This window comes from Planotetraspora kaengkrachanensis (assembly GCF_016862895.1).
GTDB lineage: Bacteria > Actinomycetota > Actinomycetes > Streptosporangiales > Streptosporangiaceae > Planotetraspora > Planotetraspora kaengkrachanensis.
The window spans coordinates 1-115343 of record NZ_BONV01000026.1 but is presented as its reverse complement, the minus strand read 5'-3'; the positions used below and the strand labels follow the sequence as shown (position 1 = coordinate 115343).

Here is a 115343-nt window from a genome sequence, read left to right as displayed (position 1 = left end):
CCTATGAGCCGTGGTTCGGCGAGCTGCGGACCCGCAACAACGGCTCCCTCGTCGCCGACCGGTCGGGCCCCGTCACCCCCTTCGCGATGCTGAACCTGCAGGAGCGCGGGACGCTGTTCGTCTCCCCCACCACCGAGGTCTACGAGGGCATGATCGTCGGCGAGAACTCCCGCTCCGACGACATGGACGTGAACATCACCAAGGAGAAGAAGCTCACGAACATGCGCTCGTCCACCAGCGACGAGACGGAGAAGGTGATCCCACCGCGCTCCCTGTCGCTGGAGCAGGCGCTGGAGTTCATCCGTGACGACGAGTGCGTGGAGATCACGCCGGAGACCGTCCGCATCCGCAAGGTCGTGCTCGACGCGGCCAGCCGCGGCCGCGCGACCGCGCGGGCCAAGCGCGTCAACTGACCGGGCCTCGGACGGCAGGCTCTGCCAAACGGCCTCGGGCCACGTCGAAGACCCGACGGCCGTGATCCGGCCGTGTGAACAGCGACGACGCCCCTCGTGGACATGCCAACGCGCATGATCACGAGGGGCGTTTTCGCTGGTCGGCTGACGTTTCGCCGAATCCGTGCATGATCACGGGCAGGGTCCGCCCAGGCCGGCCGCCGAATTCACGAACCCGTGCATGATCACGCGGCACAGGTGCGCGCGCATGATCACGCGGCGGCAAGGTGGGGGCAAACTGCGCTCCACGAGCGGCGTTTCCCCATCTCTCCCCCGATGCGGGCCGTGCTCTCCTGTGCCAGGTCACGAGCGCACACGAAGGAGCCGTCCATGCCGTCCATGCCGTCCATGCTTCGGAAGAGCCATCTCGCCCTGGCCGCCAACCTCGTCATCTGCGTCGGCACAGGGGTCCTCGCGCAGTCGGAGCCCGCTCGTCCCCCGGTGGGACCGTCGGCCATCGCCGTGATCAAGGACACCGCCGGAACCGCGCTCGGCACCCTGCGCATCGAGCGTTACGACATGACCAAGTCGCGGGTCACGGTCAACGTCCGCGGGCTCACCCCCGGATTCCACGGCCTCCACATCCACACCGCGGGCGTGTGCGACCCCCGTTCGGTGGACGCGGCCACCGGCAGCCCGTTCTCCAGCGCGGGCGCCCATCTCGACCCGACCGCCGGTTCGTACGGCATGGCGGCCGGAAACCTGCCCTCCCTGCTCGTGTCGGGCGACGGCACCGGCAACGCGTCGTTCGTGACCGACAGGTTCGCCATCGCGCAACTGGCGGACACCGACGGCAGCGCGGTCGTCGTGCACGCCAAGGCCGACAACTTCGCCAACATCCCCACCCGCTACACGCACCCCTCCGACACCACGGGCACCATCGGGCCGGACTCCACCACACTGAAGACCGGGGACGCCGGTGACCGGGTCGGCTGTGGCGTGATCAGGGTCCTCACCTGACGGTCAGCCGAGGTGAATCCTCAGCCAGTCGACCAGCGGGGTCAGCGACCGCCAGGTGACCCGGACCCGGTCGAGGGCCTCCGGAGTGTTCAGCCACAGCTCAGGCTCGAAGCGGCGGCCGGCGTGCAGCGACTTGTGCCGGAGCAACTCCAGGCGCGGGTGGTCCTCCGGCGCGCCGCGCGGCCGGGTCTTGAGGCGGTCGCCCCCGATGGCCAGCTCAGGCGGCAGTGACGCGAGCGCGGACTCGAGCCTGCCGCCCGCCACGTCGTCGTCGAGAGCGTCCCTGAAGCGGAGGATCTGGTCTCCCCCCGCCCACCAGCCGCCGGCCACGTAGAGGCCCTCGGCGTCGAGCTGCACGTAGTAGCCGACGCCGTCGACCCCCACCTGCACGTACGCCCCCTGGTGGGTCTTGTAGGGCGACTTGTCCTTCGCGAAGCGCACATCCCGGTTGGGCCGGAACAGGTGCGGCGTCCCGAACTCTGGGGCCAGCTCGTCCATCAGCGCCAGCATCGGCGCCTTCACCGCGTTGTCGTAGAGCTCTTTGTTGGCCGCCCAATACGACTTGGAGTTGTCGGCCACGAGACCCTCGTAGAAGATGAGCGCCTCGTCAGGAAACCCGCTGAAACCCATGGCACCCACCTTCGCACGCCCCTCCGACAACGGCGCCGCCGAAGGGGCGTGAGCGGTCAGCGCCGCCGTCTCGCGGTCCCGAAAATCGAGCGGGTGATCTCCCGGCCCAGCGCCGACGCCGCGGAACGGGCCAGCGACCTGAACTCCGACGAGCCGAGGACGCCCTCCAGGACCGACTTCTTCTGCTCCTCATGTCGCCGCCGCTCCGGCTCTGGTGGAGGAGCGCCGTAGGAGTCGGTGGAGGCGGGCGCGGCCAGACGGGAGCTGAGCATCTCGTAGGCCGACTCCCGATCGATCGCCGTGCCGTACCTGGCGAGGAGCGCGGAGGCCGCGACCACGCCGCGGACGACGGCGGGATCCGAGGGCGCCATCAGCGACTGGGGGGCGCGCAGACGGGTCCAGGCGACCGGTGTGGGAGCTCCGGTCTCCGAGAGCACGGTCACGACCGCCTCTCCGATGCCGAGCTCCGTCAGCAGCCTCTGCAGGTCGTAGTCCGACTCGGGAAAGGTCGAGACGGTCGCCTTCAGCGCCTTGGCGTCCTGCGGGGTGAACGCCCGCAGGGCGTGCTGCACCCGGGCGCCCAGTTGGGCCAGCACGTCGGCCGGCACGTCCTTGGGTGTCTGGGTGACGAGAAAGACGCCGATCCCCTTCGATCGGATCAGCCGCACGGTCTGCGTGATCGACTCCAGGAACGCCTTGGAGGCGTCATTGAACAGCAGGTGCGCCTCGTCGAAGAAGAACACGAGCTTGGGCTTGTCGGGGTCGCCCACCTCGGGCAGCGCCTCGAACAGATCCGCGAGCAGCCACATCAGGAATGTGGAGAACAGCCGCGGCCGGTCCTGCACGGCGGGCAGTTCCAGGATGGAGACGACTCCCCGGCCGTCCGGCGACTGCCGCAGCAGGTCGCGGGCGTCGAACTCGGGCTCACCGAAGAACGCGTCGGCGCCCTGCGCCTGGAAGTTGACCACCGCGCGCAGGATGACCCCGGCCGTCGCCGACGACAGGCCGCCGACGCCCTTCAGCACCTCGGGCGTCTCGGTCAGGTAGGTGATGACCGCGATGAGGTCCTTGAGGTCGAGCAGTGGCATGCCGTGCTGGTCGGCGAAGTAGAAGACCAGCCCGAGCGACGACTCCTGGGTCTCGTTGAGCCCGAGCACCTTGGACAGGAGGGTGGGCCCGAATGCCGTCATGGTGGCGCGCAGCGGGATGCCCTCCCCCATGCCTCCGAGGGAGAAGAACTCGACGGGGCAGGCCGTGGCCGTCCAGGACTGGCCCACTTCGGCCGCCCGCTTCGCCGTGCGGTCGGACGGGGCGCCCGGCGAGGCCATGCCGGAAAGGTCGCCCTTCACGTCCGCGAGGAAGACCGGGACGCCCTGGGCGGACAGTTGCTCGGCCATGAGCTGGAGCGTCTTGGTCTTGCCCGTGCCCGTCGCCCCGGCGACGAGGCCGTGGCGGTTCATCATCGCGAGCGGGATCCGGATCGGAGACGACGGGTCGGCCGTGCCGTCGTCCTTCACCAGGGCGCCCAGTTCGAGCGCCGGTCCCGGGAAGTCGTAGCCCTTCATTTGTTGTGGTACTGCTTTCCGGGAGTGACGCCGCCGAGCAGCTCCGGCACGGTCACATAGGTGAACTTCTTGCGGTCCAGCTCGTCGAGGAGGCGCGGGAGCGCCTCGACGGTCGTGGGGTGGATGTCGTGCATCAGCACGATGTCACCGGGCTTGGCCTCACCGGATCGTTTGGCCACGAGACCGGCGTTGCGGTCCCGCCAGTCGAGGGTGTCCAGGTCCCACATGATCTGGGCGAGCCCCTGCTGTTTCGCCATCGCCTCCACCTCGTGGTTGGTCGAGCCGTACGGCGGGCGCATCACGCGCATCCGCACCCCGGTCGCCTGCTGGACGACGTCCTGGGTGCGTTCGAGCTCACGCCGGAGCGCCGCCTCCGACAGCCCCACGAGCGAGGGGTGGCCCCAGGAGTGGTTGCCCAGCTCGTGGCCTTCGGAGACCATGCGCCGGACGATGTCCCGCGTGTTGTCGGTGACCATCTCGCCCAGCATGAAGAAGGTGGCGCGGGCGTGATGGGCCGCCAGGACGTCGAGCACGTGACCCGTCTGGTCGCCCGGCCCGTCGTCGAAGGTCAGCGCCACGCATTTCAGCTGGCGGCAGTCGATCTTCCTCGGCGGCGGCGCGACCGGCATCCGCGGCCCCGGCCAGCCGCGCTGCCTGGCCGCCAGCCTGCTGCCGAAAACCTCGGCGTCGAACTGGCCGCCCACGCGGAACGCGTGATGGGACTTGGAGGACGGACTCGGAACCGCGTGCGATCTGGCCTCGCCACATCCCGCGGCAAGCAGCAACGACAGCAGGACCCATCCGACCCGCATACGACCCCCCGGAGAGCTCGGGGGGTGCGGCAGCTACGGATGCTCCTTGACCCCTTCCCCCCGGAGAACCTTGGCCAGGTCTTCCCACCAGGGCGGCTCGTGTGCCCTGAGCTCGGCGTACCGCCGGGCGACCCGGATGGCGCATCCGACAGGGTCCGTACCCAGGTGCCGGCATTTCACGGCACCCTCACGCCAACGGTAAAGACCCTCCCGGAAGCTGACGACCAGGCCGATCCAGACCGAGAGGGTCACCTCATCACCGATCTCGTACGCGTCGGGAACCCCGAGCACGGCGAGCTCCGCGCGGAGTTTCTCAAGCGCGGCCTGCGACTCACTCACCCGCCACCACCCGCCGCTGGACGCTCACGATCCGTCGCCGAAGAGACGCACACAAAAAGGGATGTACCCAACCTTGAGCCGGCCCTCGCACACTCATGGAGTAATCATGAGACTCCGGAGCGTCACCGCGCAGCCGTACCCGTCAGTCATCAAGTCGTTCGGCGGGCTCGGTGACCACCATGACGAACCGGAGCGGCACGTCGCCCTCGTTGGCGTATCGGTGCGGGCGGTCGGCGCTGAAGACGACCGCGTCACCCGTCCCCACGACGTGGCTCTTGCCGTACAGGCTGATCGTGAGCTCACCGTCGAGGACCGTGATCATCTCGCGGGTCCCGGCGGGGTGCGCGTCGCCGTCGTGCAGCTCACCCGGGCCGAGCCGCCAGTCCCACAACTCGAGGATCGCGGGGGCGTCGGTGCCGACGAGCAGTCGCGCCGAGCCGCCTCCGCCGTGCTCGAACGTCACGATGTCGTCCGCGTGGACGATCCGCACCACGGGGGTGTCCGAGACCTCGACGAGCCGTCCGACGGTCACGCCGAGCGCGTCGCCGATCCGGCTGAGGGTGTTCACGCTGGGGTTGGTCCTGCCCTGCTCGATCTGGATGAGCATGCCGCGGCTCACGTTCGACCGTGCGGCGAGCTCGTCGAGTGTCATCCCACGGTGGGCGCGCTGCCCTCGGACGTTGGCCGCGATGGCGGCGGCGAGGATCTCCGGATCCGGCATGAGTACAGTCTAGTGATTCACATATACAATCCATTGCACTCTCATGATGTCGATTTGGATGGCGATCAGGTGACAGCGGCTGTACTCGCGACGGTGTGCGCGGTGATCTTCGGGACGGCCGACTTCTTCGGAGGTCTCGCCACCAGGCGCTCGCGCGTGCTCGCGGTCGTCCTGCTCTCGCAGGCCGGAGGGCTGCTGCTGATCGCGCCGCTGCTCGCCGTCCTGCCGGGCTCGCCCAGCCCGGCGGCCCTGCTGTGGGGGATGGCCTCGGGCGTGGCCGGCGCCTGCGGCATCGTGATGTTCTACCGAGGCCTGGCCACCGGTGTGATGTCGGTGGTAGCTCCCACCACCGCCACCGCCTCGATGGCGGTTCCGGTGATCTTCGGCCTGATCACCGGCGAGCGCCCGTCGTCGCTGGCGCTCGTCGGCGTGGTTCTCGGCCTGTTCGCCGTGACCCTGGTCAGCCGGTCACCGAACGAGCCGGCGAGAGGATCCCGGATCGGTTCGATCCTCAACGCCCTCGCCTCGGGCGCGGGGTTCGGCGGCTTCTTCATCCTGTTGAAGCTGGCCCCGGAGGACTCGGGCGTGTGGCCGCTCCTCGGCGCGCGCATCGCGTCGATCGTGCTGGTCGCGCTGCTCGCGGTCGTGACGCACAGGAGCCTGCGCCCCATGCCGGGGACGCTGCGCGTGACCTTCGCAGCCGGGCTGCTCGACATGGCCGCCAACGTGCTCTATCTCCTCGCCGCGCAGCGCGGCCTGCTCAGCCTGGTCGCCGTCCTCGTGTCGCTCTACCCCGCGAGCACCCTCCTGCTGGCGCGCTACGTGCTCGGCGAACGGCTGAGCCCGGTACAGATCACCGGGGTCGGCTTCGCGCTCGGGGCCATCGCCCTCATCGCCGCCGCCTGACCCCGGACACACAGGTACGGCTGCCGCGATGCGACAGCCGTACCGGGGAGAACCGCGGAGGAGGAGGTGATCTCAGGCGGCCACGGCGGGCTCGGGTACCCGGACCACGCCTTCTTCACGCGCGTAGCCCTCGAGCATTCCGCGAAGCTGCCTTCGGCCGCGGTGCAGCCGGGACATCACCGTTCCGATGGGGGTGCCCATCCGGTCGGCGATCTCCTTGTAGGCGAATCCCTCGACGTCGGCCAGGTAGACGGCCATGCGGAACTCCTCTGGAAGGGAGCGCAGGGCGTCCATCACGACGCTGTCGGGCAGCTGGTCGAGCGCCTCGTTCTCAGCCGAGCGCAGGCCGGTCGAGGTGTGGGACTCGGCGGCGGCGAGCTGCCAGTCCTCGATGTCCTCGGCGGCGGAGAGCTTCGGCGAGCGCTGCTTCTTGCGGTAGTCGTTGATGAAGTTGTTGGTCAGGATCCGATGCAGCCACGCCTTGAGGTTCGTGCCTTCACGGAACTGGTGATAAGAGGTGTAGGCCTTCGCCACGGTCTCCTGGACCAGGTCCTCCGCGTCGGCCGGGTTACGGGTGAGCCGCATGGCGGACGCGTAGAGCTGACCGGTAACCGGGACGACGTCGCGTTCGAACCACGCGTGTCGCTGCTCTTCAGTCATCGAGATCATCTCTTCCCCCTACGGAACTTCTCCCCCGTTACCCGTCCGGCATCGACCCATGCGAGAAGGCCTGGTTCATTTGCGGTCCCGGGACATCGTCCCAGCCGAACCGTAAGCATGGTGTTAAATGTTTCACCTGTTCAGCGGGGTCGCTCAGGCCGGGCGCCCGGCACGGGCAGGTCACGTGCGGGCCGGACGAATCTCAGTAGCGTAACACTCCAGCCTCAATCCGGAGTAAAGTGTGGCAAACCTCACTCGCTACAGTATCGGCATGAAACACGTGAACCGGCATGATCCCGTCACCCGGGCTTGGGCCGCCGACGCCATCTTGGCCGTGGAAGCCGACACGAACCGCAGTTGTGACACCCACCTGCATGTGTTCCCCCTCCCCTCTCACTGGGGCGTGGACCTCTACTTGAAAGACGAGTCGGTGCACCCGACCGGTTCACTCAAACACCGGCTCGCCCGCTCGCTTTTTCTGTACGGCCTGGCCAACGGGTGGATCGGCCCCACGACGACGATCATCGAGGCCTCCAGCGGGTCGACCGCGGTCAGCGAGGCCTACTTCGCCCGGCTTCTGGGGCTGCCGTTCATCGCCGTGATCCCGGCCACCACGTCGCCGGAGAAGCGGGAGATCATCGAGTTCTACGGCGGCAAGTGTCACCTCGTCGAGGACCCCGGGGCGATCTACGAGGAGTCCAGGAAGCTCGCCTGGGTGACGGGCGGCCACTACATGGACCAGTTCACCTACGCGGAGCGGGCGACCGACTGGCGGGGCAACAACAACATCGCCGAGAGCATCTTCCAGCAGATGACCCACGAGCGGCACCCGGAGCCTGCGTGGATCGTGGTGGGGGCGGGCACGGGCGGCACGTCCGCCACCGTCGGGCGCTACATCAGGTACCGCCGTCACTCGACCCGGCTGTGCGTCGCCGACCCCGAAGGTTCTGCGTTCTTCCCCTCGTGGATCTCGGGAGACGATCTCACCACCGGCCCCGGTTCGGGTATCGAGGGGATCGGACGGCCCCGCGTCGAGCCGTCGTTCCTGCCCACCGTGATCGACCGGATGACCCAGGTGCCCGACGCCGTGTCGATCGCCGCCATGCACTGGGTGAAGGAGGTCACCCGCCGGGACGTCGGCGGCTCGACGGGCACCAACATCGCGGCGGCAGTGGAGATCGTCAAGGAGATGCGGGCCCGGGGTGAGCAGGGAAGCGTCGTCACGCTGATCTGCGACGGCGGCGAGCGTTACCGCGACACCTACGGCGACGATCGATGGCTGGCCGACAAGGGCATCGACATCGAGCCCCACCTCGCCGACCTCCGCCAGTTCATGCGGAGCTGAGCCCTCCGGTCGCGGGGCCGCCCAGGCCCCGCGACGAGGGGCGCCGTCAGTCGCCCAGGATGGCGTCGACGAACACCTCGGGGTCGAACGGCGCCAGGTCGTCGGGGCCCTCCCCGAGCCCCACGAGCTTGACCGGGACACCCAGCTCACGCTGAACCGAGATCACGATGCCGCCCTTGGCGGTGCCGTCCAGCTTGGTCAGCGCGATGCCGGTGATGTTGACAACTTCGGCGAACACCTGAGCCTGGCGCATGCCGTTTTGGCCCGTGGTCGCGTCGAGGACCAGGAGCACCTCGTCGACCAGCGCCCGCTTCTCGATCACGCGCTTGACCTTGCCGAGCTCGTCCATGAGGCCGGTCTTGGTGTGCAGACGTCCGGCGGTGTCGACGATGACGGTGTCCGCGTGGTCCTCGAAGCCCCTCGCCACGGCGTCGAACGCCACGGACGCGGGGTCGCCGCCCTCCGGCCCGCGGACCACGGCGGCCCCGACCCGGTCGCCCCAGGTCTGGAGCTGGTCCGCCGCCGCCGCGCGGAACGTGTCGGCCGCGCCGAGGACGACCTTGTTCCCGTCGCCGATCAGCACCCGGGCGAGCTTGCCCGACGTGGTGGTCTTGCCGGTGCCGTTGACCCCGACGACCAGGACCACCGCGGGACGCTCACCGTGCGGCCGGACGTGCAGGGTGCGGTCGAGTTCGGGGGCGATCTGGGTGAGCAGTTCCTCGCGCAACATCGCCCTGACCTCGGTCGGCGTCCTGGTGCCGAGGACCTTCACCTTCGTGCGGAGATCCTCGACGATGGCCCGGGTCGGGGCCACGCCGACGTCGGCGGTGATCAGGTTCTCCTCGATCTCGTCCCAGACGTCGTCGTCGAGCCGGTCCCTCGAGAGCAGTTCGAGCAGTCCTCTGCCGAACGCGCTCTGTGAACGGGCCAGGCGCCCGCGCAGCCGTACCATCCTGCCCGCCGACGGCGGCGGGATCTCGATCTCCGGTGCCTTGACGAGCTCCTCGGCGGGCGCCGGCGGGGGCAGCGTCGTGGTCACGCCGCCTTCCTGGTCGCCAAGGCCGCCGCCTTGCGGCTCTTCGACGCCCGGGGCGCGCGGCGCCGGAGGCGCCTCCACCGTGGGGCGCTCCTTGGCCTTGGGCCGGAAGTACAGGAACAGGCCACCGATCGCCAGTACGGCGACGACGGCCACGATCACGATGACGCCGAGGTAACCATCCACAAATGCAGTTTCCCAGACACACCGCACTGCTCCGGTCACCAAACCGCGTCAGATGCCCCCGGCCGACCACAAGGATCATCCGGGCACCACGCGAGGGGCGCGGCCGTGTCTGGACATGGTCGGGTACGGACCTCAGCCACCACGCGAGGGGCGCGGCCGTGTCTGGACTGAGGAGTGAGCGGGAAGCGAGGAACGAGCGACCCCGAACGACGAGGGAAGACGCGGCCTCTAGGCGCCCCGAGCCCGCGCGAGCGAAGCGAGCGCAATCAAACACAGCGCCAATGTCACGCGTGCTCGCGCAGGCGCTGGCTCACCACCTGGGTGACGCCGTCGCCGCGCATGGAGACTCCGTACAGGGCGTCGGCGATCTCCATCGTCCGCTTCTGGTGGGTGATGACGATGAGCTGCGAGCTCTGGCGCAGTTCCTCGAAGAGGGTCAGCAGCCGCTGGGTGTTGGTGTCGTCGAGGGCGGCCTCGACCTCGTCCATCACGTAGAACGGCGACGGGCGGGCCTTGAAGATGGAGATGAGGAACGCCACGGCGGTGAGGGACCGTTCGCCACCGGACAGCAGCGACAGCCGCTTGACCTTCTTGCCCGGCGGGCGGGCCTCGACCTCGACTCCTGTGGTGAGCATGTCGGACGGGTCGGTCAGCAGCAGGCGTCCCTCGCCGCCGGGGAAGACCCGCTCGAAGATCTGGGAGAACTCCCGGGCGACGTCCTCGTAGGCCGCGGAGAAGACCTGCTCGACCCGGTCGTCGACCTCCTTGACGACGAGCAGGAGGTCTCTGCGGGTCTTCTTGAGGTCTTCGAGTTGCGAGCTGAGGAACGTGTGCCGTTCCTCGAGCGCGGCGAACTCCTCGAGCGCGAGCGGGTTGACCTTGCCCAGCTGGGTCATCTGCTTGTCGGCCGTTCTGGCGCGCTTCTCCTGCTCCTCGCGGACGTACGGCACGGGAGGGTCGCCGGGCACGGGGACGCTCGGCCCATACTCGGAGATGAGGGGCTCCAGCTCGACGCCGTACTCCTCCAGGGCCCGCTGTTCCATCTGCTCGAGCCGCAGGCGCTGCTCGGTCCTGGCCATCTCGCTACCATGTGCGCGGTTGACCAGGGTGTCGAGTTCCGCGCTGAGCGCGCGGACGCGGAGCCGCACCGCCTTGAGCTCGGCGTCGATCTCGCCGCGTGCCCGCTCCGCCTCGTCGCGCTCTTGTGCGGCCCGTGTGAGCGAGGATTCCAGCGCCTTCAGCGCGATCTGCGCCGCGCCGACCACGCCGGCGGCGACCTCGGCCTGCCTGCGGCGCCGCTCTCGCTGCGCCGCGGCACGGGCGCGGTCGTCCCGTTCGCGCCTGGCCGCGCGCATCAGCCCGTCGGCACGGCCGGCGATGCCCCTGACGCGTTCCTCGGACGTCCTGACGGTGAGCCTGGCCTCCATCTCGGCCTGGCGCGCCACCCCGGCTCCGGTCGCGAGCTCGTCACGCGTGTCGGTGGTCGGCTCGGCCTCCAGCTCCTGGGCGTATTCGGCCTCGGCCAGCTGCTCCTCCAGCTCGGTGACCGCCGCCTGGGCCAGTTCGCGGGCCTGTTCGCCGTCCTGTACGGCTCTCGCCAGGCGGGCGGCCTCGTCCTGGGCGGCCTTGACGGCCGCTTCGAGCCGGGCGAGTTCCTTGGCGGCGGCTGCCGCCTTCTGGTCGGCGTCCCGCTGTCGTCCGCGTAGCCGGTCGAGCACGGACTGGGCCGCGTTCAGCCCGGTCTGTGCGCTGTTGATGCCGTTCTGCGCCATGGTGAGACCGTTTTGCGCCTCGGCGACGCGCGTCTGCGCGGCGTCGACCGCCAGCTGGGCCTCCTCCTCGGCCGCCACGGCCTCTTCCAGAGCCTCCGCGTGGGTCTCCGCACCCGTCTCGGCGGCGGCGAGGTCGGCGGCGGCCTCGTCGAGCGCGGCCCGCATCTGTAGCGGCGACGCCACACTTCCGGAACCGCCGTGCGCGGAGTGTGCCCCCAGGACGTCTCCCGAGCGCGTGACGGCCCGCAGGCTCGGGTCGGCCTCGACGACCTTCCGCGCGGCGGCGAGATCGTCGACGACGACCACGTCCGCCAGCAGGACGTCGACGGTGGCCCTGAGCGCCTCCGGCACGGTGACCAGGTCACAGGCCCATTCCGCTCCGTCGACGGCCGTCCGTGCGGGGAGGGCCTGGCCGTCGCCGGCGATCAGCAGCGCCGTCCTGCCCCCTTCGGCGACCCGCAGGTGCTCGAGGGCGGCCACGGCGGCGTTCAGGGAGTCGACGGTGACGGCGTCGGCGGTGAGGACCGCGGCGACGGCCGCCTCGGCCCCCGGCCGGACGGTCAGCATGGTGGCGATCGGGCCGAGGATGCCGGGAAGGTCGGCGCCGAGCAGCGCGGCGGCCCCGTCGATCCCTCCGGCGAGGCTCATCTCCAGCGCTTCGCGCCGTGCCCGGAGCGCGGCGACGGCGCGCTGCGACTCCTGGTCGGCGGCCTGTGCCGTGCCGACGGCCGACTTGGCGGCGCCGAGCGCCTCACGCGGCGCGGAGGCGGCGGCCTTGGCCTGCTGTACGGCGGTCTCCGCCTGCTCGGCCACATCCCGCGCCACCTCGACGGCGGCCCTGGCGAGGTCGACGCCCTCCTGGGCAGCCTCGAACTCGGCGACCAGCTCCGGGTCGGCCGCGGGTTCGCCGAGCTCGTGCGCGTCGCAGTCGGCCTGCGCCCGCTCGGCCCGGTGGTGCGCGTCCTCCACGGCCTTGGTCAGGCGGCCGATCTCGTCGCCGGCTGCGCGGGCTCGGCTCCTGGCGGACTCGACCTGACCGCGGAGCCTGGCGAGCGCCTCGCGCCGGTCGGCGGCCGCACGGGCCGCGACGGACAGGCGTCGTTCCTCGGCGGCGAGGGACTCCTCGGCCTCGGCGCGGATCTCAACGGCGGCTTCCAGCCGGTCGCGTGCCTCGTCGAGCTCGTCGGACAGCGCCTGTTCCTGCTCCCGGATCTCGGCGGCCTCACGCTCGAGGTCCTCCGGGTCGCGGCCGCGGCGTTCGATCGAGGCGGCGTCGGCTGCGTGCCGTCCCCGTTCGGCCGCGAGGCTCTCGACGCCGCGGAGCCGCTCTCTGAGGGCGGACAGGCGGTAGAAGGTCTCCTGGACGGCCTTCAGGCGGGGCTGGGCGTCGTTCTCCGCGGCCTCAAGCTCGGCCTCCCGGCGCTGGCCGTCGGCCAGTTCGGTCTCGACCTGGGTGCGCCTGGCGATGACGGCCGCCTCGTCTGCGGCCTCGCGCTGCAGGACCTCGCGCAGGTTCACGACGTCGTCGGCGAGCAGGCGCAGCCGGGCGTCGCGCAGGTCGGCCTGGATGACGGCCGCCTTGCGGGCGATCTCCGCCTGCCGTCCCAGCGGTTTGAGCTGGCGCCGCAGCTCGGTGGCCAGGTCCTGCACACGGGTGAGGTTGGCCTGCATCGCGTCGAGCTTGCGAAGCGCCTTCTCCTTGCGCTTGCGGTGCTTGAGGACGCCGGCGGCCTCCTCGATGAACGCGCGGCGCTCCTCCGGGCCGGCGTGGAGCACCTGGTCGAGCTGGCCCTGGCCGACGATGACGTGCATCTCACGGCCGATGCCGGAGTCGGACAGGAGTTCCTGGATGTCGAGAAGGCGGCAGGTGTCGCCGTTGATGGCGTACTCGCTCTGCCCCGACCGGAACATCAGCCGGCTGATCGTCACCTCGGTGTAGTCGATCGGCAGCGCGCCATCGGAGTTGTCGATGGTCAGCGTCACCTCGGCGCGGCCGAGCGGCGGGCGGCTCGAGGTGCCCGCGAAGATCACGTCCTCCATCTTGCCGCCGCGCAGCGATTTGGCGCTGTGCTCGCCCATGACCCAGGCGAGGGCGTCGACGACGTTGGACTTCCCTGAGCCGTTGGGGCCGACCACGCAGGTGATGCCGGGCTCGAAACGCAGGGACGTGGCGGAGGCGAAGGATTTGAAGCCGCGCAGGGTGAGCGTCTTCAGATACACGCGGCCCCCTCCATGACGCAAGACTTATCGGGGAAGACTACCGGTCCCGGCAGTGCCGAGACGTCGGATAGACCCCATGACACCGGTTGTGGTGACGCGGTCCCCGGCAACGAGGCATACTGCCCCGGCGAAAGCCGGTCAGGCCTGGGACGGTCGCGTGGATCCGCCGGCCGGCCGCCGGCGTGAGGACGTCCGGGACGGTTCAGAGAACACCCGACGTCAGCGACGAATCACCGATGGAACTACCACTCAGCACAAAAATGGACTTTGTGGACACTTGGCCGGCGAATTAATGGCGGACGAACGGTTTCCACAAATGACAAGGGACGCCTTTGCGGGCGTCCCTGACAATCCTTCTTTTGCGCCGGTCCCTCAAGTGAGGGCCGGCTCGCGATCCTGCAGCCGGACCAGGGTCTCTTCACGAGTTTGCGCCGATAGCGCGTCGTTCTGTGCCTGGAGCCGGGTTAGTTCTGCCTCCAGATCCCGGATGCGCTGCTGGAGACGGCGCATTTCCGAGACCATTCGAGGGTCAGGACCGCCGACGTGGCCGAGTAGAGCCTTCGCCATAGTAAAGGGTCCTCCACGCTGAGTGACCAGACTGGTTCGCGCACTTCATTGCCGCGGGAGGGGTGCGCGTGGTTCCTCTCAAGAGTCGCACCGGCAATGGAGGCGGTCAAGCTGAACGCTCCGTACAGACCTGCCAGTGGGCACTCTCGGTAGGTAAATATACCGCATTTGGGTGGTTTGAGGGAAGCCCTATCGCTCTACAAACCCCGCCATACTTCCCTTGGCGTCGCTCCAGCGCTCCACCACCCCCTCCACCTGACCTGGCGTGTCGGGCCCGCGCAGCAGCTCCAGAAGCCTCTCGCACGACTCCCGGGGCCCTTCGGCCACGACCTCGACTCTGCCGTCGGCGAGATTGGCCGCCCAGCCCACCAGGCCGAGCTCCAGCGCCCTCGCGCGTGTCCACCAGCGGAAGCCGACCCCCTGCACCCGGCCCCGGACCCACGCCGTCAACCTCACCACGTTCACAGTAGCTGGCCGATCCCGGCGGCCGTTGGGCGGGGATCCGTCATGGCCTGGCGTTTCTCGGCGTCGGCTGGCACTTCGGGCAGCTGTAGGACGACCTGTTCATGAACGCCTCGCGCCGGACCGCGGTCCCGCATCGGGGGCACGGCTCGTCCCGCCTGCCGTACACGGCGAGTGACCGGTCGAAGTAGCCGCTCTCGCCGTTGACGTTCACGTAGAGGCTGTCGAAGGACGTGCCGCCCTGGCCGAGCGCCTCGGACATGACCTCGCGGACCGCCGACAACAACTCCGCGATCGCAGGGCGGGAGAGCGTCTCCGTCGGGCGGGCCCAGTGCAACCGCGCACGCCACAACGCCTCGTCCGCGTAGATGTTGCCGACCCCGCTGATCAGCGACTGGTCGAGGAGCGCCCTCTTGATCCCGGTATGGCGCCGCCGCAGTCGGTTCGCGAACTCCGCGTCGTCGAAGGCGCTCTCGAGGGGATCCGCCGCGATGTGCGTGATCGGCTCGGGAACGGACCTCGGCGACATGTGGACCATGGGGGCGACCAGGAGGTGGCCGAACGTGCGCTGGTCCACGAACCGGAGATCCGGGCCCCCGTCGGTGAAGCCGAGCCGGACGCGCAGGTGCTTCTCCAGGGGCGCGAGCGGCTCCACCATTAACAGTTGGCCGCTCATGCCAAGATGGGCGAGCAGCGCCTCCGCGGCCACAGGCGGCTCAGCGGCGTCACCGCTCACACCACGGGCGTCATCGGCCGCGCTGTCGTGCAGCGGCAGCCACAGATACTTGCCGCGGCGCTCGGCGGACAGGATGGTCCTGCCCTTGAGCTGGTCGGGGAGCTCTCCCGCGTTCCGCCGGACCGCACGGGGATGCAGGACCTCCGCCGACGCGATGGTCCTCCCCGCGACCCAACTGGCCAGGCCGCGCCGGACCACTTCCACCTCGGGCAGTTCAGGCATCCCGCTCCTCCCCTCGTGCCCGAGCCCGGATCACCTGTCGGTCCCGGGCCACGATCTGCGGCGAGCCGTCAGGACTGGCCGAGCCCCGCGCCCTCGCGGGCGTCCCTGAGCGCGCGGATCGCCGTCCAGGCCGCCTCGGCCGCCTGCTGCTCGGCCTCCTTCTTGCTGCGCCCGGCGCCCGTGCCGTACTGCCGGCCGCCCACGCGCACCGCGGCCACGAACGACTTGGCGTGGTCGGGCCCGCTCTCGTCGACGTGGTACTCCGGGACGCCGAGCATCTCGGCGGCGGTCAGCTCCTGCAGCGAGGTCTTCCAGTCGAGCCCCGCGCCCAGCGACGCCGACCGGGTGATCAGCGGGTCGAAGAGCAGGTGGACCACGCGGAACGCCTCGTCCAGGCCCTTGTCGACATAGACGGTGCCGATCAGGGCCTCCAGCGTGTCGGCGAGGATCGACGACTTGTCCCGGCCGCCGGTCCCCTCCTCCCCGCGTCCGAGCCTGAGGTACTTGCCGAGGCCGAGGGTCCTGGCCACGTCGGCGAGCGCCCGCATGTTCACGACCGCGGCGCGCAGCTTCGCGAGCTGCCCCTCCGGCAGGTCGGGATGGCCCCGGTACAGGGTGTCGGTGACCACCAGGCCCAGCACCGAGTCGCCGAGGAACTCCAGGCGCTCGTTGGTGGGCAGTCCGCCGTTCTCGTAGGCGTAGGAGCGGTGCGTCAGCGCACGCTCAAGGATGGGAGTGTTGAGCCGTACCTCGATGACCTGGTAAAGCTCGTCTCTGGCGACCTCCACGGCCACCGGCTTTCCCGATGGTGCAGCCACTTTCGTCCTCCTGACTCATGCATGGCAAGGCCGAGCACGGAGGCAAGTGGATCGATGTGAGGCCCGAGGGCGTGGTGGACGCCGGGCCACCGAAGTCGGGGGCCCCGGCGTCCACCACGGCCGCGGGCACGTTAATGCCGGTCTTTCGCTCCAACCGCCACCGCACGCGCCTCTAAGCAAGGTAACGCCGGCCGGGTCGTTTGACGATCCGGCCGGCGTCCCGATCCGCTAGCGCGCGATCAGGCCGACGGCTCGATGACCTGCCGGCGGTTGTAGGTGCCACATGTGGGGCACGCCACGTGCGGGCGCTTCGGCGAGCGGCACTGGGGGCAGCTCACGAGTGACACCGCGGCGGCCTTCCACTGGGCCCTGCGGGCGCGGGTGTTGCTCCGCGACATCTTCCGCTTGGGGACGGCCACGTCAACCCTCCTGATCGTCTTCGTTGTCCACAACCAAACCCTGCAGCGACGCCCAGCGTGGATCGAGCTTCTCGTGACCGTGGTCAGGGCCGGCCTCCGCCAGCTTGACCCCGCATCCCGTGCAGAGTCCAGCGCAGTCATCACTGCAGACCGGGCTCAGCGGCAGTGCGAGCACCACCGCGTCACGGAATACCGGCTCGAGATCGAGCAACTCTCCATCGAGGAAGAGGTCGTCCTCTCCCCCCGCGCCTCCAGGAAGCGCGTCGTCCGCCGAGTAATAGAAGAGCTCCTGGAAGTCGACCTCGATCTCCGAGGTCAACGGGTCCAGGCAGCGCGAGCATTCTCCGTGGAGCGGAGCCCGCGCCGTGCCCGTGACGAGCACGCCCTCCATCACCGCCTCGAGCCGGATGTCCAGCTCGACGTCGGCGTCCTTGGGGACGCCGATCATTCCGACCGCGAGATCCACCGGCGCCGGGAGAACGGGAGTCGTCTTGCGCATCGACCCCGGTCGGCGCCCCAGATCATGAGTGGAGATCACCCAAGGGGCTCGGGGGTCAAGGCTGCGCTGAGTCATCCTGCTCTCGGTTTAGGCATGGCGAACAACCGCCGTCGTGCAAGGCTGAAAGGAAAGAATACCAGCCCGGCGTCAGCCTCTGAGCCGCTCGACGAGCAGCTCGTTCACCAGGTCGGGAACCAGCCCGGAGACGTCGCCGCCGTAGCGGGCGATCTCCTTCAGCCTGCTCGACGACAGGAACGAGTACTCCGGGTTGGTCGACATGAACAGCGTCTCCACGCCCGACATGCGGTAGTTCAGCTGGGCCATCTGCAACTCGTAGTCGAAGTCGCTGATCGCCCGCAGTCCCTTGACGATCGCCGGAATGCCCTGCTGCTTGCAGAAGTCGACCAGCAGCCCGTGGAACTTCTCCACGCGGACGTTGCCGTACTCCTTGGTCACCGCCGTGAGCATCTCGATGCGCTCGTCGACGGTGAACAGGCTCTTCTTCTCGACGTTGATCAGCACGGCGACGACGACCTCGTCGTAGAGCCGTGACGTCCGGCCGATGATGTCCAGATGTCCGTTGGTCACAGGGTCGAACGACCCCGGACAGACGACGCGACGCAAAGGCGCACCCCCACGGTTTACGGGTTCCCGGCGGCGTGACCGTACCAAACGGACGCTTCGCCGTACCGACGGACCCTGTCTTCTTCGAACCCGCGCGGCCACACCAGGTCCTTCCCCCTGGACTCCCGCTCCACCGCCACAAGTGCGTCCCCGGCCAGCCAGCCGTTGTCCCTGAGCGCCTCGAGCACCCTGGTGACCGCCTCGTCCGTCACGGCGTAGGGCGGATCGGCGAAGACGAAGTCGTACGGCTCCTCACACGGGCGGGCCACCACCCGCTCGGCCTTCTCTGCCGCGAGCACGGCTCCCGGCAGGCCGAGGGAGGCGATGTTCCCCCTGATCGTCCGTACGGCTCTCGCGTCCGACTCGACGAGCAGCGCGTGCACGGCGCCCCGGCTGAGCGCCTCGAGACCGACGGCGCCGGACCCCGCGTAGAGGTCGAGCACCCTCAGCCCGTCGAGCGAGCCGAACACCGATCCCACGCTGGAGAACAGGCCTTCCCTGGCCCGGTCACTGGTGGGCCTGGTCGCGCCACCTGGGGGAACGGCGAGCCTGCGGCCTCCGGCGGTCCCTGCGATCACCCGCGTCATCCGTTCATTGTCCCGTCAGGCTCGGCCGTCCCGCTCCGCGGGCCGGTTCCCGCGGAGATCGTCTCAGGTCAAGAGTGGGCAAGAGGGAGCGAGGAATGAGTAAGAGCGGTATCGCGAGGCCTGTGGCATCCGCATGATGAGTTCTGCGGCCTTCAGGTGACCCAGGGGAAGGCCGGCCGACGTGATCGTGAGCCCTTCCGCGCGTCGGCGCCCTCGGCACCTGACCCGAGGGTGGGCCCAGCCGGGGACGGCATTCGGGGGGAGGCCGTCCCATGGCTGGGCCCTGGGTCATTTAAGCGCCCGCGCCGTCGGCGCGTCTGCGTCTGACGGCGATTTGCGGCCTTTCCGAGATCTTCCGCCTTTGAGCGAGTCTCGCAGGGTTCATGCCTTTTCCAGGTATTCCGCCCGCTCGTCGGCCACCATCGCGTCGAGTTCCGACCGCAGGGACGGGTGGGAGTTCAGCTCGGGATCACCCACCAGCACGGTCGTCGCCTCCGCCCGGGCGGCCTCGATCACGTCCTCATCCCTGAGCAGCTGCAACATCTTCAGCGACGACTTCCGGCCGGACTGCGCGGCGCCGAGGACGTCGCCCTCGCGGCGCTGCTCGAGGTCCACCCGCGACAGCTCGAACCCGTCGAGCGTGCCCGCCACCGCGTCCAGCCTGGCCCGCGCGGGGGTGCCCTCCGGCGCCTCGCTCACCAGCAGGCACAACCCCGGCAGGCCGCCCCGGCCGACGCGGCCGCGCAGCTGGTGGAGCTGCGAGACGCCGAACCTGTCGGCGTCCATGATGATCATCACGGAGGAGTTGGGCACGTCGACGCCCACCTCGATGACCGTGGTCGCCACCAGGACGTCGACCTCCCCGCGGCTGAACGCGGTCATCACCGCGTCCTTCTCCTCGGGCGGCAGCTTGCCGTGCAGCACCTTGATCCGCAGCCCCTGCAGGGGGCCTGCGGACAGAGCCTCGGCGACGTCCAGGACCGCCAGCGGGGGCCTGCGCTCCTCCTCCGAGCCCTCCTTGTCCAGATCCCCCTCGTCGCCTTCCTGGTCGCCGATGCGGGGGCAGACGACGTAGGCCTGCCGGCCGAGGCCGACCTCCTCGCGTACCCGCTCCCACGTGCGGTCGAGGAAGCGCGGCTTCTCGGCCGCGGGGACCACGTGCGTCGAGATCGGCGCCCTGCCCGAGGGCAGCTGGGTGAGCGTGGAGACCTCCAGATCGCCGAAGACGGTCATCGCGACCGTCCGGGGAATCGGGGTCGCGGTCATCACCAGGACGTGCGGCCTGCCCCCGCCGCCCTTCTCACGCAGGGCGTCGCGCTGCTCCACGCCGAACCGGTGCTGCTCGTCGACCACGACCAGGCCGAGATCGGCGAACTGGACGTGCTCCTGAAGCAGGGCGTGGGTGCCGACCACGATGCCGGCGTTCCCCGAGGCGGCGTCGAGCAGGGCGCTCCTGCGGGCCGCCGCGCCCATCGAGCCGGTGAGCAGGGCGACCGCCGTGCCGCCGAACATGCCGCCGGTGGCGAGGTCGCCGAGCATCTTCACGATCGACCTGTGGTGCTGCTGGGCGAGCACCTCGGTGGGGGCGAGCAGCACGGCCTGGCCGCCGGAGTCGACGACCTGCAGCATGGCCCGCAGCGCCACCACGGTCTTGCCCGCGCCCACCTCGCCCTGGAGGAGCCGGTGCATGGGGTGTTCCAGCGAGAGGTCCGCGGCGATCTCCTCTCCGACCGCCAGCTGCCCCTCGGTCAGCTGGAACGGCAGCCGCCCCTCGAAGGCCCTCAGCAGCCCGTCGTCGGCCCCCGGCCGCGACCTGGCCGGCCAGGCAGAAGCGGCGAGCCTGCGGCGCACCAGCACCGCCTGCAGGATGAACGCCTCGTCGAACTTCAGCCGGCGCCTCGCCTTGGAGACCTCCCCCATGTCGCGCGGCCGGTGGATCTGCCGCAGCGCGGCCTCCAGGGGGGACAGACCGTGCCGCTCGCGCACCTCGGCGGGCAGCGGGTCCTCCAGGCTCAGCACGTCGATCACGGTGCGCACGGCCCGGCGGATCTTCCAGGTGGCCAGGCCCTGCGCGGAGGGATAGATCGGCACGGGCGCGGTCGCGAACTCCTCCGCCGTCTCCTGCGTCTCGTCGAACGACTCGTAGTCGGGGTGCGCAAGCGACACCCGCCGCGTCTTCCCGCTCGCGAAGATGTTGACCTTGCCGGAGAACATGGCCTCGGTGCCCGGCGTCAGCCGCTGCTCCGCGACGTACGCCCCCTTGCCGAAGAAGGCGAGGTGCAGCTTGTCCCTGCCGTCGGTGACCTGGAGGTCGAGCCAGGTGCCCTGCCGGTTCTTCATCGGGCGCCGCATCGCGGCCGACACCTTGCCGACGACGGTCGCGTGCTCGTCGTGCTCGAGCGACGCGATCGGGGTCAGCTCGCCGCGCTGCGCGTACCGCCTCGGATAGTGCCGCAGCAGCTCACCGACCGTGGCGATGCCCAGCGCGCTCTCGAGCGGAGCGGCCGTCTTGTCACCGAGGGCCTTCTTCAGCGGCTCGTCGAACCTTGTCACGGATCCAGTTTCTACCCCGGACCACCGACAAGGCGGGTCACTCGACGCCGATGAGGAGCGGATAGCCGCCCTGACCTCCCGCCAAGACGGTCACCTCGACGTCCGGCCGGGTGCGCTCCAGATGGTCCCGCACGGCCCGCAGGACGTCGTCAGGGGCGTCCTCGCCCGTCACGAGCGTCACGAGCTCACTGCCCTCCGAAAGGAGGCGACGGGCCACCTCGACGGCCGTGCCGGCGAGCGCCGTGCCGATGAGGGCGGCTTCGCCGTCGACGACCCCGAGGACGTCTCCCGGGCCGCAGAGCCCCGCGCTCGTCATCACCTCGCGGTCGGCGACCCACACATGACCGTGACGGGTGTGACCCGCCGCGTCGGTCATCGCGACCACGTCGTCGTCGAAGCGGCGGAGGTGGTCGTGGACGGCGAGGGCCGCGAGCCCCTGGACCGACGCCCTCGTGGGCAGCACGCTGACCGTCACGCCCTCCTCGCGCGCCACCTCCGCGGCAGCGGCCGCGACGGCCTGGACGCCGCCGTCGTTGGGCAGGACGACGACCTCGGTCCCGGCCTCCCTGATCGCCTGCAGCACGGCCGCCAGGGGCGGCGTCGCTCCCGGATCGCGCCGCACGACGACGGCCCCCGCCTGGCGGAACAGGGCGCTCAGGCCGTCGCCCGCCGCGACGGCCACCACGCCCCGCCCGTGGCTCGGCTCGTGCGTGCGGGCGCCGAGGTGGGTGACGCGGATGCGGTGCGGGCGGCCCACGCCCAGCGCCGCCTCGATCGCCGCGCCCGCGTCGTCCACATGGACATGGACGTTCCACAGGCCGTCGCCTCCGACGACCACCAGGGAGTCGCCCAGCGCGTCGAGGACGGTCGTGAGACGGTCGACGCCGGCCTGTTCGGCGTCGAGGAGGTACATGACCTCGTAGCCCGCCCCCGTGTCCGCCTCGGCGGTGATCTTCTCGGTCGGCGCGGGGACCTCATGCCTGTCGCTGTAGGCCTCGGAGACCACCTCCGCCAGGCTCTCCAGGATGATCGCCAGCCCGGCGGCCCCCGCGTCCACCACGCCGTTGCGGGCCAGCACGTCAAGCTGCCCGGTCGTCCTGCGCAGGGCCCTGCGCGCCTCCTCCGCCGCCCGTCTCGAGACCTCGGCGAGGTCGTCGGGAGCGTCCCGTACGGCTCCCGCCACCGCGGACAGGACGCTGAGCAGCGTGCCCTCGACGGGGCGGACGACCGCGGCCCTGGCCAGCTCCGCCGCCTTGACCAGGCCGTCGCGGAGATCGGCGCCGCGGCCCTCGGCCTGCCTGAGGACGTCGGCCAGCCCCCTGATGGCCTGGCTGACGATTACTCCGGAGTTGCCCCTCGCCCCGAGCAGCGCGCCGCGGGCGAGCGTCCGCCAGGTGGTGTCCCGGCCCGCGTCGCCGGGCAGGCCGTCCAGCGCCTCCGCGGCCGAGAGCAGCGTGAGATGCAGATTGGTTCCTGTGTCGCCGTCGGGCACGGGGAAGACGTTGAGGGCGTCGATCTCCGCCCTGGCCCTGCCGAGCGCGTCCGCGCAGTGCCGGAACCAGCGCCGCACGGCCGGGGGGTCGAGCACGTCCAGCATTCCGCTGTCCTTCCTTCCAAACGCGCGACTCCCCCGATGCGCTACCGTTGGCGGATACGAGATTATCCCCGTTCGCCGGGATCTCCGTTTGGTGTGCAGCGGCTGACATCGGATATCCTCGTCTGGCCAGCCGGTTGTCCCGGCATTGCTCGGATGGGCCGCTCTCGACGCGGACCGGGCCGATCGACTGATTTTGAAGGAGCGATTTACCGTGGCTTCCGTCTGCGACATCTGCGCCAAGAAGCCGATCTTCGGCAACAACGTCTCCCACTCGCACCGCCGTACTCGCCGCCGCTGGAACCCCAACATCCAGACCGTGCGCGCGGTGGTCGAGGGGACGCCGAAGCGGCTGAACGTGTGCACCTCCTGCATCAAGGCAGGCAAGGTCACCCGCTGACCTGAGATTCCGCCGAGCCCGTCGCCGTGAGGTGGCGGGCTTTCGCGTTCCCTGCCGGTTCCGCGTAGAAAGTTCCGCTACGCGAAGGCCCCGGTTAGCATCCGAACTGTGATCACTCGGATAAGCGTTCACGCGACCACTGGGCAGAAGATCGCCGCCTCGGTCTTCGGGGTCTTCTTCCTCGGCATCCTCGCGGGCGTCGTCGGCGTGGGCGCTCTCGTGTCTTCCGCCTTCTTCGCGGTCGAGGCCGATTCCGGCCTGCCCGACTCGATGGCGCCGGACAACGGAGGCATCCTCTACGGCGGGGCCGTCCTGTTCGCGGGATTCTTCGCGCTGATCGCGATGATCGCCGCGGTGGCCGTGGTCACATTCCTGTTGCAGACGTTCCGGAGCCGGGCCACGTTGTCGGGAACGACGCTCGAGATCAGGGGTGCGCTCTCCACCAGGCGCGCCGATCTGGCGAGTGGACCGGTCCGGATCGACACCGTCCCCGAGTACGTCCGCGGCTCCGACGACCGGGTGGTGCCCACGGGCCGCAGGATCCCCCGGCTGATCGCCGCGGACCCCTCGGGCCGGCCCGTACGGCTGCGGCTGCACGGCAGGGACCGCGGGCTCCTGCCCTCCGGCGAGCTGAACGCCCTCGCCGACGCGATCGAGTCGGGCACGCGCCCCGGGCCCGACGCAGCACACGCCGCCCAGACCGCCGCGATCCTGCGCCGCCTCGCGACCGACCCGATCGCCCGCCTGATCTGACCCCGGGTCAGGACCTCCAGCGCCAGCCGTGGTCGACCGGGCCGATCGCCCGCCTGATCTGACCCCGGGTCAGGACCTCCAGCGCCAGCCGTGGTCGACCGGGCCGATGCCCGCGCCGAGGGGGAAACCGTGTGCGATCGCCCCGGTGACGTACTCCTTGGCCTGCCGTACCGCGCCGGGGACGTCCTGTCCCAGCGCGAGGTAGGAGGCGATGGCGGAGGCGAGCGTGCAGCCGGTGCCGTGGGTGTGCCGGTTGTCGTGCCGTTCGGCGGTGAAGCGGAAGCTCCGGGATCCGTCGGTGAGCAGGTCCACGGGCTCGCCGGGCAGGTGCCCGCCCTTGATCAGCGCCCACGTCGGCCCGAGTGCCAGGACGGCCTCGGCCGCCCGCGGCAGATCGCTCTCGTCCTCGACCTTGACGCCCGTGAGCTGCGCCACCTCCCAGAGGTTGGGGGTCACGACGGTCGCGAAGGGAAGCAGCCGGGTCTTCACGGTGCCCACGGCCTCGGGCGCGAGGAGGGAGTCGCCGTGCTTGGACACACCGACCGGGTCCACCACGACGGGCGCGGCGACGCCCGAAAGGACCTCCGCGACGGTCTCCACGAGCACCGGGGAGGCCAGCATGCCGGTCTTGATCGCCTGGGCGCCGATGTCCCCGAGTACGGAGTCGAGCTGTGCCCGCACCGCCTCGGGGGGAAGCTCCCAGTAGCCCTGGACGCCCAGTGAGTTCTGGGCCGTCACGGCGGCGATCACGCTCATCCCGTGAACGCCCAAGGCCAGCATCGTCTTGAGGTCGGCCTGGATTCCGGCGCCGCCGCCTGAGTCCGAGCCGGCGATCGTCAGCACGCGTGGAGGGGTGGTCATGCCCCCATCAAACCAGGGCCCGCGGGAACCGCCCGCCTCACCTGCTCGTGCTGGAGACGGTGCACTCGCCGCCGGCGAGGGTGCAGCCGCCGGGGGCCTGGAACCGGCCGCGGAAGGTGAGGCTCACCGTCGTGTCGCGTCCGCTGCGCAGACTCCGGCTGGAGCCGATCGACAACGTGTCCCCGTCCTGGTCCCAGTGCTCCGCCCCCACCTGCACCGCCGAGCCTTCGAGGGGCAGGGCGACCGTCCAGGAGGAAAGGTCGTCGGCCTCGTTGTGCACGGTGACCTTCGCGCCGTACCAGCCTCCGGCCTGCCAGTCGAGGCGGACGCTCACCCGTACCCGGTCCGAGGCGGCCGGCTGGGTGGCCTCGGGCTCGGACCCCCCGTCGCCCGAAGGCGGAGCGGGAGGAGGTGCGGCGTCGACCGGCGTGGAGGCGCTCGGCGTCGTCACGGGCGACTGCGTGACGTCACGGGTGGGCGAGCCGGCCGGCGCCCCGGCCGGGGTGGTGCCCGGAGTGGCCGGGGCGGTCGTGCCCGCCGTGACGCTGGGCGTGGTGCCGGGCGTGGCGCTGCGTGAGCCGACCGGCGTCCGTCCCGCCGACGCCGTGGGTGCGGAGGACGCCGGACCGTCTCCGGCCGGGTCGTCCTCGGTGGGGGCGCTGTCCGCCGTCTGCTCGGTGTCGCACTGCCCAGGTGCGGCGCAACTCGAGTCCGACGCCTGGACGGTGAGCTCGGTGCGCCCGGACAGCACCTGCACGCCGCCGATGATCAGACCCAGGGTAAGCACGACCGAGACGCCCGACACGAGCGCCAGCCTGCGCAGCCCCTTCGAGGAGTCGTCGCCGGATCCGGAGCCGCTGCTCAGCCCGGAGCCGAGGAACCCGCTCCGGTGAGTGTCGTGACCCTCCTGCCGCCGCTCCGCCAGATCGCCGGACCGGACGGCCGTGTTCGCCCCTTCGTCCGGGAGATGCGGTTGTCCCGTTCCAGCCGGATGTTCTGCCGCGTGGCGGCCCATGAGGGTCCTTTCCTGTTGGTACCGCCTTACTTAATAACAGAGCCAATTATTCGTTGTCACAAAATTCCCCTCATTCTCGGAAGTGATCCCAGCCACCTGAGGTCTCGGCACGCCCGGTGACCTCGGCCTTCGCCTCTCCCGCCGCCTCGGAGACCTGCCCGATGACACGCCAGGAAGGCGGCAGCGAGACGTCCGGGGGGAAGGTCGCGGCGAGCGCGTGGTCCTCGCCGCCCGTGAGGACCCAGTTCAGCGGGTCCGCACCCAGTTCACCGGCGAGCCTGGCCATCGCCTCGGGCACGGGCAGCGCCTCGGGGTCGAGGACGATCCGCACCCCGCTGGCGGCCGCGATGTGGCCGGCATCCTGCAACAACCCGTCGCTGACGTCGAGCATGGCCGTGGCGCCGAGCCCGGCCGCCTCCGGCCCGCACGCGTACGGCGGCTCCGGCCTGCGGTGGGCGTCGACGAACTCCTCGGCGAGGTCCGGCGTCCCCGCCTCCGCGGCTTCCCGCCGCGCCGAGAGGAAGGCGAGGCCGGCGGCGGCGTATCCGAGCCGGCCGGCCACGGCGACCACGTCGCCGGGGCGCGCGCCCGACCTGGTCACCGGCCGCCGCCCGCCGAGATCACCGAGCGCGGTCACCCCGATCACCACGACGTCCGAGCGCGCGATGTCACCGCCGGCGACCGTGGCGCCGACCAGGGCGCATTCGTCCCTGAATCCGTCGGTCAGGGCGTCGAGCCACTCGGCCGACGCCTCACCGGGCAATCCGAGGCCGACCACGATCGCCGTGGGGGCGGCCCCCATGGCAACAATGTCGGAAAGATTCTGTGCTGCGGCTTTTCTGCCTATGTCATACCCACTGGACCAATCGCGGCGAAAGTGCCTACCCTCGATCAGGAGATCGGTACTCACCACGACCCGTCCATCAGGTGCTTCCAGGATCGCGGCGTCGTCGCCGGGACCCAGGATCACCCCTGACCCCTGGGGTAGGCGTCCCGAAATCCGCCTGATCACACCGAATTCACCAAGATCTCCGACTCTGATGACACACCCCTTGTGCATTCGAGGTACGGTTACGCTCCGGCACTGATCTCTATCCGGAGGACGTGATGGTGCAGGCCTACATCCTTATCCAGACCGAGGTCGGCAAGGCCGCCGATGTGGCCGGGCAGATCGCGTCGATCACGGGCGTCACACAGGCCGAGGATGTCACCGGCCCCTATGACGTGATCGTCCGGGCCGAGGCCCGCAACGTGGACGAACTCGGCAAGCTCGTGGTGGCCCAGATTCAGGCGGTGCGGGGCATCACGCGTACGCTTACGTGTCCGATAGTCCACATCTAGTCCGGGACGGCGGGCGCCGACCGCCGCCGGACAGCCGATCTGGAAGACCATGCCCAGAACAGCCCTGCCCGCCGGAGCGGCGGCCGCCATCGCGGTCCTGACCGTCCTGGCCGGATGTTCCGGCGTCGTGCGCGTCGACCCGCCCACTCCCACGGGCGTGGCCGCGGCCGCGTGCGAGAAACTCGCCGGCGCGCTCCCCCGCACGCTCGACGGGCTCGACCGCGTCGCGTCCGAGCCCGCCTCGCCGTACGTGGCCGTCTGGGGCGAAGGCGAGATCGCTCTGCGCTGCGGCGTCGAACGGCCGGCCGCGATGGACCCCACCGCCGAGGTCTCGGACGTCGACGGCGTCGGCTGGTTCAACGATCCGCAGCGGCCCGCGCTGTACACCGCCGTCAACCGCGAGGCGTACGTCGAGTTGACGATCTCCCCCGAGCACGCTCCTGCCGCCATCCAGGTCGATCTCGCCGGGCCCATCAAGGCCGCCGTTCCGCAGTGATCTAGCGCAGTCCCGTCGGCCTGGTGTAGGCGAGCTGGATCAGCCGGTCGACGAGATCGGCGTACGACAGCCCGCTGGCGGCCCACAACTGCGGAGCCACCGAGAGGGACGTGAAGCCGGGCATGGTGTTGATCTCGTTCAGCACGAGCTCGCCCGACGGCGTGTAGAAGAAGTCGACCCGGGACAGCCCCTCGCAGCCCAGCGCCTCGAAGGCCTGTACGGCCATGCCGCGCAGCGCCTCGATCGCCTCCGCGGGGATGTCCGCGGGCACGTCGAGCGCCATCTGGTCGGGGTAGTACTTGGCCTCGAAGTCGAAGAACTCGTGCTCGCCCCTGACCAGCACCTCGCCGGGCATGCTCGCCTGGGCGGGAGCGTCGCCGAGCGACTCGAGCACGGCGCACTCGATCTCCCTGCCGACGATCGCGGCCTCGACGAGCACCTTGGGGTCGTGGGCGCGGGCGAACTCGACGGCCGCCTCGAGGGACTCGACGTCGTGGGCCTTGGAGATGCCCTGAGACGATCCCGCGCGGGCGGGTTTCACGAACACCGGCCAGCCGAGCTCCTCGACCTCCTTGAGGACGCTCGCGCGGTCGGTGCGCCAGGCGCGGTCGGTGACGGTGACGAACGGCCCCACCGGCAACCCGGCCGCCCGCAGAACGAGCTTCATGTACGCCTTGTCCATGCCGACGGCGCTGGCCAGCACCCCGGACCCCACGTACCGCACCCCGGCCATCTCCAGCAACCCCTGGATCGTGCCGTCCTCGCCGAAGGGGCCGTGCATGACGGGGAACACGACGTCGACCTCACCGAGGGACCTCGGGATCTGCCCGGGTTCGAGGGCGACCAGCGAGCCCGACTCGGACGGCAGGGCCAGAGCCGTGCCGGACTCCTCGACAGAGGGCAGGCGGCCCGCCTCGATCGCGTAACTCTGGCTGCCGGAGACCAGCACCCAGCGCCCGTCCTGGGCGATGCCGATGGGGAACACCTCGTACTTTGAGCGGTCGATCGCCTCAAGCACGCTCCCGGCGCCCATAAGGGAGACGGCGTGCTCGGAGTTGCGCCCTCCGAAGACGACCGCCACACGTATACGCGACCGTGATTCGCGAACCTCGTTCATGATGCCCGAATCTACCGCGTCTGGGAGGCAAAACGGCTTGTCAGCCGCGCGCCGTACTGGTCGAACGCAGAGTGTCGAGCGCCTGGGTGACGTCCATGATGAGGTCTTCGGCGTCCTCGAGCCCGATGGAGAAGCGCACGGCTCCCGCGTCGACGCCGGAAAGCGCCTCGTCGGAACGCGCCACTGAAGCGAGATGCGTCACCTTGGTGTGGGTGCCGCCGACGGACGAGGCGATGCCGGCGAGTCGCAGGCCGTCCGCCAGGGTCATGCCCGCCGCATACCCCCCGTGCGGGATCACGGTCAGGCACGCGCCGAACCTGGTGCCCTCGGGACCGGAGTCGAAGACGAGCCGGGCGAGCTGGTGGGCCGGGTGCCCCGGCAGGCCGGGATAGTCGACCCTGCGCACGGCCGGGTGCTTGGCCACGGCGGCGGCGACCTCCATCGCCGTCGCGCACATCCGCCGCACGCGCAGCGTCAGCGTCTCGAGCCCCCGGTGCAGGAGGAAGGCGTCGTCCGGCGAGAGCGCGCCGCCCGTGGCCACCCTGACCTCCCTGATCTGGGACATCAGGTCGTGCCTGCCCACCACCACTCCCCCGGTGCTGTCGTCGTGGCCGCCGAGGTACTTGGTGGCCGAATGGACGACCAGGTCGGCGCCGTGTTCGAGCGGGCGGCACACGACTGGGGTGGCGGTGGAGGAGTCGACGACGAGCAGGGCCCCCGCCTCACGGGCTATCCGGTAGAGACCCCGGATGTCGGCCACCATCATCGTCGGGTGCGCCAGCGCCTCGGCGTACACGATCTTCGTCGTGGACCGCATCGCGGCGTGGACCCGGCGCAGGTCGGAGTAGTCGACGAAGTCCACGGTCACCCCGAAGCGGGACAACACGTCGATCAGCAGCGCGTACGTCCCGCCGTGGACGGGAGCGGGCGCGACGATGTGCGCCCCAGCGCGCAGGAAGGTCAGGAAGACCGTGTTGATCGCGGCCATCCCCGAGGGGAACGCCTCACCCGACACGTCGTCGGGCGCGGCCGCGCCCTCGATGGCGGCCACCCCGGCGGCGAAGGCGGCGACGGTCGGGTTGTCGATCCGGCTGTAGGCGAAGCCCGGCATGCGTCCCGCAAGCACGTCGCCGTACTCACCGGACGACTCGAACTCCCACGCGGCGGTCCGCCACACGGGAAGGCCGATCGGGACCTGCCGGGGCAGCGGAGGCGAGGGCAGATGAACGGCCCGGGTGTTCTCCCCGGGCCGCTTCCGCGATCGCCTCATGGGGTTCACAGACCGTATCGCTCCGGTTTGGGAGTCCGGTTCATCAACAGGAGCGCGGCCTCACTGGGCGACAGACCGTCGTGGACCACCCCCACCACCACCTCGGTGATGGGCATCTCCACGTCATGTTTCCTGGCCAGCTCGAGAACGGACTCGCAGGACTTGACCCCCTCGGCCGTCTGCTTGGTCGCGGCCACGACCTCGGCCAGGGTCATGCCGCGGCCGAGGTTCTCCCCGAAGGTGCGGTTCCTGGACAGGGGCGACGTGCACGTCGCGATCAGGTCGCCCATCCCGGCGAGGCCGGCGAACGTGTGCTGGTCGGCGCCCAGGGCCGCGCCCAGCCGGGCGATCTCGGCGAGCCCGCGGGTGATCAGCGTGGCCCGGATGTTGTCACCGAGGCCCATGCCCGCCGCGACGCCCACGGCCAGCGCGATGACGTTCTTGACCGCGCCGCCGAGCTCGACTCCGACGACGTCGGCGTTCGTGTACGTACGGAACCACGGCAGGTGGCAGGCGTCCTGGAGCCTGCTCGCCACCTCGTCGTCCGTGCAGGCGACGACGGCCGCGGCCGGCTGCCGGCGAGCCAGCTCGGGGACCAGGTTGGGCCCGGAGACCACCGCCACGCGGCTCTCCGGCACCTCGGCCACCTCGCAGATGACCTCGCTCATCCGCTTGCCGGTGCCGAGCTCGACGCCCTTCATCAGGCTGACCAGCACGGCGCCTGGCGGGATGGCGTCCTTCCACTCGGCGAGGTTGCCGCGCAACGTCTGCGCCGGGACGGCGAGGACGACGAAGTCCGCCCCGACCATGGCGGCGACGGGATCGGTCGTGGCCGTCAGCGCCTCGGGCAGCTTCACGCCGGGAAGGTATTCGGGGTTCTCGTGCCGGTCGTTGATCGCGTCGACGACCTCCGCCCGCCTGCCCCACAACGTCGTGTCGGTGCCCGCCTCAGCGAGGATCATCGCGAACGTGGTGCCCCACGAGCCCGTACCGAAGACGACCGCTTTACTCACGGGTCGCTCACCACTCCTCATCGCCCAGGCTCGCGGTCACGTGCCATTCCCTACCGTACGTCGTGCTCAGTCCTGCGCAGCGGTTTTCGGGTCATACGGGACTTCGGGCGCCTTCTCATCCCGGATCTCGGCGAGCAGGCCGGTGACCGCCGCCATGATGTCGGCCGTCGCGTCACGCAGGACCGATCCGCGCAGCGGCTGGCCGGCGTACTTCGACAGGTCAACGGGCGGTCCGGCGACCACGTGGAACGTCTTACGGGGGAACAGCCGGGGCTTCTTCTCGCCGTACGGCAGGAGCTCCTGGGCGCCCCAGTGTGCGATCGGGACCACCGGCACACCCGTCGCGAGGGCGAGCCGGGCCGCGCCCGTCTTGGACGCCATCGGCCACATGTCGGGGTCGCGGGTGATCGTGCCCTCCGGGTAGAACAGGATGCAGCCGCCCGCCCTGAGCCGCTCCTCGGCGGTCTTGAGCGACTGCGTCGCCTCGGTGCTACCGCGGTGGACCGGGATGGCCCGCAGCTGGGAGACCGCGTGACCGAGGAACGGGACCTTGAAGATCCCCGACTTGGCCAAAATGATCGGCCAGCGGCCGGTGTTGTACAGGTAGTGCGAGAGCAGCACCGGGTCCGACCAGGACAGGTGGTTGGCCGCGATGATCAGGCCGCCCTTGCGCGGGATGTTCTCTCCCCCACGCCATCTCCGCCGGACGAACAGCAGCGACAGCGGCTTCACGATCAGGACGGCGAGGAACTCCCAGAAACGCGGCGGGCGTGAGCTGCGCCTCGAAGCGGGTGTCCGAGCCTCGCCGGACGGCGACTGCTCCACCTCACCGGTGGGCTCGCTGGGCTGGCTCACTTCTCCTCCTTCACGGCCGCGTTCCAGCGGCCGCTGAATCAACGTGTGTCGCGTCGCGCACCGGGGCACCTGGTCTCCAAGTCACCGCGCGCGGCTCAAGTCTCCCGGCTGCGTCGCCGGAATGTCGAGGCGGGATGCTTAAGGTTATGCAGCTCGCTCGATGGTCCATCGTGGTGCCGGTCAAGACTCTCATCCGGGCCAAGACCCGGCTGGCCGGAGCGGCCGGGCCGTACCGGGCCGATCTGGCCGTGGCCGTCGCGAGCGACACGGTGGCGGCCGCGCTGGCGTGTCGCCGCGTGGCGCGCGTCGTGGTGGTGACCGCCGACCCGGTGCCTGCGGAACGGCTCGCCGCGCTCGGCGCGCATGTGGTGGACGACCCGGACAGGGGCCTCAACGCCGCGTTACGCGTGGGCGCGGCGGAAGCGGTACGGCTGGCGGCGGGCGACGCCGTGGGCGCCCTTCAGGCGGATCTGCCGGCGTTGCGCCCGCTGGAGCTGGAGAAGGTGCTGACGGCGGCGCTGGAGTTCGACGAGTCCTTTGTGCCGGACGCCGCCGAGGTGGGGACCACCTTCTACGGCGTGCGGCCGGGGATCGCGTTCCAGCCGCGGTTCGGGGGCGAGTCGAGAGCCAGGCATCTGTCGGGCGGGGCGAAGGAGCTGACGCTGGAGGCGATCCCCTCGGTACGGACGGACGTCGACACGGTCGAGGATCTCAAGGAGGCCGAGGCCCTCGGCCTGGGCCCCGCCACCGCCCGGATCGCCCCCCACATCCTCCCCTCCTGACCTCCTCCCCTCCCGACCTTGCCGTGATCATGCATAGGTTCGCGGTGCGGCCCCCCGACCAGCCAACCCCTCTGGCGTGATCATGCACGCATTCGTGGATCGCCGACCTGGCCTGGCCCGTCTTTATTCGTGATCATGCACAGGTTCGCGATCAATGGGGTCGACCAGCAGAAACATCCGACGTGATCATGCACACATTCGCATGTCGAGCCATAGGCGGCGAGCATGCCGTACATCGACCGACGCCGTGAGCGCGATCACGCGAGAGACCTCTCTGCATGATCACGCTCGACGACTTGCCAGGCAGGCCCACCCGCCAGCGAATCCGTGCATGATCACGAACGAAGGATCCGCAGGTCGAGACCGCCGCGCGCGAACCTGTGCATGATCACGCGCGGGGGCTTGGCAGGTGGGGCGGCCTCACCACGAACCTGTGCATGATCACCCCAACGGTCAGTCCAGGGATGGGGTGGGTTCCTCTCTGGCCTGCTTGGGGAGGAGGAAGGCCACCGCGTACGTCACGACGAGCATTCCCGCCACCACCCACAACGTGATCTTCATGGCGTGGTCGAACGTCGCGCCGCTGGGAACGGAGCCCAGCAGGTCGAAGAAGATCGTGCCGAGCAGCGCCACACCGAAGGCGTTGCCCAACTGCTGGACGGCCGTGAGCGTGCCGGACGCCGACCCGGTCTCGTGCTGCTCGACTCCCGCGAGGACGATGTCGAAGAAGGGGGCCATCAGCAGGCCCATTCCCACGCCGCTCACGACCAGAGCCGGCACGAGCTGCCACGGGGTGACCCCGAGCCCGGCGGAGCTCACGGTGAACAGCACGGCGAGCACGCCGACAGTCATGATCAAGGTGCCTCCGTGCAGCACCTTGCGCCCGAACCTCTGTACGGCCTGGGCGATACCGAAGCCGACGATCATGCCTGCCGACCAGGGCACCATCGTGAGACCGGCCTTCAGGGAGGAGTAGCCCAGCCCGATCTGGGTGTAGAGGTTGAAGACCAGCATGAAGCCGGCCATGCCCGAGAAGAAGACGGCGCCCGTGAGCAGGCCGCCCGTGAAGGCCCGCTTGCGGAACAGACTGGGGACGATCAGCGGGTCGCCGCCCTGACGGCTCCTGCGCGACTCGAACCAGCCGAACGCCGCGAAGACGACGGCCGAGGCGGCGAGCATGACGAACGTCCACGCGGGCCAGTCGTTCTCGCGCCCCTGGACCAGCGGGTAGATCACCAGGAATCCGCCGAGCGAGGCGAGGATGATTCCGGGGAAGTCGAGCCTGAGGGGATGCGGCGAACGCGACTCGGGGAGGAACCGCGCCCCGGCGAGCAACGCGGCGGCGCCGAGGGGCAGGTTGATGAGGAAGATCATGCGCCAGCCGGTGCCGAAGTAGTCGGCCTCGACCAGCCAGCCCGCCAGGATCGGACCGCCGACGGCGGAAAGACCCATGATCGGGCCGAACATCCCGAAGGCGGCCTGCATCTCCTTCGGCGGGAACATCTCCTTGATCATCCCCAGACCCTGGGGAAGCATCACCGCGCCGAACACGCCCTGCATGACACGGGCGCCGATCAGCATCTCGGGCGACTGCGCGACGGCGCAGGCCAGTGATCCCAAGGTGAATCCGGCGGCGCCGATCAGGAACATCCGTTTGCGCCCGAAGATGTCGCCCAGTCGGCCTCCGGTGATCAGGCCCACGGCCATCGACAACGTGTACGCGGCACCCAGCCACTGGATCGTCGCGGGTGTGCCGCCGAGGTCGGCGCGCATGGTGGGCGCGGCGATGTTGGTGACCATGGCGTCGAGCAGGTCCATGACCTCCGCGGCCAGGATCACGAACAGGGCCACCCAGCGCCACCTGTACGGCGTGGCCTCACCGGCCGGGGCCGCGGAGGCCTTCACGTCGGCGGAATTGACCATCACTCCTCCTGAGTGCGTGGGAGAACAGTGTTCACAAGTTACTGAGCACCGTTCTACTATCGAACAGTGCTCATTTACAAGTTCGGCGTTCTCACGATATATCTCAAGACAGAGCAAGACAAGATATATCGCAAAAGGGGTCGCTGTTCGCCGACGCCGAGCGCCGTTCCATACGATGGGCGCGACAGCGGGAGGACCTCATGAGCCAGCAGGACGACGTGCCCACAGCGCCGTGGGAGCGTCCGCGCAGACGCCAGGCTCCGGCCAGGATCCCTCTCACCAGGGAGCGGATCGTCGAAGCCGCGTTCGTCGTCCTCGACAGAGACGGTTACGACAAGCTGAGCATGCGCCAGGTGGCGGCGGAGCTCGGCGTCGCCGTGTCGGCGCTGTACGTGCACGTCGACGACAAGGACGAGCTGCTCCAGCTGATGTACAACCGGCTGTTCGACGACGTGCAGTTGCCGGAGCCCGATCCGGAGACGTGGCAGGAACAGATCAAGGACTTCGCGCGGGACGGCCGTCAGCGCCTGCTGCGCCACCGCGACATGGCCAGGATCTCGATGCAGCACGTCCCGTTCACCGCGGAGTTGCTCCCCCACGTGGAGAGGCTCTTCGCCATCCTGCGGGCGGGCGGTCTACCCGACCGGGTGACGGCGATCGCGGGCGACCTGCTCTCGACGTACATGGAGGGCTTCACCCTCGAGGAGAGCATGTGGAAGGAGCGCATGAAGGACTCCTCGTGGACCGTGATCGGCGCCCAGCTGGAGAACTACTTCGCCTCGCTGCCGCCTGACCGTTTCCCGAACCTGGTCGCCCTATCCGACCTGATGGTGGGCGAGACCAACGACTACCGGTTCGAGCTGGGCCTCGACATCATCGTCCGGGGCCTCGCGTCATACGGCCCCCCGTCCGGCTACGAAGACAAGGCCGAGGACGAGGCCTCCTGACCGAGCCGTGCTGACAGGCGAGGCATCGTGAGTAGTCTGATCATGTGCAGGCCACAGTGAAGACCTTCGACGGCGCCACCCGCTCGGGATCGGTTTTCCTCGACGACGGAACGGAGATCCCGTTCGACGCCGACGCGTTCGACGCCGGGCCGTTGCGGCACCTGCGGTCCGGGCAGCGGGTCAACATCATCATGACCGGCGAGCGGATCACCTACGTGACGCTCTCCACGTTTCCGCTCCCTCAGCCCGGCCCTGATTCGGCCTGAGCCCGCAGACGACAGCCGGCAACAGCCGACGACGAAGCCGGGCAACGAAGCCCGGGCGGCGGAAAATGAAACGGCGCCCGGAATGGCCGGACGCCGTTTCATGGCTCTGAATGTGATGCCGCCGGGCTACCTCTTCTTCGCGGACGCCTTGCCGCCGGCGTTGACCTGGTCGCGGAAGTCCGCTCCCGGGCGGAACTTCGGCGCCCAGCTCTCCGCCACCTTGATCGGGTCGCCGGTCGAAGGGTTGCGCGCCGTGCGGGCGGGCTTGTGCACCATCTCAAAAGCGCCGAAGCCGGTGATCGAAACCTTGTCACCACTTGCGACGGCCTGCTGGATCGCCTCGAGCACCGCGTTGACGGCCTCCGTGGCCGTCTTCCGGTCACCTACACGGTCGATGATCGCGTCGACGAGTTCTTTTTTGTTCATTGGTTTCCTCCCCCTTACGCGCTTGAAATTAGGGGACGAGGGCGCGGGACTCAATCACCGGGGGGCATGTTTCGCCTGCTCGGCGTGTCGAATGCGCCGTCCAGACAGGCGATGAAGGCGTCCGGCCGGGCGGGCCGCATGGGCTATGTCCCGATATGCCACGTCACAGATGGCGAGCACCGTCCAGTCGGCGCTCCGCTTCTCCTGTGGTAAGGCTAACCCGCCGGCACGGCGCCGCGCATCACGCAGTCGCCGTGCCAGCAGGCAATATGCGGCCTGAAGATCGTTCAGACGGTGGTCGGCAGCCACCCCTGGCGGCCGCTCTCGTACTCCGCGATGTCGTCCTTGTGACGCAGGGTGAGCCCGATGTCGTCGAGCCCCTCCGTCAGGCGCCAGCGCGTGTAGTCGTCGATCTCGAAATCCGCCACCAGGTCGCCGAGCCGTACCTGCCGCTCGACGAGGTCCACGGTCACCTCGGCGGCCGGGTCCGCCTCGACCGCGGCCTGGATGCGCTCGACGACGTCGGCGGGGAGGACGACCGGCAGCAGGCCCATCTTCGTGGAGTTGTTCCTGAAGATGTCGCCGAACCTCGCGGCGATGACGACGCGGAAGCCGTACTGCTGGAGCGCCCAGACGGCGTGCTCGCGCGAGGAGCCGGTGCCGAAGTCGGGGCCGGAGACGAGGATCGAGGCGCCCTCGTACGCGGGGTCGTTCAGAACGAAGGCCGGGTCCTCACGCCAGGCGGAGAACAGGCCGTTCTCGAAGCCGGTACGGCTGACCTGCTTGAGCCAGACGGCCGGGATGATCTGGTCGGTGTCGACGTTGCTGCGGCGCAGCGGCACGGCCCGGCCGGTGTGAGTGGTGAAGGCGTCCATAGGTGGTCTCTCCTGGAAACGGGCCTGGTCAGAGGTCGGCGGGGGCGGTGAGCCTGCCGGTGACGGCGGTCGCGGCGGCGACCTGCGGCGACACCAGGTGGGTGCGTCCGCCCTTGCCCTGGCGACCCTCGAAGTTGCGGTTGGAGGTCGAGGCGCTGCGCTCCCCCGGCTTGAGCGTGTCGGGGTTCATGCCGAGGCACATCGAGCAGCCGGCCTCACGCCACTCGGCGCCGGCGGCCTTGAACACCTCGTGCAGGCCTTCCTCCTCGGCGGCCCTCTTCACCTGCATCGAGCCCGGGACGATCAGCGTGCGGGTCACCACCGTACGGCCGCGCAGGATGTCGGCCGCGGCCCGCAGGTCCTCGATCCTGCCGTTGGTGCAGGACCCGACGAAGACGGTGTCGACCTCGACGTCCCGGAGCCGCGTCCCGGCGGCCAGCCCCATGTACTCGAGCGCCCGCTCCGCGGCGGACCGCTGGACCGGGTCCGTGAAATCCTCGGGCGAGGGTACGGCGGAGCCGATCGGAGCTCCCTGGCCCGGGTTGGTCCCCCACGTGACGAAGGGCGTCAGCGTCGAGGCGTCGATGTGCACGACCTTGTCGAACTCGGCGTCGTCGTCGGTGCGCAGGCTCTTCCAGTACTCGACGGCCTCGTCCCACGCCGCCCCCGTGGGGGCGTGGGGGCGTCCGCGCAGGTACTCGAACGTCGTCTCGTCCGGCGCGATCATCCCGGCCCTGGCCCCGGCCTCGATCGACATGTTGCAGACCGTCATTCGGCCCTCCATCGAGAGCCTGCGCACGGCCTCGCCGCGGTACTCGACGATGTAGCCCTGGCCGCCGCCCGTGCCGATCTGGGCGATGATGGCGAGGATCAGGTCCTTGGCCGTCACGCCGACCGGCAACTCGCCGGAGACCTCGATCGCCATCGTCTTGGGACGGTAGGCGGGCAGGGTCTGGGTGGCCAGCACGTGCTCCACCTCGGAGGTGCCGATGCCGAAGGCCAGCGCCCCGAACGCGCCGTGCGTGGAGGTGTGGGAGTCGCCGCAGACGACCGTCATGCCGGGCTGCGTGAGGCCGAACTGCGGGCCGATGATGTGCACGACGCCCTGCCCCGCGTCCCCCATGGGGTGGAGGCGGATGCCGAACTCGGCGGTGTTCTTGCGCAGGGTCTCGACCTGGGTGCGGGAGACCACGTCGGCGATGGGGCCGAGCACGGTCGGGACGTTGTGGTCCTCGGTGGCGATCGTGAGGTCGGGACGGCGCACCGTCCGGCCGCTGAGACGCAGACCGTCGAAGGCCTGCGGGCTGGTCACCTCGTGGACGAGGTGCAGGTCGATGTAGAGCAGGTCGGGCTCGCCTTCTGCACGGCGGACGACATGCTTCTCCCAGACTTTCTCAGCCAGTGTGCGGCCCATGATTGTGATCGCCTCCTTGCGCTCAACCCCGAAATCTCTGATGATGAGACGGAAATATCGGGATATGGACACTGTACCCGCTGCACCCCAAGATTGGGTTTGCATCTCGGATACCGAGACGGCAGTATCGGGGTATGGACAACTCTAGCGGGGTCGGAGTACTCGACAAGGCGGTTCTGGTACTCAACGCGCTGGAGGCGGGCCCCGCTTCCCTCGCACAACTCGTCCAGGCGACCGGCCTGGCCAGGCCCACGGCTCACCGGCTCGCGGTGGCACTCGAACACCATCGCATCGTCTCCCGCGACACTCAGGGGCGGTTCGTGCTGGGACCGCGGTTGTCGGAGTTGTCCACCGCCGCGGGCGAGGACCGGCTGCTCGCGGTCGCAGGACCCGTCCTGATCCACCTCCGCGACCTCACCGGGGAGAGCGCCCAGCTCTACCGCCGCCAGGGCGACGAGCGCGTCTGCGTCGCCGCCGCCGAGCGGGCGAGCGGCCTGCGGGACACGGTTCCCGTCGGGTCCGCGCTCCCGATGACCGCCGGGTCCGCGGCGCAGATACTGCTCGCCTGGGAGGAGCCCGACCGGCTGCACCGCGGGCTGCGCGGAGCGAAGTTCACCGCCGCCACCCTCGCGAGCGTGCGCAGGCGGGGCTGGGCCCACAGCGTCGGCGAGCGCGAGCAGGGCGTGGCCAGCGTCTCCGCCCCCATCCGCGGCACCGGCGGCAAGGTGATCGCGGCCGTGTCGGTCTCGGGGCCGATCGAGCGCCTCACCCGCACGCCGGGCCGCATGCACGCCGCCCCCGTCGTGGCCGCGGCCGAGAGGATCACCGAGGCGATGCGGCGGGCCAACTGATTAGAGAGCTGGGGCCGTTGGCCCTAGGCTGGCGGGGTGACAGATCGCATCGAGGCAGCCGCCGCTGAACTGCGTCCCCTGCTCCAAGAATTCATCCTCTGGGCGCCGGCCAACGCACCGGACAGCGACCCTGACCTCGTTGGCCCGGCAGCGTTGTGGCACCGCCTGGACGTCAAGGGCGACGTCGGGCTGTGGAAGCGGCAGGATCTGCGCGGCCTGCTTCTGGAGCGGATGCCCCAGGCGGTCGAGGATCCCGACGCCGCCGCGGACGGCATGGTGCCCGCACTCCGGGCGTACCTGACCTTCTTGTCCTCGACCGGCCGCCTGTCGGCCGGCTCCGACCCGCTCGAGGGCCTCCTGGAGGAGCTCGACGAACTCGAGGACGACTTCGTCGACGCGATGGAGGACGCGCTCGCCGAGCGCGACTGGGACGAGGAGGAGGACGAGCTCGACGAGGACGAGAGCCTCGGCGACTTCGAGCCGTTCGCCGACGAGATCTCCGACCTTCCCACCATCCGGCTGCGGCCGGACTCCGAGCTCGCCGCGGCCGCCCGCGGGGTCACGCTCGTCGGCCAGGCGCGCGATCTGGCGCTGTGGGTCGGCACGGGCCGCAAGGTGGGCGAGGAGAACCTGCTCAGCGACGAGGAGGTCCGCGACGCCGTCAAGGCGCTCGGCCTGTCCGAGCCGCAGGCCCTCTGGAACATCTGGAACCTCGCCATCGACCTGGAGTTCCTCGCTCCCGACGGCGACGACACCGTGAGCGTCGACTCCGACACCGCGGCCTGGCCGTTCGAGGACGACGAGGACGCCCTGGACGTCTGGATGCTGGGCCTCCACTCGATCGACTACGGCGACCCCGAGCTCGATGACGACGACCTCACGCTGGCGCTTTCCGGGCTCACCCGGGCGCTGCTGATCAGGGTCCTGCTCAACGGCGGCAGCCGTTCACTCGACGAGCTGCGCGGCGAACTGGCCGAGGCGACCGCGGAGTACGACGATCTCGGCGCGGACGCCTGGGCCGCCGCGGTCGACCCGCTCGCCCCGGTCGTCGCCTGGCTCACCGGCTATGGAATGGTCACCGTCGAGGACGGCGACGTCAGGCTGACGCCGCTCGGCACCGAGGGCGTCGTCCACATGATCGACGAGGCGGACATCGAGGTGGACGCCCGTCCGGCGATCGACGCGATGACGGCACTCGATCTGCTGTCGTTCAGCGCCGACCTGCCGGAGGACGAGGCCGACGCCGAGTTCGCCGCCTGGATGGCCCTGCGCGACCCCGGCCGCGCGGCCGCCGAGCTCCTCGAGGCCGCCGCGGAGGACGAGGCCGACGCCCTCATCCGGGTCCAGGCCGCCAGCCTGGTGGGCTCCCTCGGCGATGCGGCCGTCCCGGCCTGGCGTGAGGCGCTCGAGGAGCCCTCGCTCCGGCCGTACGCCGCGACCCACCTCGCCCAGCTCGACGCCGAGGACGCCCTGGAGCCCACCCAGGCGGACACGCACTGGCTGATCCTCGACATGTGGACGATCTCGGCGGGTCTCGGCCGCAGCGAGTTCGTGAGCAGCCTGCACGACATCGGCCCGGCGGAGACGATCATCGGGCTGCTCGACGTGATCTGGAAGGTCCGTCACCCGCACCTGGAGGAACTGCTGGAGGCCGTGGGCGACGCCCACCCGGATCCGCAGGTGGGCAAGGCCGCCAAGCGCGCCCTGTTCAAGGCGCGATCGGGAAGATAGCGCAGGCCGTCGTGCCGTGGGCGTAGAGCTTGCCGTCGTTCACGCCCACGAGCCGCGCCTCCGCGGTGGCGGTCGTCCGTCCGACGTGCACGGTGTTCGCCTCACAGCGGAGGATTCCGGTGTGGGCGAACGCCGGCCGGGTCATGTGGACCCCCAGCTGCGTGGTGGTGTAGCCGAACCCCGCCGTCAGGCGGGTCATCACCGCGCAGCCGAGAGCCGAGTCGAGCAGGGTGGCGTAGTAGCCGCCGTGGATCGAGCCCAGCGGGTTGTAGAGGTGTTCACCGGGCTCCCCTTCGAAGATCGCCTTGCCCGGCTCGACGTGAACCAGGGTGAAGCCGAGGGTGCCGGCGATCGGCGGGGGCGGGATCTCGCCGTCGATCAGCGCGCGGAGGAAGTCCAGCCCGCTGAGCTCTCCGGTGGGCGGCGTCGGCGGAACCCAGGAGTGCGTGCGCGAGTTGATGGTCGTCGTCATGAGTCTGATTTTGGAACCCAGATGGCGTTGAACGCAATCTCGCGCGGGAGGTTCCGTCAGGCGCCGGCCTGCGCGGCCTGCCGCCCTCTCGACCAGTCCGGCAGCGGGCGGTAGAGGGGGACGCCTCCGGCCTCCAGTTCGTCTCTGAGCCTGAAGTACTCGTCGCCGAAGGGGTCGACGCCGCTCAGCGGCATCAGGCTTCGTCGTACGGCCACATCGTGCGGGGCGAGCTCCGCCGCCAGGCGGGCATGTCCCCCCGCGGGAGCCGTACGTCCACGGCGGAACAGCCAGGCGGCCAGGCGCGCGTGCAGCCGCGCGCGGCGCTCCTCCTCCGTCGGGATCCGCAGATGCTCCCGTACGGCCTCCCGCGTCAGGCCGGACTCCCCGTCGATGGCCCACCTCCGCAGGGCCTTCTTGGCGTCCTCGGACGACAGGCCGTTCATCTCACGGAACGTGTCCGTCGCGGTCATGGTGTCCTGCGGCCGGGCGATCCGGCCCTCCTCGTCGACCCAGACGACGGTCGGCACGTTGACGACGTTGTAGAGCTCCGCCACCGAGCCCTCGGCGTCGACCAGCGACGGATGCCTCAGGCCCTCGATCCACGGCCGGGCGTCCTCCGGATTCCGGTCGAGGGAGACGCTCACCACGGTCAGCCCGTACGGCGAGAGCTCGTCGTGGAGCTCGTCCCACGCGGCCAGGTCGTAGCGGCAACCGCACCAGGAGGCCCAGAAGACGAGCGCGATCTTGCTGCCTCGCGCCTCACTGAGCGAGAAGCCGTCGAGCCTGAAATCCGGCGCCTCGTCCGGGCCGAGCCTCTGGGCGTCGCCCACCGCGATCAGGCGCTCGTCCGGGTCGACGACGGCCGCCCTGCCGAGCAGCCCGGCGAACCCGGCGAGATCGACGCCGTCCGGCGTCTCGGCCTCGGCCGCACGGAAGGCCGGGATGCACGCGTCCCCCCGGCACCAGCCGTGCGGCTTGCGCTCCCATCCGAAGATCGGCCGACCATGGGGAACCACCGGACCCTCGACCTGTTCCTCCCGGCCGTCCATCAGCAACGTGTACATGGGCACCTCCATTGGATAGCTACGCTCTCCAATTATTGGATAGTGTCGCTGTCCAGTCAATCGCGAAGAACGAGAGAGCGTGGAGGAGCATCGAGAAAGCGCCCAGAAACGGCGAAAACCCCCGGACGAAGTGTCCGAGGGTTCTACCCGAGTTTGTAGCCCCGACCGGATTCGAACCGGCGCTACCGCCTTGAGAGGGCGGCGTCCTAGGCCACTAGACGACGGAGCCTTGCGCAGTGAGTAGTCCCGAGCGGATTCGAACCGCCGCTACCGCCTTGAGAGGGCGGCGTCCTGGGCCACTAGACGACGGGACCTTCGCACTGCACTTCTATCTATCCAGCAGAATCCCATACGGGGGGATCCAGCTGGGGTACCAGGACTCGAACCTAGACTAGCTGAACCAGAATCAGCCGGGCTGCCAATTACCCCATACCCCATCTGCTCGCGAACCCCTTGGGCCGCTTGCGACTCCGAAAGAATAGCCCAGCTTCGCACCCATCACCAAAACGATTGCCGCGCGTCCCGCGATCACGGCGTGAGCTTGACGTATGCGAGGCTGGGACCACACGCCAGCACCATGTGAGGAGTCGTCGCCGATGACGCCGGACGCCAATCCCTTCCTGAGCCCCAGCCCGCTCCCCTACCTGTTGCCTCCCTTCCAGGAGATCGAGGAGGAGCACTACGCGCCGGCGTTCGAGCAGGGCATGGCGGAGCACCTCGCCGAGATCGAGGAGATCACCGGCAATCCCGAGCCGCCCACGTTCGAGAACACCATCGAGGCCCTCGAGCGCTCAGGAGACCTCCTCGACCGGGTCTCCACGGTCTTCTTCAACCAGGTGTCCTCGGACGCGACCCCGGGCGTCCAGGAGATCCAGAAGGACGTCACGCCCAGGCTGGCCGCGCACGCCGACGCCGTGCACCTCGACGCGAAGCTCTTCGCCCGCATCCAGGCGGTCGAGGCGGCCGACGACGAGCAGCGCTGGCTGCTCGATCGTTATCTCACGGACTTCACGCGAGCGGGAGCCGTCCTCGGCCAGGAGGACCAGCAGCGCCTCAAGCGGATCAACGAGCGGCTCTCCACCCTGGCGACGACGTTCCAGCAGAACCTGCTCGCCGACACCAACGCGCGGGCCGTGATCGTCGACGACGTCTCCGAACTCGACGGGCTGTCGGCCGACGCGGTTCAGGGGCTGCGGGAGACCGCGAAGGAGCGCGGCCTCGACGGCAGGTACCTGGTGACGCTCGTGCTGCCGACCAGCCAGCCGTCCCTGACTGAGCTGACCGACCGGGCGCTCCGGCAGCGGATCCACGAGGCGTCCACCGGACGCGGCGCCGCGAACGCCGAGCTGATCACCGAGATCGCCGCCCTGCGGCAGGAGCGGGCGACCCTGCTCGGGTACCGGAACCACGCGGAGTACGTCCTGGCCGACCAGACGGCCAAGACCGCCCAGGCCGTCACGGACATGCTCGACCGGCTCGTCCCCCCGGCCGTCTCGAACGCCCGCAAGGAGCAGTCGGATCTCGAGGAGATCGCCGGACACGCCGTACAGCCGTGGGACTGGCAGTTCTACGCCGAGAAGGTCAGGAAGGCGCGCTACGACATCGACAGCGCCCGGATGCGGCCGTACTTCGAGCTGAACACCGTCCTGGAGAAGGGCGTCTTCCACGCCGCGACCCGCCTGTACGGCATCACCTTCACCGAGCGCACCGATCTGCACGGATACCACCCCGACGTCCGGGTCTTCGAGGTCTTCAACGAGGACGGCACGCCGCTCGGCCTGTTCCTCGGCGACTTCCACTCCCGGGCGTCCAAGCGGGGCGGGGCGTGGATGAACAGCCTGGTCAAGCAGTCGAGCCTCCTCGGCACCGGGCCGGTCGTCGTCAACAACCTCAACATCGTCAAGGGCGAGCCGACCCTGATGACGTTCGACGAGGTCAACACGATGTTCCACGAGTTCGGGCACGCCCTGCACGCTCTGTTCTCCGACGTCCGCTTTCCTCGCTTCTCGGGGACGGCGGTGCCGCGGGACTTCGTGGAGTACCCGTCGCAGGTCAACGAGATGTGGGCGACCGACCCGGAGATCCTGGCGAACTACGCGAAGCACTACGAGACCGGCGAGCCGATGCCGCAGGAGCTCGTGGACCGCATGCTCGAGGCGCAGAAGTTCAACCAGGGGTTCGCCACCGTCGAGTACCTGGCCGCCACCCTGCTCGACTGGGCGTGGCACACGGACTATGCGGACGGCGACGCGGAGCGGTTCGAGGCGGAGGCGCTGAAGCGCGCCGGAGTCGACCTCGCGGCCGTCCCGCCCCGCTACCGGAGCACCTACTTCGCCCACATCTGGGCGAGCGGCTACAGCGCCGGCTACTACTCCTACATCTGGAGCGAGGTCCTCGACGCCGACACGGTGGAGTGGTTCAAGGAGAACGGCGGCCTGCGGCGTGAGAACGGCGACACGTTCCGGCGGGAGCTGCTCTCGAAGGGCGGCAGCGTCGACGCGCTCACGGCCTTCCGCAACTTCCGCGGCCGGGATCCGGAGATCACTCCCCTCCTCACCCGCCGCGGCCTCCTGTGACCCCCGTGGGGCGCCTTCCAGAGGCGCCCCACGACCGGCCTACGCCTCGCCTTCGTCGGCGACGTCGACTTCCTCGTCCTTCTCCGCGGACCGGTAGAGCGCGTCGACGATGATCGACCGCCGGAGGCCCTCGACCCCGCGATGCGCCCCCCATTCGCCCGATCGCACCGCCGTCACGAACTTCTCGACGACGTCGGAGTGGCCGCCGCCACGCGGGACCACGGGGAAGGTCTCCGCAGGCGTCCCGGCCACGTCCGTCGAGATCTGCAGGACGCCGGCGGGGGCGTAGTCCTTGATCACGAGGGTGGCGGCCCCCTTCGTCCCGTGCAGGGTCACCGCCATCTCGTTGCCCGAGATCGGCGCGTGCAACGCCCAGCTGGCCTCGAGATAGATGCTCGCCCCCGACCGCGTACGCAACATGCCGCCGGCCAGGTCCTCGACCTCGTACCCCGCCGGGTCGCCGCCGGCCGCCGCGATCGAGGCGGGCACCAGTTCGGCGTGCGTGAACCCGGACGCCCGCGTCACGACCGGCTCGTCCATCAGGTGGAGGACGAGGTCGAGCATGTGCACGCCGAGATCGATGAGCGGTCCTCCGCCCGACCGGTCCCTGCGGATGAACCACGTGTCGCCGACCGTGTGCCGCCGCCGGGTCCAGGCCGCCTTGACGTGGTAGATCCGCCCGAGGCCGCCTTCGTCGACGTAACGCCTGAGGGTGCGGACGTCGCCGCGCTCCCTGTGGTTGAACACCGTCCAGAGGACACGATCGGCGGCCACGGCGGCGTCGACCATGCTCCGCCCCCGCGCCGCGTCCAGAGCCAGCGGCTTCTCGCACAGCACGTGCTTGCCCGCCTCCAGCGCGGCGACGGCGATCCGGTCGTGCAGCCAGTTGGGGGCGGCGACGCTGACGACGTCGAGGTCGTCACGCGCGACCAGATCCTCCCAGTCCGTGTGGAGATGCGGAACGCCGAGCCGGTCGCCCACCGCCGCCAACCGCTCCGGCTCCTGTGCCGCGAGGGCGTGCACCTCGACTCCGGGAAGCCCCGCGTAGGCCTCCGCATGGGTGACGCCGGCCCAGCCGAGCCCAACGACGCCCGCACGGAGGGGGGCGCCGCTCACCGCGCGCCCTCCTTCGCCTCGGCGGCGAGCGCCTCGGCCTGGGCGGCTCCCTGCTCAGCGATCTCCTCGTCGTACCAGCCGGTGCCGCACAGCTCCGGCGCGTACTCGCGGTCGAGCACGCCGGCCGTCGGCGCCGCCCACTCCACCCCGTTCGCCAGAACGCGGCCGACAGCGGGATGGTGGTAGACGGGGTACTCCTGGTCGCCCGGGCTGAAGTAGAAGATCTTCCCGTGACCCCGGTGGAAGCAGCAGCCGCTCCGGAACACCTCGCCGCCGCTGAACGAGCTGATGAAGACGAGCTCGTCGGGCGCCGGGATGTCGAAGAACTCGCCGTACATCTCCTGCTCGGGGATCACGATGGGGACGGGCACGCCCCGCGCGATCGGGTGCGCGGGGTCCACGCTCCACACGAGCTCACGGTCGTTCCCGTTTCGCCAGCGCAGCCGGCAGCTCGTGCCCATCAACGCGCGGAACACCTTGGAGAAGTGGGCCGAGTGCAGCACCAGCAGGCCCATTCCGCGTCGCACCCGGTCGACGACCTTGGCGACGACCTCGTCGGAGACGTCCTGGTGGGCCCGGTGGCCCCACCAGGTGAGCACGTCGGTCGTCTCGAGCACGTCGTCGGTCAGGCCGTGCTCGGGCATGTCGAGCGTCGCGTGCCGTACCGTGACGCGCGCCCCCAGCTCGCGCTCGAGTGCGTCGCCGATCACCGCGTGCATGCCCCGGGGATAGTTCGCACGCACGGACTCGTCGTGGCGCTCGTGGAGGAACTCGTTCCAGATCGTGACGCGGATCGGGCGATCCGTCGGACGTTCAGACAAGAGAGTGTCCTTTCAGTGGGGGGACGGGCGACCGTCACCAGGTCATGCTCCCCCGGGACACATGATCACAGCCCTCGGAAAGGGTTCGGCCACCGGCCCGGTGCCGGTGGCCGATGAGATCACGCGGGGACGTCCCCGGTCCGCGCCGCGGACCGGGGACCCCCGGCGATCGGGCAGGTGAGACGGCGTCAGCGTGAACATGGCCGACCGGTCCTCACTGCCGCCCGCGTCGGTGTCGACGCCATAGTCGAGCTGGATCAACGGCAACGGGGCGGGCGTTTCCGGATCGGCGGTCGCCGATCGCGCGAAAACCGGACAGTATTTTTTGACTGCCGGCAAGTTCTGAAGGCAGACGTGCACGCCGTACGACACCGGCGTGCGGAAGGGCGCGCGCGATCACCTCCGTGTGGGCGAACCGGCCCACACGGAGCTGTGTGTGATCAGGCGCGTACGGTCAGGAGAGCTTCGCGAGGACGGTGCGCAGCCGGTCGAGGGAGCGTTCCCTGCCGAGGACCTCGATGGACTCGAACAGCGGCAGGCCCACCGTCCTGCCGGTGATCGAGACCCGCACCGGAGCCTGGGCCTTGCCGAGCTTGAGCCCGTGCTCGGCGCCGACCTCCTCCAGCGCGACCTTGAGCGACTCCGCGTCCCAGCTGACCGACTCGAGCCGTTCGGCGTAGCCGGAGATGATCTCGGCCGCGCCCGGCTTCATCGCCTTGTCCCAGGACGCCTGGTCGAAGACGGGCTCCTCCAGGAAGAGGAAGTCGACGTTCGCCGTGATCTCGGAGAGCACCGCGATGCGGGTCTGGGCGAGCTCCGCCACCCGGGCGAACACCCCGCGGTCCCACGCCGGATCCAGCCACGGCTCGCAGCGGGCGGCGAAGACGTCGAGCGGCAGCGCCCGGATGTACTCGCCGTTGAAGGCGCGCAGCTTCTTCTCGTCGAAGAACGCCGGCGACTGGTTGACGTCCTCCAGCCGGAACAGCGGCATCATCTCCGCCCAGGGCAGGATCTCGCGGTCGTCGCCGGGTGACCAGCCGAGCAGCATCAGGTAGTTGACCATCGCCTCCGCGAGGTAGCCCTCGTCCCGGTAGGACTCCAGGGCGACCTTGTCGCGGCGCTTGGACAACTTCTGCCGCTTCTCGTTGACGATCACCGGCACGTGCGCCCACTGGGGCGGCTCGGCCCCGAGCGCCTCCCAGAGCAGCTGCTGCTTGGGCGTGTTCGACAGGTGCTCCTCGGCCCTGACCACGCTGTCGATCCGCATCTCCATGTCGTCGACCACGTTGGCCAGGACGAACAGCGGGGAGCCGTCGCCGCGGACGATCACGAAGTCCTCCATCGCCGAGTTCGGGAACTCGACCCGGCCGCGGACCCTGTCGTCCACCACGGTGATGCCGTCGTCGGGCGTGCGGAAGCGCACCGCGCCCTCGGTGAGGCCCCGGTCGCGGCAGTGGCCGTCATAGCCCTGGTGCTCGGAGCCCGTCCTGGCCTTGACGTCGTCGCGGGTGCAGGTGCAGTGATAGGCCCTGCCGTCCTTCAGCAGCTTCGCCGCGGCCTCGCGGTGCTGCTGCTCATAGGCCGACTGGAAGTACGGACCCTCGAAGTGCGGCGAGTCCCCGTTGATGCCGATCCAGGCGAGGGCGGAGATGATCCCCTCGGTCCACTCCGGCCGGTTGCGCGCCGCGTCGGTGTCCTCGATGCGCAGGACGAAGGTGCCGCCGGACTGTTCGGCGAGCGCCCAGTTGAACAGCGCGGAGCGTGCCCCTCCGACGTGGAACATGCCGGTGGGCGAGGGGGCGAAGCGCACCCTAGTCACGTGAGACCACCCGGTTCGTGAGAGTTCCGATTCCTTCGATGCCGACGCTGACCTCGTCGCCGACGGACAGCGGGCCGACTCCGGCGGGCGTGCCCGTCAAGATGACGTCGCCCGGCAGCAGGGTCATGAAAGCGGTCACGTGCGCGATCAGCGCCGGGATGTCGTGCAGCAGCAGCGACGTGCGCGCACTCTGCCGGAGCTCGCCGTTGACCGTGGTGGTCAGCGCGAGGTCGCTCGGGTCGAGGTCCGTCTCGATCCACGGGCCGAGCGGGCAGAACGTGTCGAAGCCCTTGGCCCGCGTCCACTGCCCGTCCTTGGACTGGAGATCGCGGGCGGTCACGTCGTTGGCACAGGTGTAGCCGAAGATCACGTCGTACGCCCGCTCGACCGGCACCTCACGGCACAGCCGGCCGATGACCACGGCGAGCTCGCCCTCGAAGTCGACGCGCTCCGTCAGCTTCTCCGGGTACGCGACGGCCTCACCCGAGCCGATCACCGACGTGCTCGGCTTGAGGAAAACGATCGGCTCCGCCGGAGCCTCGTTGCCCATCTCCTTGGCGTGGTCGGCGTAGTTGCGTCCGATCGCGACGACCTTGCTCGGCAACATCGGGGCGACCACGCGGACCTCCGCCAGCGGGTACCGCTCACCCGTGAGCTGGACCCCGCCGAAGGGGTGACCGTCGATCTTGGCGATGACCTGCTCGCCCTCTTCCACCACTCCGAAAGCGACCCCGTCGCCCGTGGAGAACCTCGCGATACGCACGTCACGAGCCTAGTGCCGATCGACGAGTGGTCACACTCGCATTTGCGCCCGCGGCGAGCCGCCTGCCCGGCCGGGCCGTACTGTCGCCGTAAGGTGGTCCTTGGTGACCGGACGGTCACCGTCCTACGAGCATCGAGTCTTACGGGAGTCCATGTGCCTTCGGTCGTGAAGATCAATGTGCTGACGGTGCCCGAGGAGATGCGCGAGCAACTGGAGAAGCGGTTCGCCAACCGAGCCGGGATGGTCGAGTCCTCCGACGGGTTCGAGTGGTTCGAGTTGCTGCGGCCCGTCGACGGGACGGACCGCTATCTCGTGTACACCCGCTGGCGCAGCGAAGACGACTTCCAGCGCTGGCAGCAGAGCCAGGCGTTCCAGGCCGGTCACGCCCGGGCGGCGGCGGAGGCCGGCGCCCAGGGTCACGGCCACGGGCAGGGGCAGGGGCACGGCCACGGGCAGGGCCCCGCCGCGTCCGGCTCGGAGCTGTGGTCGTTCGAGGTCGTGGAGAGCGCCGCGCCCCGCCGGCCCTGACCCGCCCCCACACGAAGATCAGACGGTGTGGCCCGCGCGCAGCAGCCCGTACGTCACGGCCTGCTCGAGCGCCTGCCACGAGGCCTCGATGATGTTCTCGTCGACGCCCACGGTCGCCCACTCGCCGGTCGCGTCACTGGAGGTGATCAGCACGCGGGTGACCGCGTCCGTGCCGAGCGTGCCCTCCAGTATGCGCACCTTGAAGTCGACCAGCTGGACGGCCGCGAGCTCGGGGTAGAGCTGCTCGAGGGCCAGCCGTACGGCCTTGTCGAGCGCGTTCACCGGGCCGTTGCCCTCGCCCGTGGCGACGATCCGCTCACCCTTGGCGTGCAGCTTCACGGTGGCTTCGCTGACGATGTCCCCGGCGGGACGCCGTTCGACGATCACCCGCCACGACTCGACCGAGAAGTGCCGCTTCCGCTCGCCCGCGACCGTGTCGCGGAGCAGGAGCTCGAAGGACGCGTCCGCCGCCTCGAACGTGTGGCCGCGGGACTCCAGCTCCTTCACCCGGTCGACGAGCTGCCGTGACTGGTCGGAGGAGAGCCGGTAGCCCAGCTCGCGGCCCTTGAGCTCGACCGACGCCCGGCCGGCCATGTCGGAGACCAGCATCCGCATGTCGTTGCCGACCTCCGCGGGGTCGATGTGCTGGTAGAGGTTGGGGTCGACCTTGATCGCCGACGCGTGCAGCCCCGCCTTGTGCGCGAACGCCGAGGTCCCGACGTACGGCTGGTGCGAGTTGGGGGTGACGTTGGTCACCTCGGTGATCGCGTGGGCGATCCGCGTCATGTCGCCGAGCGACTGCCTGGGGACGAGGTCGAAGCCCTTCTTGAGCTGGAGGTTGGCCACGACCGTGAACAGGTTGGCGTTGCCGGACCGCTCGCCGTACCCGTTGGCGCAGCCCTGGACGTGGGTGGCTCCGGCCGCGACGGCGGCGAGGGTGTTGGCCACGGCGCAGCCGGTGTCGTCGTGGCAGTGGATGCCGATCCTGGCGCCCGTGCCCACCGCGGCGTGGACGACGCCCCCGAGCTCGTCGGGCAGCATGCCGCCGTTGGTGTCGCACAGCGCGATCACCGACGCCCCCGCCTCCGCCGCCGTACGGAGGACCTCCAGCGCGTACGACGGGTTGGACTTGTAGCCGTCGAAGAAGTGCTCGGCGTCGAGGAAGACGCGCTGGCCCTCCGCGCGCAGGTGGGAGACCGTGTCGCGGATCATCGCGAGGTTCTCCTCCAGTGTCGTCCGGAGGGCCAGCTCGACGTGCCGGTCGTGGCTCTTGGCGACAAGGGTCACGATCGGCGCGCCCGACTCGCGCAATGCGGCCACCAGTGGGTCGTCGGCGGCCTTCACTCCGGCCCGGCGGGTCGCGCCGAACGCGGCGAGCTGCGCGTGCTTCAGGTCGAGCTCTGTTCGGGCTCGCCGGAAGAATTCGGTGTCCTTGGGGTTGGCGCCCGGCCAGCCGCCCTCGATGAAGCCGATGCCGAGGGCGTCCAGGTGACGTGCGACCGCCAGCTTGTCGGCCACCGTGAGGTTGAGCCCTTCCTGCTGGGCGCCGTCACGGAGCGTCGTGTCGTACACGTGGAAGCCGTCGTCGGCCATTGCTCTGTCTCCTTCGCGGTTGTCCATGTCGCCGCGCGCGCTTCCCGGGGATTCCGGCCAAACAAAAAGACCCCCCACGGACGTGAGAGGTCTGCGCGCCGGCGTTGTCCCTTTAACCGGCGCGCCCGCTGATAATGAGCAGGCTGAAGCGCATAGTGCCTTGCAGTCTGCCATACGACTTCAGCATTTGGCACATCGATCTCGAATGACGAGACGCCGATCAGGCGGGGACACGCCCCTGATCACGACCCCAAGGATGTCCGAATAGCCATATTTCGGGGGATATTCGCGTTGTCTAGGGTGGTCGCCATGAAGGCTGCCAATTTCATCGACGCCGCAGTGGCCGAGTACGCCGTCTCACACACCACCCCACCCGACGATCTGCTGCTCGCCCTTGCGGAGGAGACGCGGCGGGTCACCGGCGGGAACGCCGGCATGCAGATCGCCCCCGAGCAGGGCACGTTGCTCACCATGCTCGTGCAGCTCACGGGTGCACGCCAGGCCGTCGAGGTGGGGACCTTCACCGGCTATTCGTCGATCTGCATCGCCCGCGGCCTGCCGTCCGGCGGGCGCCTCCTGGCCTGCGACGTGAGCGACGAGTGGACGTCGATCGCGCGGCGCTACTGGGACGAGGCGGGCGTGGCCGACAAGATCGAGCTCCGCCTCGGCCCGGCCGCGGAGACCCTGCGGGCGCTGCCCGAGCAGGAGTGGATCGACTTCGCTTTCATCGACGCGGACAAGGTCGGCTACCCCGTCTACTACGAGGAGATCCTCGCGCGACTCGCACCGGGCGGCCTGATCGCCGTGGACAACACGCTGCAGCACGGGAAGATCACCGACCCGTCGTACGGCGGCAACGTCCCGGGGATGCGCGCCTTCAACGACCTGGTCGTGGATGATGCACGCGTCCGCACGGTGCTGGTGCCGATCGGCGACGGGCTGACCCTGGTCCGCAAGGGCTGACCCAGGTCCGCGAAAGGCCGGCCTGGCCGGCTTGCCCCTTCCCCTGCATGGTCACGGCCGGTGGAAGGCCTGGTCGGAGGGCCTTCCATCGAATCCGTGCATGATCACGCGGGGGGAGGGTGCAGGTCGCGGGGACCTTTCCCGAACCCGTGCATGATCACGCGGGGGGTGGGGGGTGGGTGCGCGGACCTGTGCGTGATCACACCCAACCCCAACCCCAACCCGACCCCAGCCCACCCGCCGGGTGGGGTCAGCAGATCTTGTGGACCCAGTTGTGGGTGTCGGGGCGGGTGCCGAACTGGATGCCCATCAGCTCCTCACGGATCTTGAGGGTGACCGGGCCGGGGGTGCCGTCGCCGATCGTCCAGCCGCGGTCGGAACCCTTGACCGTGCCCACGGGCGTGACGACGGCGGCGGTCCCGCACGCGAAGACCTCCGTGAGCTCCCCCGCCTCGCAGGCCGACTGCCACTCCTCGATGGAGATCTTGCCCTCCTCGGCCTTGATCCCGAGCTCGCCGGCCATGCTCAGGATCGACTCACGGGTGATGCCGGGGAGCAGGGTGCCGGTCAGCGCAGGGGTCACGAGGCGGTCGCCGAAGACGAAGAACAGGTTCATCCCGCCCATCTCCTCGACCCAGCGGTGCTCGAAGGCGTCGAGCCAGACGACCTGGTCGCAGCCCTCCTCGACGGCCTGGCGCTGGGCGACGAAGGCGGCCGCGTAGTTGCCGCCGCACTTGGCGAACCCGGTGCCGCCGGGGGCCGCCCGGGTGTACTCGGTCGACAACCAGACCGAGACGGGCCGCACACCGCCGGAGAAGTACGACGCCGCCGGCGAGGCGATCACCATGTACCGGTAGTTCCGCGACGGGTGGTTCACCCCGAGCCCGGTCTGCGTGGCGATCATGAAGGGGCGCAGGTAGAGGCTGTGCCCCTCGGCGGTCGGCACCCAGTCGCGGTCGGTCTGGACGAGCAGTTCGAGTGATTCGACGAACGTCTCCTCGGGCAGTTCCGGCATCGCCATGCGCAGGGCGGACCGGTTGAACCGGGCGGCGTTGGCGTAGGGGCGGAACGCCACGATCGACCCGTTGGACTGCCGGTAGGCCTTGAGTCCCTCGAACAGCTCCTGGGCGTAGTGGAACACCGAGGTGGCGGGGTCGAGGAGCAGCGGCCCGTACGGCTCGAGCCGTGCGTCGTGCCAGCCGCGTCCTTCCGTCCAGTCGATGGAGACCATGTGATCGGTGAACGTCTGCCCGAAGCCGGGGCTCGCCAGTACCTGCTCCCGCTCGGCCACGGTGCGGGCCTGCTGGTTGAGCTGCACGTCGAAGCTGAGCTGGGTGGTCATGGCGTGGATCCTTCTCTCTACGTCGTCATCTTCATTGTGCGACGAAGCGGCTAACGGAAACCTAGGGCATGCGATGGGTATGAAAAAGCGCACGGCGGCCCGAACCGGGCCGCCGTGCGCTGTGGAAGGGGGTGAGCGGCCCGGACTCAGCCGGCTACTCGTGCGGCGATGTCGTCGCCGATCTCGCGGGTCTGCCTGCCCGATCCGGCCACCTGACGACCGAGCAGGTCGTCGGCGACGGCCTGCTCGACCCGGGCGGCCACGGCGCCGAGGCCGACGTGGTCGAGGAGCATGGCGACCGACAGGATCGTCGCCGTGGGGTCGGCCTTGCCCTGGCCCGCGATGTCGGGCGCGCTACCGTGGACCGGCTCGAACATGGACGGCGAGGTCCTGGACGGGTTGACGTTGCCGCTGGCCGCGAGCCCGATGCCGCCCGCGACGGCCGCGCCGATGTCGGTGAGGATGTCGCCGAAGAGGTTGTCGGTGACGATCACGTCGAACCGCTGCGTCTGGTTGACGAAGAACATCGAGGCCGCGTCGACGTGGCAGTAGTCGGTCGTGACCTCGGGATACTCGACGCTGACCCGGTCGACCGTACGGGCCCACAGGTCGCCGGCGAAGGTCAGCACGTTGGTCTTGTGGACCAGGGTGAGCTTGCGGCGCGGCCGCGCCTGCGCCTTGTCGAAGGCGTAGCGGACGACGCGATCGACGCCGAAGGCCGTGTTCAGGGACTCCTGCGTGGCGATCTCCTGCGGCGTGCCGCGGCGCAGGACTCCGCCGGCTCCGGCGTACAGGCCCTCGGTGCCCTCACGGACGACGATCATGTCGAGGTCCTCGGGGCGGACGCCGGCGAGAGGGGTCTCCACACCCGGATAGAGCTTGACCGGGCGCAGGTTCACGTAGTGGTCGAGCTCGAAACGCAGCCGCAGCAGCAGGTCGCGCTCCAGGACGCCCGGCGGGACGCTCGGGTCGCCCACCGCGCCGAGCAGGATCGCGTCGAAGCCGCGAAGCTCCTCGAGCACGCCGTCGGGGAGGGTCTCCCCGCTCAGGTGGTAACGCTTGGCTCCCAGGTCGTACTCGACCGTCTCCGCCTTGACGCCCGCGGCCTGAAGGACCTTGAGGCCCTCGGCGACGACCTCGCCGCCGATGCCGTCACCGGGGATCACCGCCAGGCGGATGCTGCTCGACTCCATGCGTGTACCTTACCGGCTCGTCTCGGAGGTCGAACAACGGTCTCATCATCCGAGCGGCGTCGTGGCCACCGCGCGCTCGAAGACGAGATCACGGGCGGTGGTGAGCCCGAAGGCCATGGCGCCGAGGAGCACCGCGTCAGAGCCCAGTGTGGAGCTCTCGATCCGCGGCGGCCTCAGCGCGACGAGCGACTCCAGCCGTCTGGCGACGGGCTCGATCAGCAGGTCGCCCGCCTGCGCCCCGATCCCCCCGCCGAGGACGACCAGTTCGGGGTCGAGCACGGCGGTGACGCCCGCGAGCGCGTGCGCGACGTGGTCGGCCTCGGCCGCGACGACCCTGCCGGCGATCTCGTCGCCCGACCTGGCCGCGTCGAAGACCTCCTTGGCCGTGGCCGCGACCATGCCGAGCCGTCCCGCCGCGGCCACCACCCCGTCGGCGGACGCGACGGACTCGAACATGCCGCGTCCCGGGTTGACCAGCGGATCCCCCTCGCCGACCGGCAGGTAGGAGATCTCGCCCGCCGCCCCCTGGGAGCCGCGGTAGAGCTTGCCGTCGATGACGACGCCCATGCCGATCCCGGTGCCGATGGAGACGTAGACGAAGTGGGACACGCCCTGCCCGAGACCGTAGGCGCCCTCCCCCACCGCGGCGAGGTCGACGTCGTTCTCCACGACGTACGGCGACTCGGTGACGTCGGCGAGCCGCTCGACCGCGCCCGGCTGTTCCCAGCCGGGGAGATTGGGGGCGAGCCGCAGGATCCCCGTCTCCTTGTCGTGGATGCCGGGGGTGCCGAACACGCTGAGCGTGATGTCCGCGCGGGCCATGCCCGCCTCGGCGGTGAGCTGGTCGACGATCCCCGACAGCTGGGTGAGCACCTCGTCGTAGCTCTCCGCCCGCGACGGCTCGTCCCTGCGCGCGACGATGTCGCCGACCAGGTCGGCGAGCGCGAGCCTGACGTAAGCCCGGCCGATGTCGACCGCCAGCACCGCGCCCGCCTGCGGGCGGATCTCGTACAGCAGGGCGGCGCGACCGGCGTTGCCGGTCCGCAGGCCGACGGGGCGGACCAGTCTGGCACGCTCCAGATCGGCGAGCGCCATGGAGATCGTCGGCTTGGACAGCCCGGTGGCCTGAGCGAGCTCGGGCCGGGAGACCTTGCCGAGCCGAAAGATCTCGCCGAACACCGCCCGCTCGTTCATCACCCTGAGCAGGCTCGTCGTGTTGGCGGTCCCGCCGCTCATACTCACCACGTTCCCAAGGTTGACATACCCGCCGCGGAAGGCGGGCCAGTTGATCATCAGTGGATCGCCCTGCACCATGCGGCCTCCGCGAACGTGATCTTCCCCAACCCCTAGTCATCCCACCTGATAGTAAATTACCTTTCTTATCAACCCCCCGGGTCGTGAGAAAGGATCGTGTCCAATGCGTCGAGGAACGCCGGCCATATCCGCTGCCATATCCGCCGCGGCGCTTCTGCTCGCCGCGGCATGCGGGAACGGTTCGACCACGGGCTCCACGCAGCCCGGAGGAGAGGAGGGCGGCGGCGGCAAGACCATCGCCCTCTTCCTGCCCGAGTCGAAGACGACCCGGTACGAGGCCTTCGACCGGCCGCTGTTCGAGGCGAAGGTGAAGGCCCTCTGCGCGGACTGCGAGCTCCTCTACTCCAACGCCGACCAGGACGCCACCAAACAGCAGCAGCAGGTCGAGGCCGCCCTGACCCAGGGCGCCGACGTGCTGGTGCTCGACGCGGTCGACGCCGCGGCCGTGGCCCCGCTGGTCAACCAGGCCAAGCAGAAGAACGTGCCGGTCATCGCATACGACCGTCTGATCTCCGGCATCGGCTACGACTACTACGTGTCGTTCAACAACGTCCGGGTCGGTGAGATGCAGGGGCAGGGCCTGCTCGACGCGCTGACCGCGGCCGGGACGGTGGACAAGGGCCAGATCGTGATGATCCACGGCTCCCCGACCGACCCCAGCTCGGCCGACTACAAGAAGGGCGCACACAACGTCCTCGACGGCAAGGTCAAGATCGGCCGGGAGTTCGACACGCCCGACTGGAGCCCCGACAAGGCACAGCAGGAGATGGAGCAGGCCATCACCGCCCTCGGCCGGGAGAACATCGTGGGCGTCCTGTCCGCCAACGACGGCATGGCCAGCGGCGCCATCGCCGCCATGAAGCGCGCGGGCTACAGCACCATGCCGCCGATCACCGGCCAGGACTCCGAGCTCGCCGCCGTCCAGCGCATCCTGAGCGGCGACCAGTACATGACCATCTACCTCGACATCAGGGCCGAGGCGGAGAAGTCGGCCGAGCTGGCGGTCGCGCTGGCCAAGGGCGACAAGCCCACGGCGCCCACCACCATGAACAACGGCACCGCGAGCATCCCCTCGTTCCTGCTCGACCCCATCCCCGTCACCGCGGACAAGATCGCCGGGACCATCGTCAAGGACGGCTTCTACAAGGCGTCCGACATCTGCACACCGGAGCTCAAGGACGCGTGCGCGAAGGCGGGCATCCAGTAGATGATCTCCGCGAAAAACGTGTCCAAGCGTTACGGCGCGGTCCAGGCTCTCCAGGAGGTGAGCCTGGACCTGCACCCCGGCGAGGTCGTCGCCCTGGTCGGCGACAACGGGGCCGGCAAGTCGACCCTGGTGAAGGTCATCGCCGGCGTGGTCGGCCCCGACTCCGGAGGCGTCACGATCGACGGCGAGCCGGCGCACATCGGCAACCCGCACGACGCCCAGCGGCTCGGCATCTCGACCGTCTACCAGGACCTCGCGCTCTGCGAGAACCTCGACGTCGTGGCCAACCTGTACCTCGGCGCGGAACGCCGGAAGTGGTCGTTGCTGAGCCACATCCGCATGGAACGATCCGCGCGTGACCTGCTGACCTCGCTCGATGTGCGCATCCGCGACATCAGGGTGCCCGTGGCCATGCTCTCCGGCGGCCAGCGCCAGTCGGTGGCCATCGCGCGCGCGCTGATCGGCGAGCCCCGCCTGGTCATCCTCGACGAGCCGACCGCCGCCCTGGGCGTCGAGCAGACCGCCCAGGTGCTCGACCTCATCAGGCGGCTGCGCGAACGCGGCCTCGCCGTACTGCTCATCTCCCACAACCTCGCCGACGTGCGCGCCGTCAGCGACCGCGTCGTCGTGCTGCGTCTCGGCCGCAACGCCGGCGAGTTCCGCACGGCCGACGCCACCCAGGAGTCGATCGTGGCCGCCATCACCGGAGCCGCCGCATGAACGCCGCCACCGTCACGCGAAAGCCGTACACGCCGAAGGAGGCGGTCGAGCGGCTGCGGCACGGGGACCTCGGCGCCTGGCCGGTGGTCGGCGCCCTGGTCGCGATCGCCGTGGTCTTCGGCTCGCTCAACGAGCACTTCCTGTCCCCGGAGAACCTCACGAACCTCGCGCTGCAGATGGCGGCGACGGGGACGATCTCGCTCGGCATCATCATGGTGCTCCTGCTGGGCGAGATCGACCTGTCCGCGGGATCGGTCAGCGGCCTGTGCGCGGTCGTCATGGCCATCCTGTCCGTACGGCAGGGCTGGAACCCGATCCTGGCGATCGTCGTCGCCCTGGCGGCCGGAGCGCTGGTCGGCCTCCTGCACGGGATCATGTTCACCAAGCTCAGGATGCCGTCGTTCGTCGTCACGCTCGCCGGTCTGATCGGCTGGCAGGGCCTGCTGCTCTACCTGCTCGGCGAGGGCGGCATCGTCAACCTGCCCTTCGACGGCTTCGTCGCCAAGCTGAGCGACACCTGGCTGCCGGCCTGGCTCGCCTGGACGATCGTCGCTCTGCTGGTCCTGACCTCCGGCGGGTCGAGCCTGGTCAACCGGCGGCTGCGGCTCGCGGCCGAGCTGCCCGTGCCGCCGGCGTGGTGGGCCGCCGTCAAGATCGGCGCGCTGACCGCGGTGCTGGCGGGAGCCGTACTGGTCATGTCGGCCGACCGGGGCGTGCCGCTCCTCCTGGTGATCTTCGGCACGCTCGTGGTCGCCTTCGACCTCGTGCTGCGGCACACGGCCTTCGGCCGGTGGATGTACGCCGTCGGCGGCAACGTCGAGGCGGCCAGGCGGGCGGGCATCAGCGTGACCCGGATCCGGGTGCTGGCGTTCGTGTTGTCGTCCACGCTCGCGGCCTTCGGCGGCATCCTGTCGGCGAGCCGCCTGTCGGCCGTCAACCAGGGCTCGGGCGGCAGCGACATCCTCCTCATGGCGATCGCCGCTGCGGTCATCGGCGGAACGTCGCTGTTCGGCGGCCGTGGGCGGACCTACGCGGCGCTGCTCGGCATCCTGGTCATCCAGTCGATCACGAACGGCATGTTCCTGCTGAGCGTGGACTCCTCCGTCAGGTACATGGTCACCGCCGCGGTCCTCGCGCTCGCCGTGGCCATCGACTCGCTCGCCCGGCGCGGCAGCACCACGTGAGCGGAACCGCGAGGCCGCTCCCCCACGTGCTGGGCATCGATTTCGGGGGCACCAAGGTGGCGCTCACCGTGGCACCGGCGGGTGCCACGGGAGCGCCCGGGGCGACGCTACCGGTCCTGGAGGTGACGCGCCTGGAGACCCGCGGCTTCGAAGGGGCGGCCGAGGTGGTGCGCCGCACCGTGGAGGCCTGCCGTGCGCTGCTCGCCTCGCGGGCCGGAGAACTGGTCGCGGTCGGCGTGTCCACATTCGGCATCGTCCGCGACGACGTCGTACGGCTCGCGCCCAACGTGCCGGGGTGGGAGGGGCTGCCACTGCCCGGGCTGCTGCGGGAGGAGTTCGGCGGGACGCCGGTGTACGTCGCCAACGACGTGAAGGCCGCGACCACCGCCGAACTGAGGTGGGGCAACCTCGCGGGGGTGCGTGACGGGATCTACCTCAACCTCGGCACCGGGCTCGCGGCCGGGCTCGTCGTCGACGGCCGGGTGGCCCGGGGCTCGCACGGCGCGGCGGGCGAGATCGCCTACCTCGCCCGTCACGCGGACGACCTGCGCGTCCCCCGACACGCCGCGGTCGCGGCGCGCGTGCAGGACGGAGCGGAGCCCGACGCCGCGCGGGCGCATCTGGAGGAGTACGTCTCCGGGATCGCGCTGGCCGAACGCGGCACCGAACTGCTCGGCAGTCCGGTGACCGCGGCCCAGTTGTTCGAGCGCGGCGACGAGCCGCGCGTGCGGACCCTGCTCGAGGACGCCCTCGACGCGCTGGGGCTCGCCGTGGCCAACCTCTGCGTCACGCTCGACCCGTCCCGCGTCGTGGTCGGAGGCGGCATGATGGGCGCGGCCTCGTCGATCATGCCCCGCCTGCGCGAGGCCGTACGGCAGGCCGTGCCGTACCCGCCGGAGGTCGTGCCGGCGCGTTTCGTGGACGACGCGCCCCTCTACGGGGCGATCGCGATGGCGTTGGACGGGGACACGCCGGCCACCCGGCCGATCATGTGAGGGCGTGCCCCCGGGGACCGGTGAAGGTCAGCGCTGCGGCGAGCCGCCGTTGTCACGCCGGTCGAGGGCGGTCTGCAGCGCGGAGGCGGCCTCGTCTTCCGCGTCTTCTGGCCGATTCCAGGGATACATCTCGTACATGGCGGATCTCATCTCCAGGAAAGGAATGCTGGGAGGCGGATTCCGGTCGCGAACCCGGGGCTCATGACTTTCGAGCTCCGGCGCGGATCACACGCCCTGGAACCGAGAAGCCACTGGCCGGCACGCGCCGCACACCGCGGCGGGTCGCCGGCCTGCCATGATCAGGCCCCGCCGCGGCAGGTAAGGAGTACGAACACCTGGCGCGTCATCACCAGTCAGGTTACCCCAGTATCTTGTAGGACGACCTAGCATCTCACTTACTGAGATGAAGTCTCACCTGCATCACCGGCCTGACCAGGCACGTTCGTCTCTTTTGCCTCCTGGATCCCACCTGTTACATGAGGCCGGTCACGTGAGGGACCCGGAAAACGGAACAGGGAGCCGATCGGCGATCGGCTCCCTGTTCGGGTGTTCGGCGGCGGCCGCGGGGCCGCCGGTCGGTGCTCAGTCCTCGAGGTCGACCGTACGGCCGCTGTCGGCGCCGATCTCGGCGCCGATCTGCTCGACGACCTCGGCCGGGATGGCCGAGTCGACGGTGAGCGCGATGAGGGCCTTGCCGCCCTTCACGTTCCGGGAGACCTGCATGGAGGCGATGTTGACGCTGTGCTCGCCGAGCAGGTGGCCCACGATGCCCACGATGCCGGGACGGTCGGTGTAGGTGAAGAACGCCAGGTGGTCGGTGGGCTCGATCTCCATCGCGAAGCCGTTGACCTCGACGATCTTGGTGATCTGCCGGGGACCGGACAGCGTGCCGGAGACCGACACCGTGCGGCCGTCGGCGAGTACACCCTTGACGGTGATCACGTTGCGCCAGTCGGGGCTGTCCGAGCTGGTCACCAGCTCGACCACCACACCGCGGTCCTTGGCGAGGAGCGGGGCGTTGACGTAGGTCACCGCGTCGGTGACCACGTCGGTGAAGACGCCCTTGAGGGCGGCGAGTTCGAGCACGCGCACGTCCTGGGCGGCGATCTCCCCGCGGACGTCGACGTCGAGGCGGGTCGCCACCTCGCCCGCGAGAGCGGTGAAGATGCGCCCGAGCTTCTCGGTGAGCGGCAGGCCCGGCTTGACGTCCTCGGCGACGGCGCCGCCCTGGACGTTGACGGCGTCCGGCACGAACTCGCCGGCGAGCGCGAGCTTCACGCTGCGGGCGACCTGGGTGCCGGCCTTCTCCTGGGCCTCGTGGGTGGAGGCGCCGAGGTGGGGCGTCACCACGACCCGGTCGAGCTCGAACAGCGGGCTGTCGGTGCAGGGCTCCTTGGCGAACACGTCGATGCCGGCGCCGGCGACGCGGCCCTCCTTGATGGCGGAGTAGAGGGCGTTCTCGTCGATGATGCCGCCGCGGGCGACGTTGATCAGGCGCACGGACGGCTTGACCTGGTGCAGCTCGCGGTCGCCGATGAGACCGACGGTCTCCTTCGACTTCGGCAGGTGCACGGTGATGAAGTCGGACTTCTCGAGGATCTCCTCGAGGGAGACGAGCTGCACGCCCATCTGCGCGGCCCGGGCCGGCTGCAGGTAGGGGTCGTAGGCGATGAGCTCGACGCCGAACGGCTGCAGGCGCTGCGCGACCAGCTGGCCGATCTTCCCGAGGCCGAGGATGCCGACGACCTTGCCGTCGAGCTCGACTCCGGTGTACTTGGAGCGCTTCCACTCGCCGTCCTTGAGCGCGGCGTGGCCCTGGGCGACGTTGCGGGCGCTGGCGAGGATCAGGGCGACGGTGTGCTCGGCGGCGCTGGTGATGTTGGAGGTCGGCGCGTTGACGACCATGACACCGGCCTTGGTCGCCGCCTCGACGTCGACGTTGTCGAGTCCGACGCCCGCACGGGCGACGACCCGCAGCTTCGGCGCCGCGGCCACGGCCTCCGCGTCGATCTGGGTGGCACTGCGGACGATCACGGCGTCCACGTCGGCGAGCGCGGGCAGCAGCTGCGCCCGGTCCGCGCCGTCGGCATGTCGGACCTCGAAGTCCGCGCCGAGGACGGCGAGACCAGCATCGGAGAGCTCTTCTGCGACAAGTACGACGGGCCTAGTCACTGGTCAGTCCTTCGGAAGTGCGACGGCTCGGACACGCGCGAGTCTAGCCGGAGCTTGTGAAAGCTCTCACGAGCGATCCGCCATCCGAGACGGAACCCGTGTGGATTCCACGAAGGCAGGGGTTCGGCGCGCCGGGGCCGGGGGTCTCCTGTGACTACAGAGAACGGTGAGGCCTGTGCCGATGTGGGCACTAGTGGGCTTGTTTACCCAACTTGGACCGGTCCTATCCGTACAGCGGTCGTCTTGGTATTGAAAGCACCCAATCTTGACGATTAGCCTGCTTAAGCCATGGTTCTCTACCTATCGTTCAGCATATGAGCATCGGGAACCCCTCCCTCGGCGAAGTGCTCGCGCAGCACGGCGGACCCCAGGAGTTGCTTGCCGCTTTGGCGGAGTGGGGCATCCTGGTGGCCGTCCGGCCCGACCGCTCCGTGGTGCTCGGCACTACCCAGAACGGCGAGCGCGTTCTGCTCGGCTACACCGGACCCGCGACCTACGCGCGGCACAACGGGAGCCACTCCCTGTCGGTCTGCGACGCGGACACCATCCTCGACATCCAGCGCGTCACCGGAGTCCGGGAGGTCGTCATCGACGCCGCCGGCCCCGCGGCGGCCGCCGTGCCGATCGAGGACCTCCAGCGATATCTCCGGACGACCCGCACCGGCCCCACACCCGCGCTGAACAGGCAGACCACCCCTGTCCCCGCGGCGTACGCCACGGGGGCCATGGCGGCCATCACCAGCGCGCACATGCCGCGAAGCGCACCCGTCCCGGCGTCCGCCCCCGTGTCGTCGTCGTGGGTGCCCGCGCCGCGGCAGCACGCGCCGACCGCCGCGCCGGTGGTCGATCCCAGCTATCGCCGGACGAACCATCCGATCCTGCCCGCCCTCCGGGTGGCGATCGGCGAGATGCTCCGCGATTTCCCGCTGGTCCACCACGTGTGGATCTCCGAGGCGCGGACCGCGGCCGGCTCGTCGGGGATCATGCTGCACGTCAAGGTGCACACACCGTCCGCGGACGACATCGTCAAGAGCCTGCACCGCCGGGTCCGGGCGCAGCTGCCGCAACTCGCGGCCAGCGAGGCGCCCGCGCTCATGGCCCGCGTGGCGGACTCCCACACCGAGCGCCGGATGATCGAGCTCGGAGCACACGTCGTCTGCGCCGACGTCACGGACTGAGCACCGCTCCCGTACCCGGATTGCGATCTAGAAACTCTTCCGGTCGGGCGCTTGCTCGGCTTGAATTGCGGCATGGTATCCGCGGCGGCCAGACCCCCCTCGAACGTGTCGACCGGCGTGCGCCTCGGGTACGCCGTCGGCTCGTTCTGCTCGGCGAACTTCACGACCATCCCCGGGCTGCTCCTGCTCTACTACATGACCAACGTGCTCGCGGTGCCCGCGCTGCTCGCCGGCATCGTGGTCTTCCTGCCCAAGGCCTGGGACCTGATCGCCAACCCGCTCGTCGGGCAGTGGTCGGACCGCACGACGTCACGGTGGGGCCCGCGGCGGCCGTGGCTGCTCGCCGGAGCGGCCGTGCTCCCGCTCTTCTTCGCCCTGATGTTCATCGGCCCGCCGCTCAAGGGCGTCCCGGCCGGGATCTTCGTCGGCGTGATGTTCCTGATCGCCGCGACGGGGTTCGCGCTGTACGAGGTGCCGTACAAGGCCATGCCGGCGGAGATGACCACCGACTACCACGAGCGGACGTCGCTGCTGCAGTGGCGCATGATCTTCATCGCGGTCTCGATCGGGCTCAGCGGGATCGTCGCGCCGCTCATCGCCGGTCACACCGTGGACGGCTACCGCACGATGGGCATCGTCTTCGCCGTCATCCTCCTCGCCGCGATGATCGGCTCGTTCTACGGCACGGCGCGGGCGCCCTTCACCGGTCAGCAGCAGTCCGCGGGGTCGTTGCGGGCCCAGTTGCGGGCGGCCCGGACCTCGAAGCCCTTCCTCTGGCTGCTCGGGCTCAGCTCCGCCCAGACCCTCGCCGCCGGCGTGATGCTGGCGGGCGCGCCCTACTTCGCCGCGTACACGCTGGGCGACCCTGACGCGAAGACCACGCTCTTCGCCGCTCTCGTCGGGCCCATGCTGGTGACCATGCCCCTGTGGGTGTGGCTGGCCCGCAGGATGGACAAGCGCGGCGCGATGGTCCTCGCCGGCTCGCTGTTCGCGCTCGGCGACCTCCTGGCAGTCGGCGCTCCCACCCTGGGCTCGCTGTACGCCCACCTCGCGGTGGTGGTGGTCGGCGTCGGTTACGCGGGCCTGCAACTCCTCCAGTTCTCCATGCTGGCCGACGTGATCGCCTACGACGGCGCCGTCAGCGGCGAACGCAGGGGCGGCGTCTTCACCGGCCTGTGGACGGCCGCCGAGAACGCGGTCGCCGCCTTCGGCGCGACGATCTACGGCGCGGTCCTGGCGCTGGGCGGCTTCATCTCCTCCGACCCGGAGAACCCGGTGACCCAGCCGGAGAGCGCACACACCGCCGTCATCGTCGGCCTCACCGCCATCCCCGCCGTGATCACCATCCTGGGCGTCTGGATGACCCTCAAGTACGACCTCTCTGCCGAGCGCCTGGCCACGATCACCGCCTCGGAACCGGCCCCGGAGCCGAAGGGGACACCGGAGACGGCGGCGCCGGAGGCCTGACACCGCCGTCCCGGCGTCACGCCGGTCTGCGCCGGGGCGCCGGGAGTGTCGACCTGGTGAACACGGCGCAGACGAGCGCGGCCAGCAGCGGAAGCCCCACCACCAGCAGCGCGATCAGGCTCCACGGGACGACGATCATCGGCAACGCGTGATACATGGCACGGATGCCGCCGACGGTGGACGCACTCCCCGGCGGGTTGGCCAGCGCCCATCTGACGGCGACACCCGGCACGAGGCCGGCGACGACTCCGACGATCGTGCCGACCAGCGCGACGACGAGGGCCTGCCCGGCCTTCACCGCCCGTCTCGTGCGGGGCGCGGCTCCGACCGCGGACATCACCGCCAGATCCGGCCGGGCCTCCGCCGCCGCGAGTGCGGTGGCGACGAAGCTCATGCCCAGGACCAGTACCGCCGCGGCCGGCCCCAGCAGAGCGAGGATCGGGGTGTCGTCCGGAGTCTGCGGCGCCTCGAGCTGGCCCGTCACCTGCGGAGTGAGGGCTCTCAGATCCGTCATCAGCCGCCGTGCCATATCCGGTGTCATCCGGAAGTCGGCCGGATCGACCACAAGGTACGAGGTGGCCGTCGTGTAGCCGTGCTTCGTGACCGTCTCTGGCGCGACGACGACGTCCGCATAGGTCCGCGTGCTCGCCCGCACTCCGATGGCGGGAAGGATCAGAGCAGGCCCCTTATCCGAGCTGCTCTCACCGGCTTTCAGCAGATCGATCTCGACCTTTCCGTCACGGACGGCCGCTGGATCCAGGACGACGGCCTTCCCCTCGCGCAGGGCCGACACCGCGGCGGGGTCATCCCGGCCGAGCACGTAGTGGAGCAGTCGCTCGTCGCCGATGAGTAGTTCTTCCGGGGAGACGGGCTCCGCGGCGCCGGTGGAGATCCGCCCTTCACCGGACGACGTCTCCGGCATCAGGATATTCGCGAAGACCTGTTCGTCTGATCCACTCACCACGGACTTCACCTCGGTGATCGGCACCCCGGCGGGGAGTGCCGCACGGACTGAGGCCCTGACGCGGCCCCACAGCTCGGTGCCCAGTTCGTCGCCCCGGACCCACCACCCCCCCGCGGGTCCCAGAGAATAGCCGAGGGGCCGGTCAGGTACATCGGACAGAACGCTCCTCCATGCCACGCCCCACCCGGTCAACAAAGTGACGGCGATCATCACCGCCGCGACGGCGGGAACCGTACGGCCGCGATTGCGCGCCGCATCCCGTACGGCGAACCTGAGCGTGAAAGGGAGCATCCCCGCGAGGCGGCTCACCCTGGTGATCAGCCACGGCAGCGCCGCGATCAGCCCGAGTTGGGTGAGCAGGGCCGCGGCGACCACCCGGGAGACGCCATGACTGGCGGCGAAGACCGTGGCGGTGAGCCCCATGACGATGAGCACGAGCCCCAGCACCGGCCGGCCCGCCCGGTCCCTGCCAGGTACGCGCCTACCGGTGAGCACCGCGACAGGGTTCGTACGGCTCGCGCGCTGGGCCGGGGCGAGGGAGGCCAGCAGTCCGGCTGCGGTGCCCATCGCGACGATGACCGCCACGATCGCCCAGGGCACCGTGAAAGTCCCTGCCAGTTTCCCGTAGAAGTCCTCGAATCGAGGCAGACCCACTGCCGCCACGACGATGCCCGCAGCCGCTCCGATCACCGAGGCGCTGACGCCGAAGAGCAGCCCGTCAGCGAGGGCGACCGTCCTGAGCTGCCGCGGCGAGCCCCCTTGGACTCCGAGAAGGGCGAACTCCCCGGTCCGCCGCCGCTGGCCCACCGCGAACGCGGCTCCGGCAAGAAGGATCACCTCCAGCAACATCATCGCGATCCAGGGAACTGCGTAGAGGACGGTTTCACCATCGACATGGGACTGGTCACCGGGTGCCGACTCATCGGGCACCGCCCGGCTGACGGCCATCGCCCCTCGCAGATTGAGACTCCGGACGTCCGCCCAGGACACCGGCTTCTGCGTGTCCACCAGCCAGGACACCGTCGTCTCCGGCCCCCGGAGGAGACCGGCGGGCAGGGTCCCGGGGAACGCGATGAAGCTCGCCTGCGGTCCCGACGTCGGCCATAACAAACCGGCTCCCACAACGCGTAACGGCGCGCGCCCCGGACCGGCGAACAGCGTCTGTCCGATCTTCACTCCCCTGCGCAGGGCGTCCCTGGATATGACCACCTGGCCCGGCGCGTCGGGCAACCGCCCGTCCACCAGGCGGTAGGTGCCCTGGAAGAGCGGATCCCGCAGGTCTGCCTGACCGACGTATTCGGAGGTGTAGCCCTGGGGAGTCAGGTAGCGAAGGGGTCCCTCGTCGATCCGGACCGTACGGCTTCCGGGCCCGAACATCCCCGTGATCTCTGCCTCCGTGAACGGTCTCGCGTCCCCAGCCGACTCCTGCCGTTCGCTGTTGCCGCGTCTGTCCTGGGAGACATGCGTCCATTCAGGCGACCCCCACAGGCGAACGTCGGCCCGGCCCAGAGGCCTCCGATCAAGGGGGCCGTCCGAACTCACGTAGGCGTCCAGGATGGTGACGAGACACGTCGCGACGAGGACGGGGATTGCGATCATGGTGAGAATGAGCGCGCTGCGCCGCTTGGCCCGCCACGCGTTCCTGCGGGAGATCCGGAGCGCGACCCTGAAAGCGCTCATCGCGCGCTCACCAGGCCTGCCGCGGCCGAGTCGACGATCTGCCCGTCCCGCAGGAACACGACGCGGTCGGCCCACCCGGCATAGCGAGGCTCATGGGTGACCAGAAGGACGGCCGCGCCGGCGTCGGCCCTGGCGCGGAGCAGACGCAGGATGTCATCACCCGCCGCGGTGTCGAGCGCGCCGGTCGGCTCGTCAGCCAGAATGAGCCGCCGCTCCCCCACCAGCGCGCGGGCGATGGCCACCCGCTGACGCTGCCCCCCGGACAACTCCTCGGGGAAACGGCCGGCCAGATCCGCGAGGCCGATCTCGCCGAGCACCGCCCGGGCCTCCTGCCTCGCCTTCCCCGTACGGACCCCGTCCAGCTCCCTCGGCAACATGACGTTCTCCACCGCCGTCAACGACGGAATGAGGTTGAGATCCTGGAACACATAACCCACCCGCCGCCTGCGCAGGGCGGCCAGCCGCGACGGCGGCAGAAGATCCAGAAGCTCCCCCTCCACCATGACTTCACCGGACGTCGCCCGATCAAGACCGCCGACGATGTTGAGCAACGTTGACTTACCTGATCCCGACGGCCCCATCACCGCGATGAGCTCACCCGCCCGGATCTCCAGGCTGACCTCTTTCAGCGCGTGGACGAACTGCGTCCCCTCGACATGGACACGGCTGACATCGGCCAACTCCACGACAAGATCACGACCGGGGTCTTCCTCGGCGGCAGGTGGGACGGGGGACAGATCACGATCGATCATTGCTTTTCCTGGGGGTGCTGAAGGGATCTACGGGAGAGGAAGGCCTCGCAGTGGTCGAGCCAACGCAACTCGGCCTCGGCCTGGAAGATCTTGGAATCAAGGATCAGCGTCTGCGCGGTGCCGAGCGGAGGGTCCAGGCCCCGCTTGCTCCGGGTGAGTTCCTGCAGGGTGCGCATGGTGGCGGTCCTCTGCGCCTGGACGACCTGCGCGACGTCGACTCCGGGGGCGGTGACGGCCATGGCGAGCTTGATGGCGAGCTCGTCGCGCGGCCGTTCGGTCTGGGTGATGGGCGTGGCGAACCAGCGATCGACTTCGGCCCGCCCGTCCGAAGTGATCGAGTAGGCGATCCGGCCCTGTTCGTCCTGCTCGCCGGGTGCGACGAGACCGTCCCGCTCCATGCGCGACAACGTCGTGTAGACCTGGCCGATGTTCAGCGGCCACGTCGCCCCCGTCGACGCCTCGAACTCGGCGCGCAACTGGTAGCCGTGTCGCGATCCCTGACGTAGCAGAGCGAGCAGTCCGTGCCGGATCGACATGAATACTGAGTATGCATACTCAGTATTCATCGGGCAAGCCCGCCAACGAGATCAGGCGTCCTCGGCGGTGCGCACAACCGCTGGAGAAAACGGTCCAGAGGCCGTCCGTAGGCCGCGTCCGGAGTGACTCATGTGATCTCTGAGGCGGTCCTACTTGGGCGATATTTCAGAGAGACGAGCGATTTAGCAGGACAAATGCGGTCCGAGCGCCCCATAATGGCGATTTGCATCCAGCGTCGAACCCCCACTGGAGAAAGATCGTGAAGAGAGCGCTCGGAGCGATCCTGTGCGTCGGAAGTCTGGCGGCCTGTGGCGCCCAGACGACTTCCACCCCCACCGCGGCGCCCGTCGCCAACGCGCAGGCCGAGGTCTCCACCAGCCCCACCCCGACGCCGTCCCCGTCCTCCTCCCCCAGTGCGACGGCGGGGAAGAACTGCCGGGTCTTCGCCGGGGTGCCGTCCCGCGCCTCCGACGGGAAGATCCGTGCGGCGGGCTCGCGCGCAGGTTGCGTCGACAAGGCGACCTTCCAGGTCCGCGTCTGGCGGGTCGCGCCGGGGAACGACCGGATGACGAAGATCGCTTCCAAGGCCACCGTCAACGCGAAGCTGACGGTCGCCCTCCCCTGCGCGAACGGCGTGTTCTACACGACCGTCACCGACCAGAAGGGACACACCGGCACCTCGAAGCAGATTCGCGTGGCCTGCCCCGCGCCTCCCGCCAGCACCCCCACAGGCGGCTCGACTCCCTCGGGCGGCAGCTCAGGGGGCACCTCGGGATCGGGTGGAACCTCGGGCGGGTCCTCCTCGGGCGGCTCCTCCTCCGCCGTCGGCACCGCCGTCGAGCAGGAGGTCGTGCGCCTCACCAACGCCGAGCGCGCGAAGGCCGGATGCCGTCCGCTCAAGGCCAACGCGAAGCTCCGCGCCGCCGCGTTCGGCCACTCGGCCGACATGTCGGCACAGAACTACTTCGACCACGACTCCAAGAACGGCAGGACGTTCGTCGACCGCATCAAGGCGGCCGGTTACTCGTTCTCCGCCGCCGCCGAGAACATCGCCAAGGGCTACAGCAGCGCCGCCGCCGTCGTGGACGGCTGGATGAACAGCTCCGGGCACCGGGCGAATATTCTGAACTGCGCCTATACGGAGATCGGCGTCGGCTACGCCAAGGCCGGCGGCCCGTACTGGACGCAGGACTTCGGCAAGCCCTGACCGAACCCCGGGCAGGAGCACCCCGAAAAGGAGATAATGCAGGGATCTTCTGGACACTCCGCGCGCGTGCGTCGGATACTCCAATCATGAGTTCTCCCCCGGTTCGCGCCTCTGACGGGGATCGCGAGCGTGCGCTCAGCGAGCTTCGCGACCGCGCCGCCGAGGGTCGGCTGTCCATGGAGACCTTCGTCGGCCGGGTCGACATGGCGTTGCGGGCTCGAAGCCGCGGCGAGCTGGACGAGCTGATCGCCGACCTGCCTCACCGCGGCCGCTGGCGCCGGCGCATCACGGAGGCGGTCGGCTCGGTGTCGGACTTCACCCACCGGGTCGAGGCCGCGTGGCGCCGGCCCCGCCTGCCGCGTCTCGCCCTGCCGGTGGACAACCGCGCCCGCTACGTCGTCGGCAGGGGGACGACCTGCGATCTCGTGCTGACCGACCTGACGGTCTCGCGGGTCCACGCCGAGTTGCGTAAGGACACCGACGATTCGTGGACGCTGGTCGACCTGGGTTCCATGAACGGGACCAGGCTGAACGGCTGGCGGCTGGCCGGTCCCGCGCGAGTGCGGACCGGCGACGAGATCGCCTTCGGGGACTGCGCCTTCCTGGTGGCCGCGCAGGCCTGATCGCCCCTCATCCGGGAACAGATACGCATATTTCCGTATTGAGGTGCCGTCGAGAATTCTCAATGATCGCGAAAGGCCTGTCATTGGGGGTTGATTGTGCGGTTGTCACGACGAAGCTCGATCGCGCTCGTGGGAGCGGTTCTCGTGGCGGGGGTCGCGGGTTCCGGGATTCCGGCGAGCGCTCTTGATCCGGCGCCCGGCGTCAGCGATCTGACGCACGACCTCGACCAGATACTCGACGACCCACGGCTCGCGGTCGCCCAGGCCGGGGTGGTCGTGAAGAGCGCGGAGACGGGCGAGGACCTCTACTCGCTCCAGCCGGGCAAGCTGTTCATCCCGGCGTCCAACACGAAGCTGGTCACCTCCGCCGCCGCGGTCGAGACGCTGGGCCTGGACTACCGGTTCAGCACGACGGTCCTCGCGACGTCCAAGCCGGGGCGCTCGATCAAGGGCGACCTCGTGCTGAAGGGGACGGGCGACCCCACCATGCTCGCCGCCGACTACGACGCGCTCGCCGCGAAGGTCGCCCGGTCGGGGGTCAAGGAGGTCACCGGCCGCCTGGTCGCCGACGACACCTGGTTCGACGACGTACGGCTCGGCGCCGACTGGACCTGGGACGACGAGCCGTACTACTACGCCGGCCAGATCTCCGCGCTGACCACCTCGCCGGACACCGACTTCGACGCCGGATCGGTGATCGTCTCGGCTGACCCGGGGAGCGCGCCGGGCAAGCCCGCCAAGATCACCACCACCCCGCCCACCGACTACCTGAAGATCGTCAACAAGGCGGTCACCGGCACGACGACCAATGCCGACATCACCCGTGAGCACGGCACCAACACGGTCGTGATCAGCGGCACCGTGGCCGACCGGTACGAGGACTGGATCTCGGTGTGGGATCCCACGCTCTACACGGCGTCGCTGTTCCGTGCCGCACTCGCCAGGCACGGCGTGCGCGTCCACGGCCCCACCGTGCGCGGGGCCGCACCCGGCGACGCCACGACGGTGGCCGATCACCGATCGATGCCGCTCGGCGAACTCCTCGTGCCGTTCATGAAGCTGAGCAACAACATGCACGCGGAGATCCTGACCAAGGCAATGGGCCGCAAGGTCTCCGGCCAGGGCACCTGGGCCGCCGGACTGGCGGTGACCTCGGCGTTCGCGCAGAACAACGGAGTCCCGAGCGCACGGCTCCGCGACGGCTCGGGCCTGTCCAGGATCGACGGCCTCACGCCGTCGGGCATCGCCTCGCTGCTGGTGAACCTCAGGGCCAAGCCCTGGTTCCAGACCTGGTACCGCTCACTTCCCGTCGCCGGCGAGAGCGAGCGGTTCGTCGGCGGGACCCTCAGCGGCAGGATGGCGGGCACCGCGGCGGCGGGGAACGTCCACGCGAAGACCGGGTCGCTGACCGGAGTCTCGGCGCTTTCCGGCTACGTGACCAGCGCCGACGGCGAGCCGCTCGTCTTCTCCGTGATCTCCAACGGATACCTCTCCGGGTCGCCGAAGGACCTGGAAGACAAGATCGCCGTCCGGCTGGCCGAGTTCAAGCGGTCGACCGCGGTCGACGGCGCCTCGGTCCTTCGGGTGAACCCGCCCGTGAGCGGCGACCTCGAGTGTTCGTGGCGCAAACCCGTCCAGTGCTGAAAGCGCGACGCGGCGCCGCCGAGATCGGCGGCGCCGCGTCGTCGCACTGCGTCGGGCCGGCGTGATACCGGCGCCGCGGGCTACTCGCCCTTCAACCAGCTCATCATCGGGCGCAGCTTGGCACCGGTCTGCTCGATCGGGTGCCCCGCCAGCTCCTCGCGGAACTTGTTGAACTCCTTCTGACCCGAGTCGAACTCCTCGACCAGCTCACGCGCGAAGCGGCCGTCCTGGACCTCGTCGAGGATGCGGCGCATCTCCTTCTTGGTCTCGGCGTTGACCACGCGCGGGCCGCGGGAGTAGCCGCCGTACTCGGCGGTGTCGGACACCGACCAGTACATCTTGGAGATGCCGCCCTCGTACATCAGGTCCACGATCAGCTTCATCTCGTGGAGGCACTCGAAGTAGGCGACCTCAGGCTGGTAGCCGGCCTCGATCAGCGTCTCGAACCCGGCCTTGATGAGCTCGGACACGCCGCCGCACAGCACGGCCTGCTCGCCGAACAGGTCGGTCTCGGTCTCCTCGGTGAAGGTCGTCTTCAGCGCGCCCGCCCGGGTGCCGCCGATGCCCTTGGCGTACGACAGGACCAGCGGCCACGCCTTGCCGGTGGCGTCGCGCTCGACCGCGACGAGAACCGGAACGCCGCGCCCGGCCGCGTACTGCCGGCGGACGAGGTGGCCCGGGCCCTTGGGCGCGACCATGGCGACGTCGACGCCCTCGGGCGCCTCGATGAGGCCGTAGCGGATGTTGAGGCCGTGCCCGAAGAACAGCGCGTCGCCCTCGACCAGGTTCGGCGCCACGTGCTCGGTGTAGAGATGCCGCTGGATGTGGTCCGGCGCGAGGATCATCGTGAGGTCGGCCTCTTCGACGGCCTCGGAGGGCGTGAGCACGCGCAGGCCGTCGGCCTCGGCCTTCTCCCGGCTCTTGGAACCCTCGGGCAGGCCCACCCGGACGTCGACGCCGGAGTCGCGCAGGCTGAGCGCGTGGGCGTGGCCCTGGCTTCCGTATCCGAGGACGGCGACGTGGCGGTCCTGGATGATCGACAGGTCGGCGTCGTCGTCGTAGTAGATCTCAGTCACTTGCTTGCCTTTCGGAATCGGATGGTCGCGCTCGCTCGGCACGGGCCCGACCACGTGCGTACGGCTGTGCGGCGCGTACGGCTAGGCGATGCGGTCGAGCGCCCGCAACGATCGATCGGTGATGGAACGGGCGCCCCGGCCGACAGCCACCATGCCCGACTGCACAAGCTCCTTGATGCCGTACGGCTCCAGGACCTTGACGAACGCGGCCAGCTTGTCGGTCGTGCCGGTCACCTCGATCGTCACCGCGTCCGGGGCGACGTCGACGCAACGGGCGCGGAAGAGGTTGACCAGCTCCAGGACGTGGGACCGGCTCTCGGAATCGGTCCGCACCTTGATCAGCATCAGCTCGCGCTGCACCGACTGGACGTTGTCCAACTCAACGATCTTGAGAACGTTGACCAGCTTGTTGAGCTGCTTGGTGACCTGCTCGAGAGGGAGGGCCTCCACGTTCACCACGATGGTCATCCGTGAGATGTCATGGTGCTCGGTCGGCCCGACGGCCAGGGAGTCGATGTTGAACCCGCGCCGGCTGAAGAGCGCGGCGACCCTCGCCAGGACTCCCGGCTTGTTCTCGACCAGCACGGACAGCGTATGACGACTCATGCCACCCACCTCTTCATGGCGCCCTCGGCGCAGGCCCCTTCGCCCCGCTCGCTCATTCTTCGTTCTCCCACTTCGGCGCCATGTCACGTGCGTACTTGATGTCGTCGTTGCTGGTGCCGGCCGCGACCATGGGCCAGACCATCGCGTCCTGGTGGACGACGAAGTCGACCACCACGGGCACGTCGTTGATCTCCATGGCCTTCTGGATGGTCGCGTCGACGTCCTCCGGCCGCTCGCAGCGCAGGCCCACGCATCCGTATGCCTCGGCCAGCTTCACGAAGTCCGGAATCCTCTTGACCCTCTGCAGGTCCGTGTTGGAGTAGCGCTCGTCGTAGAACAGCGTCTGCCACTGCCTGACCATGCCGAGGTTACCGTTGTTGATGACCGCGATCTTGATCGGCACACCCTCGATCGCGCAGGTGGCGAGCTCCTGGTTGGTCATCTGGAAACAGCCGTCGCCGTCCACGGCCCACACCGTGGCGTCCGGCCGTCCCATCTTGGCGCCCATCGCGGCGGGGACGGCGAAGCCCATCGTTCCGGCGCCGCCCGAGTTGATGAACGACCCCGGGTTCTCGTAACCGATGAACTGCGCGGCCCACATCTGGTGCTGGCCGACGCCCGCCACGTAGAAGGCGTCCGGCCCGACGATGGCGCTCAGCCGCTCCATGACGTACTGCGGGGCGAGAGACCCGTCGTCGTACGACTCATAGCCGAGCGGATAGGTCTGCTTGTATCCGTTGAGCAGCTGCCACCATTCGGAGTAGTCGCCCTTGCGGCCCTCGTCGCGTTCGTTGCGCATGATCGTGACGAGGTCGCCGATCACCTCACGGCAGTCGCCCACGATCGGCACGTCCGCGTGGCGGTTCTTCGAGATCTCCGCCGGGTCGATGTCGGCATGGATGATCTTGGCGTTCGGCGCGAAGCTGGACAGCTGGCCGGTCACCCGGTCGTCGAACCGCGTGCCCAGCGCGATCAGCAGGTCGGAGCGCTGCAGGGCGCCGACCGCGGAGACGCTGCCGTGCATGCCCGGCATCCCCATGTGCTGAGGGTGACTGTCGGGGAACGTCCCTCGCGCCATCAGCGTGGTCACGACGGGAATGCCGGTCAGTTCGGCGAGCTCGATCAGCTCGGCCGAGGCGTGCGCCTTGTGCACGCCGCCGCCGACGTAGAGGACCGGGCGCTTGGCCTCGATCATCAACTTGGCGGCCTCACGGATCTGCTTGGAATGCGGCCGGGTGACGGGACGGTAGCCGGGGAGCTGCATGACCGGCGGCCACGAGAACTCCATCATGTCCTGCAGCGCGTCCTTGGCGATGTCCACCAGCACCGGGCCCGGACGGCCGGTCGACGCGATGTGGAACGCCTCGGCGATCGTCCTGGGGATGTCCGCGGCCTCGGTGACGAGGAAGTTGTGCTTGGTGATCGGCATGGTGATGCCGGAGATGTCCGCCTCCTGGAAGGCGTCGGTCCCGATCAGCGGCGTCGGGACCTGACCCGTGATCGCGACGATCGGCACCGAGTCCATGTAGGCGTCGGCGATCGGGGTGACCAGGTTGGTCGCCCCCGGCCCACTGGTGGCCATGCAGACCCCCACCTTGCCGGTGGCCTGGGCGTATCCCTCAGCAGCGTGGCCTGCGCCCTGCTCGTGCCGTACAAGCACGTGCCGGACCTTGACCGAGTCGTAGAGGGGATCGTAGGCGGGGAGCACTGCGCCGCCCGGGATCCCGAACACCGTGTCGACCCCAACGTGCTCCAGGGCTCGAACGAGAGCCTGGGCACCTGTCATCTGTTCGGTCATCGGCTCGTTCCTTGTGGCTGAGCTTGTCTGCTGGGCTTGCGATGGCATAAAAAACGCCCCATCCGCTTAGCGGAGCTGGGGCGCGCGCAGGACTGAGACTTCGTCAGGCTGCGCGCCTGCGAAGTACTACGAGAATCCCATCGCGATGCATGGCTACACCATGTCCGATCCCGAGCCCTCACGTCAAATCATCTGGGACGGAAGTCTCAGCATCCGGGATGGTGTGTTTATTGCTCTGCGCTTGATTGCCTCGCCTCCGGCTCGGCGGGCTCGGGGCGCCCTGTTTATTGCGCTCGCTCCGCTCACGCGGGCTCGGGGCGCTCTTTTTGGCGATGTCTTCCCTCGTCGTTCGGGGTCGCTCGTACCTCGCTCCCCGCTCACTCCTCAGTCCAGACACCGCCGCGCCCCTCGCGTGACGGTTGCGCACCGCAGGTCACTCGCCTTTGCTCCTCGCTCGTTCCTCAATCCAGGCACCGCCGCCCCCTCGCGATACCTGTGGGGTGCACAAGAGCTGCGGATGCCGCTGTCGACGTATGAGCAACATGGAACGCGAGGGGCGCGGCCGGGGTCTGGACTGAGGAACGCCCGCAGCGAGGAACGAACGAGGACGTGACGAGGGAAGACCCGGCCTCTAGGGCGCACCGAGCCCGCCGAGCCGAAGGCGAGGCAATCAAACACAGCGCCCGCCGAGCCGAAGGCTCGGCAAAATCAAGCAGTGTTCTGGAGGGATGTCCGCATGAGGGAGTCGACGCCGCGGGCGGCCATGGGGCGGCCGACCAGGTAGCCCTGGCCGCGGGTGCAGCCCATCTCCCGCAGCAGTTCGAGCTGCTCGGGCCGCTCGATCCCCTCGGCGACGACGATCAGGCCGAGATCATGGCCGAGCCGTACGATCGTGCGGGTCAGCAGCGTGAGCGTCTCGTCCCGGCCGAGCCCGGAGACGAACGACGGGTCGATCTTGATCATGTCGACGGGCAGCTGGCGGAGGAACGCCAGCGACGCGTAGCCGGTGCCGAAGTCGTCGATCGCGAGCCGCACCCCGAGGGCGCGCAGTTGCGACAGCTTGTTGATCGTGTCCTCGGCGTCCTCGACGAGCATCTCCTCGATGACCTCGAGGGTCAGCGCGCTGGCGGGCAGCCCGCTCTCGGTGAGCGCCTGGGAGATCGTCTCGACGAACCCCGGTGCCGTGATCTGGCGCAGGGACAGGTTGAGCGACAGGCCGATGTCCAGCGAGGAGGCCCGCCACGCGGCCACCTCGTTGCACGCCTCGCGCAGAATCCACTCGCTCAGCGGCACGATGAGGCCCGTGTCCTCGGCCGGCCCGAGGAACTGCTCCGGCGGCACGAACTCGCTTCCCCGCCACCAGCGGACCAGCGCCTCCACTGCGGTGACGCGGGAGGTCGCCAGGTCGACGACGGGCTGGTACTCGATGGCGAACTGGTTGTCGAGCAGTGCCCTTTGGAGGTCGGCCGCGATCTCCAGCCGCCGTACGACCTCGGCGTGCATCTGCGCGGCGAACACCTCGACCCGCCGGCCGCCCAGTTCCTTCGCCCGGGACATCGCGACGTCGGCGTTGCGGAGCAGGTCGCCGGCGGGCAGGCCGTCCTCTGCGAACGCGACGCCCACGCTGGCGGTGAGGGCCATGTCGCGGTCGGCCACCCGGAAGGGCTCGGACGAGACCGCCCGGACGAGCCGTTCCGCCAGGTCGATCGCGGTCTGGGCGTCCGCCCCTGAGGAGACGCCGCCCTCCAGCAGTACCGCGAACTCGTCTCCGCCCCAGCGGGCCAGCGTGTCGTCGGCGCGTACGGCGGAGCGGAGGCGGCGCGCGGCCTGGCCGAGCAGGTAGTCGCCGCTGGCGTGGCCGACCGAGTCGTTGACGCCGGTGAAGCCGTCGAGGTCCAGGAAGATCACGGCGGTACTGCCGGAGCCCCGGCGGGCGAGGACCTCCCGGGCGCGCTCCTCGAAGTAGGCCCGGTTGGGCAGGCCCGTCACGCCGTCGTGGAAGGTCAGGTGGGTGACCTGGTTGCGCAGCGCCACCTGGTCGCTCATGTCCCTGACGCTGACGAGGATCAGGTCCTCGTTCCGTACGTCCCGGGTGGCGACCGACTCGGTCGGCCGCCAGGTGCCGTCCGCCGCCCGGACCCGGCAGGCGATCCGGCAGGTCCCGTGCCCGTCGGCGTCCTCGAAGGCGGTCATGCGCCGCAGCAGCGCGTGGATGCCGGGCACGTCCTCGGGGTGGATGTAGTCGAACATCGGGTGGCCCTCGAGGTCTTCGGGGCAGTAGCCGTACGTCTCCTGGACGGCCGCGCCGATCTCCCTGATCACGCCGTCGTGATCGCATATGAGAACGAGGTCGCCCGCGTTCTCCGCCAGTTGGCGGAGTTGCCGCTCGCCGACGTCGACGAGGCGGCGCATGCCCGCGGTCTCCACCAGGAGCACGAACAGCCGGCCGAGCAGGACGAGGACGACGGAGGCCGCGACGGCGGAAAGGGCCGCGTCCCGGTCGCCGCCGACCGCTTGGACGGCCACCGCGACGGTGGCGACGGCCACCAGCACGAGCGGCGTGGCGGCCGTCACCGCGGCCGGCAGGGGCTTGCGGAAACGCCGCTGGTCGAGCCACGGCGCGACGGCGAGCAGGAGGAAGGCGGCCGGCGCGACCAGGACCGTCACCATGGGCGGGTCGTCGCCGCTGAGCCGGGCCAGGGCGGTGCTCACCTCGGCCACGGTGACGGCCCCGAGCACGATCACACCGGCGAGACCGACGAGCCGGCCTCCCGACCGGGCGGCGGCCACGGCGGGCGCGACGGCGCAGGCCGCGAACAGGCAGACGATCGGCAGCGCCAGGGTGGAGATGAAGGCTCCGGGTTCCTCCGCCTTCTGGAAGGCGGGTCCGAGCAGCAGGACCCAGCCCAGCGTGAAGATCGACGCGGCGCCCAGGTAGGCGTCCGCGGCCTGCCTGAACGCGCTCCTGCTGTAGGCGGAGGGGGTGACGGCGGTCCCGCAGCCGATCGAGATCAGCACGGACCCGACGAGAAGCAGCAGGTCGGCGAAGGTGAGCACGAAGGGGGTGCCGTCGGCGACCGGGCGCAGCCCGATGCCGACGAGCCAGGTCAGGGTGCCCATCGCGAGCCAGCGCGAGGCGGCGGGCCGCAGCCCTTGCCCCGGCTGGGCGCGGGAGGCGGCCAGGAACAGCGAGATCGCGGCGAGAAGGCCGGCGGCGACGCCCGCCACCGCGGCGATCACGGACGAGGAGCCTCCGCCGATCAACGCGGCGGTGAGCCCGACCGCGCCGAGTCCGGCCGCGGCGGTGAGCGAACCCCTCGGGTTGCGCCTGCCGTCCACGCGTATCGCCCCTGTGTCCCTTGTCCCTGTAGCCGTCTGTGCAACTGTCTCCGCGGCCGTCGCCTCACGGCCAGGGCCGGCGGCTCCGGACGTCAGCGCGTCCACCGTGTCCGGTGGCTCCGTTTCCGGCACCCTCAGGTCCGGTGCCGGTGGATCCGGCGCCGCCTCCGGAGGTGGAGCCGCGTCGGCGTCGTCTCGCCCGGCGGGGTGTGATGTCACTGCCCCTCCCGTCCTCGACCCGGCTTTACTCTCCATGTCACACGGCCAGTCTGCGCACACTGCCTGATCTGAACGGCGACAACCGGCGAGTCGTCACCGATCTGATAACCGGCCGCGCGCGACGAGGTTCACCGTACGCACTACAGGTCACGGAGCAGCCACGTTCCGGATTCCTTAATGGACCAGTCAGGACTTCCAGTCAAGTGCCTGGTCGCCCGTGTCGTCCCGAGCTGGAGCGCTCAGTAATGACCCGTGATCATGTTAGCGAGTCTCTCGCCCGTCATGTATCTGATGACCTGCGCCCGCACGAGCGCGCGTGTCCGCCGCAGGGACGCCGGTGAGCTGCCGGCGACGTGCGGGGTGATGAAAGCCCCGGGTGCGGTCCACAGGGGATGGTCCGCGGGCAGCGGCTCGGGGGAGGTCACGTCGAGGGCGGCGCGCAGCCGTCCGCTCTCGAGTTCGGCGACCAGCGCGTCCGTGTCGACGACGGTGCCGCGTGCGGCGTTCACGAGCACCGCCCCGTCCTTCATCCGCGCGAGGAACCGGGCGTCCACCATGCCCACGGTGCCGGTCGTCACCGGGACGAGCAGAACGACGACGTCGGCGGAGGGCAGCAGACCGGCGAGGGCGTGCTCCCCGTGGACGCCCTCGCGCGCGGTCCTCGCCACGCGGACCACGTCGACCTCGAACCCCGCCAGGCGGCGTTCCACGGCCTCACCGATCGAGCCGTACCCGACGATGAGGACGGTGGAACCGTCGAGGACGCCGGTGTGGTGGTAGGTCCACTCGCGCCGGGCCTGGGCCGCGGCGAACCCCGGAAACTCGCGGAGCACGGCGATGGCCGCGCCGACGATCCACTCGGCGGTCCCGGCGTCGTGCACGCCGCGCGCGTTGCAGAGCATCGCCCCCGCCGGGACGTGCGGGAGGTACGGCTCGACGCCCGCGGTCACGGTCTGCAGCAGGCGCAGTCCCGTCATCCGGCCGAGGAGCCCGGGGATGTCGGGCACCGGGACGAGCGGCGGCACCCAGATCTCCACCTCCTCTGGCGAACCCGGCGGCGATCCCTTGCCGTCGTAAACGGCGCATTCGATCTCCGGAGGATCATCCGGGAATTCCTTGGGCAGATCGGACAACACGTCGGCGAGGTCCTGCGAGGCGACCCAGATCTTCACATGAACAAACCTAGGGAACCTTCGCGGCGAAACGCGAGTATGGAAGGGACGAGGGAGGTCGCGAAGACATGGTGAAGACGGGCCGATTCACACGGGCGCTGGCGCTGGCGCTGGCCGTGACGATCACGACGGCCACGGCATGCTCCGCCGCGCCTGTGGCGCCGGCGGCCGGCGGCGGTGCACCGGGACAGGGCGGTGCCCTGACGCCCGCCCCGCTGGAGGGATCGGCGCAGGCGCGGCCGTCCGGGTCGCCGCGCACGCTGGTGACGGATCTCGCGGTGCCCTGGGCCATCGCGTTCCTGCCCGGCGGCGACGCGCTCGTGACGGAGAGGGACTCGGCCAAGCTCGTCCGGGTCACCCCGCAGGGCCAGGTGTCGGACGTCGGGGTGATCGAGGGCGTTTCGCCGGCCGGGGAGGGCGGGCTCCTCGGCGTGGCCGTGTCCCCGAGCTTCGCGACGGACCACTACGTCTTCGTGTACTTCTCGGCGAACGGCGACAACCGGGTGGTCCGCTACCGGTACGACGGCGGCCTGTCCGATCCCGTCCCGCTCGTCACCGGCATCCCGAAGGGGTCGATCCACAACGGGGGCCGCCTGGCCTTCGGACCGGACGGCTACCTCTACGCCTCGACCGGCGAGACCGGCGAGCGCGGGCTCTCCCAGGACAGGAACTCCCTGGCCGGCAAGATCCTTCGGATGACCCTGGACGGCAAGCCCGCGCCCGGCAACCCCTTCGGCACCCTGATCTGGTCGTACGGCCACCGCAACGTCCAAGGGCTGGCCTGGGACTCCGGTGGCCGCATGTACGCCACGGAGTTCGGCCAGAACACCTACGACGAGATCAACCTGATCGAGAAGGGCCACAACTACGGCTGGCCCGACGTCGAGGGCATGGGCGGAGGCGGGAAGTACACCGATCCGCTGCTCACCTGGTCGACCGACGAGGCGTCGCCGTCCGGGCTCGCGTACGCCGACGGCTCCCTGTGGGCGGCGGCGCTGCGCGGCCAGCGGCTGTGGCGGATCCCGCTGAACGGCGAAGGCCGGGTCGGGCGACCCGAGGCCCTCTACGCCGGGGAGTACGGCCGGCTGCGGGCGGTGGTCACCGCGCCCGACGGGAGCCTGTGGGTCGGCACCAGCAACAAGGACGGCCGCGGTGCGCCCCGCCAGGGCGACGATCGCATCCTCGTCGTGCCGACCGGGAACGCCGGCGGCTGAGCAACGGTGCCGGGCGTGCATGATCACGCCCGGCATCACCCAAGGTCGGACCGGATGATCGCGAATCTGTGCATGATCACGCCCAGCGACGGCCCAGGCCGGACCGGGTGATCCCGAATCCGTGCATGATCACGCGGGAGGGGCGGGGCAGGTGACGGCGGACTGGGGGTGGTAGACGGTCGTGAACGACTGCCGGTCCTCGGCCTTGCCGTCCCGCTTGAGGACCCGTGTCACCTCCGCCGTGAAGCCCGGCTGCTCGGGAGCCGGCACGCAGTCCGGCCCGCTCCCCTCAACCGGCGCGAGGTGGAGGAACCGGGTCTTGACCGGATCGCGGACCTCCACGTCGTACCGCTTGGTGCTCCACAACGACACGACCAGCGCCGTGTCGCTCGCCGAGGCCTGGATCAGCACGCCGTACGGACTGTCGTTGGTCCATTTCAGGTCCGGCCCGGGATAGGACACCGCGGCGTCCAACCCGGCCGGATACTGCGGCAGGTAGACGTCGGGGGCCGTGCGCTCGATGCCCCCCAGCCCCGCGCGCACCACGGCGTTGAGCATCGTGGTCGCGACCTGGCTCATGCCCGCGACGTCCGAGCCGGTCTCGCCCCGGATCGCGGTGACCATGGCGACTCCGCTGAAGCCGCCGACGGCGTCCCGCCTCCCGACGTACTCGTTGAACGAGAACGTCTCCCCCGGCCGGACCAGATGGGTGTCCAGCAGGCGGGCGGCGGCCTGGATGTCGGCCACCCGCGGCTGGCAGCAGGCGTAGGAGGTCGTGAACTCGCTGATCTTCTCCTTGACGCCCATCTTCAGCACGTCCGCGTCCGTCACGACCGGCGGGGCGGTGACCAGCGTCACTGGCACGGTACGGCTCCCGCCGCCCATCGCCTCGATCACGTTGACCGCCAGGCGGCCGGTGTCGACCCGCTTGCCCGCCCGGGCGTGCACCAGGACCGGCTTGCCGTCCTCGATCGTGAACGTGGCGTTCCTCGCCGCGGTCTCGTCGGCGACCAGGCGGTGCTCGAAGCCGACGGCGGCGGCCGCGGCCTCGAACCGGGGCTTGAGGGAGCGGCCCTCAGGCACGAACGACAGGTGCCCGGCCAAAACAGCCGGAGGGAGCTGGACGGACTTCGCGCCGATGGTCAGCGTGATCGGCTCGGCGACCGCGCGCTTCGCCCACGCCACGGCATCCTGGACGGCGGCCCGGTCGACCTGGGGGTCGTCCTTCACGGCCGCGGCCATCACCGTGACGTCCGGGCTGAGATAGGCCCGCTGGATGTCCCTGGCCACGATCGTCTTGTCGATCCCGTTGCCCGGATGCGGATAGACCGGCACGGGGATCGTCCCCTTGAACTTGACGCCGCCCTCCTGCACCGGGTCCTCGAGGGAGGCGCCGACCTCCTTGGCCACGGCCGCCTCCAGCTTGACCTGGTCGACCGCGACCACCGGCCTGATCTCACGGCCTCCGAAGATCGACCCCACGACCTGCGCCGGGCTGGGGAAGCCGGTCGGCGCCTGACGCGCGGTCGCTTCCGCGTCGAACTGGAGACCCGCCTCGATCGGGTCGACGGGAATGCGGTGGGTGCCCTGCCGGACGACGACGGGCGAGCGGGTCTGGGTGTACAGCTTCTCCTGCAGGCTCAACGCCGCGTCGGACACGCTCTGCCCGCCGATGTCGACGCCGAGGACCGTGGTTCCGGGCAGGATCCGGCCGGACATGGAGATCGCGGGGACCAGATAGGCGAGCAGCAGCAGGAGGACCAGGCCGATGACCGTGTAGCGCAGCGTCCGCCGTTTCGGTTCGGGTCCGGCTTCGAGCGGGGCGGGCTCCTCGACGATCGTCTTCTCGATCACCGGCCAGAGCTCGACGGGGGTCGCGGGCGGGGGGAGGCTGCCCTGCGCCGCGGCCGACGGCCCGGGTGCGGACGGCCCCGGCCGTTCGCCGAAGATGTCGGCGGAGACGCCGGGAGGCAGGGCGGAGGCGTTCGACCGGACCGGATGCTTCTTGGGCGGATCGGAGGCGGGAACGGCCGACAGCGGATCCGTCGGCGGATCTATGGACGCTCCGGCGTTCCGCACGCCTCGGTCTCCTCCGGCTCAGGGGCAACTCCGTTCAGCCAACCCTAAAGCCTGCCTTGTAGATATGTCATGAAACAACAACGTTCCGTGTGCCAGGCACTCGCCGGCACAACAGCGTCACCGTACGGAACATCTGTCATCGAGGTCTCGTCGCGGTGTGAAGCCCCGCCGCGAGCGGCGTCGCCGCTCGCGGCGGGCGGGACCTATCCCTCGACGCCGAGCTTCTCGAGGATGAGCTCGCGGGCCCGGCCGGCGTCGGCCTTGCCGCGACTGGCCTTCATGACCCCGCCGACCAGGGCGCCCACAGCCGCGATCTTGCCCGATCGCACCTTGTCCGCCGCGTCGGCGTTGCCCGCCAGCACCTGGTCGATGATCGCGGACAGTTCGCCCTCGTCGTTGACGATCCGCAGGCCCCGGCTCTCGACGACGGCCTCCGGAGTGCCCTCTCCGGCCAGCACGCCTTCGAGCACCTGGCGGGCCAGCTTGTCGTTGAGCGCCCCCGAGGCCACCAGCTCGGTCACCTTGGCGACGTCGCCGGGTGTGATGGGCAGGTCCGTGAGAGCGGTGCCGCCCTCGTTGGCCCGCCGGGCCAGCTCACCCATCCACCACTTGCGGGCGTCCGCGGCCGGGGCGCCGGCGGCGACCGTCGCCTCGACCAGTTCGATGGCGCCGGCGTTGTGCATGGCCGCCATGTCGAGGTCGGAGACTCCCCACTCCGCCTGGAGGCGGGCCCGCCGCACGGACGGCAGCTCGGGCAGCTCCGCCTTCAGCTCCGCCACCCACGCGGGATCGGGCGCGATCGGCACCAGGTCGGGCTCGGGGAAGTACCGGTAGTCCTGCGCCTCCTCCTTGGACCGGCCGGACGTGGTCGCCCCGGTGTCCTCATGGAAGTGGCGGGTCTCCTGGATGATCCGCCCGCCGTCCGCCAGGATCGCCGCCTGCCGCTCGATCTCACCCCGGACGGCCCGCTCGACGCTGCGCAGCGAGTTGACGTTCTTGGTCTCGGTGCGGGTGCCCCATTCCGAGGATCCGCGCGGCATCAGCGACACGTTGACGTCGCAGCGCAGCGAGCCCTCCTCCATGCGGACGTCGGAGACGCCGAGGGAGCGCAGGAGCTCGCGCAGCTCCGTGACGTACGCCCTGGCCACCTCGGGGGCGAGCCGGTCCGTCCCCTCGACGGGCTTGGTGACGATCTCGACCAGCGGGATGCCCGCGCGGTTGTAGTCCACGATCGAGTAGTCGGCGCCCTGGATGCGGCCGGTGGCTCCGCCGACGTGGGTGGACTTGCCGGTGTCCTCCTCGAGGTGCACCCGCTCGATCTCCACCCGGATGGTCTTGCCCTCCACCTGGACGTCCAGGTAGCCCTCCGTGCACAGCGGCTCGTCGTACTGGCTGATCTGGTAGTTCTTCGGCATGTCCGGATAGAAGTAGTTCTTCCGGGCGAACCTGCACCACTCCGCGATCGAGCAGTTCAGCGCGAGGCCGATCCTGATGGTCGACTCGATCGCCTTGGCGTTGGCCACCGGCAGCGAGCCGGGCAGCGCCAGGCAGACCGGGCACACGTGGGTGTTGGGCGGGGCCCCGAACGTCGTCGAGCAGCCGCAGAACATCTTCGACGCGGTGCCGAGCTCGACGTGCGTCTCCAGTCCCAGCACCGGCTCGAAGCGCTCCAGCGCCTCGTCGTACGGCATGAGCGTGTCAGTGCTGCTCACAGGTAAGCCCGTCCCTTCACTGCGTTCCTCGCATCGGCGAACCGGTCCGCGCACACGGGGACCGGAACCGCGAGATCGATTTCGTTGATCATGCGCCGTCCCTCCCCTCTAGAGCGCGGGCGCCTTGGACAGCAGGGGGCCGCCCCAGCGGTCGTCGAACGCCTTCTCCACCGCCGCGCCGACGCGGTAGCACCGGTCGTCGCCCAGCACCGGAGCCATGATCTGCAGGCCGACCGGCAGCCCGTCCTCGTCGGCGAGACCGCACGGCACCGAGATCGCGGCGTTCCCCGCGAGGTTGCTCGGGATCGTGCACAGGTCCGCCAGGTACATCGCCATCGGGTCGTCGGCGCGCTCCCCGATCGGGAACGCCGTCGTCGGCGTGGTCGGCGAGATCAGCACGTCGACCTGGTGGAAGGCCGCCTCGAAGTCACGCGAGATCAGCGTGCGGACCTTCTGCGCCTGGCCGTAGTAGGCGTCGTAGTAGCCCGACGACAGGGCGTAGGTGCCCAGCATGATCCGCCGCTTGACCTCGGGCCCGAAGCCGGCGGCCCGGGTGAGCGCCATGACCTCCTCGGCGCTGCGGGTGCCGTCGTCCCCGACGCGCAGGCCGTAGCGCATGGCGTCGAAGCGGGCGAGGTTGGACGAGCACTCCGAGGGGGCGATCAGGTAGTACGCCGGGAGCGCGTAGCCGAACGTCGGGCAGGAGACCTCGACCACCTTGGCCCCGAGGGACTCCAGCAGATCGACCGTCTCGTGGAACCGCGCGAGGACGCCGGGCTGGTATCCCTCGCCCCCGAACTCCTTGACCACGCCGATGCGCAGGCCGGCGACGTCCGCCTGCCTGGCGGCCTCGACCACCGGCGGGACCGGCGCGTCGATCGAGGTCGAGTCGAACTCGTCGTGCCCGGAGAACGCCTCCTGCAGCAGCGCCGCGTCGAGCACGTTGCGGGCGAACGGGCCCGGCGTGTCCAGCGACGACGCGAACGCGATCAGGCCGTACCGGGAAGAGCCCCCGTAGGTCGGCTTCATGCCGACGATGCCGGTGACGGCGGCGGGCTGACGGATCGAGCCGCCCGTGTCCGTGCCGGTCGACAGCGGCGCCTGGTAGCTGGCGACGGCCGCGGAGGAGCCGCCCGACGAGCCGCCGGGGACCCGGGACAGGTCCCACGGGTTGTGCGAGGGGCCGTACGCCGAGTTCTCGGTGGACGAGCCCATCGCGAACTCGTCGAGGTTGGTCTTGCCGAGGATGACCAGCCCGGCCTCGCGGAGGCGGCGGGTCACCGTCGCGTCGTACGGCGGCCGCCAGCCTTCGAGGATCTTCGACCCCGCGGTCGTCGGCATGTCCTCGGTGGTGAAGACGTCCTTGTGGGCGATGGGCACACCCGCCAGCGGGCCGAGCTTCTCGCCCCTGGCGATCCGCTCGTCCACGGCGCGCGCCTGTGCGAGCGCCCGCTCGGCGTCGACGTGCAGGAACGCGGAGACCTTCGAGTCGACCTCGGCGATCCGGTCGAGGTGGGCCTGCGCGACCTCGACGGCGGAGGTCTCCCGGGAGGCGACGAGCCGTCCCAGCTCCGCGGCCGTCTTGTGAGTCAGGCTCATGCTTCCTCCCCCAGGATCCGCGGCACGCGGAACCGGTCGTCCTCGACGGCGGGCGCGCCCGAGAGCGCCTGCTCCGGCGTCAGGCAGGGCCGTACCTCGTCGGGACGGAACACGTTGGTCAACGGCAGAGCGTGCGAAGAGGGCGGGATGTCTCCGGCCGCGACCTCCGCGACGCGGGCTACCGCGCCGACGATCTGGTCGAGCTGGGCGGCGAAGTGGTCGAGCTCCCCCTCGTCCAGCGCCAGCCGGGACAGCCGGGCGAGGTGAGCGACCTCATCGCGGGTTATGGCGGACATGAGTCGTCGAACCCGTTTCATGGATGGAGATTGGACCTTCCCATCCTAGGGCTCGTCTCCTAGCGGGACCGACCCATCGCGGCCGGGCAGGTCAATGGGGCGCGAGTCGCGCCCGGTCGGCCGCACGCGAGACGAACGCCGGGCTCAGGCGGGAGCGCAGCCAGACGGCGGTCTCCGTGGCCGACATGGGCTTGGCGAGCCACCGGCCCTGACCGGCGGGACAGCCCATCTCCCGCAGGATCGCCGCGATCTCCAGTGACTCCACGCCCTCGGCGACGGCCCGCAACCCCAGGGACCTGACGAGGTCGACGATGGACCGGACGATCTGCTCGTCGTCGTCGGACTCCGTCATCCGCCGGACGAACGACGCGTCGATCTTGACCTCGGAGACGGGCAGCCGCTGGAGGCGGACGAGCGACGAGTAGCCGGTGCCGAAGTCGTCGAGTGAGAGGTGGACGCCCATCTCCGCGAGCGTCTTGATCGTGTCGGCGATGTAGGCCTGGTCGGTCATCAGGACCCGCTCGGTGATCTCCAGGCGGATCGCGTCCACCGGCAGGCCGAGCTCCTTCAACCCGGACTCCAGCTGCTCGGGCAGGTTGGAGTCGAGCAGGTCGCGCGCCGACACGTTGACCGAGATCGGCACGCCGATGCCGGCCTCCCACCACTGCCCGGCCTGGGCCAGCGCCTTCTTGATGACGTACTGGGTGATCTCGCGCATGAGGTAGGACTGCTCGGCGAGCGGGATGAACTCGACGGGCGAAACCGGGCCGCGCAGGGGGTGCCACCAGCGCAGCAGGGCTTCGACGCCCTCCACCGTGCCGTCGCTCAGCCTGACCTTGGGCTGGTAGTGGAGGTCGAGGTCGCCCGACTCGATGGCCATCCGCAGGTCGCCGAGGAGGCTCAGCCGCTCGGGCGAGTTGCGGTCCTTGTCGGACGCGTAGAACTCCACGCCCGTCCGGTGCTCCTTGGCCAGGTACATCGCCACGTCAGAGCGTTGCAGCAGCAGCTCGAAGTCGGGCGCGTGGTCGGGGAAGAGCGCGATGCCGATCGAGGCGTCCAGATCGAAGGTCATCCCCTCCAGCCGGACGGGCTGGGTCAGCGCGACCCGTAACCGCGAGGCGACCTCCTTGGCCGCGTGGGCGTCCCGGATGGACGGCAGGAGCACGGCGAACTCGTCTCCGCCGAGGCGGGCGACCATGTCTCCCGGCCGGACGCTGTGGCTGAGCCGGTGGGCGACGAGCTGGAGCAGGCGGTCCCCGACCGGGTGTCCCAGCGTGTCGTTGACCTCCTTGAACCGGTCGAGGTCGAGCAGGAGCAGGCCGACGCGCTCGTTCTCGCGCGCCTCTGCGAGCGCCTCCATCGTGTGCAGGATCAGCATCTTCCGGTTCGGCAGGCCGGTCAGCCCGTCGTGGGTGGCCTGGTGGTCGCGGCGCAGCGACAGCGTGGCGGTGAAGTGCACGGCGGCGAGGGGCGCCACGAAGAGCGGCACCAGGGCCGACGAGTGCGACATCACCACCGCGACCAGGGGCGCCAGCCCGAGGAGTGCGCCGTAGACGAGGGCCTGCGGGCCGATCGACGCCTTGACGACGCGCAGGATCGGCTTGCGCTCGTGCAGCGCGACCGCGGAGCAGACCAGCGAGGCCCGGACCACGAAGTAGGCGAACGCCGCCAGGGCGAGGGCCGGGATGTCCATTCCGTCGGGGGTCCAGGGGGCCTCGGTGCGCGGGTGGATGCCGAACGCCGCGAAGGCGACGGCCGCCGCCGTGCAGGCCAGCGTCACCTGGGCCATGTTGAACATCACACGGTGCCACGCCCTGCGGCGCAGCCCGCCGCTGACCACCACCGCGACGGCCTGCATCAACGCCGCCGTCGGCAGGCCGTAGTGCATGAGCACCGCGAAGGTGAACATCGCGGACGTCGGGGTGCCGCCGACGGGGTTGGAGGAACTGACCATGACGGGACGCAGCTCGCCCAGCACGACGAGGACGGCCAGCATCCAGAACAGCGGGGTCCGCGCGGCGTCCGCGAGCTCGCCGACGCCGAGCCGCACCTGAGCCGCGATCAGGGCGGCGAAGCCCAGGACGATGACGGCCGTGAAGTAGCCCCACAGGGGCGAACCGGGGCGCGGCCCGGTGTCACGCGCGTCGGCCGGGGCGATCTCAGAAGTCACCATGAGACTGCCGGAACGGGCAATCTCTGCACATGGCCAGAGATTGCTAGATATCGCCATAGGTCAGAAACCCCCCAAGAGGTCACTATGGGAGGGTACGGCCTCTGGGCCACTTCGCGAAACCGGTTGGGCACGGTCCGTTACGGTAGATTTCCTAAGATCCCCTGACAAAAGCCGCGAGGATTCGCGAAAAATGGCCGGTTTCGGGCAACCCCAAAGCGCCGCCTGGCCGGTTTCCTGCAGCGATTACGTTTGAAGTCCGGCCTTATCGGGTGTACGGCACACGGCCGTCCATGACGGCGTCGCGGTCAGGCCTCGGGCGCCACGGCCGCCGCCTCCGCCGCCTCGGGGCCCTCCTGGAGGAGGATCTGGAAGCCCTGCTCGTCGAGGATGGCCACGCCCAGCTTGATCGCCTTGTCGTACTTCGAGCCTGGGCTGTCGCCGACGACGACGAAAGCGGTCTTCTTGGAGACCGAACTCGACACCTTGCCGCCCCGGCTGGTGATCGCCTCGCTCGCCTCGTCGCGAGTGAAGCCCGCCAGCGAGCCGGTCACGACGAAGCTCATGCCTTCGAGCGTCTGCGGCAGCTGGTCGGCGGGCGGCTCGTCGACCATGCGCACGCCGGCGGCCCGCCACTTGTCCACGATCTCGCGGTGCCAGTCGACCTCGAACCATTCCTTGATCGTGGCGGCCACCCGCGGGCCGATGCCCTCAACCGCCGCGAGCTCCTCCTCAGTGGCGGTGGCGATCGCGTCCATCGAACGGAAGTCGTCGGCGAGCGCCCGCGCGGTCGGCGGGCCGATGTGACGGATGCTCAGCGCGACGAGGACCCGCCAGAGCGGCTGGTCCTTGGCCGCCTCGAGCTGCTCGAGCATCTTCTCCGCGTTCTTGCTCGGCGCACCAGCGATGGTCGCGAAGAACGAGACGACCTTCTGCTCACCGGACTCCGGGTCGGTCTTGGGCAGCCCGGTCTCGATGTCGCGCACCACCGACTTGATCGGGAGCAGCCGGTCGATCGTGAGGTCGAACAAGTCCGCCTCGGTCACGACCGGAGGCTCCTGCGGAGGGAGCGGCTGGGTGAGCGCGGTGGCGGCGACGTAGCCGAGCCCCTCGATGTCGAAGGCGTTGCGCCCGGCGGCGAAGAAGATCCGCTCGCGCAGCTGCGCGGGGCAGGCCCGGGCGTTGGGGCAGCGCAGGTCCGCGTCGCCCTCACGCTCATAGGCCAGCTCGGTGCCGCACTCGGGGCAGTGCGTCGGCATGACGAAGGCACGCTCCGACCCGTTCCTGAGGTCGGTCACCGGGCCCACGATCTCCGGGATGACGTCGCCCGCCTTGCGCAGCACGACGGTGTCCCCGATCAGGACGCCCTTGCGTACCACCTCGGAGGCGTTGTGGAGGGTGGCCCGCTCGACGGTCGACCCGGCGACCACCACCGGCTTCATCACGCCGTACGGAGTGACCCGCCCCGTGCGGCCCACGCCGACCTGGATGTCGAGGAGTCCGGTCGTGACCTCCTCCGGCGGATATTTGAACGCGATGGCCCACCGGGGGGCCTTGCTGGTGGAGCCGAGCAGGCGCTGCAGGGCGATCCTGTCGACCTTCACGACCACGCCGTCGATCTCGTACGCCGGATCGTGGCGATGCTCGTTGTAGTAGGCGATGAAGCCGATGATCTCTTCGAGCGTCCCGACGACCTTGTAGCGGTCGCTGACCGGCAGGCCGAAGGCCGCGAGCCTGTCGTAGGTCTCCGACTGGGTCTTGGGCGGCTCCGTCCCCTCCCATTTGCCGACGCCGTGCACGATCATCCGGAGCGGGCGCTGGGCGGTGATCCGCGGGTCCTTCTGCCGCAGCGAGCCGGCCGCGGAGTTGCGCGGGTTGGCGAACGGCGCCCTTCCCGCGTCCATGAGCTGCTCGTTGAGCTTCTTGAAGCCTTCGACGGGCAGGAAGACCTCGCCGCGGACCTCGAGCAGGTCGGGGACGTCGTCGCCGACCAGGCGCTGGGGCACGTCGGCGATCGTCCGCACGTTGGGCGTCACGTCCTCGCCGGTGCGCCCGTCGCCCCGGGTGGCGGCCCTGGTCAGGCGGCCCTTCTCGTACACGAGGGCGATGGCCAGCCCGTCGATCTTCAGCTCGCAGAGATAGGGCGCGGGATCGGTCTCGGCCAGCCGCTCGGCCCTGGCCTGCCACCCGGCCAGATCGGCGTCGTTGAACGCGTTGTCGAGGCTCTCCATCCGCTGCAGGTGCGCGACGGCGGCGAACTCGGTGGAGATCGGCGAGCCGACCTTCTGCGTGGGCGAGTCGGGAGTCTGCAGGGAGGGGAACTCCTCCTCGAGCGCCTTGATGTCCCGCATCCAGCCGTCGTATTCCGCGTCGCTCACCGTGGGCGAGTCGAGGACGTAATAGCGCCAGCCGGCGTCCTCGAGTGACTCCACGAGCTGGGCGTGCCGCTCACGCGCCTGCGCGGGCGCACCTGCCGCCTCGTTCACCTGATCGGTCACGTCGCTCGTCTCCCCTCGTCAACGCCCCAGTGGAAGCCCTGGTGAAACCGTATCTCCGGCCACCGACATCTTCGCCGACCCGGCCCGCGACGGCCACAGGCCGAGTGCTTCGTCCTGCGCCTCCCGGGATCCCGCGCCTACTCGGCCGGGTCGTCCCGCAGGACGCGGGCCGCGTCCCGGCAGGCGATCAGCGCCGCCTTGGCGTATCTGGGCGAGGCTCCGGCGAGCCCGCACGCCGGCGTGAGCACGACCTGCCTCGCGAGCTCCGCCGGGGCGAATCCGAGCCGCCGCCACAACTCGAGCGCCGGCTTCGCGATCACTCCGACGTCCGGCAGGCGGATGTCCACACCCGACACGACGCCGAGGAACAGCGCGACGCCCGCCTCGATCGCCTCGCCGATCGCGTCCTCGTCCCTGCGCCGCAGTGTGGACGCGTCCACGGAGACACCGCGCGCGCCTGCCGTACGGAGAAGGTCGAAGGGCGTCCCGGGGGCGCAGCAGTGGACGATCGGGAAGGCGCCCGCCTCGTCGTCAGCGGGACGGCCGGCGTCCGACGATGCGGATGATCCAGACGATGCGGATGATCCGGGCGCGCCGAGCGCCGCGAGCTCCAGCGGATCCACGGGCTCAGGCTCGCGGGGGGCGACGGCGGAAAGGACGGTGGCGAGCCGCTCACGGGCGATCACCGGCTCCACGGCCCGCAGGCGGCCGAATCCCGACGCCGTCGGCACGGTCCCGGCGAGGACGCCGGGCAGTCCGGGCTCGTCGAGCTGGACGACGAGACGCGCCCCGGGCACCCGGGCGCGCACGTCGGCGACATGCCTGGCCAGCCCTTCCGCCAGGGAGTCCGTCAGATCCCGTACGGCTCCCGCGTCCGCCAGCACCTTGTCCCCGTGCCTGAGCTCGATCGCCCCCGCGAGGGTCCACGGCCCGCAGGCCTGGATCTTCAGGGGTCCCCGGTAGCCCTGCGCGACCTCCTCGAGCCCGTCGAGGTCGCGGATCAGGTGGTCGCGGGCCCGCTTCGCGTCCCGTCCCGGCCGGTCGGTGAACCGCCATCCCGAGGGCTGCACCTCGACGGGCATCTCCACCAGGAGCGTGGCTCCTCTGCCGATCATGTCCGCGCCGACGCCTCGCGCGGGAAGCTCCGGCAGGTACGGCATGGGCAGCTCGTCGAAGGCCAGGCGCAGGGCCGCGAAGTGATCCTCTTCGGGAAAGGACCCCACGCCGGTGGCCGTGGCCTCGCCCCACGGATAGTCATTCACGAGGACTAGCTTAGGGACTATGAAACTCACCAAATTGGGCCATGCGTGCTGGCGTCTGGAGAAGAACGGCTCGACGCTCGTCATCGACCCGGGCACCTTCAGCGGAGAGGGCCTGCTCGACGGTGCGGACGCGGTGCTGATCACCCACGAGCACTTCGACCACCTCGACGAGGCACTGCTGAAGAGCATGCCGGCCGGTCCGGAGATCTGGACCTGTCAGGCCGTGGCCGACCAGCTCGGTGACATCCCGGCGAAGGTCCAGGTCGTGCGGCACACCGACGCCTTCACCACGGCGGGGTTCGACGTGAAGGTGATCGGCGAATGGCACGCCGTCAACCTGCCCGGTGTGGATCCCATCCAGAATGTCGGCTTTCTGGTGGACGAGGAGGTCTTCTATCCCGGTGACGCGCTGACCGTTCCCGAGGTCGACGTGGCCACGCTGCTCGTGCCGACGACCGGGCCGTGGGTCAAGCTGGCCGAGACGATCCAGTACCTCCGTGACGTGCGCCCGGAGCGCGCGTACTCCACGCACGACGGCCTGGCCAACGACATCGGCCTGATGCTGATCGACAACTTCCTGGGCATGGAGGCCGACAGCCAGAAGGCCGACTTCCGCCGCGTCCCCGTCGGCGAGTCGGTCGAGCTGTCCTAGACCGCTTCTCCCTAGACGGCCGAGGAGATCGTGGCCGACCCGATCACCGTGTCGCCGTCGTAGAGCACGGCGCCCTGGCCCGGCGCGACGCCGGTGGCCGGGGTGTCGAGCTCGATGTGCAGCAGGTCGCCGGACAGCTGGGCACGGCAGCCGTACACCTCGCCGTGCGCACGCAACTGGACCGTGCACCTGATCGGCTCGTACGCCTCGGGCACGGGCCCGTTCCACACCGGCCGCTCGCCGACGATGCCGCGGACCTCCAGCGAGGAGCGCGGGCCGACGGTGACCGTGTTGGAGACCGGCTCGATCGACAACACGTAGCGCGGCCGCCCGTCGCCGGCCGGGCGGTCGATGCGCAACCCCTTGCGCTGTCCGACGGTGAACCCGAAGGCGCCCTCGTGGCTCCCGACGACCTGCCCGGTGAGGGCGTCGACGATCGGCCCCTCCGACGTTCCCAGGCGCTCGGACAGGAACGCGCGGGTGTCGCCGTCGGCGATGAAGCAGATGTCGTGGCTGTCCGGCTTGTCCGCCACAGCCAGTCCACGCTCGGCGGCCTCGGCCCGCACCTGCGCCTTGGTGGAGTCGCCCAGCGGGAAGATCGCGTGCGCGAGCTGCTCGCGGGTGAGCACCCCCAGCACGTACGACTGGTCCTTGCCCTCGTCGACGCTGCGGCGCAGCACCCCGTCCGACAGGCGCGCGTGATGGCCGGTGGCGACGGCGTCGAACCCGAGCGCGAGCGCCCGGTCGAGCACCGCCTCGAACTTGATCTTCTCGTTGCATCGCAGGCACGGGTTCGGCGTGCGCCCCGCGGCGTACTCGTTGACGAAGTCCTCCACCACGTCGTGGTGGAACCGCTCGGCCATGTCCCAGACGTAGAACGGGATGCCGATCACGTCGGCGGCCCGCCGGGCGTCGCGGGAGTCCTCAAGCGTGCAGCAGCCGCGGGCCCCGGTCCGGTACGACTGGGGATTGGACGACAGCGCGAGGTGGATGCCGGTCACGTCGTGCCCCGCCTCGGCGATCCTGGCGGCGGCCACGGCGGAGTCGACGCCGCCGGACATGGCGGCGAGCACGCGGAGCCTCTGAGTGGAACTCATAACACTTCGAGATTACCCGTACGGCGGGGCTGATCGGCCGCTCCGGTGCCGACGCGGACGGCTCTCGCGGCCGCGTTGGCACCGGAGCGGGCGACCTGCGAGGATTCCGGGTCATGCGACTGTTCGGGCGCAAGAGCCGTCCGGCCGACCCGGCCGAGGCCATCGCGGACTTCTGGACCTGGTGGCGGCAGACCCGCCCCGAGATCGACTCCCACATCGAGGCGGAGGACACCGAGGCGCTCGCCGGGCTGATCGGCGCCGCCGTCGCCGCGCTCGATCCCGCCCTGATCTGGGAGATCGCGCCGGGCCTCACGGCACGGCACGCCCTGGTCGTCAGCGCGTCCGGCGACCCCGAACTGCGGTCCTTCGCCCACCGGTGGGCCAAGGCCGCCCCTCCGGCGGACGACCTGTGGGAGTTCCATCCGTCCCGCCAGGCCAACCCGAGGGCGGCCGAGATGTCCGTCGACGTCGCAGGCAGGGAGTTCGGTCTCGACAGGCTGGTGCTCGGCCTGCGCGTTCCGCCGGGCACCGCCCGCGTCGACATTTCTGCCTTTCACCCGATATTTCTGGATATCGAGGATGAGACCCGGCTGGAGACGGCCCTGCTCGCGCTCGACTGGCTCCTCGGTGAGGACGAGGTCGCCCGCTGGGTGGGGGACATCGTCGCGGCCGAGTTCGAGCCCATCGACGCCATCCCCGCGATCCACCTTCCCGCCGTCGTCGCCGACGTGGCCGCCGGGGTCAAGCCCGACCAGTGGGCGGTGCTCGAAGGCCAGACGGCACAGGGCGCCCGCCTGACGGTGACGGCCCGTTACCCGCTGCGCCCCGTCGACCATCCGCTGTTCGACCAGCACATCGCGATCAGCCTGCCGTACGGACAGGCGGACGCCGAGGGGCAACCGGCCGGAACGTCCCTGCAGGCGCTGCGGACCTTCGAGGAGCGTCTGGGCGAGCGGCTCGACAAGCTCGGTTCGGCCATGCTGGCGGCGCATCTGAGCACCGGGGGCACGCGGGTGCTGCACGTCTACGCCGACCCGTCGAGCGACGCCGCTCTCGTGATCAAGGAACTCGTCCTGAGCTGGACGGAGGGCCGGGCACGGGTCGACGTGGCCGACGACCCGTCCTGGAGCGCCGTCGCGCACTTCCTGACCTGACGCGAGCGGGCCCGGCTCAGTCTCCGGAGAGCCCAAGCCCCCGGAGAGCTCAGCCTCTGGAGACGGAGGTGAGCCCGGCGCGGCGGGCGCGCTCCACGACCAGGCCGATGACCTCGCCCACCCGCTCCACGTCGGCCATGGTCGAGGTGTGGCCGAGGGAGAAGCGCAGCGACCCGCGGGCGCGGGCGCCGTCCTGTCCCATCGCCAGCAGCACGTGGGACGGCTGCGCCACACCCGCCGAGCAGGCGGACCCGGTCGAACACTCCACTCCCCTGGCGTCGAGGAGCATCAGCAGCGCGTCGCCCTCGCAGCCGGGGAAGGAGAAGTGGGCGTTGCCGGGCAGTCGCTCGGTGGGATGGCCGTTCACGATCACATCGGGGACGGCATCGCGCACCCGGCTGATCAGGTCGTCGCGGAGGATGGACAGCCGGTCGGCGGTGTCGGCCCGGCGGTCGACGGCCGAGCGCACGGCGGCCGCGAACCCCGCGATGGCGGGGGCGTCGAGCGTGCCCGACCGGACGTCGCGCTCCTGGCCGCCGCCGTGGAGGACCGGCACCGGGTCTACCCCGCGGGCGAGCAGCAGGGCGCCCACGCCGATGGGGCCGCCGACCTTGTGCCCGGAGACCGTCATCGCGTCGACGCCCGACCCCGCGAACGACACGGGCATCTGCGCGACCGCCTGCACGGCGTCGGTGTGGAACGGGATGCCGTGCTCGTGCGCGATCGCGGCGAGCGCCTGGATCGGCTGGACGGTTCCCACCTCGTTGTTGGCCCACATCACGCTCACCAGGGCGACGTCCGCGGGATCGCGCTCGATGGCGGCGCGAAGCGTGTCGGGATGCACGCGCCCGTACTCGTCGACCTCGAGGAGTTCGACCGTCGCGCCGTGGTTGTCGGCCAGCCAGTAGGCGGGGTCGAGCGCCGCGTGATGTTCCACCGCGCTGATGAGGATCCTCGGCCGCTTCCTGGCCCAGAACAACCCCTTGATCGCCAGGTTGTCCGCCTCTGTTCCGCCGGCGGTGAAGACGACCTCGCTCGGCCGGGCTCCCAGCGCGCTCGCGATCGTCTCCCTGGACTCCTCCACGACGCGGCGGGTGCGCCGGCCGGTCGCGTGGAGGGAGGAGGCGTTGCCCACCTGTCCCAGCTGCGCGGTCATGGCCTCGATCGCCTCGGGAAGCATCGGGGTGGTCGAGGCATGGTCCAGATACGCAGTTCCCACAGGACCTCCAGATTCCTTACCACCTCAGCCAACCAAGCGTATCCGGCGTGGGGAGACGCTCCATCCTCGAATTGGCTACTTAACCGTCCAGACGGTACAGTAAGTGCCATGAGGAGGGACGAGCTACTCGACGCGGCGGAATGCCTGCTGGAGGACCAGGGGTCCCAGGGGCTCACGCTGGCCGCCGTGGCCGAGCGCGCCGGCGTCAGCAAGGGCGGTCTCCTCTACCACTTCGCGCACAAGGAAGCCCTGATCAAAGCCATGATCGAACGCCTTATCGGCGAGTTCGACGCGATGATCGAGGCTCAGCGTGAATCCACGTACACGCGCGCCTATCTGAAGGCGACCTTCGAGGCCATCGAAAGCGGCAGGCTGAGACGCTGGGCCGTGGTCACGGGGGCGGCGGGCGATCCGGAACTCCTCGCGCCCCTGCGCGAGGCGATGGCCCGCTGGCATCGGCACGGCCTGGACGACGAACCCGATCCGCGGACGTCCCAGATCGTACGGCTGGCGTGCGAGGGCGTCTGGGAGGTCGCCACCCACTGTCCCGCGATCGTCGACTACGCCGCGGTGCGGCAGGGACTGCTCGCCCTGCTCTGATTCCCCCCGTTTTGGTGGTCGCCCCTTCCGGCAATACGGCCGGTCAGGGCGACCGGCTTCTGTCTGCCCGCATCATCCGACCCGGAAACCCTGGAAAGGAACCCGTGATGACCCGCGCCCTGAGGACGGCCCGCAACGGTGCCGTCCTCACGTTCGTCCTGGCCGGCCTTATGTGCGGAACGTTCACCGTGCGCCTACCCGCGCTGGCGGAAAGGCTCCACTTACCGGAGTCCGCCGTCGGCGTCGCCCTGCTCGCGTGGGGCGTCGGCGCGCTGCTGAGCATGCAGGCGATGCGGGTGATCATGGCGAAGGCCGGCAGTCGCGCGGTCCTCAGGATCGCGGCCCCCCTCTGCGCGGTCTCGCTGGCGTTCGTCGCCCTCGCTCCCACATTCCCGCTCATGGTGCTGGCCACCGCCGTCTTCGGCATGACCTTCGGCGCGGTGGACGTCGCCATGAACGCGCAGGGCTCGGCGGTCGAGCAGGCCTACGGCCACTCGCTGATGAGCGGCATGCACGCGGGCTGGTGCGTGGGCGCGATCTCGGCGGGGCTCGTCGGCACCGTCGCCATCGTCGCCGACCTGTCGCTCACCGCCCATCTGACGGTGATCGCGCTGATCTCCCTGCCCGTCGTGGCGGTTCTGGGCCGCACCTACGTGCCGGACCCGGTCGCCGAGCCCGAGCACGGGCCCGGTCACTCCCGGAAGAGGCTGCCCGGCGTGATCTACCTCCTCGGCGCGATCACCTTCGGCGCGTTCATGATCGAGGGCATCGTGGCCGACTGGAACGGGCTCTACCTCCTGGACACGCTCGGCGCCCCGGAAGCGGTCGCCGCGCTCGGCTACCCGGCGTTCGAGCTCGGCATGCTGCTCGGCAGGCTGTCCGGAGACCGGCTCCGCGGCAAGTACGGCGCGCGCGGGCTGATCCTGTTCTCCGGCGGTGCGACGGCGGCCACGTTCCTGCTCGTCGTCGCCGCCCCGTCCGCCCTCACCGCCGTGGGCGCCATGATCTTCGTCGGCCTGGCCGTGGCGACGATCTCGCCGATGGCCCTGTCCCTTGCGGGCACGGCGACGGCGAACCCCGGTCCGGCGATCGCCCAGGCGGGCGCGATGGGCTACGCGGGCCTGCTGCTCGGCCCGGTCGTGATCGGCGGGCTGTCCTCGCTGACCTCGCTGCGGACCGCCATGGCGACCGCGGTCGTGCTCGGCGTGTTCGTGGCCGGCGCCGCGCGGTTCCTGCCCAAGCCGCTCCCTGTCGACGTCGAGTCGGAGACGCTGCTCGAACTGGAGGAGTTGGAAGAGCTGCCGCTGGCCGCCTGAACATGACGTTCGTCCTGGAGGAATCGGGACGTCCCCTCCTGCCGGGACAGGGGGGCGTCCCTGCGGCCGGACCTCCGTACGGCGGGATGGCACACGAAAACGGCGCCGCACATGCCGTGCGGCGCCGCTCCCGTCGTGCCGGGTCCTGCCTGTTTCCTACCTGCTTACTACTTGCGCTTCTCGATCTCTTCGGTCAACTGGGGGACGACCTGGAACAGGTCGCCCACGACGCCGAAGTCGGCGATCTCGAAGATCGGGGCCTCGGGGTCCTTGTTGATCACGACGATGGTCTTCGACGTCTGCATGCCCGCCCGGTGCTGGATGGCGCCGGAGATGCCGGTCGCGATGTACAGCTGCGGCGACACGGTCTTGCCCGTCTGCCCCACCTGGAACTGGTGCGGGTACCAGCCCGCGTCGGTGGCGGCGCGGGACGCGCCGACCGCCGCGCCGAGCGAGTCGGCCAGCTTCTCGATGATCGCGAAGTTCTCGCCCGAGCCGACGCCGCGGCCGCCGGAGACCACGATCGCGGCCTCGGTGAGCTCGGGACGGGCGCCCCTCTCCTGCTTGACCCGCTCGACGACCTTCGCCGCACGTGCGGAGTCCGACAGGGCGATCTCCACCTTCTCCTCGGCGCCCGCGCCGGGCTCGGCGACGGGGGCGGTGGAGTTCGGGCGGACCGCCACGATCGGCGTCCCCTTGGTCACGCGGCTGCGCACGTTTACGCCGCCACCGAAGATCGACTGGTCGGCGACGAAGCCCTCGCTCACGCCCACCGCGTCGGTGATCACACCGGAGTCGGTCTTGATGGCCAGGCGGCCCGCGATCTCCTTGCCCTCGGCCGTGGCGGCGACGAGCACCGCGGCCGGCGAGGAGTCGGACACGAGCTTGGCCAGCAACTCGGCCTTCGGCGCCACGACGTGGTCCACGATCTCCTCGCTCGAGGCGACGTAGATCTTGGCCGCGCCGTACTCGGCCAGCCTGGCCTTCGCGGCGTCCGTGTAGCCGGGGCCTGCCCAGACGGCTGACGGCTCGCCCAGCGACCGCGCCAGGGTCAGCAGTTCGAGGGTGACCTTCTTGACGTCACCGTCGGCGTGCTCGACGAGCACCAGAATCTCACTCATCTCGAGGCCCCTCAGACGAACTTCTTCGACGCGAGGAACTCGGCGGCCTTCACGCCGCCGTCGCCCTCGTCCTTGACCACGGTGCCCGCGGCGCGGGGCGGCGCGGCCGCGAACTCCACGACCTCGCTCCACGCGCTGGCCAGGCCCACCTGCTCGGCCGAGATCTCCGCGTCGCCGATGGCGAGCGACTCGACCGGCTTCTTCTTGGCGGCCATGATGCCCTTGAAGGACGGGTACCGCGGCTCGTTGATCTTCTCGACCACGGACACGACGGCGGGCAGCGACGCCTCGACCCGGTCGTAGCCGTAGTCGGTCACCCGCTGGATCGTGATCGCCGATCCGTCCACCTCGACCTTGTTGGCGAGGGTCAGCTGGGGCGCGCCCAGCCGCTCGGCCAGCATCGCGGCGAGCACGCCGGTGCGGGCGTCGGTCGACTCCGAACCCAGGATCACCAGGTCGAAGCCGATCTTCTTCAGCGTCTCCGCCAGGGCGTAGGAGGTGGACAGGGCGTCCGACCCGTGCAACGCGTCGTCGCTGAGGTGGACGGCCTTGTCCGCGCCCATCGCGAGCGCCTTGCGGATGGTCTCGGTGGCCTTGGCCGGGCCCATGGTAAGGACGGTCACCTCACCCCCGTGAGCCTCCTTGAGCCGCAGCGCCTCCTCGACCGCGTACTCGTCGAGCTCGTTGACGACGCCGTCGGCGGCGTCGCGGTCGAGCGTCTTGTCATCGGACCTCAGCTTGCGCTCGGTCGCCGTGTCGGGGACCTGCTTCACGCAGACGACGATGTTCATGGCCGGTGGCCGACCTCCCCTTTCCGTACGGCTGACGCCGCGGTTTATCGGACGCGCCCGTGGGGGTACGCGCACGTCTTGCAAGACTGCCAGGAGCCCGTAAGCCTAATGACAGTGGGTGTCCCGGAGTCCTCCCTGGTTCCCAGGCGCTATGTTACCCGTGGGTAGCTTGGTCGCAAACCTCCGGTCACGGGCGACGTGACCGTGCTCATACCCGGAAGTCCACTCCCGCCACGATACCGAACTTTATTCCAGAAGCGGCAGCCGGGTGCCCGTCAGCTCGCGACGACGAGGCCGATCAGCAGGAACAGGACGGTGCCGACGGCGAGCAGCAACGTCATCGTGCTGAACAGGCTGCTCAGCAGGGCCCACACCGCCACGGCGCCGACGCCGCCCATGACGTCCACGAGCACGCGGGAGCGCGACCTCGCCAGCAGCCCGAACGTGACGTCGACGACGACCCCTATGCCGTACAGCACGAGCAGCAGGAGCGAGACCTCGGGCAGGTACTGCCGGGCCGCCGCCGCGAACAGGCCGACGACCACGCTCGATCCGATCACCCAGCGCCGGTGGAGCTTCTGGCGGTGCCGGGCCCGCGCGTCCTCGACCGATCGCTGCTTCGCGGCGGGCCGCCACTCCTGGGTACGTGCCTCGTTGACGTTGCCGGCCGAGGTCACTTCGGCGTCCCGGTGGTCGAGCGGGCGTCCACGCGGCGGGACCGGCTCGGCGTATCCCTCGGCGTATCTCTCGGAGTAACCGTTGAATGGCGGAAGGTCGCCTGAGTAGAGCGGGCGGGGCTCGGCGGCCCGCCTGCCCGAGCCACGAGGCTCGGCGACCTCGGCGACAGCGGGCGCGGCCGCACCGAGGCGTGCGGCCAGTTGCGTCGCGGTCGGCCGCGCTCCCGGATCGGTCCGCAGGCACTCCGCGAGCAGCGGGCCGAGCCAGGAGGGGACGCCGGACAGGTCCGGCTCGCGATGGACCACCCGGTAGGCGACCGCCGCCGCAGGTCCGGTCCCGTACGGCTGCCGCCCCGCCGCGGCGAACGCCATGGTCGCGGCCCAGGCGAAGACGTCGGCCTCCGGACCGGCGTCGCGGCCCTCCAGCACCTCCGGGGCCAGATAACCGGGCGTGCCGACCACGGCGCCCGACGCCGTGACGGAGGCCGACTCGAGCGCGCAGGCGATCCCGAAGTCGATCACGTACGGCTCTCCGTCGGAGATGATCACATTGGCCGGCTTCAGATCCCGGTGAACGACCCCCGCGGCGTGGATCGAGGTGAGCGCCTCGGACAGCCCGCGCGCGAGCCGTACGAGATCGTCGCCCCGAACGGGGCCGTCGGACGCGATCACGGTGTTGAGCGGGCGGCCCTGCACGTAGCGGGTGACGATGTAGGGCCGCGGACCGGTCAGCGAGGCGTCGAGGACCTCGGCGATGTGCGGGCCGCGAACCCGGCGCATCGTCTCGACCTCGCGGGCGAGGCGGGTGAGGGCGAAGGCGTCGGAGGCCACGTGCGGATGCAGCACCTTGACCGCGACGGTGTGACCGCCCGCGTCGAGGGCCAGGTGCACCTCGCCGAATCCGCCGGAGCCGAGCAGGGAGAGCAGACGATAGGAGCCGAGGTCTTCCTGCGTACTCATCCCGCTCCCTCCGCGTCGATGGGCCCCGGTCAGTTCCGGCCCGTCAGTTCCGGCCCGTCAGTTCCAGAAGCTCACAAAGCCGAGCCCGAGTCTGTCCAGAAGGTCGCCGACGAGCCCGCCCACGAGGTTGCCGACGGTCTCCCTGCCCTGTTGCTGCAGGCTTTCGATGACCCCCGACGGCGCCCGCCACGGCGCCCACGAGGCGGTCGCGGACATCGCCGTCAGCACGGCGAAGAACGCCAGCGCGCCCACCGCGATCGTGATGACCATGGCGGCGCCCGGGCTGCGGATGGCGGAGCTCAGCGTCCGTGCGACGGCCTTGCGGGGCGCGCCGCCTCCGGGCAGGAGGAACAGCCCGGCCACGAAGGCGGCGGCGGCGTACGCGGCCGACCTGTCGATGCTGAAATCCCCGAGGTAGTAGAAGCCGCCCCACACGCACACACCGAACAACGCGGCGAGCGGCACCTGCACCAGGGTCGCGAGCGCGGCCTTGATCAGCGCCCACGGGGCGCCCGCCACCGCGATGAGGGGATCGGCGCCGCTGCTGCCCCGGATCGAGCGCCGCTCCATGATGCCGTCGAGCAGGTAGTGCGTCACGCGCAGGCACACCGACAGGCCGACGGCGATCAGGGCCACGGTCACCGGCAGCAGACAGGTCAGGGCCACCAGCGCGACGAGCAGGAAGGCCGACACGAGCGGGTGACTGCCCCGGTAGGGGGTTTTCTGCTGCTCCCCCGCCTGCGGCCTGCCCTGCGCGGGCGCGCCCTGGCCGGGCGGCGCGGCGGTCGTGCGCGGGTCGGGATATCCCGCCACCCGCTGGTCGGGACGCGGCGGCGGCGCCTGGGCGGCCGGAGGCGGGTAGGCGGCCGGCTGGTACGGCGCGGGCTGGTAAGGCGGCGGCTGCTGGGGCGGTGTCCCGTAGCCGGGCGGGGCCTGGCCGTACCCCTGCGGCTGCGGCGCGAACGCCGCCTGGCGCGGCGCGGGCGGCTCGCGGCGCGGGCGCTCCGGCTTGACGTAGTTCACCGGGGGGAGCAGGTCGGAGTAGCTGTCGTCGGAGGCGTCCACGCCCTGCCGCCGGTCCGCGCGGCCCGGCCAGGTGACGTCGTCGTCGAGGATCCTCGTCCCGTCGGTGACGCGCCCGCCCCCCGTCGCGCCGAGCACCCTGGTCCCGCCGTCCTGCGCGTTCTCGTGCAGCACGGTCACGGAGGGGTCGAGCGTCTGGGTGAGCCTCAGAAGCGACCCGGCGGAGGGCCGGTCGCCGATCTCCGTGGCCAGGGCGGCCCTGAGCCAGGCGCGCAACCAGCCCGGCGCCTGGTCGATGTTCGCCTTGCCCTCGAGGATGCGGAAGCAGACCGCCTCGAACGTGCCCGTGCCGAACGGCGGCTTGCCGGTCGCCGCGAAGAACACCGTGGCCGCCAGAGCGTGCACGTCGGCCGCCTGGGTGATCCCCGAGTCACGGATGATCTCGGGGGCCAGATATCCGGGGGTGCCGACGAACATCCCCGTCTGGGTGAGCCGGGTGGCGTTGACCAGATGCGCGATGCCGAAGTCGATGACGAGGGGTTCGCCGCCGACGAGCATCACGTTCGCCGGCTTCAGGTCGCGATGGATGACGTCGGCCGCGTGGATCGAGGCGAGCGCCTCGCACAACCCGCGGGCGAGACGGATGATCTCCCCGTCCGGCAGCGGCCCGTCCTCCTGCACGGCCTGCTCCAGCGTCCGGCCGGGCGCGTACCTGGTCACGATGTACGGCGTGGCGCCGGTCAGGTCGGCGTCGAGGACCTCCGCCACCCGCCTGCTCCGCACGCGCCGCATGGTCTCGACCTCGCGGGTGAGGCGGTCACGCGCCTTGAGGTCCGAGGCGACGTGTGGGTGCAGGACCTTGACGGCCACCTGACGGCCCTCGACGTCGAGCCCGAGGTGGACGACTCCCATGCCGCCCTCGCCCAGTTGGCGTAACAGCCGGTAGGGGCCGATCCGTTCCGGAGCCTCAGTAGCCGACATGTCGTCCCCCGTCACCGATACCCCGTCCCGCGAAGCTCCGTCAGGCGTTGTTGCACTGATTGAACGTCGACCGAACCCCACAAGTGCCCTGCCATTGGTCTACCCACGACGCTGGTGAGCGCGACCAGCCCCACCAGGGTCGCGAGGACGCCGGCGCCCCATGCCAGCTTCGCCGCGGCCGGGCCGCCCGGAGCCAGCGAGGCGAGCATGCGCCGCATCTGCCGGCCGGGGGCCTGTACTCCCGGACCCGCGCAGACGATCAGCAAGCCTACGGCGACCCCCCAGCTCACCGCGGCGGAAACGGTCATCGATCGCGCCAGGAGCGCGAGCAGCACCGTCACGAACGTCGCCGGCACGGCGGCGAGCGGCACGAGCAGGGCCGTGACGCCGATCGACTTGATCAGCGCGGCCGGGTCCGCCAGCACGCGGACGACGTCCGCGGCCGCGGCGCCCGCCGGCCTCTTCCTGCTCAGCCGCGCCTGCGCGAAGTCGGCGGCCCTCAGCAGGACGACCACGGGCAGGGCGACCAGGCACACCCGCACCGGCGCGATCACCGCCAGGCCCGTCATGGCGATCAGCAACATCGTGCTCGCCACGCCGTACGCCTTGGATCGCTGCAACGGGGCGCCCGCCGTCACCGGAGCGGCATGCGCGGACGGCGCCGTGCCCGCCATGCCCGCCGGGCCGATGCCTGCCATGCCCGCCGCGCCCATGGCCGGGGACGTCGCATGCGGCGCCGGCCGGTACGGAGGGACGCCGTGCGGCGGGGGCACGTCCCGCGGAGGGACGCGGACGGTCGGAAGGAACGGTGCGGGATGCGGCTGCTGCACCCGCGGCGTCTGGTCGTACGTCTGCGGCTGGGCGAACCCGGGAGCCTGCTCGTGGAAGGCCTGGCCGGGCATGGCCGACTCGCGGAGTTCCTCCGAGGTGACCCTCCTGGTGGGGATGTCCCCCTCCGCCGGAGGTCTGCTCGACGGGCCGGACGGGATGCCTGCCCTGCGCAGGTCCTCCCCCGTCACCCGGACGGTGGGGAAGGGGTCGCCGCCGTGCTGGGCGGGGCCCTTCGCGGGGGCGTCGTCGAGAAGCGACACGAACTCCCCGGCGGGCGTGCCGGACGCCGCCGGAGCGGGTCTCGCGTATCCGGGCTGCGCCACAGGAGCGGGAGGAGCGGCGTGAGGGGCGGGGGCGGCGGGATTGGAGACGCCGGACGGCAGGGAGGCGCCGGTCCTGTCCCACCGGGCCGCCTCGTCGACCTCCGCCACGGTGGAGATCTCGTCGGGAGCGGTGTATCCGGTGCGACGCGGCGTCAGGCGGTCCGTCCACTGGAGCAACTCGGCCGCCGACGGGCGCTTGGCGGGGTCCCGATGGAACGCGGCCCGCAGGACGGGCCGGAGCGGCTCGGGTGCGGCCTCGACGTTCGCCTTGCCGGAGGTGATGTTGAAGAAGATCATCTCCAGCGTGCCCTTGCCGAACGGCGGCTGGCCGGTCGCGGCGTAGAGCAGCGTGCCCGCCCACGCGTGCACGTCGACCTCGGGGCCGCCCTCCTGGCCTTCGATGATCTCGGGCGCCAGGTAGCCGGGGGTGCCGATGAACATGCCGGTCTGGGTGAGCCGGGTGGCGTCGACCGCCTGGGCGATGCCGAAGTCGATCAGAACGGGCTCGTCGTCGAGCATGAGCACGTTCCCGGGCTTCAGGTCGCGGTGGATCACGCCTGCCGCGTGCACCGCGGTCAGCGCCTCGGCGACGCCGCGCCCGACCTTGAGGAGGACGTCGAGCGAGAACGGGCCGTCCTGCTTGACCATCTCGTCGATGGCGCGGCCGGGAACGTAGCGGGTGACGATGTAGGGCCGCCGCCCGGTCACGTCGGCGTCGACGACCTCGGCGATGTGCGAGCCGCGCACCCTGCGCATGGTCTCGACCTCACGCGACAGCCTTCTGCGCGCGACGTCGTCGCCCGCCACCTCCGGGCGCAGGACCTTGACGGCCACCTGCCTCCCGCGGGCGTCGAGGGCGAGGTGCACCACGCCCATGCCGCCCTCTCCGAGCCGCTTCAGCAGCCGGTATGGGCCCAGTCGGTCGTCCTGATTCATGGCCTAAGCACCATACCGACTAAAACACCGTCCATGAGTGAACCATCGCGCCACATTCCTAGTAAGCACAACGCCACAAAATGGTAAGTGGTTTCCCAAGAACGGTCACAGAGTGAGGGCGATGACCTCCGCACCGGTCGCCTCGACCAGGGCCGCACCGGAAAGCCCCAGCTTGGAACGGCGCACGCCACTCCCGATCACCACGGATGAACGGCGAGTCACATTTTCGTCAACGAGAACGGGCCAGTCGGCGGGAAGCCCCACGGGGGTGATGCCTCCGTACTCCATCCCGGTGATCGCCACGGCGTCCGCCTGCGGGGCGAACGACGCCTTCCTGGCGTCCAGGTGCCGGCGGACGATCCCGTTCACGTCGGCACGATCGGTCGCCAGGACCATGACGGCTGCGTAGCGGGTCTCCCCGCCCCGCTTGGCCGCCACGATCACGCAGTTGGCCGAGTCCTCCAGGGCGACGCCGTACCGCTCACAGAACGCTGCCGTGTCCGCCAGTTCCGGGTCGATCTCCGCCACCCGGAGAGCCTCGCCGGACAACGGGAAGCCGGGTTGCGAGATCGCCTTGGCCACGGGGTCCGCGACGAGGTCGAGCCTGTCCACGGCGGGAGTCCAGTCGAGCGGCATCTCAGCCCTCCTTCAACACACGCTGGTGCAGTTGCGTGACCACCTTACGGGCGGAGTCGAAGGCTCCGGCCTGCCAGGCGATGAGGTGGGTGAGCCAGTCGCCCGCGAAATAGACCCGGCCGGCGGGCTCCTGGAGCAGCTTGAAGGCGGCGCCGTACGAGGGCCACTCCACCCACGCGCCCTCGATGTGCGGTTGCCTGCGCCAGGCGATGGAAACGCTGTTCAGCAGTTCGGTCCGGTATTTGTCGCCGTGGATGTGCACGCCCTGTTCGATGGCCCTGCTCCGCCGGTCGACGTGCTTCATCGCCGCGTAGGAGTCGGCGGCCGCCGCGAGGTTGTAGTAGCCGACCACCAGTCCGCGGGTGCCGTTGAACCCGTACGACGGGTACCAGATGTGCGTGATATCGAGATTGGTCTCGGTGATGCCCCCGAAGATGCGGTCGTCCGTCTCCCACCATCTCCGGCGGTACTCGAGGCCGATCTTGCCCGCCGACAGCGGCTTGGGGGACTGCAACGCGCCGACCACCTGCGGGCTGAGATTGCCGGGAATCCGGGCGAGGATGTGCGGCGGCAGCGCCGCGACGCAGTAGTCCGCCTTGATCGATCCGCCGCTGTGCACCACCTCGACGCCGTCGGGCAGGTTCGTGATCTTCGTTACCCGCGTCGAGACCTGGATCCGGTCGCTGCCGACCGCGTCGGCGAGTTTGTTCACGATGGCGTCCATCCCGCCGACGGGCTGGAACATCGGCATGGCCTGCTCGTAGCCGAAGGGGAAGGCCACCGTGCGGCCGAGACCGTAGCGGAGTGTCTCGGAGAAGGACGGCACCGGGCCGAGGAGAGTGCCGGCGTCGACTCCCGGATTCGTCTGGTAGCCCCGGCGCTCGGAGGCGCGGTAGACGTCGTCGTCGCCGAGGGCCCCGAATGCGGAGAGGAAGTCGAGCAGCACCTCCCGGTCGGATCGGGTGACAGTCCTGTCGAGCGCGCCCGCGTTGGTGGCCTTCGCCAGAAGTTCGCTCACATAGCCGTAGGTGTCGGCGCGTGCCTGACGAAAGCGGACGGGCGTCGTCATGCCGCGGTTGAAGAGATAGGCGTTGGGGTTGTCGTTGACGAACACCTCGACGGGAATGCCCAGTTCACGGCAGTAGTCAAGGGTGACCATCCACTGGGCGATGCGCCCCGGGCCGGCGTTGAAGTAGACGCCGTCGCCGAACCGGGCCTCCTGCGTCTCGCCGTCCAGTTCCGGTACCCGGTCGCCGCCCCGGATGGTGAAGTTGCGCCCGCCGACCCGGTCCCGCGCCTCGAGCACGGTGCAGTCGTAGCCGGCCTTCCCCAGTTCGTACGCCGTCGCCAGGCCGGCGACGCCTGCGCCAAGGATCACGACCTTGGCGGCGGCCCTGCCCTTCAGCGCGAAGTCGGAGCGCTGGGGCGGCGCGTAATCATCCGTGTGCCGATCGGGGGCCAGGCCGAGGGCGCCCATGGCCGCGTACATGGCTCCCGCTCCGCCTGCGACGCCGAGCCCCACCAGCAGGGCCCGTCGTGAGATCGTCCCCTCGCTCATGCGCGGGCCTCGGAACGCCCTTGCCGGCCTGGCCCCTCATCGCACGCGATCATGCATGCCAATCCCGCACATCCAGCCCCACCAGTCACACCGGCAAGCGTGATCATTTATGCCTTCCACATTCGACCGGCCCAAACGCGTTACGCGACCCGCGCAGCGATCAGCCGTACACCCCGCTGCCGCAAGCGATCCGGCCAGCGATGGTGGCGAAGATACCGAAGAGGGACATGATGTCCCAATAATCGTCTGTGGTGAACTCGGTGTGCCTCGGCCCGACCAGCCTCGTCCCGGGGACGATCGCGCAGCCCGCCGCGATGGCGGTCGAGTTCCACTCCACGCCCAGCGTGTACGGCGGGCTCACCGGATAGGGCCGGAAGTCGGACAGCCGGCCGAGGGCCCTGGCCGTGGCCTCACGGATCCGGGCCTGGGCGACGCTGGGCGGCAGCAGTTCGGCGGAGAACCTGTCGATGCCCTTCTTCACCGCGACCGTCTCGACGTCGCCGAGCACCTCCCGGGCCTCCTCGCACGCCGCCTCGTCACCGGTGACGAGGACGACGGGCACGCCCAGCGAGCCGGCGAGGCCGGCGACCAGCCTGGTCTCGCCGCAGATCTCGCCGTTCAGGTAGACGTCGTGGATCTCCTTGCCCATCCATGTGTGGTTGAGCACGCCGTGCTGGACACCGGCACGCGCGTGATACCCGGCGAAGCAGGCCGCGTCGAAGTCGCCCGACAGGCCCTGGCCCATCCGGTGCGGCTTGCCCGGCCCTCTGATCAGTGAGGCACGCGGGTCGATCAGGTCGATCCGCAGGTTCTTGGTCGATCCGTGCGCGTCGTTGACCAGCACCGTGTCGGCGCCCGCGTCGAAAGCCCCCTCGACGACGGCGTTGGCGTCGCCGGTCATCAGCTCGCAGCCGCGCTCGTACCCGCGGCCGCCCGCGTGCATCTCCTCGGGATCGGTCAGGCCGGTGACACCCTCCATGTCCACCGACACGTACAGCTTCATCGCGTCCCCCAGGTCTCCACCCGCCGCACCTCGTCCTCGGTCATCAAGCCGACCTTGTCCGCGATGTACGCGTCCACCTGCTTACGCCACCGTTCGGGGATCTCCGCGATCGCCGGTGCGTAACAGTGCTCCAGCCAGCGCGTCGACTCCTCCGTCGCCTGGAGGTGCGCGGCGGCCTTGGCGAACGGCGTGTGCTCGATGCCCGGCACGTGCGCGCAGCCGTACTCGATCGTCTCCTGGCCTCCGTAGGGCGGGGGCTCCTGCCACTTACGGGCAGGCGTGCTGTCGGCCGACAGCGCCGTCCGCAGCGGACGGCGCTCCACCGCGGCGAGGATCAGTTCCTTGCGCAGGCACTTCGCACACTTCTGGCACGGCCCGGACCTGTCGCCGCGCAGGCACCAGCGGACGTAGGGGGCCAGGTCGGACTCCATCGCGATCCGCATCGTGACGGGCTCGCTGAGACCTCCGACCGGCAGGACCATCGGCAGCCCGACCGCGGACATCAGCCGCCCCCACTTCCCGTCCGCCGACCACATGGGGTTGTCCGGGCTGTAGCGATGGGTGTAGCGATCTCCGCCGAGCCAGCGCGAGCCGAGTTCGTAGCCCAGGGCGATGCCGCCCAGGTCCAGCTCGTCCGCGAGGAGGAGGGCTCCGACCGTCACTGCGTGGTGCTCGGGATACCCCGGCCGCGGCAGGCGGAGCAGAAACTCGAGGTCGGACTGCACCGTCGTGACTTCGCGTCCGGTCTCCCGGGCGGTCTCCTGGGCGAGGCCCGCCAGCACGTCGGAACGGTAGAACGACCAGCGGTTCGGCACCCGGGGATGACTGATCCGCTGAAAATGGATGAACGGCGCGTCGGGGAACATGTCCGCGGCCGCCATCGAGTCGGCGCCGCCGCTGTAGGAGATGCCCAGCCTCGTCCCCGACCTGGGGTCCCCGCCGACCGGGCCGGCGTCCACGTTCCAGTGAGTACGGAACACCTCCGCGAGCGCGGGGGAGATCGGCCGGTCGAAGGTCACCTTCTGCCTGGTCCACGGCGCGACCACGGTCCACGCGGCCACCGCGAGGAGGTCCGGATGGACGTTCGCCCCGTTGGTCGCCCCCTTCGGGAGCCGGATCTGGCAGGAGTTCGTGCGCAGTTCCAGGGCCGCCCCGTCGCTGCAGTTCCCAGTGATCTCGTCTTCTGGGTCGAGCAGGAAGGTCAGGTTCCAGACGTCGTCGGCGACGGTCCACTTAACGCGCATACCTTCTACCTACCTCACTGATCTGTGGCGGCGGTCCGCTCGGTCAGACCGTCCACGGCCTGCCACACTCGGGCCTCGTTCTGCAGCACGTGGTCGAGCGCCTCCGCGGTCTGCAGCGCCAACTGGTGCCCCGTCGCGGCCGCCTCACCGGCCTTGGTGACGGCCGTCTTGAGCTGCCGCAACTGCCGGACCTCGGCGCGCAACGCCGTGACCTCCTGGACGAGGGCCTCGAGCTGCCGCAGGCCATTCGTCATGTCCTGAAGGTGAGCCGCGTCCTTCTTGCGCTCTGCCTTGAACTCCTGTCCGAGCTTCCGGATCTCCTGGGATGCGCCCTTCCCCTCCTGCACGGACGCCCGGAGTTCCTCCTGGGTCTGGCGAAGATCTTCGCGGGTCTTACGGAGGTCTTCTCGAGTCTTACGGAGATCCGCCCGGGACTTCTCCACGCTCTCCCGCAAGCCGGCCCTGGTGACATATCTCGCGTCCAGCCGAGACCTCACCGCCCGGCGAGCCGGGACCGGAACCAGCACACGCACGAACCGCATCATGGATCGCAACGATAGCCGCAATTCATCACGCGCTATCCCGTAAGAGACAATCCGGCAGACCCACCTTCACCGGCCGGTGAAGGTGGGTCTGCGCTTCTCGGCGAAGGCCGTCATCCCCTCCTTGGCATCCTCCGTGGCGAACAGTCCGGAGAATTGAAGCCGCTCGATCTCCAGACCGGTGTCCAGGTCGGTCTCGAGTCCGTGGTCGACCGCGAGCTTGGCCGCCCGCACGGCCGCCACAGGACCCTCCGCGAAGGTCGCGGCCAGTTCCAGCGCCGCGGTGTAGACCTCGCTGTCCGGCACCACACGGTCCACCAGGCCGATGGACAGAGCTTCCGCCGCGTCAACGTGCCGCCCGGTGAAGATCAGGTCCTTGGCCCGGGAGGGGCCGATCAGCCGCGGCAGCCGCTGGGTGCCTCCAGCCCCCGGGATGATGCCCAAGGTGATCTCCGGCTGGCCCAGCTTGGCGCTCTCCCCCGCCACCCGGAAGTCGGCGCACAGGGCGAGTTCGCAGCCGCCACCCAGGGCGTACCCGGTGATCGCGGCGATGACCGGCTTGCCGATCCTGGCCACCGCGGTGAAGCAGTCCTGCAGGACCCCGGAGTGGACGGCCATCTCCGCATAGGACATGACGGCCATCTCCTTGATGTCCGCGCCCGCCGCGAACACCCGCTCGCCGCCGTAGAGGATCACGGCGTGCACGCCGGGGTCGGCGTCGACGAGCCGGGCGGACTCGGCGATCTCCTCCTGAACCTGCCGGTTCAGCGCGTTCATCTTCGGCCGGTCGAGCCGGACGGTCGCGATCCGATCCACGATCTCCACGCTGACGAACTCACCCATGACCATCCTCGCCCTTCCGCGCCCTACTGCGCCGGCCCGGTCCCGTGACAGGCCGAGACCGTAACACCATAGATCAGCGGGCCAGCGGGAGCAGGTGCCGACGCCCACACGTCTGGGCACGGGCGATGGCCCTGCGGTAGACGCGTTCGTATCCCCGCGCCATCATCGCGACGTCGAAACGCCTCACGGCGTGGGCCCGGACGGCGGCGAAGTCCAGCCCGGCCGCCTCCTCGATCGCGGCGGGCAACTCCTGCACGGAGTCGCGGACGAATCCGGTGACGCCGTCGACCACGACCTCGGGCACCGACCCCCGCCGCAACGCCACCACGGGCGTGCCGCAGGCCATGGCCTCGATCATGATCATCCCGAACGGCTCCTCCCATTGGAGGGGGAAGACCAGGCAGTGGGCCTTGGACAGCAGCTCACGCTTGAACTCGGCGCCGACCTCGCCCAGATATTCGACGCCGGGGCCGAGAAGAGGCGCGATATGGGTGTCGAAGTAGGCCTGCTCCGCACGCTCGGTCCGTTTGCCGGCCAGCAGGATGCGACGGCCGGCCGCCCGTGCCGCCTCGATCGCGAGGTGGGCCCCCTTGTCGGGACTGAACCGCCCCAGCCACAGAACCCAGTCGTCCTTGCGGTCCCGGTACGGGAAGGTGCCCACGTCGACAGCGTTGTGGACCCTGCCGATCCAGTTCAGGTCGGACGCGAGGGCCCGCTGCGCCCAGGAGATGGCCACGAGCGAGACCGTCGTCGCGAGCGAGCGGTAGAACCGCCCGAACTCGCCGGTGACCTCCCCGTGGCAGGTGACGATCGTCGGCGCGCCTCTGCCGCGGGCTCCAAGGGGACCGGCCAGCGAGTGGTCGTGAATGACGTCGGCCTCGATCTCGTCGAGGTACCGCTCGGCCTGGGCCGCGTGAACCATCTCGGGGACGGCCTCTCCGATGCGCTCCGAGGGCGGTTTCTCATAGGTGCGCAGGTCGACGCCGCCGCCCGCGCCGATCAGCGTCACCCGATGGCCCCTCAGCATCAGGCCCCGTGCCAGGTCGGCCGTCATCGACTCGATGCCGCCGTAACCTTTCGGCGGGATGTCGTACCAAGGGGGTGCCACCAGCGCGATGTGGAGCCCGTCTTCCGCGCCGTCTCTGCCCCCTTCGCCGTTTCCTTCCCCTCGGGAGTCCTCCACGGGGTCGATCGGGTTGAAGCCCGACCGTCGGATCAAATCGGCAGAATCCGTCAGGTCGATCGAGTCCGTCAGTCCGGTCAGATCCGGGAGGTCGATCGGTTCCGTCGGGGCCGTCGGGTCAGCCGGATCTGTCGGGTCGGTCGGGTCGGTCGGGTCGGTCGGGCCAGTTGGATCTGTCGGATCAAGCGGGTTCATCGAGTCCATGGGGCCTCCAGAATCCGTCCCTGCGGAATGGGGTCGCGCCCGAAATAAGCCTATTCATACCTTTCGTCACCTTTGTTCCCGACTTGTGGTCGACTCAGGCTCCGTGCATCCGAAATCACGCCGACCCACGAAACAGGCCGGGACGTATGAACAGTGGGCCGGCGGCCGATGAGCCCAGGCCGAGAACGAGCCGGCCCCCGGCGGCGGAGCCCGACAGACTTCGTGGCGGGCAGCGCGAGGCTGGCAGACGTCGGGCGGGCAGACGTCTGCGCGCCGGAACAGGCATCGGGTTGGCGGACATCTGGACCGATGGACATCTGGACAGCCCAACGGCATCGGGGTCCGGCCCCACGGGTCGGCGGCAGGTGTGGTCACCCGCGATCAGGGCGGGTTCGGATCGCGGGCAGCCGCCGCTGCTGTGCCGTTCATGTCGTCGCGGGTCTCAGCCCGTGAGGATGGTGGTTTCCGGGTCGCCGGCCTGGATCCCATCCGGG

99 protein-coding genes and 3 tRNA genes (1 of these 102 running past the window's edge) are annotated in these 115343 nt (G+C 70.1%); 30 read left to right on the top strand and 72 right to left on the bottom strand.

Annotated features, from left to right (window positions below; genetic code table 11):
• Both typA and Pka01_RS25585 read left to right on the top strand, forming a co-directional pair.
• Nucleotides 1-413: the final stretch of a translational GTPase TypA gene (gene typA, locus Pka01_RS25590; RefSeq protein ID WP_203885418.1), read on the top strand. Its footprint begins 1441 nt before the window's first position; 413 of the gene's 1854 nt are visible here — the last part of the coding sequence; its start codon lies beyond the left edge, outside the window; the stop codon is at nt 411-413.
• Nucleotides 414-782: 369 nt separating this feature from the next.
• A complete protein-coding gene (locus Pka01_RS25585; RefSeq protein WP_203885417.1) occupies nt 783-1412 on the top strand; it encodes a superoxide dismutase family protein in 630 nt (209 codons plus the stop codon).
• A 3-nt stretch (nt 1413-1415) separates the two neighbouring features.
• On the opposite strand, the gene Pka01_RS25580 is transcribed toward Pka01_RS25585, so the two are convergent.
• From Pka01_RS25580 to Pka01_RS25560, 5 genes are all read right to left on the bottom strand, one after another.
• On the bottom strand, nt 1416-2042 hold the full coding sequence (locus Pka01_RS25580; protein ID WP_203885416.1) for a DUF2461 domain-containing protein: 627 nt from the start codon (nt 2040-2042) through the stop codon (nt 1416-1418).
• 56 nt (nt 2043-2098) lie between these two features.
• Nucleotides 2099-3607 carry a helicase HerA-like domain-containing protein gene (locus tag Pka01_RS25575; RefSeq protein ID WP_203885415.1) on the bottom strand — a complete coding sequence of 503 codons (1509 nt, stop codon included), beginning with the start codon at nt 3605-3607 and terminating at the stop codon, nt 2099-2101.
• Nucleotides 3604-4419 carry a polysaccharide deacetylase family protein gene (locus Pka01_RS25570; protein WP_203885414.1) on the bottom strand — a complete coding sequence of 272 codons (816 nt, stop codon included), beginning with the start codon at nt 4417-4419 and terminating at the stop codon, nt 3604-3606. The genes Pka01_RS25575 and Pka01_RS25570 overlap by 4 nt, the downstream gene beginning before the upstream one ends.
• A gap of 33 nt (nt 4420-4452) precedes the next feature.
• Nucleotides 4453-4758 (bottom strand): hypothetical protein, encoded by a 306-nt coding sequence (locus Pka01_RS25565; RefSeq protein ID WP_203885413.1) that lies wholly within the window; start codon nt 4756-4758, stop codon nt 4453-4455.
• A gap of 142 nt (nt 4759-4900) precedes the next feature.
• Nucleotides 4901-5479, bottom strand: a complete 579-nt coding sequence (locus Pka01_RS25560) for a helix-turn-helix domain-containing protein (protein WP_203885412.1) — start codon at nt 5477-5479, stop codon at nt 4901-4903.
• A 69-nt stretch (nt 5480-5548) separates the two neighbouring features.
• Here Pka01_RS25560 and Pka01_RS25555 point away from each other — a divergent pair, with 69 nt between their 5' ends.
• The gene (locus Pka01_RS25555) at nt 5549-6385 is read left to right on the top strand and encodes an EamA family transporter (RefSeq protein WP_203885411.1); all 837 of its coding nucleotides are present in this window, start codon (nt 5549-5551) and stop codon (nt 6383-6385) included.
• A gap of 72 nt (nt 6386-6457) precedes the next feature.
• Here the strand turns inward: Pka01_RS25555 and Pka01_RS25550 are convergent, their stop codons facing one another.
• Nucleotides 6458-7054, bottom strand: a complete 597-nt coding sequence (locus Pka01_RS25550) for a sigma-70 family RNA polymerase sigma factor (RefSeq protein WP_203885410.1) — start codon at nt 7052-7054, stop codon at nt 6458-6460.
• A 262-nt stretch (nt 7055-7316) separates the two neighbouring features.
• Here Pka01_RS25550 and Pka01_RS25545 point away from each other — a divergent pair, with 262 nt between their 5' ends.
• Nucleotides 7317-8390, top strand: a complete 1074-nt coding sequence (locus Pka01_RS25545; RefSeq protein WP_203885409.1) for a PLP-dependent cysteine synthase family protein — start codon at nt 7317-7319, stop codon at nt 8388-8390.
• A gap of 46 nt (nt 8391-8436) precedes the next feature.
• Here the strand turns inward: Pka01_RS25545 and ftsY are convergent, their stop codons facing one another.
• The 12 genes from ftsY to fakA all read right to left on the bottom strand — a co-directional run bounded on the left by ftsY (nt 8437) and on the right by fakA (nt 22688).
• On the bottom strand, nt 8437-9612 hold the full coding sequence (gene ftsY / locus Pka01_RS25540) for a signal recognition particle-docking protein FtsY (RefSeq protein WP_203885408.1): 1176 nt from the start codon (nt 9610-9612) through the stop codon (nt 8437-8439).
• Between the two features lie 284 nt (nt 9613-9896).
• Nucleotides 9897-13604, bottom strand: coding sequence for a chromosome segregation SMC family protein (locus tag Pka01_RS25535; protein ID WP_203885407.1), 3708 nt, complete (start codon nt 13602-13604; stop codon nt 9897-9899).
• Nucleotides 13605-13976: 372 nt separating this feature from the next.
• Nucleotides 13977-14171 carry a hypothetical protein gene (locus Pka01_RS40910; RefSeq protein WP_204075660.1) on the bottom strand — a complete coding sequence of 65 codons (195 nt, stop codon included), beginning with the start codon at nt 14169-14171 and terminating at the stop codon, nt 13977-13979.
• Nucleotides 14172-14360: 189 nt separating this feature from the next.
• The gene (locus Pka01_RS25530) at nt 14361-14636 is read right to left on the bottom strand and encodes an acylphosphatase (protein WP_203885406.1); all 276 of its coding nucleotides are present in this window, start codon (nt 14634-14636) and stop codon (nt 14361-14363) included.
• A 40-nt stretch (nt 14637-14676) separates the two neighbouring features.
• On the bottom strand, nt 14677-15591 hold the full coding sequence (gene mutM / locus Pka01_RS25525) for a bifunctional DNA-formamidopyrimidine glycosylase/DNA-(apurinic or apyrimidinic site) lyase (RefSeq protein ID WP_203885405.1): 915 nt from the start codon (nt 15589-15591) through the stop codon (nt 14677-14679).
• Nucleotides 15592-15659: 68 nt separating this feature from the next.
• On the bottom strand, nt 15660-16379 hold the full coding sequence (rnc, locus tag Pka01_RS25520) for a ribonuclease III (RefSeq protein ID WP_373318187.1): 720 nt from the start codon (nt 16377-16379) through the stop codon (nt 15660-15662).
• 269 nt (nt 16380-16648) lie between these two features.
• Entirely contained in the window at nt 16649-16828 is a 180-nt protein-coding gene (gene rpmF / locus Pka01_RS25515; RefSeq protein WP_203885404.1) for a 50S ribosomal protein L32, read from the bottom strand.
• A 1-nt stretch (nt 16829) separates the two neighbouring features.
• Complete coding sequence (locus Pka01_RS25510) at nt 16830-17402, bottom strand: YceD family protein (protein WP_203885403.1); 573 nt, start codon at nt 17400-17402, stop codon at nt 16830-16832.
• Nucleotides 17403-17474: 72 nt separating this feature from the next.
• Nucleotides 17475-17951: a pantetheine-phosphate adenylyltransferase gene (coaD, locus tag Pka01_RS25505; protein WP_203885402.1), complete on the bottom strand. Its 477-nt coding sequence runs from the start codon at nt 17949-17951 to the stop codon at nt 17475-17477.
• 17 nt (nt 17952-17968) lie between these two features.
• A complete protein-coding gene (gene rsmD / locus Pka01_RS25500) occupies nt 17969-18538 on the bottom strand; it encodes a 16S rRNA (guanine(966)-N(2))-methyltransferase RsmD (protein ID WP_203885401.1) in 570 nt (189 codons plus the stop codon).
• Nucleotides 18539-18919: 381 nt separating this feature from the next.
• Nucleotides 18920-21091 (bottom strand): ATP-dependent DNA helicase RecG, encoded by a 2172-nt coding sequence (gene recG / locus Pka01_RS25495; RefSeq protein ID WP_203885400.1) that lies wholly within the window; start codon nt 21089-21091, stop codon nt 18920-18922.
• Between the two features lie 37 nt (nt 21092-21128).
• Nucleotides 21129-22688, bottom strand: coding sequence for a DAK2 domain-containing protein (fakA, locus tag Pka01_RS25490; protein ID WP_203885399.1), 1560 nt, complete (start codon nt 22686-22688; stop codon nt 21129-21131).
• A gap of 211 nt (nt 22689-22899) precedes the next feature.
• Between fakA and rpmB the strand changes: the two genes are divergently transcribed.
• Nucleotides 22900-23085 (top strand): 50S ribosomal protein L28, encoded by a 186-nt coding sequence (rpmB, locus tag Pka01_RS25485; protein ID WP_203885398.1) that lies wholly within the window; start codon nt 22900-22902, stop codon nt 23083-23085.
• 108 nt (nt 23086-23193) lie between these two features.
• Nucleotides 23194-23838, top strand: a complete 645-nt coding sequence (locus Pka01_RS25480; RefSeq protein ID WP_203885397.1) for a hypothetical protein — start codon at nt 23194-23196, stop codon at nt 23836-23838.
• A 69-nt stretch (nt 23839-23907) separates the two neighbouring features.
• On the opposite strand, the gene thiD is transcribed toward Pka01_RS25480, so the two are convergent.
• The 3 genes from thiD to Pka01_RS25465 form a co-directional block, all read right to left on the bottom strand.
• Entirely contained in the window at nt 23908-24699 is a 792-nt protein-coding gene (gene thiD, locus Pka01_RS25475) for a bifunctional hydroxymethylpyrimidine kinase/phosphomethylpyrimidine kinase (protein WP_203885396.1), read from the bottom strand.
• A gap of 37 nt (nt 24700-24736) precedes the next feature.
• Nucleotides 24737-25714 (bottom strand): hypothetical protein, encoded by a 978-nt coding sequence (locus Pka01_RS25470; RefSeq protein ID WP_203885395.1) that lies wholly within the window; start codon nt 25712-25714, stop codon nt 24737-24739.
• 70 nt (nt 25715-25784) lie between these two features.
• Nucleotides 25785-26774: a thiamine-phosphate kinase gene (locus Pka01_RS25465; protein WP_203885394.1), complete on the bottom strand. Its 990-nt coding sequence runs from the start codon at nt 26772-26774 to the stop codon at nt 25785-25787.
• Between the two features lie 47 nt (nt 26775-26821).
• On the opposite strand from Pka01_RS25465, the gene Pka01_RS25460 reads away from it, so the two are divergent.
• Both Pka01_RS25460 and Pka01_RS25455 read left to right on the top strand, forming a co-directional pair.
• Nucleotides 26822-27055: an Lrp/AsnC family transcriptional regulator gene (locus Pka01_RS25460; RefSeq protein ID WP_203885486.1), complete on the top strand. Its 234-nt coding sequence runs from the start codon at nt 26822-26824 to the stop codon at nt 27053-27055.
• A gap of 49 nt (nt 27056-27104) precedes the next feature.
• The gene (locus Pka01_RS25455; RefSeq protein WP_203885393.1) at nt 27105-27551 is read left to right on the top strand and encodes a DUF3515 domain-containing protein; all 447 of its coding nucleotides are present in this window, start codon (nt 27105-27107) and stop codon (nt 27549-27551) included.
• Between the two features lies 1 nt (nt 27552).
• On the opposite strand, the gene Pka01_RS25450 is transcribed toward Pka01_RS25455, so the two are convergent.
• The 4 genes from Pka01_RS25450 to Pka01_RS25435 are packed head-to-tail and all read right to left on the bottom strand — an operon-like array spanning nt 27553 to nt 31806.
• On the bottom strand, nt 27553-28668 hold the full coding sequence (locus Pka01_RS25450; protein ID WP_203885392.1) for a D-alanine--D-alanine ligase family protein: 1116 nt from the start codon (nt 28666-28668) through the stop codon (nt 27553-27555).
• Nucleotides 28669-28708: 40 nt separating this feature from the next.
• Entirely contained in the window at nt 28709-29938 is a 1230-nt protein-coding gene (locus Pka01_RS25445; RefSeq protein WP_203885391.1) for a trans-sulfuration enzyme family protein, read from the bottom strand.
• A gap of 5 nt (nt 29939-29943) precedes the next feature.
• Nucleotides 29944-30972 (bottom strand): NAD(P)H-dependent glycerol-3-phosphate dehydrogenase, encoded by a 1029-nt coding sequence (locus Pka01_RS25440; protein WP_373318185.1) that lies wholly within the window; start codon nt 30970-30972, stop codon nt 29944-29946.
• 45 nt (nt 30973-31017) lie between these two features.
• Nucleotides 31018-31806: a lysophospholipid acyltransferase family protein gene (locus Pka01_RS25435; RefSeq protein WP_239115287.1), complete on the bottom strand. Its 789-nt coding sequence runs from the start codon at nt 31804-31806 to the stop codon at nt 31018-31020.
• A gap of 146 nt (nt 31807-31952) precedes the next feature.
• Here Pka01_RS25435 and cofC point away from each other — a divergent pair, with 146 nt between their 5' ends.
• Entirely contained in the window at nt 31953-32588 is a 636-nt protein-coding gene (gene cofC, locus Pka01_RS25430; RefSeq protein WP_308442277.1) for a 2-phospho-L-lactate guanylyltransferase, read from the top strand.
• 453 nt (nt 32589-33041) lie between these two features.
• Here the strand turns inward: cofC and Pka01_RS25425 are convergent, their stop codons facing one another.
• Nucleotides 33042-34511 carry an MFS transporter gene (locus Pka01_RS25425; RefSeq protein WP_203885388.1) on the bottom strand — a complete coding sequence of 490 codons (1470 nt, stop codon included), beginning with the start codon at nt 34509-34511 and terminating at the stop codon, nt 33042-33044.
• A gap of 200 nt (nt 34512-34711) precedes the next feature.
• Here Pka01_RS25425 and Pka01_RS25420 point away from each other — a divergent pair, with 200 nt between their 5' ends.
• A complete protein-coding gene (locus Pka01_RS25420) occupies nt 34712-35458 on the top strand; it encodes a TetR/AcrR family transcriptional regulator (RefSeq protein WP_203885387.1) in 747 nt (248 codons plus the stop codon).
• 44 nt (nt 35459-35502) lie between these two features.
• A complete protein-coding gene (locus Pka01_RS25415) occupies nt 35503-35724 on the top strand; it encodes a hypothetical protein (RefSeq protein ID WP_203885386.1) in 222 nt (73 codons plus the stop codon).
• A gap of 126 nt (nt 35725-35850) precedes the next feature.
• Here the strand turns inward: Pka01_RS25415 and Pka01_RS25410 are convergent, their stop codons facing one another.
• The 3 genes from Pka01_RS25410 to leuC all read right to left on the bottom strand — a co-directional run bounded on the left by Pka01_RS25410 (nt 35851) and on the right by leuC (nt 38439).
• Nucleotides 35851-36150: an HU family DNA-binding protein gene (locus tag Pka01_RS25410; protein WP_203885385.1), complete on the bottom strand. Its 300-nt coding sequence runs from the start codon at nt 36148-36150 to the stop codon at nt 35851-35853.
• Between the two features lie 287 nt (nt 36151-36437).
• A complete protein-coding gene (gene leuD, locus Pka01_RS25405; protein ID WP_203885384.1) occupies nt 36438-37025 on the bottom strand; it encodes a 3-isopropylmalate dehydratase small subunit in 588 nt (195 codons plus the stop codon).
• A 28-nt stretch (nt 37026-37053) separates the two neighbouring features.
• Nucleotides 37054-38439: a 3-isopropylmalate dehydratase large subunit gene (leuC, locus tag Pka01_RS25400; RefSeq protein ID WP_203885383.1), complete on the bottom strand. Its 1386-nt coding sequence runs from the start codon at nt 38437-38439 to the stop codon at nt 37054-37056.
• Nucleotides 38440-38573: 134 nt separating this feature from the next.
• On the opposite strand from leuC, the gene Pka01_RS25395 reads away from it, so the two are divergent.
• Nucleotides 38574-39290, top strand: a complete 717-nt coding sequence (locus Pka01_RS25395) for an IclR family transcriptional regulator (protein WP_203885382.1) — start codon at nt 38574-38576, stop codon at nt 39288-39290.
• Between the two features lie 36 nt (nt 39291-39326).
• Nucleotides 39327-41021: a hypothetical protein gene (locus tag Pka01_RS25390; RefSeq protein WP_203885381.1), complete on the top strand. Its 1695-nt coding sequence runs from the start codon at nt 39327-39329 to the stop codon at nt 41019-41021.
• Here Pka01_RS25390 and Pka01_RS25385 read toward each other — a convergent pair.
• From Pka01_RS25385 to Pka01_RS25365, 5 genes are all read right to left on the bottom strand, one after another.
• Nucleotides 40999-41493, bottom strand: a complete 495-nt coding sequence (locus tag Pka01_RS25385; protein WP_203885380.1) for a PaaI family thioesterase — start codon at nt 41491-41493, stop codon at nt 40999-41001. The two genes, Pka01_RS25390 and Pka01_RS25385, sit on opposite strands and share 23 nt — an antisense overlap.
• Nucleotides 41494-41549: 56 nt before the next feature.
• Nucleotides 41550-42557: a TlpA disulfide reductase family protein gene (locus Pka01_RS25380; RefSeq protein WP_203885379.1), complete on the bottom strand. Its 1008-nt coding sequence runs from the start codon at nt 42555-42557 to the stop codon at nt 41550-41552.
• Nucleotides 42558-42713: 156 nt separating this feature from the next.
• Nucleotides 42714-42786: transfer RNA gene (locus Pka01_RS25375), tRNA-Glu, on the bottom strand.
• A 12-nt stretch (nt 42787-42798) separates the two neighbouring features.
• Nucleotides 42799-42871, bottom strand: a tRNA-Glu gene (locus Pka01_RS25370).
• A 51-nt stretch (nt 42872-42922) separates the two neighbouring features.
• Nucleotides 42923-42994: transfer RNA gene (locus Pka01_RS25365), tRNA-Gln, on the bottom strand.
• Between the two features lie 159 nt (nt 42995-43153).
• On the opposite strand from Pka01_RS25365, the gene Pka01_RS25360 reads away from it, so the two are divergent.
• Nucleotides 43154-45133 carry a M3 family metallopeptidase gene (locus Pka01_RS25360; RefSeq protein WP_203885378.1) on the top strand — a complete coding sequence of 660 codons (1980 nt, stop codon included), beginning with the start codon at nt 43154-43156 and terminating at the stop codon, nt 45131-45133.
• Between the two features lie 39 nt (nt 45134-45172).
• Here Pka01_RS25360 and Pka01_RS25355 read toward each other — a convergent pair whose 3' ends face one another.
• The 4 genes from Pka01_RS25355 to Pka01_RS25340 form a co-directional block, all read right to left on the bottom strand.
• Nucleotides 45173-46249 carry a Gfo/Idh/MocA family protein gene (locus tag Pka01_RS25355; RefSeq protein ID WP_203885377.1) on the bottom strand — a complete coding sequence of 359 codons (1077 nt, stop codon included), beginning with the start codon at nt 46247-46249 and terminating at the stop codon, nt 45173-45175.
• Nucleotides 46246-47070, bottom strand: coding sequence for a ThuA domain-containing protein (locus tag Pka01_RS25350; RefSeq protein WP_203885376.1), 825 nt, complete (start codon nt 47068-47070; stop codon nt 46246-46248). Before Pka01_RS25350 ends, Pka01_RS25355 begins: the two co-directional genes overlap by 4 nt.
• Before the next feature lie 454 nt (nt 47071-47524).
• Complete coding sequence (gene gltX / locus Pka01_RS25345; RefSeq protein WP_275414508.1) at nt 47525-48889, bottom strand: glutamate--tRNA ligase; 1365 nt, start codon at nt 48887-48889, stop codon at nt 47525-47527.
• The gene (locus tag Pka01_RS25340; RefSeq protein WP_203885375.1) at nt 48882-49652 is read right to left on the bottom strand and encodes a fumarylacetoacetate hydrolase family protein; all 771 of its coding nucleotides are present in this window, start codon (nt 49650-49652) and stop codon (nt 48882-48884) included. Before Pka01_RS25340 ends, gltX begins: the two co-directional genes overlap by 8 nt.
• Before the next feature lie 153 nt (nt 49653-49805).
• On the opposite strand from Pka01_RS25340, the gene Pka01_RS25335 reads away from it, so the two are divergent.
• Nucleotides 49806-50180, top strand: coding sequence for an antibiotic biosynthesis monooxygenase family protein (locus Pka01_RS25335; RefSeq protein WP_203885374.1), 375 nt, complete (start codon nt 49806-49808; stop codon nt 50178-50180).
• Nucleotides 50181-50198: 18 nt separating this feature from the next.
• On the opposite strand, the gene cimA is transcribed toward Pka01_RS25335, so the two are convergent.
• Nucleotides 50199-51773, bottom strand: coding sequence for a citramalate synthase (gene cimA / locus Pka01_RS25330; protein WP_203885373.1), 1575 nt, complete (start codon nt 51771-51773; stop codon nt 50199-50201).
• A gap of 309 nt (nt 51774-52082) precedes the next feature.
• Here cimA and Pka01_RS25325 point away from each other — a divergent pair, with 309 nt between their 5' ends.
• Nucleotides 52083-52736 (top strand): O-methyltransferase, encoded by a 654-nt coding sequence (locus Pka01_RS25325; protein ID WP_203885372.1) that lies wholly within the window; start codon nt 52083-52085, stop codon nt 52734-52736.
• 250 nt (nt 52737-52986) lie between these two features.
• Here Pka01_RS25325 and Pka01_RS25320 read toward each other — a convergent pair whose 3' ends face one another.
• From Pka01_RS25320 to Pka01_RS25310, 3 genes are all read right to left on the bottom strand, one after another.
• Nucleotides 52987-54078 carry a branched-chain amino acid aminotransferase gene (locus Pka01_RS25320; protein WP_203885371.1) on the bottom strand — a complete coding sequence of 364 codons (1092 nt, stop codon included), beginning with the start codon at nt 54076-54078 and terminating at the stop codon, nt 52987-52989.
• Between the two features lie 146 nt (nt 54079-54224).
• Nucleotides 54225-55271: a 3-isopropylmalate dehydrogenase gene (locus Pka01_RS25315; RefSeq protein ID WP_203885370.1), complete on the bottom strand. Its 1047-nt coding sequence runs from the start codon at nt 55269-55271 to the stop codon at nt 54225-54227.
• A 45-nt stretch (nt 55272-55316) separates the two neighbouring features.
• Nucleotides 55317-56255: an ROK family protein gene (locus Pka01_RS25310; RefSeq protein WP_373318186.1), complete on the bottom strand. Its 939-nt coding sequence runs from the start codon at nt 56253-56255 to the stop codon at nt 55317-55319.
• A gap of 433 nt (nt 56256-56688) precedes the next feature.
• Here Pka01_RS25310 and Pka01_RS25305 point away from each other — a divergent pair, with 433 nt between their 5' ends.
• The 4 genes from Pka01_RS25305 to Pka01_RS25290 are packed head-to-tail and all read left to right on the top strand — an operon-like array spanning nt 56689 to nt 60691.
• The gene (locus tag Pka01_RS25305) at nt 56689-57792 is read left to right on the top strand and encodes a sugar ABC transporter substrate-binding protein (RefSeq protein ID WP_203885368.1); all 1104 of its coding nucleotides are present in this window, start codon (nt 56689-56691) and stop codon (nt 57790-57792) included.
• Nucleotides 57793-58512 carry an ATP-binding cassette domain-containing protein gene (locus Pka01_RS25300; RefSeq protein WP_203885367.1) on the top strand — a complete coding sequence of 240 codons (720 nt, stop codon included), beginning with the start codon at nt 57793-57795 and terminating at the stop codon, nt 58510-58512.
• Nucleotides 58509-59696 carry a sugar ABC transporter permease gene (locus Pka01_RS25295; protein WP_203885366.1) on the top strand — a complete coding sequence of 396 codons (1188 nt, stop codon included), beginning with the start codon at nt 58509-58511 and terminating at the stop codon, nt 59694-59696. Before Pka01_RS25300 ends, Pka01_RS25295 begins: the two co-directional genes overlap by 4 nt.
• On the top strand, nt 59693-60691 hold the full coding sequence (locus Pka01_RS25290) for an ROK family protein (protein ID WP_203885365.1): 999 nt from the start codon (nt 59693-59695) through the stop codon (nt 60689-60691). Before Pka01_RS25295 ends, Pka01_RS25290 begins: the two co-directional genes overlap by 4 nt.
• Nucleotides 60692-61273: 582 nt before the next feature.
• On the opposite strand, the gene serA is transcribed toward Pka01_RS25290, so the two are convergent.
• Nucleotides 61274-62863: a phosphoglycerate dehydrogenase gene (serA, locus tag Pka01_RS25285; RefSeq protein WP_203885364.1), complete on the bottom strand. Its 1590-nt coding sequence runs from the start codon at nt 62861-62863 to the stop codon at nt 61274-61276.
• A gap of 314 nt (nt 62864-63177) precedes the next feature.
• On the opposite strand from serA, the gene Pka01_RS25280 reads away from it, so the two are divergent.
• Both Pka01_RS25280 and Pka01_RS25275 read left to right on the top strand, forming a co-directional pair.
• The gene (locus Pka01_RS25280; protein ID WP_203885363.1) at nt 63178-64041 is read left to right on the top strand and encodes a hypothetical protein; all 864 of its coding nucleotides are present in this window, start codon (nt 63178-63180) and stop codon (nt 64039-64041) included.
• 72 nt (nt 64042-64113) lie between these two features.
• Nucleotides 64114-65508 (top strand): MFS transporter, encoded by a 1395-nt coding sequence (locus Pka01_RS25275; protein ID WP_203885362.1) that lies wholly within the window; start codon nt 64114-64116, stop codon nt 65506-65508.
• A 16-nt stretch (nt 65509-65524) separates the two neighbouring features.
• Here the strand turns inward: Pka01_RS25275 and Pka01_RS25270 are convergent, their stop codons facing one another.
• Genes Pka01_RS25270 through Pka01_RS25260 form a run of 3 tightly spaced genes read right to left on the bottom strand, consistent with a single transcriptional unit; the run spans nt 65525 to nt 69440 of the window.
• The gene (locus tag Pka01_RS25270) at nt 65525-68152 is read right to left on the bottom strand and encodes an ABC transporter permease (protein ID WP_203885361.1); all 2628 of its coding nucleotides are present in this window, start codon (nt 68150-68152) and stop codon (nt 65525-65527) included.
• Nucleotides 68149-68904 (bottom strand): ABC transporter ATP-binding protein, encoded by a 756-nt coding sequence (locus Pka01_RS25265; protein WP_203885360.1) that lies wholly within the window; start codon nt 68902-68904, stop codon nt 68149-68151. Before Pka01_RS25265 ends, Pka01_RS25270 begins: the two co-directional genes overlap by 4 nt.
• Nucleotides 68901-69440 (bottom strand): PadR family transcriptional regulator, encoded by a 540-nt coding sequence (locus tag Pka01_RS25260; protein ID WP_203885359.1) that lies wholly within the window; start codon nt 69438-69440, stop codon nt 68901-68903. The genes Pka01_RS25265 and Pka01_RS25260 overlap by 4 nt, the downstream gene beginning before the upstream one ends.
• Nucleotides 69441-69700: 260 nt before the next feature.
• Here Pka01_RS25260 and Pka01_RS25255 point away from each other — a divergent pair, with 260 nt between their 5' ends.
• From Pka01_RS25255 to dacB, 3 genes are all read left to right on the top strand, one after another.
• Nucleotides 69701-70648 carry a CAP domain-containing protein gene (locus tag Pka01_RS25255; protein ID WP_203885358.1) on the top strand — a complete coding sequence of 316 codons (948 nt, stop codon included), beginning with the start codon at nt 69701-69703 and terminating at the stop codon, nt 70646-70648.
• Between the two features lie 86 nt (nt 70649-70734).
• Nucleotides 70735-71271 carry an FHA domain-containing protein gene (locus Pka01_RS25250; RefSeq protein WP_203885357.1) on the top strand — a complete coding sequence of 179 codons (537 nt, stop codon included), beginning with the start codon at nt 70735-70737 and terminating at the stop codon, nt 71269-71271.
• Between the two features lie 96 nt (nt 71272-71367).
• On the top strand, nt 71368-72915 hold the full coding sequence (gene dacB, locus Pka01_RS25245; RefSeq protein ID WP_203885483.1) for a D-alanyl-D-alanine carboxypeptidase/D-alanyl-D-alanine endopeptidase: 1548 nt from the start codon (nt 71368-71370) through the stop codon (nt 72913-72915).
• An 80-nt stretch (nt 72916-72995) separates the two neighbouring features.
• On the opposite strand, the gene ilvC is transcribed toward dacB, so the two are convergent.
• From ilvC to Pka01_RS25220, 5 genes are all read right to left on the bottom strand, one after another.
• Nucleotides 72996-73982 (bottom strand): ketol-acid reductoisomerase, encoded by a 987-nt coding sequence (gene ilvC, locus Pka01_RS25240; RefSeq protein ID WP_203885482.1) that lies wholly within the window; start codon nt 73980-73982, stop codon nt 72996-72998.
• A 90-nt stretch (nt 73983-74072) separates the two neighbouring features.
• Entirely contained in the window at nt 74073-74597 is a 525-nt protein-coding gene (ilvN, locus tag Pka01_RS25235; RefSeq protein ID WP_203885356.1) for an acetolactate synthase small subunit, read from the bottom strand.
• 52 nt (nt 74598-74649) lie between these two features.
• Nucleotides 74650-76443 carry an acetolactate synthase large subunit gene (locus Pka01_RS25230; protein WP_203885355.1) on the bottom strand — a complete coding sequence of 598 codons (1794 nt, stop codon included), beginning with the start codon at nt 76441-76443 and terminating at the stop codon, nt 74650-74652.
• A gap of 660 nt (nt 76444-77103) precedes the next feature.
• A complete protein-coding gene (locus tag Pka01_RS25225; protein WP_239115285.1) occupies nt 77104-79734 on the bottom strand; it encodes a putative bifunctional diguanylate cyclase/phosphodiesterase in 2631 nt (876 codons plus the stop codon).
• A gap of 458 nt (nt 79735-80192) precedes the next feature.
• On the bottom strand, nt 80193-81125 hold the full coding sequence (locus tag Pka01_RS25220; protein WP_203885353.1) for a 2-hydroxyacid dehydrogenase: 933 nt from the start codon (nt 81123-81125) through the stop codon (nt 80193-80195).
• Between the two features lie 68 nt (nt 81126-81193).
• On the opposite strand from Pka01_RS25220, the gene Pka01_RS25215 reads away from it, so the two are divergent.
• Entirely contained in the window at nt 81194-82339 is a 1146-nt protein-coding gene (locus Pka01_RS25215) for a PQQ-dependent sugar dehydrogenase (protein WP_203885352.1), read from the top strand.
• Nucleotides 82340-82468: 129 nt separating this feature from the next.
• On the opposite strand, the gene Pka01_RS25210 is transcribed toward Pka01_RS25215, so the two are convergent.
• From Pka01_RS25210 to Pka01_RS25180, 7 genes are all read right to left on the bottom strand, one after another.
• Entirely contained in the window at nt 82469-84418 is a 1950-nt protein-coding gene (locus tag Pka01_RS25210; protein ID WP_203885351.1) for a VanW family protein, read from the bottom strand.
• A gap of 203 nt (nt 84419-84621) precedes the next feature.
• The gene (gatB, locus tag Pka01_RS25205; RefSeq protein WP_275414507.1) at nt 84622-86130 is read right to left on the bottom strand and encodes an Asp-tRNA(Asn)/Glu-tRNA(Gln) amidotransferase subunit GatB; all 1509 of its coding nucleotides are present in this window, start codon (nt 86128-86130) and stop codon (nt 84622-84624) included.
• Between the two features lie 108 nt (nt 86131-86238).
• Nucleotides 86239-87729 (bottom strand): Asp-tRNA(Asn)/Glu-tRNA(Gln) amidotransferase subunit GatA, encoded by a 1491-nt coding sequence (gene gatA / locus Pka01_RS25200; RefSeq protein WP_203885350.1) that lies wholly within the window; start codon nt 87727-87729, stop codon nt 86239-86241.
• Nucleotides 87726-88025: an Asp-tRNA(Asn)/Glu-tRNA(Gln) amidotransferase subunit GatC gene (gatC, locus tag Pka01_RS25195; protein ID WP_203885480.1), complete on the bottom strand. Its 300-nt coding sequence runs from the start codon at nt 88023-88025 to the stop codon at nt 87726-87728. The genes gatA and gatC overlap by 4 nt, the downstream gene beginning before the upstream one ends.
• A gap of 91 nt (nt 88026-88116) precedes the next feature.
• Nucleotides 88117-90198, bottom strand: coding sequence for a putative bifunctional diguanylate cyclase/phosphodiesterase (locus Pka01_RS25190; RefSeq protein ID WP_203885349.1), 2082 nt, complete (start codon nt 90196-90198; stop codon nt 88117-88119).
• A 305-nt stretch (nt 90199-90503) separates the two neighbouring features.
• Complete coding sequence (gene ligA, locus Pka01_RS25185; protein WP_239115284.1) at nt 90504-92693, bottom strand: NAD-dependent DNA ligase LigA; 2190 nt, start codon at nt 92691-92693, stop codon at nt 90504-90506.
• A 137-nt stretch (nt 92694-92830) separates the two neighbouring features.
• Entirely contained in the window at nt 92831-93955 is a 1125-nt protein-coding gene (locus Pka01_RS25180; RefSeq protein WP_203885348.1) for a methionine synthase, read from the bottom strand.
• Between the two features lie 19 nt (nt 93956-93974).
• Between Pka01_RS25180 and Pka01_RS25175 the strand changes: the two genes are divergently transcribed.
• Entirely contained in the window at nt 93975-94607 is a 633-nt protein-coding gene (locus Pka01_RS25175) for an MBL fold metallo-hydrolase (RefSeq protein WP_203885347.1), read from the top strand.
• A gap of 11 nt (nt 94608-94618) precedes the next feature.
• Here Pka01_RS25175 and mnmA read toward each other — a convergent pair whose 3' ends face one another.
• Nucleotides 94619-95704, bottom strand: a complete 1086-nt coding sequence (gene mnmA, locus Pka01_RS25170) for a tRNA 2-thiouridine(34) synthase MnmA (protein WP_275414506.1) — start codon at nt 95702-95704, stop codon at nt 94619-94621.
• A 113-nt stretch (nt 95705-95817) separates the two neighbouring features.
• On the opposite strand from mnmA, the gene Pka01_RS25165 reads away from it, so the two are divergent.
• On the top strand, nt 95818-96858 hold the full coding sequence (locus Pka01_RS25165) for a DUF695 domain-containing protein (RefSeq protein ID WP_203885346.1): 1041 nt from the start codon (nt 95818-95820) through the stop codon (nt 96856-96858).
• A 49-nt stretch (nt 96859-96907) separates the two neighbouring features.
• Here the strand turns inward: Pka01_RS25165 and Pka01_RS25160 are convergent, their stop codons facing one another.
• Nucleotides 96908-98077: a cysteine desulfurase family protein gene (locus tag Pka01_RS25160; RefSeq protein ID WP_203885345.1), complete on the bottom strand. Its 1170-nt coding sequence runs from the start codon at nt 98075-98077 to the stop codon at nt 96908-96910.
• 108 nt (nt 98078-98185) lie between these two features.
• On the opposite strand from Pka01_RS25160, the gene Pka01_RS25155 reads away from it, so the two are divergent.
• Nucleotides 98186-98677, top strand: a complete 492-nt coding sequence (locus Pka01_RS25155; protein ID WP_203885344.1) for a TetR/AcrR family transcriptional regulator — start codon at nt 98186-98188, stop codon at nt 98675-98677.
• Between the two features lie 107 nt (nt 98678-98784).
• The gene (locus tag Pka01_RS25150; protein WP_203885343.1) at nt 98785-99993 is read left to right on the top strand and encodes an MFS transporter; all 1209 of its coding nucleotides are present in this window, start codon (nt 98785-98787) and stop codon (nt 99991-99993) included.
• 167 nt (nt 99994-100160) lie between these two features.
• Here the strand turns inward: Pka01_RS25150 and Pka01_RS25145 are convergent, their stop codons facing one another.
• The 12 genes from Pka01_RS25145 to Pka01_RS25090 form a co-directional block, all read right to left on the bottom strand.
• Nucleotides 100161-101114: an electron transfer flavoprotein subunit alpha/FixB family protein gene (locus Pka01_RS25145; protein WP_203885342.1), complete on the bottom strand. Its 954-nt coding sequence runs from the start codon at nt 101112-101114 to the stop codon at nt 100161-100163.
• 11 nt (nt 101115-101125) lie between these two features.
• Entirely contained in the window at nt 101126-101905 is a 780-nt protein-coding gene (locus Pka01_RS25140; RefSeq protein ID WP_203885341.1) for an electron transfer flavoprotein subunit beta/FixA family protein, read from the bottom strand.
• 275 nt (nt 101906-102180) lie between these two features.
• Complete coding sequence (locus tag Pka01_RS25135; RefSeq protein ID WP_203885340.1) at nt 102181-103542, bottom strand: serine/threonine-protein kinase; 1362 nt, start codon at nt 103540-103542, stop codon at nt 102181-102183.
• Between the two features lie 57 nt (nt 103543-103599).
• Nucleotides 103600-105546: a serine/threonine-protein kinase gene (locus tag Pka01_RS25130; RefSeq protein WP_239115283.1), complete on the bottom strand. Its 1947-nt coding sequence runs from the start codon at nt 105544-105546 to the stop codon at nt 103600-103602.
• A gap of 11 nt (nt 105547-105557) precedes the next feature.
• A complete protein-coding gene (locus tag Pka01_RS25125) occupies nt 105558-107636 on the bottom strand; it encodes a serine/threonine-protein kinase (protein WP_203885338.1) in 2079 nt (692 codons plus the stop codon).
• Nucleotides 107637-107741: 105 nt separating this feature from the next.
• Complete coding sequence (locus Pka01_RS25120; protein WP_203885337.1) at nt 107742-108272, bottom strand: YbaK/EbsC family protein; 531 nt, start codon at nt 108270-108272, stop codon at nt 107742-107744.
• A 1-nt stretch (nt 108273) separates the two neighbouring features.
• A complete protein-coding gene (locus Pka01_RS25115; RefSeq protein WP_203885336.1) occupies nt 108274-109830 on the bottom strand; it encodes a flavin monoamine oxidase family protein in 1557 nt (518 codons plus the stop codon).
• A 160-nt stretch (nt 109831-109990) separates the two neighbouring features.
• On the bottom strand, nt 109991-110833 hold the full coding sequence (locus Pka01_RS25110) for a M55 family metallopeptidase (protein WP_203885335.1): 843 nt from the start codon (nt 110831-110833) through the stop codon (nt 109991-109993).
• Entirely contained in the window at nt 110830-112077 is a 1248-nt protein-coding gene (locus Pka01_RS25105) for a DUF6395 domain-containing protein (RefSeq protein WP_203885334.1), read from the bottom strand. The genes Pka01_RS25110 and Pka01_RS25105 overlap by 4 nt, the downstream gene beginning before the upstream one ends.
• A 14-nt stretch (nt 112078-112091) precedes the next feature.
• Entirely contained in the window at nt 112092-112610 is a 519-nt protein-coding gene (locus tag Pka01_RS25100) for a hypothetical protein (RefSeq protein ID WP_203885333.1), read from the bottom strand.
• A 78-nt stretch (nt 112611-112688) separates the two neighbouring features.
• Entirely contained in the window at nt 112689-113462 is a 774-nt protein-coding gene (locus Pka01_RS25095; RefSeq protein ID WP_203885332.1) for an enoyl-CoA hydratase/isomerase family protein, read from the bottom strand.
• Between the two features lie 73 nt (nt 113463-113535).
• Nucleotides 113536-114681: a glycosyltransferase family 4 protein gene (locus Pka01_RS25090; protein WP_239115282.1), complete on the bottom strand. Its 1146-nt coding sequence runs from the start codon at nt 114679-114681 to the stop codon at nt 113536-113538.
• Between the last annotated feature and the right edge of the window lie 662 nt (nt 114682-115343).

What these genes read in the sequence shown, in the direction of transcription:
- Pka01_RS25585 (WP_203885417.1), top strand. Translation starts at nt 783, where the DNA reads ATGCCGTCCATGCCGTCCATGCTTCGGAAGAGCCATCTCGCCCTGGCC.
- Pka01_RS25580 (WP_203885416.1), bottom strand. Translation starts at nt 2,042, where the DNA reads ATGGGTTTCAGCGGGTTTCCTGACGAGGCGCTCATCTTCTACGAGGGT.
- Pka01_RS25575 (WP_203885415.1), bottom strand. Translation starts at nt 3,607, where the DNA reads ATGAAGGGCTACGACTTCCCGGGACCGGCGCTCGAACTGGGCGCCCTG.
- Pka01_RS25570 (WP_203885414.1), bottom strand. Translation starts at nt 4,419, where the DNA reads ATGCGGGTCGGATGGGTCCTGCTGTCGTTGCTGCTTGCCGCGGGATGT.
- Pka01_RS25560 (WP_203885412.1), bottom strand. Translation starts at nt 5,479, where the DNA reads ATGCCGGATCCGGAGATCCTCGCCGCCGCCATCGCGGCCAACGTCCGA.
- Pka01_RS25550 (WP_203885410.1), bottom strand. Translation starts at nt 7,054, where the DNA reads ATGATCTCGATGACTGAAGAGCAGCGACACGCGTGGTTCGAACGCGAC.
- Pka01_RS25545 (WP_203885409.1), top strand. Translation starts at nt 7,317, where the DNA reads ATGAAACACGTGAACCGGCATGATCCCGTCACCCGGGCTTGGGCCGCC.
- Pka01_RS40910 (WP_204075660.1), bottom strand. Translation starts at nt 14,171, where the DNA reads ATGGCGAAGGCTCTACTCGGCCACGTCGGCGGTCCTGACCCTCGAATG.
- mutM (WP_203885405.1), bottom strand. Translation starts at nt 15,591, where the DNA reads ATGCCTGAACTGCCCGAGGTGGAAGTGGTCCGGCGCGGCCTGGCCAGT.
- Pka01_RS25510 (WP_203885403.1), bottom strand. Translation starts at nt 17,402, where the DNA reads ATGACTCAGCGCAGCCTTGACCCCCGAGCCCCTTGGGTGATCTCCACT.
- rsmD (WP_203885401.1), bottom strand. Translation starts at nt 18,538, where the DNA reads ATGACGCGGGTGATCGCAGGGACCGCCGGAGGCCGCAGGCTCGCCGTT.
- fakA (WP_203885399.1), bottom strand. Translation starts at nt 22,688, where the DNA reads ATGCTGGACGTGCTCGACCCCCCGGCCGTGCGGCGCTGGTTCCGGCAC.
- thiD (WP_203885396.1), bottom strand. Translation starts at nt 24,699, where the DNA reads ATGACCACCCCTCCACGCGTGCTGACGATCGCCGGCTCGGACTCAGGC.
- Pka01_RS25470 (WP_203885395.1), bottom strand. Translation starts at nt 25,714, where the DNA reads ATGGGCCGCCACGCGGCAGAACATCCGGCTGGAACGGGACAACCGCAT.
- Pka01_RS25465 (WP_203885394.1), bottom strand. Translation starts at nt 26,774, where the DNA reads ATGCACAAGGGGTGTGTCATCAGAGTCGGAGATCTTGGTGAATTCGGT.
- Pka01_RS25460 (WP_203885486.1), top strand. Translation starts at nt 26,822, where the DNA reads ATGGTGCAGGCCTACATCCTTATCCAGACCGAGGTCGGCAAGGCCGCC.
- Pka01_RS25455 (WP_203885393.1), top strand. Translation starts at nt 27,105, where the DNA reads ATGCCCAGAACAGCCCTGCCCGCCGGAGCGGCGGCCGCCATCGCGGTC.
- Pka01_RS25450 (WP_203885392.1), bottom strand. Translation starts at nt 28,668, where the DNA reads ATGAACGAGGTTCGCGAATCACGGTCGCGTATACGTGTGGCGGTCGTC.
- Pka01_RS25445 (WP_203885391.1), bottom strand. Translation starts at nt 29,938, where the DNA reads ATGAGGCGATCGCGGAAGCGGCCCGGGGAGAACACCCGGGCCGTTCAT.
- Pka01_RS25440 (WP_373318185.1), bottom strand. Translation starts at nt 30,972, where the DNA reads ATGAGGAGTGGTGAGCGACCCGTGAGTAAAGCGGTCGTCTTCGGTACG.
- cofC (WP_308442277.1), top strand. Translation starts at nt 31,953, where the DNA reads ATGCAGCTCGCTCGATGGTCCATCGTGGTGCCGGTCAAGACTCTCATC.
- Pka01_RS25425 (WP_203885388.1), bottom strand. Translation starts at nt 34,511, where the DNA reads ATGGTCAATTCCGCCGACGTGAAGGCCTCCGCGGCCCCGGCCGGTGAG.
- Pka01_RS25420 (WP_203885387.1), top strand. Translation starts at nt 34,712, where the DNA reads ATGAGCCAGCAGGACGACGTGCCCACAGCGCCGTGGGAGCGTCCGCGC.
- Pka01_RS25410 (WP_203885385.1), bottom strand. Translation starts at nt 36,150, where the DNA reads ATGAACAAAAAAGAACTCGTCGACGCGATCATCGACCGTGTAGGTGAC.
- leuD (WP_203885384.1), bottom strand. Translation starts at nt 37,025, where the DNA reads ATGGACGCCTTCACCACTCACACCGGCCGGGCCGTGCCGCTGCGCCGC.
- leuC (WP_203885383.1), bottom strand. Translation starts at nt 38,439, where the DNA reads ATGGGCCGCACACTGGCTGAGAAAGTCTGGGAGAAGCATGTCGTCCGC.
- Pka01_RS25395 (WP_203885382.1), top strand. Translation starts at nt 38,574, where the DNA reads ATGGACAACTCTAGCGGGGTCGGAGTACTCGACAAGGCGGTTCTGGTA.
- Pka01_RS25385 (WP_203885380.1), bottom strand. Translation starts at nt 41,493, where the DNA reads ATGACGACGACCATCAACTCGCGCACGCACTCCTGGGTTCCGCCGACG.
- Pka01_RS25380 (WP_203885379.1), bottom strand. Translation starts at nt 42,557, where the DNA reads ATGTACACGTTGCTGATGGACGGCCGGGAGGAACAGGTCGAGGGTCCG.
- Pka01_RS25360 (WP_203885378.1), top strand. Translation starts at nt 43,154, where the DNA reads ATGACGCCGGACGCCAATCCCTTCCTGAGCCCCAGCCCGCTCCCCTAC.
- cimA (WP_203885373.1), bottom strand. Translation starts at nt 51,773, where the DNA reads ATGGCCGACGACGGCTTCCACGTGTACGACACGACGCTCCGTGACGGC.
- Pka01_RS25325 (WP_203885372.1), top strand. Translation starts at nt 52,083, where the DNA reads ATGAAGGCTGCCAATTTCATCGACGCCGCAGTGGCCGAGTACGCCGTC.
- Pka01_RS25320 (WP_203885371.1), bottom strand. Translation starts at nt 54,078, where the DNA reads ATGACCACCCAGCTCAGCTTCGACGTGCAGCTCAACCAGCAGGCCCGC.
- Pka01_RS25315 (WP_203885370.1), bottom strand. Translation starts at nt 55,271, where the DNA reads ATGGAGTCGAGCAGCATCCGCCTGGCGGTGATCCCCGGTGACGGCATC.
- Pka01_RS25305 (WP_203885368.1), top strand. Translation starts at nt 56,689, where the DNA reads ATGCGTCGAGGAACGCCGGCCATATCCGCTGCCATATCCGCCGCGGCG.
- Pka01_RS25300 (WP_203885367.1), top strand. Translation starts at nt 57,793, where the DNA reads ATGATCTCCGCGAAAAACGTGTCCAAGCGTTACGGCGCGGTCCAGGCT.
- Pka01_RS25295 (WP_203885366.1), top strand. Translation starts at nt 58,509, where the DNA reads ATGAACGCCGCCACCGTCACGCGAAAGCCGTACACGCCGAAGGAGGCG.
- Pka01_RS25280 (WP_203885363.1), top strand. Translation starts at nt 63,178, where the DNA reads ATGAGCATCGGGAACCCCTCCCTCGGCGAAGTGCTCGCGCAGCACGGC.
- Pka01_RS25275 (WP_203885362.1), top strand. Translation starts at nt 64,114, where the DNA reads ATGGTATCCGCGGCGGCCAGACCCCCCTCGAACGTGTCGACCGGCGTG.
- Pka01_RS25270 (WP_203885361.1), bottom strand. Translation starts at nt 68,152, where the DNA reads ATGAGCGCTTTCAGGGTCGCGCTCCGGATCTCCCGCAGGAACGCGTGG.
- Pka01_RS25265 (WP_203885360.1), bottom strand. Translation starts at nt 68,904, where the DNA reads ATGATCGATCGTGATCTGTCCCCCGTCCCACCTGCCGCCGAGGAAGAC.
- Pka01_RS25260 (WP_203885359.1), bottom strand. Translation starts at nt 69,440, where the DNA reads ATGTCGATCCGGCACGGACTGCTCGCTCTGCTACGTCAGGGATCGCGA.
- Pka01_RS25250 (WP_203885357.1), top strand. Translation starts at nt 70,735, where the DNA reads ATGAGTTCTCCCCCGGTTCGCGCCTCTGACGGGGATCGCGAGCGTGCG.
- ilvN (WP_203885356.1), bottom strand. Translation starts at nt 74,597, where the DNA reads ATGAGTCGTCATACGCTGTCCGTGCTGGTCGAGAACAAGCCGGGAGTC.
- Pka01_RS25230 (WP_203885355.1), bottom strand. Translation starts at nt 76,443, where the DNA reads ATGCCATCGCAAGCCCAGCAGACAAGCTCAGCCACAAGGAACGAGCCG.
- Pka01_RS25215 (WP_203885352.1), top strand. Translation starts at nt 81,194, where the DNA reads ATGGTGAAGACGGGCCGATTCACACGGGCGCTGGCGCTGGCGCTGGCC.
- gatA (WP_203885350.1), bottom strand. Translation starts at nt 87,729, where the DNA reads ATGAGCCTGACTCACAAGACGGCCGCGGAGCTGGGACGGCTCGTCGCC.
- gatC (WP_203885480.1), bottom strand. Translation starts at nt 88,025, where the DNA reads ATGTCCGCCATAACCCGCGATGAGGTCGCTCACCTCGCCCGGCTGTCC.
- Pka01_RS25190 (WP_203885349.1), bottom strand. Translation starts at nt 90,198, where the DNA reads ATGGTGACTTCTGAGATCGCCCCGGCCGACGCGCGTGACACCGGGCCG.
- Pka01_RS25175 (WP_203885347.1), top strand. Translation starts at nt 93,975, where the DNA reads ATGAAACTCACCAAATTGGGCCATGCGTGCTGGCGTCTGGAGAAGAAC.
- mnmA (WP_275414506.1), bottom strand. Translation starts at nt 95,704, where the DNA reads ATGAGTTCCACTCAGAGGCTCCGCGTGCTCGCCGCCATGTCCGGCGGC.
- Pka01_RS25165 (WP_203885346.1), top strand. Translation starts at nt 95,818, where the DNA reads ATGCGACTGTTCGGGCGCAAGAGCCGTCCGGCCGACCCGGCCGAGGCC.
- Pka01_RS25155 (WP_203885344.1), top strand. Translation starts at nt 98,186, where the DNA reads ATGAGGAGGGACGAGCTACTCGACGCGGCGGAATGCCTGCTGGAGGAC.
- Pka01_RS25150 (WP_203885343.1), top strand. Translation starts at nt 98,785, where the DNA reads ATGACCCGCGCCCTGAGGACGGCCCGCAACGGTGCCGTCCTCACGTTC.
- Pka01_RS25145 (WP_203885342.1), bottom strand. Translation starts at nt 101,114, where the DNA reads ATGAGTGAGATTCTGGTGCTCGTCGAGCACGCCGACGGTGACGTCAAG.
- Pka01_RS25140 (WP_203885341.1), bottom strand. Translation starts at nt 101,905, where the DNA reads ATGAACATCGTCGTCTGCGTGAAGCAGGTCCCCGACACGGCGACCGAG.
- Pka01_RS25135 (WP_203885340.1), bottom strand. Translation starts at nt 103,542, where the DNA reads ATGAGTACGCAGGAAGACCTCGGCTCCTATCGTCTGCTCTCCCTGCTC.
- Pka01_RS25130 (WP_239115283.1), bottom strand. Translation starts at nt 105,546, where the DNA reads ATGTCGGCTACTGAGGCTCCGGAACGGATCGGCCCCTACCGGCTGTTA.
- Pka01_RS25125 (WP_203885338.1), bottom strand. Translation starts at nt 107,636, where the DNA reads ATGAATCAGGACGACCGACTGGGCCCATACCGGCTGCTGAAGCGGCTC.
- Pka01_RS25120 (WP_203885337.1), bottom strand. Translation starts at nt 108,272, where the DNA reads ATGCCGCTCGACTGGACTCCCGCCGTGGACAGGCTCGACCTCGTCGCG.
- Pka01_RS25115 (WP_203885336.1), bottom strand. Translation starts at nt 109,830, where the DNA reads ATGAGCGAGGGGACGATCTCACGACGGGCCCTGCTGGTGGGGCTCGGC.
- Pka01_RS25110 (WP_203885335.1), bottom strand. Translation starts at nt 110,833, where the DNA reads ATGAAGCTGTACGTGTCGGTGGACATGGAGGGTGTCACCGGCCTGACC.
- Pka01_RS25105 (WP_203885334.1), bottom strand. Translation starts at nt 112,077, where the DNA reads ATGCGCGTTAAGTGGACCGTCGCCGACGACGTCTGGAACCTGACCTTC.
- Pka01_RS25095 (WP_203885332.1), bottom strand. Translation starts at nt 113,462, where the DNA reads ATGGGTGAGTTCGTCAGCGTGGAGATCGTGGATCGGATCGCGACCGTC.